Annotated in this window: 98 protein-coding genes and 1 pseudogene (2 of these 99 only partly in view); 45 read left to right on the forward strand and 54 right to left on the reverse strand. The window is 64.5% G+C overall.

Translation table 11 applies throughout. The features are described from left to right. Positions 1-625: the 5' portion of a type I methionyl aminopeptidase gene (gene map, locus ACX4ZE_RS04765; RefSeq protein WP_480272062.1), read on the reverse strand. It extends 143 nt beyond the left edge of the window; 625 of the gene's 768 nt are visible here — the first part of the coding sequence; it begins with the start codon at positions 623-625; its stop codon lies off the left edge, out of view. 103 nt (positions 626-728) lie between these two features. Between map and ACX4ZE_RS04770 the strand changes: the two genes are divergently transcribed. Both ACX4ZE_RS04770 and ACX4ZE_RS04775 read left to right on the forward strand, forming a co-directional pair. Continuing rightward, positions 729-992: a helix-turn-helix transcriptional regulator gene (locus ACX4ZE_RS04770; RefSeq protein ID WP_480272063.1), complete on the forward strand. Its 264-nt coding sequence runs from the start codon at positions 729-731 to the stop codon at positions 990-992. A gap of 66 nt (positions 993-1,058) precedes the next feature. Next, complete coding sequence (locus ACX4ZE_RS04775) at positions 1,059-1,769, forward strand: histone deacetylase (protein WP_480272064.1); 711 nt, start codon at positions 1,059-1,061, stop codon at positions 1,767-1,769. Positions 1,770-1,833: 64 nt separating this feature from the next. Here the strand turns inward: ACX4ZE_RS04775 and ACX4ZE_RS04780 are convergent, their stop codons facing one another. Further along, positions 1,834-2,265 carry a hypothetical protein gene (locus ACX4ZE_RS04780; RefSeq protein WP_480272065.1) on the reverse strand — a complete coding sequence of 144 codons (432 nt, stop codon included), beginning with the start codon at positions 2,263-2,265 and terminating at the stop codon, positions 1,834-1,836. Between the two features lie 161 nt (positions 2,266-2,426). Between ACX4ZE_RS04780 and ACX4ZE_RS04785 the strand changes: the two genes are divergently transcribed. Beyond that, entirely contained in the window at positions 2,427-3,536 is a 1,110-nt protein-coding gene (locus ACX4ZE_RS04785) for a glutamate--cysteine ligase 2 (RefSeq protein WP_480272066.1), read from the forward strand. A gap of 60 nt (positions 3,537-3,596) precedes the next feature. Here the strand turns inward: ACX4ZE_RS04785 and ACX4ZE_RS04790 are convergent, their stop codons facing one another. After that, entirely contained in the window at positions 3,597-4,304 is a 708-nt protein-coding gene (locus tag ACX4ZE_RS04790; protein WP_480272067.1) for an anti-sigma factor, read from the reverse strand. Between the two features lie 705 nt (positions 4,305-5,009). On the opposite strand from ACX4ZE_RS04790, the gene ACX4ZE_RS04795 reads away from it, so the two are divergent. Further along, positions 5,010-6,362 (forward strand): cytochrome P450, encoded by a 1,353-nt coding sequence (locus tag ACX4ZE_RS04795; protein ID WP_480272068.1) that lies wholly within the window; start codon positions 5,010-5,012, stop codon positions 6,360-6,362. 138 nt (positions 6,363-6,500) lie between these two features. Here the strand turns inward: ACX4ZE_RS04795 and ACX4ZE_RS04800 are convergent, their stop codons facing one another. Both ACX4ZE_RS04800 and cobN read right to left on the reverse strand, forming a co-directional pair. After that, positions 6,501-7,022, reverse strand: a complete 522-nt coding sequence (locus tag ACX4ZE_RS04800; protein WP_480272069.1) for a DUF8020 domain-containing protein — start codon at positions 7,020-7,022, stop codon at positions 6,501-6,503. 146 nt (positions 7,023-7,168) lie between these two features. Further along, positions 7,169-10,744 (reverse strand): cobaltochelatase subunit CobN, encoded by a 3,576-nt coding sequence (gene cobN / locus ACX4ZE_RS04805; protein ID WP_480272070.1) that lies wholly within the window; start codon positions 10,742-10,744, stop codon positions 7,169-7,171. Between the two features lie 341 nt (positions 10,745-11,085). Here cobN and ACX4ZE_RS04810 point away from each other — a divergent pair, with 341 nt between their 5' ends. After that, a complete protein-coding gene (locus ACX4ZE_RS04810; RefSeq protein WP_480272071.1) occupies positions 11,086-12,285 on the forward strand; it encodes a precorrin-3B synthase in 1,200 nt (399 codons plus the stop codon). A 56-nt stretch (positions 12,286-12,341) separates the two neighbouring features. Here ACX4ZE_RS04810 and ddaH read toward each other — a convergent pair whose 3' ends face one another. Further along, a complete protein-coding gene (ddaH, locus tag ACX4ZE_RS04815; protein ID WP_480272072.1) occupies positions 12,342-13,184 on the reverse strand; it encodes a dimethylargininase in 843 nt (280 codons plus the stop codon). A 133-nt stretch (positions 13,185-13,317) separates the two neighbouring features. On the opposite strand from ddaH, the pseudogene ACX4ZE_RS04820 reads away from it, so the two are divergent. From ACX4ZE_RS04820 to ACX4ZE_RS04835, 4 genes and pseudogenes are all read left to right on the forward strand, one after another. After that, positions 13,318-13,752: pseudogene (locus ACX4ZE_RS04820) on the forward strand (Lrp/AsnC family transcriptional regulator); the annotation flags it as partial. 97 nt (positions 13,753-13,849) lie between these two features. Then, positions 13,850-14,485: a precorrin-8X methylmutase gene (locus ACX4ZE_RS04825; protein ID WP_480272073.1), complete on the forward strand. Its 636-nt coding sequence runs from the start codon at positions 13,850-13,852 to the stop codon at positions 14,483-14,485. Next, positions 14,482-16,050: a precorrin-3B C(17)-methyltransferase gene (cobJ, locus tag ACX4ZE_RS04830; protein WP_480272074.1), complete on the forward strand. Its 1,569-nt coding sequence runs from the start codon at positions 14,482-14,484 to the stop codon at positions 16,048-16,050. Before ACX4ZE_RS04825 ends, cobJ begins: the two co-directional genes overlap by 4 nt. 107 nt (positions 16,051-16,157) lie before the next feature. After that, positions 16,158-16,712: a PadR family transcriptional regulator gene (locus ACX4ZE_RS04835; protein WP_480272075.1), complete on the forward strand. Its 555-nt coding sequence runs from the start codon at positions 16,158-16,160 to the stop codon at positions 16,710-16,712. A gap of 48 nt (positions 16,713-16,760) precedes the next feature. Here ACX4ZE_RS04835 and ACX4ZE_RS04840 read toward each other — a convergent pair whose 3' ends face one another. From ACX4ZE_RS04840 to dprE2, 4 genes are all read right to left on the reverse strand, one after another. Then, the gene (locus tag ACX4ZE_RS04840) at positions 16,761-17,504 is read right to left on the reverse strand and encodes a cobalt-precorrin-6A reductase (RefSeq protein WP_480272245.1); all 744 of its coding nucleotides are present in this window, start codon (positions 17,502-17,504) and stop codon (positions 16,761-16,763) included. Between the two features lie 2 nt (positions 17,505-17,506). After that, a complete protein-coding gene (locus ACX4ZE_RS04845; protein WP_480272076.1) occupies positions 17,507-18,124 on the reverse strand; it encodes a DUF8020 domain-containing protein in 618 nt (205 codons plus the stop codon). A gap of 123 nt (positions 18,125-18,247) precedes the next feature. Next, entirely contained in the window at positions 18,248-19,495 is a 1,248-nt protein-coding gene (gene cbiE, locus ACX4ZE_RS04850) for a precorrin-6y C5,15-methyltransferase (decarboxylating) subunit CbiE (protein ID WP_480272077.1), read from the reverse strand. Next, on the reverse strand, positions 19,492-20,247 hold the full coding sequence (gene dprE2 / locus ACX4ZE_RS04855; protein ID WP_480272078.1) for a decaprenylphospho-beta-D-erythro-pentofuranosid-2-ulose 2-reductase: 756 nt from the start codon (positions 20,245-20,247) through the stop codon (positions 19,492-19,494). The genes cbiE and dprE2 overlap by 4 nt, the downstream gene beginning before the upstream one ends. 137 nt (positions 20,248-20,384) lie before the next feature. Between dprE2 and ACX4ZE_RS04860 the strand changes: the two genes are divergently transcribed. Next, positions 20,385-20,801, forward strand: coding sequence for a TIGR03618 family F420-dependent PPOX class oxidoreductase (locus ACX4ZE_RS04860; RefSeq protein ID WP_480272079.1), 417 nt, complete (start codon positions 20,385-20,387; stop codon positions 20,799-20,801). A 16-nt stretch (positions 20,802-20,817) separates the two neighbouring features. On the opposite strand, the gene ACX4ZE_RS04865 is transcribed toward ACX4ZE_RS04860, so the two are convergent. Then, complete coding sequence (locus ACX4ZE_RS04865; protein ID WP_480272080.1) at positions 20,818-21,945, reverse strand: M24 family metallopeptidase; 1,128 nt, start codon at positions 21,943-21,945, stop codon at positions 20,818-20,820. An 80-nt stretch (positions 21,946-22,025) separates the two neighbouring features. On the opposite strand from ACX4ZE_RS04865, the gene ACX4ZE_RS04870 reads away from it, so the two are divergent. Then, a complete protein-coding gene (locus tag ACX4ZE_RS04870) occupies positions 22,026-22,991 on the forward strand; it encodes a 5'-3' exonuclease (RefSeq protein ID WP_480272081.1) in 966 nt (321 codons plus the stop codon). A 176-nt stretch (positions 22,992-23,167) separates the two neighbouring features. Here ACX4ZE_RS04870 and ACX4ZE_RS04875 read toward each other — a convergent pair whose 3' ends face one another. The 8 genes from ACX4ZE_RS04875 to ACX4ZE_RS04910 form a co-directional block, all read right to left on the reverse strand. Beyond that, positions 23,168-23,857, reverse strand: coding sequence for a DUF4333 domain-containing protein (locus ACX4ZE_RS04875; protein ID WP_480272082.1), 690 nt, complete (start codon positions 23,855-23,857; stop codon positions 23,168-23,170). A 114-nt stretch (positions 23,858-23,971) separates the two neighbouring features. Next, the gene (locus tag ACX4ZE_RS04880) at positions 23,972-26,674 is read right to left on the reverse strand and encodes a DEAD/DEAH box helicase (RefSeq protein WP_480272083.1); all 2,703 of its coding nucleotides are present in this window, start codon (positions 26,672-26,674) and stop codon (positions 23,972-23,974) included. 3 nt (positions 26,675-26,677) lie between these two features. Then, positions 26,678-27,631 (reverse strand): twin-arginine translocase subunit TatC, encoded by a 954-nt coding sequence (gene tatC / locus ACX4ZE_RS04885; RefSeq protein ID WP_480272084.1) that lies wholly within the window; start codon positions 27,629-27,631, stop codon positions 26,678-26,680. A 98-nt stretch (positions 27,632-27,729) separates the two neighbouring features. Then, positions 27,730-27,987, reverse strand: a complete 258-nt coding sequence (tatA, locus tag ACX4ZE_RS04890; RefSeq protein WP_480272085.1) for a Sec-independent protein translocase subunit TatA — start codon at positions 27,985-27,987, stop codon at positions 27,730-27,732. An 86-nt stretch (positions 27,988-28,073) separates the two neighbouring features. After that, positions 28,074-29,102, reverse strand: a complete 1,029-nt coding sequence (locus ACX4ZE_RS04895) for a 2-dehydropantoate 2-reductase (RefSeq protein WP_480272086.1) — start codon at positions 29,100-29,102, stop codon at positions 28,074-28,076. Then, positions 29,099-29,239, reverse strand: coding sequence for a hypothetical protein (locus ACX4ZE_RS04900; RefSeq protein ID WP_480272087.1), 141 nt, complete (start codon positions 29,237-29,239; stop codon positions 29,099-29,101). The genes ACX4ZE_RS04895 and ACX4ZE_RS04900 overlap by 4 nt, the downstream gene beginning before the upstream one ends. Beyond that, positions 29,236-30,213, reverse strand: a complete 978-nt coding sequence (locus tag ACX4ZE_RS04905) for a helix-turn-helix transcriptional regulator (protein ID WP_480272088.1) — start codon at positions 30,211-30,213, stop codon at positions 29,236-29,238. The genes ACX4ZE_RS04900 and ACX4ZE_RS04905 overlap by 4 nt, the downstream gene beginning before the upstream one ends. A 37-nt stretch (positions 30,214-30,250) precedes the next feature. Further along, entirely contained in the window at positions 30,251-31,246 is a 996-nt protein-coding gene (locus tag ACX4ZE_RS04910) for a helix-turn-helix transcriptional regulator (protein ID WP_480272089.1), read from the reverse strand. Between the two features lie 89 nt (positions 31,247-31,335). Here ACX4ZE_RS04910 and ACX4ZE_RS04915 point away from each other — a divergent pair, with 89 nt between their 5' ends. Beyond that, positions 31,336-31,641 carry a thiamine-binding protein gene (locus tag ACX4ZE_RS04915; protein ID WP_480272090.1) on the forward strand — a complete coding sequence of 102 codons (306 nt, stop codon included), beginning with the start codon at positions 31,336-31,338 and terminating at the stop codon, positions 31,639-31,641. Between the two features lie 41 nt (positions 31,642-31,682). Here ACX4ZE_RS04915 and pafA read toward each other — a convergent pair whose 3' ends face one another. The 6 genes from pafA to ACX4ZE_RS04945 form a co-directional block, all read right to left on the reverse strand. Then, a complete protein-coding gene (pafA, locus tag ACX4ZE_RS04920) occupies positions 31,683-33,041 on the reverse strand; it encodes a Pup--protein ligase (protein WP_480272091.1) in 1,359 nt (452 codons plus the stop codon). Positions 33,042-33,269: 228 nt separating this feature from the next. Beyond that, on the reverse strand, positions 33,270-34,025 hold the full coding sequence (prcA, locus tag ACX4ZE_RS04925) for a proteasome subunit alpha (protein ID WP_480272092.1): 756 nt from the start codon (positions 34,023-34,025) through the stop codon (positions 33,270-33,272). A 2-nt stretch (positions 34,026-34,027) separates the two neighbouring features. Next, positions 34,028-34,882: a proteasome subunit beta gene (gene prcB / locus ACX4ZE_RS04930; protein WP_480272093.1), complete on the reverse strand. Its 855-nt coding sequence runs from the start codon at positions 34,880-34,882 to the stop codon at positions 34,028-34,030. Next, positions 34,879-35,073 carry a ubiquitin-like protein Pup gene (locus ACX4ZE_RS04935; protein WP_014986166.1) on the reverse strand — a complete coding sequence of 65 codons (195 nt, stop codon included), beginning with the start codon at positions 35,071-35,073 and terminating at the stop codon, positions 34,879-34,881. Before ACX4ZE_RS04935 ends, prcB begins: the two co-directional genes overlap by 4 nt. Positions 35,074-35,273: 200 nt before the next feature. Beyond that, on the reverse strand, positions 35,274-36,773 hold the full coding sequence (gene dop, locus ACX4ZE_RS04940; RefSeq protein ID WP_480272094.1) for a depupylase/deamidase Dop: 1,500 nt from the start codon (positions 36,771-36,773) through the stop codon (positions 35,274-35,276). A gap of 284 nt (positions 36,774-37,057) precedes the next feature. After that, a complete protein-coding gene (locus ACX4ZE_RS04945; protein WP_480272095.1) occupies positions 37,058-37,438 on the reverse strand; it encodes a nitroreductase/quinone reductase family protein in 381 nt (126 codons plus the stop codon). Between the two features lie 64 nt (positions 37,439-37,502). On the opposite strand from ACX4ZE_RS04945, the gene ACX4ZE_RS04950 reads away from it, so the two are divergent. Next, entirely contained in the window at positions 37,503-38,105 is a 603-nt protein-coding gene (locus tag ACX4ZE_RS04950; protein ID WP_480272096.1) for an NUDIX hydrolase, read from the forward strand. 67 nt (positions 38,106-38,172) lie between these two features. Here the strand turns inward: ACX4ZE_RS04950 and ACX4ZE_RS04955 are convergent, their stop codons facing one another. From ACX4ZE_RS04955 to ACX4ZE_RS04965, 3 genes are all read right to left on the reverse strand, one after another. Further along, positions 38,173-38,541 carry an arsenate reductase family protein gene (locus ACX4ZE_RS04955; RefSeq protein WP_480272097.1) on the reverse strand — a complete coding sequence of 123 codons (369 nt, stop codon included), beginning with the start codon at positions 38,539-38,541 and terminating at the stop codon, positions 38,173-38,175. Between the two features lie 141 nt (positions 38,542-38,682). Further along, positions 38,683-39,864, reverse strand: a complete 1,182-nt coding sequence (locus tag ACX4ZE_RS04960; RefSeq protein ID WP_480272098.1) for a cation:proton antiporter — start codon at positions 39,862-39,864, stop codon at positions 38,683-38,685. 6 nt (positions 39,865-39,870) lie between these two features. Next, a complete protein-coding gene (locus tag ACX4ZE_RS04965) occupies positions 39,871-40,353 on the reverse strand; it encodes a cation:proton antiporter regulatory subunit (protein ID WP_480272099.1) in 483 nt (160 codons plus the stop codon). Positions 40,354-40,630: 277 nt separating this feature from the next. On the opposite strand from ACX4ZE_RS04965, the gene ACX4ZE_RS04970 reads away from it, so the two are divergent. Continuing rightward, positions 40,631-42,697 carry an acyltransferase family protein gene (locus ACX4ZE_RS04970; RefSeq protein WP_480272100.1) on the forward strand — a complete coding sequence of 689 codons (2,067 nt, stop codon included), beginning with the start codon at positions 40,631-40,633 and terminating at the stop codon, positions 42,695-42,697. A 168-nt stretch (positions 42,698-42,865) separates the two neighbouring features. On the opposite strand, the gene arc is transcribed toward ACX4ZE_RS04970, so the two are convergent. After that, positions 42,866-44,626: a proteasome ATPase gene (gene arc, locus ACX4ZE_RS04975; RefSeq protein WP_480272101.1), complete on the reverse strand. Its 1,761-nt coding sequence runs from the start codon at positions 44,624-44,626 to the stop codon at positions 42,866-42,868. A gap of 191 nt (positions 44,627-44,817) precedes the next feature. Here arc and ACX4ZE_RS04980 point away from each other — a divergent pair, with 191 nt between their 5' ends. After that, positions 44,818-45,315 carry a WKL family lipoprotein gene (locus ACX4ZE_RS04980; RefSeq protein ID WP_480272102.1) on the forward strand — a complete coding sequence of 166 codons (498 nt, stop codon included), beginning with the start codon at positions 44,818-44,820 and terminating at the stop codon, positions 45,313-45,315. A 52-nt stretch (positions 45,316-45,367) separates the two neighbouring features. On the opposite strand, the gene ACX4ZE_RS04985 is transcribed toward ACX4ZE_RS04980, so the two are convergent. Continuing rightward, the gene (locus tag ACX4ZE_RS04985; protein ID WP_480272103.1) at positions 45,368-46,201 is read right to left on the reverse strand and encodes a tRNA (adenine-N1)-methyltransferase; all 834 of its coding nucleotides are present in this window, start codon (positions 46,199-46,201) and stop codon (positions 45,368-45,370) included. 93 nt (positions 46,202-46,294) lie between these two features. Here ACX4ZE_RS04985 and ACX4ZE_RS04990 point away from each other — a divergent pair, with 93 nt between their 5' ends. After that, positions 46,295-47,182 (forward strand): RecB family exonuclease, encoded by an 888-nt coding sequence (locus tag ACX4ZE_RS04990; protein ID WP_480272246.1) that lies wholly within the window; start codon positions 46,295-46,297, stop codon positions 47,180-47,182. A 72-nt stretch (positions 47,183-47,254) separates the two neighbouring features. Here ACX4ZE_RS04990 and hisG read toward each other — a convergent pair whose 3' ends face one another. The 8 genes from hisG to metH all read right to left on the reverse strand — a co-directional run bounded on the left by hisG (position 47,255) and on the right by metH (position 58,452). Then, positions 47,255-48,106, reverse strand: a complete 852-nt coding sequence (hisG, locus tag ACX4ZE_RS04995; RefSeq protein WP_480272104.1) for an ATP phosphoribosyltransferase — start codon at positions 48,104-48,106, stop codon at positions 47,255-47,257. Positions 48,107-48,145: 39 nt separating this feature from the next. Then, on the reverse strand, positions 48,146-48,427 hold the full coding sequence (locus tag ACX4ZE_RS05000; protein ID WP_480272247.1) for a phosphoribosyl-ATP diphosphatase: 282 nt from the start codon (positions 48,425-48,427) through the stop codon (positions 48,146-48,148). Between the two features lie 98 nt (positions 48,428-48,525). Further along, positions 48,526-50,340, reverse strand: a complete 1,815-nt coding sequence (locus ACX4ZE_RS05005; RefSeq protein WP_480272105.1) for a choline/carnitine O-acyltransferase — start codon at positions 50,338-50,340, stop codon at positions 48,526-48,528. Beyond that, entirely contained in the window at positions 50,337-51,176 is an 840-nt protein-coding gene (locus ACX4ZE_RS05010) for a class I SAM-dependent methyltransferase (RefSeq protein WP_480272106.1), read from the reverse strand. The genes ACX4ZE_RS05005 and ACX4ZE_RS05010 overlap by 4 nt, the downstream gene beginning before the upstream one ends. A gap of 44 nt (positions 51,177-51,220) precedes the next feature. Continuing rightward, positions 51,221-52,084: a HalD/BesD family halogenase gene (locus ACX4ZE_RS05015; protein ID WP_480272107.1), complete on the reverse strand. Its 864-nt coding sequence runs from the start codon at positions 52,082-52,084 to the stop codon at positions 51,221-51,223. An 84-nt stretch (positions 52,085-52,168) separates the two neighbouring features. Beyond that, on the reverse strand, positions 52,169-52,924 hold the full coding sequence (locus ACX4ZE_RS05020; protein ID WP_480272108.1) for an HAD family hydrolase: 756 nt from the start codon (positions 52,922-52,924) through the stop codon (positions 52,169-52,171). A gap of 43 nt (positions 52,925-52,967) precedes the next feature. Continuing rightward, entirely contained in the window at positions 52,968-54,500 is a 1,533-nt protein-coding gene (locus ACX4ZE_RS05025; protein ID WP_480272109.1) for a serine/threonine-protein kinase, read from the reverse strand. Positions 54,501-54,855: 355 nt separating this feature from the next. After that, on the reverse strand, positions 54,856-58,452 hold the full coding sequence (gene metH / locus ACX4ZE_RS05030; protein WP_480272110.1) for a methionine synthase: 3,597 nt from the start codon (positions 58,450-58,452) through the stop codon (positions 54,856-54,858). A 159-nt stretch (positions 58,453-58,611) separates the two neighbouring features. Between metH and ACX4ZE_RS05035 the strand changes: the two genes are divergently transcribed. Beyond that, the gene (locus tag ACX4ZE_RS05035; RefSeq protein ID WP_480272111.1) at positions 58,612-59,496 is read left to right on the forward strand and encodes a PAC2 family protein; all 885 of its coding nucleotides are present in this window, start codon (positions 58,612-58,614) and stop codon (positions 59,494-59,496) included. 287 nt (positions 59,497-59,783) lie between these two features. On the opposite strand, the gene ACX4ZE_RS05040 is transcribed toward ACX4ZE_RS05035, so the two are convergent. Next, positions 59,784-60,089 (reverse strand): hypothetical protein, encoded by a 306-nt coding sequence (locus ACX4ZE_RS05040; protein WP_480272112.1) that lies wholly within the window; start codon positions 60,087-60,089, stop codon positions 59,784-59,786. Between the two features lie 240 nt (positions 60,090-60,329). Between ACX4ZE_RS05040 and ACX4ZE_RS05045 the strand changes: the two genes are divergently transcribed. From ACX4ZE_RS05045 to ACX4ZE_RS05065, 5 genes are all read left to right on the forward strand, one after another. Next, positions 60,330-61,562: an XRE family transcriptional regulator gene (locus ACX4ZE_RS05045; RefSeq protein ID WP_480272113.1), complete on the forward strand. Its 1,233-nt coding sequence runs from the start codon at positions 60,330-60,332 to the stop codon at positions 61,560-61,562. A 106-nt stretch (positions 61,563-61,668) separates the two neighbouring features. After that, positions 61,669-63,222: a TIGR02677 family protein gene (locus ACX4ZE_RS05050; protein ID WP_480272114.1), complete on the forward strand. Its 1,554-nt coding sequence runs from the start codon at positions 61,669-61,671 to the stop codon at positions 63,220-63,222. After that, a complete protein-coding gene (locus ACX4ZE_RS05055) occupies positions 63,222-64,646 on the forward strand; it encodes a TIGR02678 family protein (protein WP_480272115.1) in 1,425 nt (474 codons plus the stop codon). Before ACX4ZE_RS05050 ends, ACX4ZE_RS05055 begins: the two co-directional genes overlap by 1 nt. A gap of 3 nt (positions 64,647-64,649) precedes the next feature. Beyond that, positions 64,650-68,837, forward strand: a complete 4,188-nt coding sequence (locus tag ACX4ZE_RS05060; RefSeq protein WP_480272116.1) for a TIGR02680 family protein — start codon at positions 64,650-64,652, stop codon at positions 68,835-68,837. Between the two features lie 47 nt (positions 68,838-68,884). Then, positions 68,885-69,517 (forward strand): methyltransferase domain-containing protein, encoded by a 633-nt coding sequence (locus ACX4ZE_RS05065; RefSeq protein ID WP_480272117.1) that lies wholly within the window; start codon positions 68,885-68,887, stop codon positions 69,515-69,517. A 488-nt stretch (positions 69,518-70,005) separates the two neighbouring features. Here ACX4ZE_RS05065 and ACX4ZE_RS05070 read toward each other — a convergent pair whose 3' ends face one another. Beyond that, a complete protein-coding gene (locus ACX4ZE_RS05070) occupies positions 70,006-71,682 on the reverse strand; it encodes a fumarate hydratase (RefSeq protein WP_480272118.1) in 1,677 nt (558 codons plus the stop codon). Between the two features lie 265 nt (positions 71,683-71,947). On the opposite strand from ACX4ZE_RS05070, the gene ACX4ZE_RS05075 reads away from it, so the two are divergent. Then, entirely contained in the window at positions 71,948-72,478 is a 531-nt protein-coding gene (locus tag ACX4ZE_RS05075; protein WP_480272119.1) for a MarR family winged helix-turn-helix transcriptional regulator, read from the forward strand. Here ACX4ZE_RS05075 and mftD read toward each other — a convergent pair. Beyond that, positions 72,422-73,645 (reverse strand): pre-mycofactocin synthase MftD, encoded by a 1,224-nt coding sequence (mftD, locus tag ACX4ZE_RS05080; protein ID WP_480272120.1) that lies wholly within the window; start codon positions 73,643-73,645, stop codon positions 72,422-72,424. The genes ACX4ZE_RS05075 and mftD overlap by 57 nt on opposite strands. Continuing rightward, entirely contained in the window at positions 73,642-74,343 is a 702-nt protein-coding gene (gene mftE, locus ACX4ZE_RS05085) for a mycofactocin biosynthesis peptidyl-dipeptidase MftE (protein WP_480272121.1), read from the reverse strand. The genes mftD and mftE overlap by 4 nt, the downstream gene beginning before the upstream one ends. A gap of 43 nt (positions 74,344-74,386) precedes the next feature. On the opposite strand from mftE, the gene mftR reads away from it, so the two are divergent. From mftR to ACX4ZE_RS05115, 6 genes are all read left to right on the forward strand, one after another. Further along, a complete protein-coding gene (gene mftR, locus ACX4ZE_RS05090; RefSeq protein ID WP_480272248.1) occupies positions 74,387-75,004 on the forward strand; it encodes a mycofactocin system transcriptional regulator in 618 nt (205 codons plus the stop codon). 128 nt (positions 75,005-75,132) lie between these two features. Next, entirely contained in the window at positions 75,133-76,038 is a 906-nt protein-coding gene (locus ACX4ZE_RS05095) for an STAS domain-containing protein (RefSeq protein WP_480272122.1), read from the forward strand. Positions 76,039-76,050: 12 nt separating this feature from the next. After that, positions 76,051-76,440: an STAS domain-containing protein gene (locus ACX4ZE_RS05100; protein ID WP_480272123.1), complete on the forward strand. Its 390-nt coding sequence runs from the start codon at positions 76,051-76,053 to the stop codon at positions 76,438-76,440. Then, positions 76,418-76,843: an ATP-binding protein gene (locus tag ACX4ZE_RS05105; protein WP_480272124.1), complete on the forward strand. Its 426-nt coding sequence runs from the start codon at positions 76,418-76,420 to the stop codon at positions 76,841-76,843. Before ACX4ZE_RS05100 ends, ACX4ZE_RS05105 begins: the two co-directional genes overlap by 23 nt. Beyond that, a complete protein-coding gene (locus ACX4ZE_RS05110) occupies positions 76,833-77,468 on the forward strand; it encodes a SpoIIE family protein phosphatase (protein WP_480272125.1) in 636 nt (211 codons plus the stop codon). The genes ACX4ZE_RS05105 and ACX4ZE_RS05110 overlap by 11 nt, the downstream gene beginning before the upstream one ends. Positions 77,469-77,538: 70 nt before the next feature. Next, a complete protein-coding gene (locus ACX4ZE_RS05115; RefSeq protein ID WP_480272126.1) occupies positions 77,539-79,818 on the forward strand; it encodes a SpoIIE family protein phosphatase in 2,280 nt (759 codons plus the stop codon). 76 nt (positions 79,819-79,894) lie between these two features. On the opposite strand, the gene ACX4ZE_RS05120 is transcribed toward ACX4ZE_RS05115, so the two are convergent. Then, positions 79,895-80,854 carry an acyl-ACP desaturase gene (locus ACX4ZE_RS05120; RefSeq protein WP_480272127.1) on the reverse strand — a complete coding sequence of 320 codons (960 nt, stop codon included), beginning with the start codon at positions 80,852-80,854 and terminating at the stop codon, positions 79,895-79,897. Between the two features lie 59 nt (positions 80,855-80,913). After that, positions 80,914-81,717 carry a sigma 54 modulation/S30EA ribosomal C-terminal domain-containing protein gene (locus ACX4ZE_RS05125; RefSeq protein ID WP_480272128.1) on the reverse strand — a complete coding sequence of 268 codons (804 nt, stop codon included), beginning with the start codon at positions 81,715-81,717 and terminating at the stop codon, positions 80,914-80,916. A gap of 304 nt (positions 81,718-82,021) precedes the next feature. Here ACX4ZE_RS05125 and ACX4ZE_RS05130 point away from each other — a divergent pair, with 304 nt between their 5' ends. Continuing rightward, on the forward strand, positions 82,022-82,360 hold the full coding sequence (locus ACX4ZE_RS05130; RefSeq protein ID WP_480272129.1) for an STAS domain-containing protein: 339 nt from the start codon (positions 82,022-82,024) through the stop codon (positions 82,358-82,360). 46 nt (positions 82,361-82,406) lie between these two features. Here ACX4ZE_RS05130 and ACX4ZE_RS05135 read toward each other — a convergent pair whose 3' ends face one another. Further along, on the reverse strand, positions 82,407-83,444 hold the full coding sequence (locus ACX4ZE_RS05135) for an LLM class F420-dependent oxidoreductase (RefSeq protein ID WP_480272130.1): 1,038 nt from the start codon (positions 83,442-83,444) through the stop codon (positions 82,407-82,409). A gap of 167 nt (positions 83,445-83,611) precedes the next feature. Here ACX4ZE_RS05135 and ACX4ZE_RS05140 point away from each other — a divergent pair, with 167 nt between their 5' ends. From ACX4ZE_RS05140 to pcp, 3 genes are all read left to right on the forward strand, one after another. After that, on the forward strand, positions 83,612-84,256 hold the full coding sequence (locus ACX4ZE_RS05140) for a cyclodeaminase/cyclohydrolase family protein (protein WP_480272131.1): 645 nt from the start codon (positions 83,612-83,614) through the stop codon (positions 84,254-84,256). Positions 84,257-84,372: 116 nt separating this feature from the next. Then, entirely contained in the window at positions 84,373-85,137 is a 765-nt protein-coding gene (locus ACX4ZE_RS05145; protein WP_480272132.1) for a L,D-transpeptidase, read from the forward strand. Between the two features lie 227 nt (positions 85,138-85,364). Then, positions 85,365-86,033, forward strand: coding sequence for a pyroglutamyl-peptidase I (gene pcp / locus ACX4ZE_RS05150; protein WP_480272133.1), 669 nt, complete (start codon positions 85,365-85,367; stop codon positions 86,031-86,033). Between the two features lie 76 nt (positions 86,034-86,109). Here pcp and ACX4ZE_RS05155 read toward each other — a convergent pair whose 3' ends face one another. Then, positions 86,110-86,964 (reverse strand): bifunctional 5,10-methylenetetrahydrofolate dehydrogenase/5,10-methenyltetrahydrofolate cyclohydrolase, encoded by an 855-nt coding sequence (locus tag ACX4ZE_RS05155; protein WP_480272134.1) that lies wholly within the window; start codon positions 86,962-86,964, stop codon positions 86,110-86,112. Positions 86,965-87,172: 208 nt separating this feature from the next. On the opposite strand from ACX4ZE_RS05155, the gene ACX4ZE_RS05160 reads away from it, so the two are divergent. After that, positions 87,173-88,045 carry an ElyC/SanA/YdcF family protein gene (locus tag ACX4ZE_RS05160; protein WP_480272135.1) on the forward strand — a complete coding sequence of 291 codons (873 nt, stop codon included), beginning with the start codon at positions 87,173-87,175 and terminating at the stop codon, positions 88,043-88,045. 92 nt (positions 88,046-88,137) lie between these two features. Beyond that, positions 88,138-88,941 carry a putative protein N(5)-glutamine methyltransferase gene (locus ACX4ZE_RS05165; protein WP_480272136.1) on the forward strand — a complete coding sequence of 268 codons (804 nt, stop codon included), beginning with the start codon at positions 88,138-88,140 and terminating at the stop codon, positions 88,939-88,941. A 73-nt stretch (positions 88,942-89,014) separates the two neighbouring features. Here the strand turns inward: ACX4ZE_RS05165 and ACX4ZE_RS05170 are convergent, their stop codons facing one another. The 3 genes from ACX4ZE_RS05170 to ACX4ZE_RS05180 all read right to left on the reverse strand — a co-directional run bounded on the left by ACX4ZE_RS05170 (position 89,015) and on the right by ACX4ZE_RS05180 (position 92,306). Next, entirely contained in the window at positions 89,015-89,785 is a 771-nt protein-coding gene (locus ACX4ZE_RS05170) for an alpha/beta hydrolase (protein WP_480272137.1), read from the reverse strand. Between the two features lie 70 nt (positions 89,786-89,855). Then, positions 89,856-90,686 (reverse strand): SDR family NAD(P)-dependent oxidoreductase, encoded by an 831-nt coding sequence (locus ACX4ZE_RS05175; RefSeq protein ID WP_480272138.1) that lies wholly within the window; start codon positions 90,684-90,686, stop codon positions 89,856-89,858. A 48-nt stretch (positions 90,687-90,734) separates the two neighbouring features. Beyond that, the gene (locus ACX4ZE_RS05180) at positions 90,735-92,306 is read right to left on the reverse strand and encodes a succinic semialdehyde dehydrogenase (RefSeq protein ID WP_480272139.1); all 1,572 of its coding nucleotides are present in this window, start codon (positions 92,304-92,306) and stop codon (positions 90,735-90,737) included. Between the two features lie 176 nt (positions 92,307-92,482). Between ACX4ZE_RS05180 and ACX4ZE_RS05185 the strand changes: the two genes are divergently transcribed. After that, entirely contained in the window at positions 92,483-93,262 is a 780-nt protein-coding gene (locus tag ACX4ZE_RS05185; protein WP_480272140.1) for a TetR/AcrR family transcriptional regulator, read from the forward strand. A 112-nt stretch (positions 93,263-93,374) separates the two neighbouring features. On the opposite strand, the gene ACX4ZE_RS05190 is transcribed toward ACX4ZE_RS05185, so the two are convergent. After that, entirely contained in the window at positions 93,375-94,886 is a 1,512-nt protein-coding gene (locus tag ACX4ZE_RS05190) for a flavin-containing monooxygenase (protein ID WP_480272141.1), read from the reverse strand. Between the two features lie 587 nt (positions 94,887-95,473). On the opposite strand from ACX4ZE_RS05190, the gene ACX4ZE_RS05195 reads away from it, so the two are divergent. From ACX4ZE_RS05195 to ACX4ZE_RS05225, 7 genes are read left to right on the forward strand one after another with little or no spacing between them, the layout of a single operon-like run. Beyond that, entirely contained in the window at positions 95,474-96,523 is a 1,050-nt protein-coding gene (locus tag ACX4ZE_RS05195) for a 3-oxoacyl-ACP synthase III family protein (protein ID WP_480272142.1), read from the forward strand. An 8-nt stretch (positions 96,524-96,531) separates the two neighbouring features. Further along, positions 96,532-97,446, forward strand: a complete 915-nt coding sequence (locus ACX4ZE_RS05200) for a beta-ketoacyl-[acyl-carrier-protein] synthase family protein (protein ID WP_480272143.1) — start codon at positions 96,532-96,534, stop codon at positions 97,444-97,446. Then, positions 97,443-99,119, forward strand: a complete 1,677-nt coding sequence (locus ACX4ZE_RS05205; protein ID WP_480272144.1) for a fatty acid CoA ligase family protein — start codon at positions 97,443-97,445, stop codon at positions 99,117-99,119. Before ACX4ZE_RS05200 ends, ACX4ZE_RS05205 begins: the two co-directional genes overlap by 4 nt. Further along, positions 99,119-99,400: a hypothetical protein gene (locus tag ACX4ZE_RS05210; protein ID WP_480272145.1), complete on the forward strand. Its 282-nt coding sequence runs from the start codon at positions 99,119-99,121 to the stop codon at positions 99,398-99,400. Before ACX4ZE_RS05205 ends, ACX4ZE_RS05210 begins: the two co-directional genes overlap by 1 nt. Next, on the forward strand, positions 99,397-100,443 hold the full coding sequence (locus ACX4ZE_RS05215) for an NAD-dependent epimerase/dehydratase family protein (protein ID WP_480272146.1): 1,047 nt from the start codon (positions 99,397-99,399) through the stop codon (positions 100,441-100,443). Before ACX4ZE_RS05210 ends, ACX4ZE_RS05215 begins: the two co-directional genes overlap by 4 nt. 26 nt (positions 100,444-100,469) lie before the next feature. After that, a complete protein-coding gene (locus ACX4ZE_RS05220) occupies positions 100,470-101,666 on the forward strand; it encodes a peptide synthetase (protein WP_480272147.1) in 1,197 nt (398 codons plus the stop codon). After that, complete coding sequence (locus tag ACX4ZE_RS05225; protein ID WP_480272249.1) at positions 101,666-103,780, forward strand: MMPL family transporter; 2,115 nt, start codon at positions 101,666-101,668, stop codon at positions 103,778-103,780. The genes ACX4ZE_RS05220 and ACX4ZE_RS05225 overlap by 1 nt, the downstream gene beginning before the upstream one ends. Before the next feature lie 22 nt (positions 103,781-103,802). Here the strand turns inward: ACX4ZE_RS05225 and recD are convergent, their stop codons facing one another. From recD to recC, 3 genes are read right to left on the reverse strand one after another with little or no spacing between them, the layout of a single operon-like run. Continuing rightward, on the reverse strand, positions 103,803-105,707 hold the full coding sequence (gene recD / locus ACX4ZE_RS05230; protein ID WP_480272148.1) for an exodeoxyribonuclease V subunit alpha: 1,905 nt from the start codon (positions 105,705-105,707) through the stop codon (positions 103,803-103,805). After that, the gene (locus ACX4ZE_RS05235; protein WP_480272149.1) at positions 105,704-109,108 is read right to left on the reverse strand and encodes a UvrD-helicase domain-containing protein; all 3,405 of its coding nucleotides are present in this window, start codon (positions 109,106-109,108) and stop codon (positions 105,704-105,706) included. The genes recD and ACX4ZE_RS05235 overlap by 4 nt, the downstream gene beginning before the upstream one ends. Continuing rightward, complete coding sequence (recC, locus tag ACX4ZE_RS05240) at positions 109,105-112,476, reverse strand: exodeoxyribonuclease V subunit gamma (RefSeq protein ID WP_480272150.1); 3,372 nt, start codon at positions 112,474-112,476, stop codon at positions 109,105-109,107. The genes ACX4ZE_RS05235 and recC overlap by 4 nt, the downstream gene beginning before the upstream one ends. Positions 112,477-112,724: 248 nt before the next feature. On the opposite strand from recC, the gene ACX4ZE_RS05245 reads away from it, so the two are divergent. Next, positions 112,725-112,922 carry a hypothetical protein gene (locus tag ACX4ZE_RS05245; RefSeq protein WP_480272151.1) on the forward strand — a complete coding sequence of 66 codons (198 nt, stop codon included), beginning with the start codon at positions 112,725-112,727 and terminating at the stop codon, positions 112,920-112,922. A gap of 310 nt (positions 112,923-113,232) precedes the next feature. Continuing rightward, the gene (locus ACX4ZE_RS05250) at positions 113,233-113,949 is read left to right on the forward strand and encodes a serine hydrolase (protein ID WP_480272152.1); all 717 of its coding nucleotides are present in this window, start codon (positions 113,233-113,235) and stop codon (positions 113,947-113,949) included. Positions 113,950-113,978: 29 nt separating this feature from the next. Here ACX4ZE_RS05250 and ACX4ZE_RS05255 read toward each other — a convergent pair whose 3' ends face one another. Beyond that, positions 113,979-115,343, reverse strand: partial view of a cytochrome P450 gene (locus ACX4ZE_RS05255; RefSeq protein ID WP_480272153.1) — the 3' portion only. The gene runs 126 nt beyond the window's last position; only the last 1,365 of its 1,491 coding nucleotides appear in the window; its start codon lies beyond the right edge, outside the window; the stop codon is at positions 113,979-113,981.

Raw genomic sequence — 115,343 nt, forward strand, 5'->3', positions numbered from 1 at the left:
AGGGCTCGATGGCGATGGTGAGCCCCGGCCGCAATCGATAGCCGCGCCCAGGCCGGCCCTCATTGGGCACGTACGGCTCCTCGTGCATAGTGCGGCCGAGCCCGTGACCACCGAATTCCGCGTTCACCGGGTAGCCGTGCTCCCGTGCGACGGAGGCGATAGCGGCGGAGATATCGCCGATGCGGTTACCCGGCATCGCGACTACCACCGCAGCGGCGAGCGCCTGCTCAGTGGCCTGGACCAGCCGCACATCCTCGGCGGCGGCGACGCCGACCACGACGGTGCGGGCCGAGTCGGCGACCCAGCCGTCGATGCCGACCGCGAGGTCCATGCTCAGCACATCGCCATCCCGCAGCGAGTAGTCGAACGGAAGCCCATGCAGAACCGCGTCGTTCACCGACAGACACACGGTATTGCGGAACGGTCCGCGCCCGAACGAGGGAGTGTAATCCCAGTAGCAGGACTGCGCACCACGCTCGCGGATGCGCTCCCGGACATGAGCCTCCAGCTCGAGCAGGTTCACCCCGACCCTCGCTCGTGCACAGAGCTCGGTGAGCACCTCGGCGACGAAGCGCCCCGCCACGCGCATCCGCGCGATCTCCGCGGGGCTCTTCAACTCGACCATCAATCCTCCTACGTAACGGTATTTAAATACCAGACAAGTCACGGGTATTTTAATACCAAAAGGGTCGCTTGCCGTATCCGAATACCCTCCGTACCGTGAGCGCATGGTTCGCCTCCCCTTGACTCCGGCGCAGATCGAGGCGGGCCGCCGCCTCGGTGCCGCTCTACGCACCGCCCGCGCAGGCCGTGATCTCACCGAAGTCGCACAAGCAGCGGGAATCTCGCCAGAGACGCTGCGCAAGATCGAGACCGGCCGCCTGCCCTCCCCCGCCTTCGGCACCGTAGTGGCGCTCAGTCGGGTACTGGGGCTTCCGCTCGACGACCTCGCGGACATCTGGCACGCGGCGGGACTGGCCGAATCGGCCTGAGCCGCGGCCGCCGGTGTCGGGTCACTACCGGGCGCGAGCACGGCGAAAAACCGAGAATGGGGCGAAATGACGGTACGGCGCATCGATCCGGCCGCGGGCACGGCGCTTTCCCCAACGAACCCGGACCGGAATCGAGGCGACCCGCAGCGATGCCCGGACCTGGTCTGGTACGCCGCCTATGGCTCGAACATGAGCCTGACCAGGCTGCGCACCTATCTGCGCGGCGGCAGGCCCGAAGGCGGAGCTCTCGCCGTCCCCGGCTGTCGTGACACTACCGACCCGATCCGCTCCGCGCCCCTGTCGCTGCCCGGAGTGCTGTACTTCGCCACCGAATCACGCATTTGGTCCGGTGGCCGCGCCTTCTACGATCCAGGATGCCCCGGCGAGATCGCCGTGCACGCCCATCTGCTCACCACTGCTCAGTTCTCCGATATCGCGGCCCAGGAAATGTACCGCGCTCCCGACACCTCGCTGGACCTCACCGGAGTAACCGACAACTGTCCGATGATTCTCGGTCCCGGCCGGTACGAGACCCTGATCCGCGCGGGCACGCTCGACGGATATCCAGTGCTGACCTTCACCGCACCCTGGCGCTATCGCGATCTGCCGGGCAATCCACCTGCTGCCTCCTATCTGCGGCACCTGGCGGCGGGGCTGCGCACAGCACACAGGTGGTCCATCCCTGCTACCGCAGGCTACCTCGCTACTCGTCCCGGCGCCGATCGCCGATGGACGCCGGATGCCGTCGAGGCTTTATTGCGTATCGACGCCGAATAGGAAGAGAGCAGTCTCTCCGCGGCGCGGTCGTCAACGAGCGTGCCGCGGAGAGACCGAGAGATCATCAGTCACCGGTACCGTTGTCACCAGCGCTATTGTCACCGGCATTGTTGTCACCAGCGCTGTTGTCACCAGCGCTGTTGTCGCCGGCACCCTCGTCGCCCTCGAACTCATCGGGTGAGGTGACGCCGGTGATCGTAGTCACCATCGGCCATTGCGGCCCGGCGCACAGCGCGGAAACGGTGCTGCCCGCCGCGAATCCGCCCCGGCTTTCCCCAGTCCGCGCAAGATCCATCCGTGGACCAGCGGACTCGGCCGGGCCCAACAACGCACAGGTCCAGTTCTCCGAGTCCGGTTGGCCGCTCACCGCGATGGAACCCTCTTGCTGAGTATCCGCCGACAATATCGGTCCCGCGGCGGCGACCCCTACCCCGCCCACGGCGAGTATCGCGCTGAGGCCGACTGCCGAAGTGCAGCGTAGAGCGATCCGGAACATACAATGCCTCCTCTCAGTATGGCCCCCGCGGTCGGCAGTTTCCGCTACGCCACCGTTCAAACCCCCGGCACCTGATATGGCTGTTCGCCGACCGGCGATCACCTGGCAACCCCAGACGCATTCCGCCTACCGCCCAACAGAGGTATGGGTATCCTCACCTCATGGACGATGGCCGCGCGACCGTCGGAGTGGAAGAGGAATTTCTGCTGGCAGATCCGCGTACCGGTGCGCCTTTGGCACGTAACGTCGAAGTGGCGCGCACCGCCGAGAACATCGGCATCGATCTGCAGCTCGAGCTGACTCGCTGTCAAGTGGAGGCCAGCACGGCGATCCACACCGATATCGGCGCCCTGCACCGACAGCTACGCGAGCTACGCCGCGACATCGCCTCCTGCGCCGAACACAATGGCGGACGCCTGCTCGCGGTAGGTATCCCGCCGACGGTACCGCACGAGTTCCCGGTCACCGACACTCCTCGCTATCGACGCATCGCGGAGAATTTCGGTTTACTCGCTCACGAGCAGGGGCTTTCGGGGTGTCATGTGCATATCGGCATCCCCGATTGCGAGACCGCGATCCAGGTGAGCAACTATCTGCGGCCGTGGCTGCCGCAACTGCTCGCCATGACGGCCAACTCGGCGATCTACCAGGGCACCGAGACCGGATTCGCCAGTTGGCGCAGCATCCTGTGGCGGCGGTGGCCCAGCGCCGGACCGCCACCGTACTTCGAGTCGGCGCGCGAGTACGAAGCCATGGTCGCCATGATGCTCAACAGCGGCAGCATCCTGGACAAACAGATGGTCTACTGGGATGTCCGCCCATCACTCTCGTTCCCAACTATCGAGGTGCGGGTCAGCGACATCCCGGCAACGGTCGAAGAAACCGCACTGCTGGCGGCATTGGTGCGTGCGATCGTCGGCATGGCGCGAAAGTCTTTGGCCGACGGACGCGCCGCGCCCGCGATACCCGTCGAGGTACTCCGGGCCGCATACTGGAAAGCGGCGCGTTCGGGACTGATCGGCGACGGTGTCGACCCGCACGACGGCGAAGTGGCGCCCATCCGCACACTGCTGTACCGGCTGATCGATCATGCCGCTCCCGCCCTCGAAGCATCGGGTGATCGCCCATTCGTCGACGAGGCGTTCGCCCGCCTGCTCATCCGCGGCAACGGTGCGCGCAGACAGGTAGCAGCCCTCCGGGCGCATGGCGAGGTGGGTGATGTCGTCGCCGAGGTAGCGCGCGCGACCCTCGAAGGGTGCGACCGAGTATGACCCGTTCCTGCTCAGATCATACGAGGGGATGCTGTGCCGAATCCGAAGCTGCCGGCCAGGTCAACCGAGTGCGAGCATGGCGAGACTCGGTGACGTCGGGCGCGATGAGCCGCTCGCGGGTTCGATCGTCACGCTGAAGACATCCGCTGGATCGAACCGAGCCGATACTCCTGCCCGAGGTACCGTCGTCAACACCCCCGCCGAACGCACGCCCCCCGAGGCGGACACCATCCAGAGCTGGTAGGCCTGTCCTGATGGCGGCGCGGGCACTGCGTCGAAGGTCACCGCGACCACTCCGAGTCGCCCCGAAGTGCTGACCGTCACCGTGCCGCCGACCGGCAGTTCGAGCACCCTGGACCGCGAATCCGATTGCACGAGTATCTGTTCGGCCGTGACCGGCTCGGTGCGGTATTCGGTGATCCGTTCGGCGAACAGCACAGCGAGCACCCCGACACCGACAATGATCACAGCAGCCAGCCGGGTCGGCCACGACAGCCGAGCGAAACGACGATGTTCGCCCGAGCCGCGGGTCGCCCGGAGGATTTTCGACTCCAGCGCAGACGGCGGAGGCACCGCATCGACCTCGCTCAGCGCTGCCAGCGTCTCTCTACTCGCGCGTACCGCAGCGGCGAATTCGGTCGCAGTGGCAGAATCCGCCTTCGCCACCCGGTTTTCGATGTAACGACGCTCGATCTCGGAAACCGCGTCCATCGCATAGGGGTACGCCAGCGCGAGCAGATCCGCTCGAGACTGTTCGGGCTCGGTCATGATCAGCCACCTCCGGGCACAGTGCCCTGGCGCGGGCCGCGCGCGACAACCACCCCGGTCCGCCCACGCCCATCCATCGAAATCCACGGATGGACCGAAGACACACCGGGCTCCGGATCGCGATCACATGGACTCGCGCCATGGCGCCTACTCACCTGTTCCGCGCAAACCCGCATGCCTTGATTTCGCGGCGCACCGCCGGACGGATTGGGTTTCCCACGATATCCGATGCGATTCTCCTGGACTCCCGCACCCCGCTCGTATGTCCCCGCTGGTGGTCGGCCGGACGAGACGGACTCCCGATGGGATAGCACTGCGCCGCGATAATGCGCTCGGCGCACTGTGCCTGCCCATGGGACATGGACAGGGTGAAGCGGCCGATGAAATACTCGCTTTCCGCGGACGGCTGTCCGACCACCGTGATGAATATGTCGGAGTTCGGATTCCTCGGCTCTGTCGGTGAGTGTCCTTTCGGCAGCCACCGATGCCAGTAGCTGCGCGCGGACCGATCGAGGTGACCGCGCCGGACCGCTTGCTCATAGTATTCACCCACCGTGGCAGACACGTCGACAACCGACGAGAGGTAGTCGCCGAACCGGACCTCGACAACGCGACATGCGCCTGTTGTGGTTTCAGTCACACCTGGCCGGGTAACCGATCGCTCGGCGGCACTGTGCCGACCCGAACGCACCGGAAGGAGACCGTATGGCACACAACCGCGAACACCGGCTGGTGGGCGTGCCCGCGGTAACGGCACTGGCGGATCTCGGTTTCGCCTCGGTCGCCTCCGGAGTGATCGCCCGGCGACGACCGGTATCGGGGCTATTGGAACGCACCAGAGCCGAATCCAGAGGCATCGAGCGAGTGCGTCAGCTACGTCGCGAATTCGGCTCGGGCCCAGTAGAACTCGTGGTTCCTGGTCGCCGGATCGTAGTAATCCTCGATCCGGCCGATATCGGCAGGGTACTGAACGGCGCACCGACGCCCTTCCATCCCTCCAATCGGGAGAAGCGCGCCGCGATGCGCCGGTTCCAGCCGCATGGCGTCCTGTCGTCCGACGGGCCGATCCGGACACAGCGCCGAGCGCTGAACGAGGCCGCGCTGGATTCCGGTGAACCACTTCATCACCTCGCCGCACCGTTCGCGGCTGCCATCGCAGACGAGGCACGCGGGATGATCGACTCGGCACTGCGTCATGAGCACATGGACGCGCGACAACTCACCGCACATTGGTGGCAGCTGGTGCGTCGGATCGTGCTCGGCGAACGGGGACGCGACGATACAGTGCTCACCGGCGAACTCGCACGGCTACGCTCGGCAGGAAACTGGTCGTTTCTCGCCCCAGCCCATCGCAGACAACGGGACCAGTTCACCAATCGCCTCTATCGTCACGCGGAGTCCGCCCCAACGGACAGCCTCGCCGGGACACTGGCAGCGGTTCCCTCAGGGGGTGTCGCCGACCCGGTCGGGCAGATCCTGCACTGGCTGTTCGCCTTCGACGCCGCAGGCAGCGCGCTCAATCGTACGGTGGCGGTGCTGAGCACCCATCCACGACACCACGACCGCGCGCTCGAAGACGCCTGCGACCTTCAGCGCATCGCGCGGCGTAGCTACCTGCGCGCCTGCGTGCTCGAGTCGGTGCGGTTGTGGCCGACCACACCGATGCTGCTGCGTGACATCACTGCCGATACATCATGGCGAGACGACGAAGAACGCTTCACCATCGCGGCGGGCGCCGCGCTGATGATCCCTCTTTCGGCATTCCACCGCGATGGAGACCTGCTACCGTTTGCCGACGAGTTCACCCCGGACATCTGGCTCGACGGCCGCGCGGAACAATACCCGCAGCTCGTGCCGTTCGGTGCAGGACAGGCCGACTGCCCCGGCCGCAACTTGGTCCTCTTCGTCGTGAGCACACTACTCGCGCATCTGCTGACTTCCGCGGACTTCCGGCTGCGATCCGCACCGTCTCTCTGCCCACATGCGCCGCTGCCGATGACATTGAATGCCTCCGGCCTCGACTTCACGGTCGAGCCATGTCTGTCGCGGACGCGCTGACCACATCGCCACGGTATCCGAGCGGGTACGAACAACAGCGGCGGCAAGCATGATTCGACGCGTCATCGGTTTCGGCCGCACTATACGAGCACATCGAGCGCGGCCGATCCTCCCGCTGCGGTCTCGCGCGGTACCTGACTATCGATTCGCACCCGCGATGCCGCCGATGAGCCCGCCGATCAGGCAGCCGGATACGAACCCGATGAAGGAGAGAACGAGACCGACCAGCGCACCGATCACACAGCCGATCACCGCGCCCCCCACGATGGTGCCCGCATTTGCGATGAACTGTGGCCCACCAGGTACCGCGGCCACGACCGGTGTCAACGTCAAGGTAGTCGCGGTGGCGTCGATTTGCGGGTCCACTCGAAGCTCCTGGCCCGTCAGCGTACGCAGGGTCGTCGGCACCGTGGCGACGAGTCTGCCGTCCGGCGCTTGGACCGTCACGGCTTCCCGCGACGTCAGAACGAACACACCGGAGGCGAGTGTCACCGTCGCGCTGCTCCGGTCCTGCGCGACAGTCGCGGTGTAACCGACGCCGCGATCGGTGCCGACGATCGTCGGGCCGGATACCTCGACCCTACCGTAGGCGGTCGCCGCGGTGATGCCGATGGCGGCGATAGTCAACAACGTGGTCGCGACCAGTTTCTGAATCTTCATGAGCTTTCCCGTCCTCCAACCGATTTCGATCTGTTGTTCTCCGGATGCAGCCGTGGCAGCCTATCAGCCATGCATGATGTGCATGGCGATATCGGCGACAGTGCAAAGCTCGGGGATGCGGTCGCGGGAATGCGGTCGCGCTTCAGCTACTCCAATTCTCCTTCGGTATCGAGATATATCTGTCGCAGCTGATCGAGCACGGCCTGTTCGGGATACTCCCAGAGTTTCCTTTCCACCGCCTCCAACAGCCGCTCGGCAATGCCATGCAATGCCCAAGGATTGGACTTTTCCATGAACTTCCGGTTCATTTCATCGAAAACGTAACTCTCCGCCAGTTTTTCGTACATCCAGTCGGCCACGACATCGGTGGTGGCGTCGTAGCCGAACAGATAGTCCACAGTCGCCGCCATCTCGAACGCCCCCTTGTAGCCGTGCCTGCGCATAGCCGCGAGCCAGCGCGGGTTCACCACGCGGGCCCGGAACACCCGTGCGGTCTCCTCCGACAGGGTCCTGGTGCGCACCGCGTCGGGGCGGGTGCTGTCACCGACGTATGCCTCCGGATCTTTGCCGGTCAACGCACGCACAGTGGCGACCATGCCGCCATGAAACTGGAAATAGTCATCCGAGTCGGCGATGTCGTGCTCGCGAGTGTCGATGTTCTTGGCAGCCACCGCGATCCGGCGGTACGCGTCGCGCATATCGTCCGCAGCGGGAATCCCGTCGAGATCGCGCCCATAAGCGTAACCCCCCCAGGTGGTGTACACCTGGGCGAGATCCTCGTCGGTGCGCCAGCTCTTCGAATCGATCAGCTGCAGCAGGCCCGCACCGTAGGTTCCCGGTTTGGAGCCGAAGATACGGGTAGTGGCGCGCCGTTGGTCGCCGTGCGCTGCCAGATCGGCCTGGGCATGCGCACGCACATAGTTCGCTTCGTGCGGCTCGTCCAGATCAGCGACCAGGCAGACCGCGTCGTCCAGCAAGGCGAGCACATGCGGAAAGGCATCGCGGAAGAAACCGCTGATGCGCACAGTGACATCGATGCGGGGACGACCCAGTTCCGCGAGCGAGATGAGCTCGAGCGCGCTGACTCGTCTGCTCGCTTCGTCCCATACCGGGCGAACGCCCAACAGTGCGAGAACTTCGGCGACGTCGTCGCCTGATGTGCGCATGGCCGAGGTGCCCCAGACCGACAAGCCCACCGAGCGCGGGTATTCGCCATGGGCGGACCGGTATCTCTCCAGCAGCGATTCCGCCATGGCCTGACCGGTTTCCCAGGCCAACCGCGAGGGCACGGCTTTCGGGTCGACCGAGTAGAAGTTGCGACCGGTCGGCAACACATTGATCAGGCCACGCAACGGTGAACCGCTCGGACCCGCCGGGATGAACCCACCGTCGAGTGCGTGCAGCACCTGCCCGATCTCCCTGCCTGTCTGTCGTAAACGCGGCACTACCTCGGTCGCCGCGAATCGCAATACCCGGCGGACCTCCGGGTTGTCGGTAATGTTGTCGACCGCGTCCGGCGACCAGCGCGCCGCCTGCAATGTCGCGACGAGCGCGCGGGCGTTGTCTTCCACGGTGTCGACTCGTTCCCGCATCTGTTTGCCCGACTCGTCGAGTCCGAGCGCCTCCCGCAGACCGGGCACCGTACGCTCACCGCCCCACAGCTGGCGCGCCCGGAGCATGGCCAATACCAGGTCCAGTTCCTCCTCCCCTTCGGGCGCCCGCCCGAGCACGTGCAGGCCATCGCGGATCTGCACGTCCTTGATCTCGCACAACCAACCATCGACATGCAGCAGCATGTCATCGAAGGAGTCCTCGTCCGGGCGTTCGATGAGTCCCAGATCGTGATCCATTTCGGCGGCACGCATCAGCGTCCAGATCTGTTGGCGGATGGCGGGGAGCTTGGCAGGATCCAGCGCGGAGATATTGGCATGCTCGTCGAGTAGCTGCTCCAGCCGCGCGATGTCGCCGTAGCTCTCCGCGCGAGCCATCGGGGGGATCAGATGATCGACCAGAGTGGCGTGCGCCCGTCGCTTGGCCTGGGTACCCTCGCCCGGATCGTTGACCAAGAACGGATAGATCAGCGGCAGGTCACCCAACGCGGCATCTGCGCCGCAGGAGTCCGACATGCCCAAAGTCTTGCCTGGCAGCCATTCCAGGTTCCCGTGCTTGCCCAGATGCACTATCGCATCGGCGGCGAAGCCATCGGCAGCGCCGAGCCATCGGTAAGCGGCCAGGTAATGGTGGCTGGGTGGCAGATCCGGATCGTGGTAGATCGCGACGGGGTTCTCGCCGAAACCGCGCGGCGGCTGCACCATGAGCACGACATTGCCGAAACGCAGTGCCGCGATGACGATCTCACCGTCCGGATCGGACGAGCGGTCGACATAGAGCTCACCGGGCGGCGGGCCCCATGCCTCGACCACGGCGGTACGCAGATCCTCGGCCAGGGTCTCGAACCAAGCGGCGTAGGTGCCCGCACCGATACGGATCGGATTGCCCGCCAGCTGTTCACTGGTCAGCCAGTCCGGATCCTGCCCGCCCGCGGCGATCAAGGCATGGATCAGAATGTCACCGTCCTGATCGTCCAGGCCAGGGATCTCACCATGGGCACCGAGGTCATAGCCGGCGCAGCGCATTTCGGTGAGTAAGCGGATCGCGCTGGCCGGGGTGTCCAGGCCGACCGCGTTGCCGATGCGGGCATGCTTGGTGGGGTAGGCCGACAACATGACGACAACACGCTTACGCGCGGCGGGAATATGACGCAGCCGAGCATAACGCGTCGCGATGCCCGCCACTCTAGCCGCGCGCTCGAGGTCGGGGACGTAAGTGGACAGGCCGTCCGCGTCGAACTCCTTGAACGAGAACGGAACCGTGATGATCCGACCGTCGAACTCCGGGACCGCGACCTGAGTGGCGACATCCAGTGGCGACAGGCCGTCGTCGTTGGTCGCCCATTGGGCCCGGCCGGTGGTCAAGCATAAACCTTGAAGGATGGGCACATCCAGTTCGGCGAGCGCACCGATATCCCACGCTTCGTCCGCACCGCCCGCCGAGGCGGTGGCAGGCTTGGTTCCACCGGCGGCGAGTACCGTCACCACCAGTGCGTCGGCGCGGCGCAGCGCAGCGAGGAATTCGGGTTCGGCGGTGCGCAACGACGCACAGTACAGCGGGAGCGGGCGCGCGCCCGCCTGTTCGATCGCGGTACACAGGGCATCGATGTAGGCGGTGTTGCCTGCCAGATGCTGCGCGCGGTAGTAGATCACCGCGACCGTCGGACCATCGGCCACCGGCGCGGTGACCCGATCCAGTTCACCCCAACTGGGCAACTGTATCGGCGGCTCGAAGCCGTGCCCGGTGAGCAGTACCGTATCGGACAGGAAATTGTGCAGTTGACGCAGATTCTCCGGACCGCCTGCGGCCAGATAATTGTGCGCGGCGGTCGCGACGCCGCCAGGCACTGTCGAGCATGCCATCAACTCGGCGTCCGGAGCGTTCTCCCCACCGAGCGTGACCAGCGGAACACCACGGGCACGCAGCGCCTGCAGCCCGTCCTCCCATGCGCGTTTACCGCCGAGGAGACGTACGATCACCAGATCGGCGCCCTCCAGCAGGGCAGGTATGTCGTCGGCCTGCAGTCGAGCGGGATTTCCCCACCGATAGTCGGCGCCGCTGGCGCGGGCGCTCAGCAGGTCGGTATCGGACGTGGACAACAGCACAAACACAATGCCAGCCTTCCTCGGGTGACGCGCCCATCGGGGTTCGCTGCTCGCCGGAGAGGGTCTGGCTTTCTACAGTGGCGCGACCGCACCGGACTTCCACCGGTTTCCTCGTCACCCGTCGAGCATGCCGATGCTACCCGTCTTCTCGGCCGGGCCCGGCCCCGCGTCCGGCCCACCCGCTGGGCGTCGTCCACATTTCGGGTAACCCCGGCCGACCACTGAACCAGTTGGTTCCGCCGGGCACTGAACCAGTTGGTTCCGCCGTGCTCGACCAGCTGAGCCGGCTCGTCCGGTGACCGACCGCATACTCCGTGCCTGCTAAGGGTCCGTAAGCTGGGCTGGATATGTCACGACGCATACCTGATTCCTGCCCAGGCGTACTGCGGCTGCACGAGGCGGCCGATGGGCCGCTGGCGCGGATTCGAGTGCCGGGTGGACTGCTGGAGCCTGCGCAGTGGCAGGCGCTCGCGGAGGCCGCGCATACGGTAGCGGACGGAGACATCGAGCTCACTTCACGCGGCAACGTCCAATTGCGCCGGGTACGAGATGCGGAAGCGCTGACCGAACGGTTGACAACCGTCGGCCTGCTACCGAGCCGCACCCATGAGCGGGTGCGCAATATCATCGCTTCGCCGCTATCCGGGCGAATCGGCGGACTGACCGATATCCACCCGCTTGTCGCGGAGCTGGATGCCGGGCTGCGGGGGGCGCCGCGACTGGCCGGTCTGCCCGGCCGAGTGTTGTTCACGCTCGATGACGGGCGTGGCGACGTCAGCGGACTCGACGCCGATATCGGCGTACAAGCCCTAGGCGCGGACGAGTTCGCGATGCTCCTGGCCGGCAGGGACAGCGGAGTCCGGCTCCCGACCACCGACGCGGTCGAGGCCATGCTCGCCGCTGCCCACGGTTTCCTGAAGCTACGTGGTGACAATGCGGGCCACTGGCGGTTGCGCGACATCGAAAACGGCACCGAACGCCTGATCGATCTCCTCGGGCTGTCCCCTACCGCCGATCGACTCGAGCTCGCCACGGCGCACCCCTTGCCGATCGGATGGCTGACGCAGGACAACGGGTTGGTCGGCCTCGGGGCCGGCGTGCGCCTCGGCGCTGTGCCCGCCCGCACCGCCGAGTTCCTCGCCGCGATCGAGCGACCCATTTTCGCCACCCCTTGGCGCAGCCTGGTGGTCACCGATCTGACCGAGTGGGCCGCCGAACAGGTAGTACGAGTATTGGCCCCGATGGGGATGATCTTCGACGCCGATTCCCGCTGGCTGCTGGTCAGCACCTGCACCGGACTACCGGGGTGCGCGAAATCGCACGCCAATGTCCGGGCCGATGCGACAACAGCGGTCGGCACCGACCGAGTACTGCCCACCACCGGGACCGCTCCGGACGTCGGAGCACCAGCAGCACTACCGATGGCCGCGACGGACATCGCGGTAGCCGGTCGGCAACACTGGTCCGGCTGCGACCGTCGCTGCGGCCGTCCCCGAGGCGCGGTCACCGATATCGTGGCCACCAGCGAGGGGTATCGCATCGGATAACCCGCTCCGAGACCCGTCGTCACGCTCATCGCCTTACCTGGCGTGTGTCCGGTTTGTCACCTGTCGTGGATTTCGAGGGTGCAACATTTGACGGAACCGCCCGCCTTGAGCAGCTCGGACATCTCGATACCGACCGGGTGATAGCCGCGAGCGCGCAAAGCCTCGCGCAGATCAGTGGCGCGACTGCTGAGGAAGACGGTGTGCCCGGTACAGACACCGTTCAATCCGAGCACCACCGCATCCTCCTCGGTGGCCGTGATCGCATCCGGGTAGAGCTCAGCGAGAACCGCGCGAGACTCCGGACCGAAGGCAGGCGGATAGTAGGCGATAGTACGACCACCCAACGGAAGCAGCACCGTATCCAGGTGATAGAAGCGCGGGTCTATCAGTTCCAGAGACACCACGGGCAGGCCGAAATAGCGGGAGACTTCTTCGTGTGCGGCAGACGAACTGCGGAATCCCATGCCCGCCAAGAGCCGGTCACCGACCAGAAGAAAATCTCCCTCCCCTTCGTTCACTTCTTCAGCTGCTACCAAGGTCCGCACCCCGAGCCCGGCGAACCAACGGTGGTAGGCCGGGCCTTCGGCGGCGCGTTCCTGGTGGGTGAAGCGCGCCGAGATCGCGCGCTCCCCGATGATCAGCCCGCCGTTGGCGGCGAACACCATATCCGGCAGTCCTGGTACACCGGGTACCACCTCGACGGTGTGCCCGTATTTCATGTAGGTGGCGCGCAGCGTCTCCCACTGCTCGATCGCGAGCGAACGGTCTATCGGCTCGGCAGGATTCATCCATGGGTTGATCGAGTAGGTGACATCGAAGTAGTCGGGACGGCACATGACGAACCGGCGCGGCGACGAGCGGTGCGCAGTGAAGTCGAGGCGAGGGGCTACAGACGTCATCAGTACTCCCAAGGGTCGGATGCCTTCGGTCGTCATGACAGTAAATGGCCTACTGTTGCGCTAGAAACAACGATTCGTTGTGTATTCAGTCGGAAGAACAGCTATTCATTGCGTACCCTCCGGGAGAAGAGACATGGACGACCTCGATCGGCGAATCCTCGAGCAACTGCTCAAACGCGCGCGAGCCTCCTTTCAGGAGATCGGCGACGCGGTCGGGCTGTCCGCGCCCGCGGTGAAGCGACGGGTCGACCGCCTCGTGGCGAACAAACAGATCACCGGGTTCACGGCATTGGTCAATCCGGCGGCGCTGGGCTGGAAAACCGAGGCGTACGTCGAGGTCTACTACCGCGACAACATCTCTCCCGCCGAACTCAAACGCAGCCTGGAACCGATTCCACAGGTGGTCGGGGTGTGGACCATTGCGGGAGAGGCCGATGCGCTGGTACACGTGATAGCCGCCGATATGGCCGAGATCGAGGTGACCGTGGAGCGAATCAGGGAGAACGCGCGGGTGGGACGCACCAGGAGCTCGATTGTCATGTCCCGGCTCCTCGAGCGCCCGCGAACCCGAGCCTGCGATCTCACCATATCGGACTCGACATCACTGCCCAGCTCCCCTCGACCCGAACCGGCCCGTCCATCCCCCGGCCCATAAGGTGGACCGCATGTCCGAGGTACATGCCTGCTATCTGACCGACGGAGCCGAGATCTACCGACGCTCGTTCGCGACGATCCGCGCAGAGGCCGATCTGAGCAGGTTCCCTGCGGATGTGACGCAGGTGGTGGTACGGATGATCCACGGCTGCGGCCAAGTGGATCTCGCCGAGGACATCGCCTTCTCTCCCGGTGTCGTCACCACCGCGCGGGCGGCGCTGCGGGCGGGCGCGCCGATTCTGTGTGACGCGACCATGGTCGCCGCGGGCGTGACCAGGAAACGACTACCCGCGGACAACGAAGTGCTGTGCACACTCACCGATCCACGGGTGTCACACTTGGCCGCGACCATGGGCACCACCCGCTCCGCCGCCGCGTTGGAGCTGTGGCGAGACCAGCTCGCAGGCGCCGTCGTCGCGATCGGAAACGCCCCGACCGCGCTGTTCCATCTACTCGATCTGCTGGCGAACGGCGCACCTCGCCCCGCCGCTGTCCTCGGTATCCCGGTCGGGTTCATCGGAGCCGTCGAATCCAAGGACGCGCTGATCGACACCGACGGCATCGAATACCTCACGGTGCGCGGCAGACGTGGTGGCAGTGCCATTACCGCCTCCGCGGTGAACGCGATCGCGAGCGAGCAGCAATGAGCGTTCCGGGAAAATTATGGGGTGTCGGGCTAGGCCCAGGCGATCCCGAACTGGTCACGGTCAAAGCGGCGACGGTGATCGGGGCCGCCGATGTCATCGCGTTCCACAGTGCGCGCCACGGTCGAAGCATCTCCCGCCGCATCGCGGCGCCGTACATGCGCCCTGACCAGCTGGAGGAGCACCTCGTCTACCCGGTGACCACCGAGACCACCGAGCATCCAGGCGGCTATCGGGGCGCGATCGACGAGTTCTACCACCAGGCCGCCGAACGGCTGGCCGAGCACTTGGCCGCAGGCCGTTCGGTCGCCTTGCTCGCCGCGGGGGATCCCCTGTTCTACAGCTCGTACATGCATATGCACCGGCGCTTGGCCGACCGCTTCGAGACCGAGGTCATACCTGGCGTCACCTCGGTCAGCGCCGCAGCGGCCGCATTGGGTACGCCGCTGGTCGAGGGCGAGCAGGTGCTCACCGTCTTGCCTGGCACACTGCCGGTCGACGAACTCACCCGCCGGTTGCGCACGACCGAGGCTGCCGCGATCATGAAATTGGGTCGGACCTACCCCAGCGTCCACCGCGCTCTCTCCGATTCCGGGCGACTCGCCGACGCCTACTATGTCGAACGAGCGAGCACTACCGAGCAACGCGTCCTGCCTGCCGACGCGGTCGACGCTGCCGAAGTACCCTACTTCTCCATCACCCTCGTCCCCAGTGTCGAGACGACCGTATCGCTGCCCCGCGTCGAACCGGATTCGACGGCGGGACAGCGGGTACACGACACCCCGCCCGCCCACCGTGGTGGCGAAGTCGTGGTGGTAGGACTTGGTCCGGGAGCAGCGGAGTGGACTACCGTCGAGGTGCGCTCGGCACTCGCGGCGGCCACCGACCTGGTCGGCTACACCACCTATTTGAACCGGGTACCCCGGCATCCTGGGCAACGTCGCCACGCCAGCGACAACCGGGTGGAGTCCGAGCGCGCCGCGATGGCTCTGGACCTGGCCAAACGGGGTGCCAAGGTCGCGGTCGTCTCTTCGGGCGATCCCGGTGTCTTCGCCATGGCGGCGGCCGTGCTCGCGGAAGCCGAGAACCCACAGTGGCGCGAGGTGCCGGTGCGCGTGCTGCCAGGGATCACTGCGGCCAACGCGGTAGCCGGTCGGGTGGGCGCACCGCTCGGGCACGACTACGCGATGATCTCGCTGTCCGACCGACTCAAGCCCTGGGATGTCGTGGCACAGCGCCTTTCCGCCGTCGCGGCGGCCGATATGGCCATCGCGATATACAATCCGGCATCGTCGCAGCGCACCTGGCAAGTGGGCGCGATGCGGGACCTGCTCTTGGAGCACCGCAAGCCCGACACGCCCGTGGTGGTCGGGCGGGACGTCGGCGGGCCGACCGAGTCGGTCCGGGTGATGGCGCTCGGCGATCTCGACCCCGCCGACGTGGACATGCGCACGCTGCTGATCATCGGCGCATCCACCACAACAACGTTCGAAACAAGTCAGGGTACCCGAGTTTACACATCCCGACACTACAGTCGCCCACAGGACGCAGCGGTCGGCGACGCGTAGGATCTGCGCACGCAGCTGGAGCGGGCCATCGCATAGGATGCGTACCCACCTCGGCCGACCGGCCGGTGCGGAACGATGCGCCCGCAATGATAACATTCCACTATGGAATGTTGGAGCGAAGGGAGCAGGCGTTGACCACGACCGCGGCCACACGCAAGCCACTGAACTCGACGGCGGCGTCGCTGCTCGGATTTCTGCACGAAGGTCCCATGTCGGGCTGGGATCTGGTGACCGAAGCACAAGACCGGATCGGCAGCTTCTGGACAATCACCCAAAGCCAAGTCTATCGAGAACTCAACACGATGGACGCGGCAGGGCTGGTCGAGAAGGGGGAAGTCGGTGCCCGCGAACGGACGCCTTACCACATCACCGCCGCGGGACGAGAAGCATTCCGCGAATGGATCGCCCGTGATCTCGGTGGGGAGACCATCCGGGCGCCCCTGCTGCTCACCCTCTCGTTCGGTGAACATCTCGATCGCGAACGGCTCGACGATATCGTCGCAGCCAATCGTGAGATCCATCAGCAGCGACTCGCTCAGTATCTCGCCGAGAATCCGGTGGAAAGATCAGCCTTCGCTCGCGCCACACTCGATTTCGGGATCCGCTACGAACGAGCCGTGTTGGCGTGGTTCGACCAGCTACCCGAGCTTCTCGACAGCTGAGCCTCCAGCAGCCGGCGATATCCCGGCTCGATGGTGCCGCGACCGAGATCATTCGCCATCGGCGCGCAACACACGCAACCAATCCATTACTTGTGCGACGGTCTCCACGGTTTCCGTCCCCTCGGGCAGAGGCGGACGATCGATGACGACGACCGGGATTCCCGCCGTGCGGGCAGCCACCAGTTTGGCTTCGGTCTGGTCACCACCGCTGTCTTTGGTGACGAGCACCTCCACCCGTCGCGCGGTGATCAGTCGCAATTCGTCCTCGACAGCGAAAGGTCCGCGAGCCAAAAGCATTTCGTGCTGCGGCGGCAACGGACCTTCCGGTGGGTCGATGGCGCGGATCAGAAACCACTGCCGAACCAGCCCAGCGAACGCGTCCACACCTTGCCGGCCGATAGTCAGGAATACCCGCGCGCCGAGCGTCGCTGTCACCGTCGCGGCCGCCGCGAGATCGGGCACCCGAATCCACCGATCCCCCACCCGCTCTTGCCAGCTCGGCCGCCGCAGATGCACCAGCGGCACCCCCACAGCACGCGCCGCTACAACCGCATGGTCGGTGATGGTCGCCGCGAATGGGTGCGTGGCATCCACCACCGCGGCTACATCGTTATCCGCGATCCAGGCACGCAATCCCTCCGCTCCGCCGAAACCTCCGACCCGGATCGTCCCTTCGGGCAACAGCGGCGCTCGTACGCGACCGGCGAGCGAGGAAATGGCCTCGAACTCTCGCTCGCCGGAAGCAATGTGGGCCAGCTCCCGCGCTTCCCGAGTGCCGCCCAATAGCAGAATCCTCAGGGCTGACCGCTGAAATAGGCGATTCCCGCGTCCAGTAGCGCAGGCCCGCCCGCGACGGCGAGACCGATCAGCGCACCGAGCGCGGCACCGGGCAGAACACCGATACCGAAGAAAACGAGACCGATGGCGGCGCCGATCAAGCCACCGAACGCGGCGCCGAGCGAGGCGCGCTGCAACTCAGCTAGAAACCACTCCTGGGCGCCGATGAACTCAGCGGACACCGGCGCGTTCGCGGTCGAGGCGAGCCGCGGGGTCAACGTCAGCCTCGTGCCCTCGCCCGCGATCTCCGCGGCGACTCGGATCTGCTGTCCGCCGACTGTCATAGTGAGCGGAATCGTCGTGACGACCTCCCCCACCGAATTCGTCATAGTGACCGACCGTCGGTCGGCGTCGATTACGAACGCACCGCCGGTCACGCCTGCGATCACCGACTTACCAGCGTCGGCGAGCTCTAGTGCGTAATCGATGCCGTGTTCCGAACCCGTAACCGAGGATACGGCGGCAGTCTGCTCCTGCGCGGCAGGTGGCGCCGGCGCGGCATAGCTGGCACCGGAGGCGACTCCAGTAGCGGCAGCAGCCAGCAATGCGGTCACCACGAGCGTCTTGTATCTCAATCTATCTCCCATCGGAACCGGTTTTCCGATCGAGTCGGACTCGGCCCCGACCCTACCGCGTAGGCGGTAGCATGCTCGCCCATTAGCGGGTGATTCCGGACCGGCGATTCACCTCACCGGCAGTCACTCCTTCACCACCGACCACTGCGCCACCGGGAGCTGGGGCCGCCACGCGGTGAAAGATCCCAGCGGCTCGCCACGGTAGATCTGAAACTTCCGCAGCACACCGCCATGCGCGGCCGCCCAGCCGAGCAGCACGGATTCCGATTCGGCGGTCACCGCGTTCGCGACGAGCCTACCGCCGTGTCGTAGCCGCGCCCAGCATGTCTCCAGCACGCCATCCTGTGTCAGACCACCACCGACGAAAATCGCGTCGGGCGCGACAGCCTCGACGCCGCCGAGCTCGGCACATAACTCACCGCGAACCAGAATCTGCGGAACCCCCAGTGCGGCGGCATTGTCCACGATCTGCTGCCGTCGGCGCGCGAGCCGCTCGAAGGTGACGGCGCGGTTATCCGGATGCGCACGGCACCATTCGATCGCGATACTGCCCGATCCGCCGCCGATATCCCACAGCAATTCTCCTGGAGAAGGCGCCAGCATCGCCAACGTCAGCGCACGGATCTCCTGTTTGGTGAGCTGACCGTCACCGCAGAACAATTCGTCCGGCAGGCCGGGAAAACGGGTCGAACGCTGCCGGTCCTGGTCGGCGTCGGCTACACAGATGATCGCGACAATGTTCAGCGGATCGCCCGGCGGCCGTTCCCACCGCTTCGCGATACCCGTGCTGAGTCGTTCGGCCGGACCACCCAGTTGCTCGAGGACGATCAGCTCGGAGTCCCCGAAACCGTGGCGTCCCAGCAGCTGTGCCAGCTCCCGTGGGGTGCGCTCGTCGGCGCTGAGCACCAACAAGCGCCTGCGGTCGGCCAGCTCGGGCAGCACTGACTCCACCGGGCGCCCCACCACGCTCACCACCGGCGTCTTCGCCAGCGGCCAACCCAGCCGAGCACAGGCCAGCGAAGCAGACGATGGCTGCGGCAAAACGCGCAACGCCGGTGCGCCCAGCAGGCGGGCCAGCGTGACGCCGATACCGAAGAACATCGGATCACCACTGGCCAGAACACACAGCCGCGCGCAGGCATGCCGCTCGAAGAGCTCGGGCAAAGCGGGCAACAGCGGCGAAGGCCAACACACCCGAGTCGCCGCCACCGTATCCGGCACGAGTGCGAGCTGCCGCGCGGAACCGTACAGGATCTCTGCGGCGTGGGCGGCCTCCCTTGCGGCAGGAGCGAGGCCGTCCCAACCATCGGCACCGATCCCGACGACCGTGATCGGCGACCCAGGCCACGGCGCCGGCACAGCCGCGTTCACCGTGGCATCCGACGCCAGATGGATCGGGGCAGCAGGCGCAATGCGAAGAACACCGGTCGCAGCGCCCTAGGCACCCACACTCGGCTCGCGCGCCTGCGCAATCCTTTGACCACAGCATCGGCGACTCGGCTCGGGGTGGTGGAAAACGGGGCCGGGGACATTCCCTCGGTCATACGCCCGATGACGAACCCGGTACGGACAAGCAGCAGATGAACACCGCTGCCGTGCAACGCATCCGCCAGGCCACAGGCGAATCCGTCGAGCCCGGCTTTGGCCGACCCGTAAACATAGTTGGCTCGCCGGACCCGTACGCCTGCCACCGAACTGAACACTACGAGCTGTCCCTCCCCCTGAGCGCGCAGCAGATTCGCCAAGAGGGTGAGCATACTGACTTGGGCGACGAAGTCGGTGTGCACGATCGCCATCGCGTGAGCGGGGTCGCGCTCGGCACGACGCTGTTCCCCGAGTACACCGAACGCGAGCACTGCGATGCCGATCTGTCCGTGTTCGGCCGCAACCTTCTCCAGCAGCGCCGGATGACCGGCGACGTCGTCGGCGTCGAACTCGACCGTGTGCACAGTGCGCGCACCGGCTTGCACGATCGATGCGCTCTCGGCGTCCAGGTCATGGCTGCGACGAGCCGCGAGAATCAACTCCCGCCCCGGTGCCAGCCGCCGTGCCACCTCGAGCCCGATCTCACTACGCCCGCCCAGTAGCAGAACAGCCCCTCCGGGCAACTCACGCGTTCCCATCCGCCCAGTCTGTCATCGGCGGACCCGAGGCCCAGCGCCGAGGTGGCCGCCGTTTGCTCCGCGCCTGACACAGGCCGCGGACCGGGACGGTGGGTGGTGAGCAACAAGGGCTGAGCAACAAGGGCTACGGTCGGGGGATGCCGGCGAATATTGCTCCACTGTCACCCGTCGCCCTCGAATTCGTCACCGAGCGGCATCTCGCTACCCTGACAACGTTGCGCGCCAATGGTACCCCGCATGTGGTGGCGGTAGGGTTCACCTGGGACCAAGAGCGTGGAATCGCGCGCGTGATCACCGACGGCAGTTCGGTGAAGGTACGCAACGTACGCCGTTCGGGATACGCGGCGGTCAGCCAAGTCGACGGCATCCGGTGGATCACCCTGGAGGGACCGGCAACCGTCCTCGACGAAGCAGCCGCCGTCGCCGAGGCAGTCGAGCGGTACACGAGCCGCTACCGCACGCCGAGAGAAAATCCGACCCGAGTGGTGATCGCCATCGAAGTCCAGCGCGTCCTGTCCAGCAGAGTCCTCAGCGCATCGCAGGCGAGGACGTAGCCGAAGGGAACTCAGGTCACAGAACAGTGAGACCGCGTGGCCTGTTGTTCACCGACTCACTGCCGTCGGCCGTGACGACCACGATGTCCTCGATGCGCGCACCCCACTCGCCACGAAAATAGATGCCCGGTTCGATGCTGAACGCCATGCCCGGCTGCAGGACGAGCCCGTTGCCCGCGACGATATAGGGTTCCTCGTGCACCGAAAGACCGATACCGTGGCCGGTGCGGTGCAGAAAGGCAGGACCGAGACCCGCCTCGGTCAAAGGGCCACGCGCCGCGGCATCCACCGCGGCCGCGGTGACACCCGGGCGAACCGCCGCGACAGCCGCCGCCTGGGCACGCTCCAGTTCGGCGTATCGGGCGGCCACCTCCGAGCCGGGCTCGCCCAGTACATAGGTGCGGGTGGAGTCCGAATAGTAGCCGGGGCCGACCGGGCCGCCGATATCGACGACCACCACATCCCCTGCCTCGATACGTCGATCGGACATCTCATGATGTGGCTCGGCGCCGTGCGGGCCGCTTCCGACGATGACGAACGCCGCCTCGATATGCCCCTCCGCGACGATCGCGGCCGCGATCTCGGCGCCGACCTCGGCCTCAGTACGACCCACCCGCAAGAACTCCCCCATGCGCGCATGCACTCGATCGATCGCCGCGCCCGCCCGCCGCAGCGCATCCAGCTCGGCCTGGTCCTTGACCATACGTAGTTCGCGGAGTACCGGAGTGGCGGATACCGGAAGACCGGTGAACGATTCGGCCAGCGGCAGCAAGTGCAGCGCGGGCATGGCGTCGGCGACAGCCACCCTGGAACCGACGTGCAACGTAGACTTCACCAGGGCATACGGGTCGATCCCGTCGACCCAGTCCAACACCTTCAGACCCAATTCCTCCACCGCCGAGCCGTCCAGCGCCGCCAGCTCCAGTTTCGGGACCACCACCGAAGGTGTCGCCCCATCCGCCGGGATCACCAAACAGGTCAACCGCTCGAACGACTCGGCCGCTGATCCGATCAGATAACGCAGGTCTGCTCCTGGAGTGATCAACAAGGCGTCCAAATGGGCGACCCTTATCTGCTCCACTGCCCGCTCCAGCCGAGCACGGTAGACATGTGCTTCGAACCTGGAATCCGTATGCGCGCTCATGCGTCCGACGTTACCCGGCCGTCTCCGATGGACACCGAACCTCGCGCATACTGTCCGTGCCTACGCGTACTCTTCAGCCCGTGAACTCTGCTGCTGGTGGGCCCTTGTTGCTGATCGACGGAGCCAGTTTGTGGTTCCGCGCCTTTCACGCCATCCCCGACAAGATCACCGCGCCCGACGGCAAGCCGGTAAACGCATTGCGCGGTTTCGTCGACATGGTGGCCGCCTTGATCACCACGTACGCGCCGAGCAGACTGGTGGTCTGCCTGGACCTGGACTGGCGTCCCGCCTATCGTGTCGATTTGATCCCGTCGTACAAAGCGCACCGCCTCGATACGTCACAAGCGGCCGCACCAGGTACCGAAGCGGTACCTGCCACCCTCACACCGCAGATCGAGATGATCCTGCGGGTACTCGACGCCGCAGGCATCGCGACCGGTGGCGCGACAGGCCTGGAAGCCGACGACGTGGTGGGCACCCTGGCCACCACAGAGCGCACCGACACGGTGATCGTGGTCAGTGGTGATCGCGATCTGCTCCAGCTCGTGCGAGACGAGCCCGCACCGCAGGTGCGCGTCCTCTACGCGGGACGGGGCCTGGCCAAAGCAGAACTTTTCGGTCCGGCCGAAGTCGCGGCGAAATACGATGTCCCGCTACGGAACGCGGGGTCGGCATACGCCGATATGGCCACACTGCGCGGCGACAGCTCCGATGGCCTGCCCGGGGTCGCGGGCATCGGCGAGAAAACCGCGTCCGCGCTCATTTCCCGTTTCGGTTCGCTCAACGCGCTGCGCGCTGCCGTCGAGGATTCCGAGACCGACTTGGCACACGGAACCCGAGCCAAGCTCCGTGCCGCCGAAGACTACCTGAAGGCCGCCGCACAGGTCGTCCACGTAGTGTGCGATGCCGATGTGACGCTCTCGCGCTCCGATGTCCTTCCTATCGAACCCATCGACCCGGATGGGCTACGGGCACTCGGTGCCGCCTACAACGCCGAAAGCCCTGTCACACGGTTGATCACGGCGCTCGGTGCGCGCATTACCTGATCCGATACGCCTATGCCCTCCAGGAACCGGCAGCCCTCCGGGAACCGGCAGCAATGTTACGACGTTGCGACAGCCTCACATCCATCTGGTGGGCTCGCGCGATCCGACACCGGGAATCGTATCCGCACAACAGGCTTCCAGCCGGGATCGCTCAGCGAACGTGACCGGATCCGGGGCTAGCTCGGTCGACCGACCTCGTAGGTGCCGTCCTCCTTGGTGATCTTGATCGGCACCTTCTTGGTCTCACCACCGACCTTCACGGTGCACTCGAAGGTAGCGTCGACCGTCACCTGCTGCCCCGCCGGGCACGAAACATCACTGATGTCCTGGATGCCGTAGGAATCCGACAGCACCTTCCGCACACCGTCCTGAACCGCGACCTGGTCCAGTTCGTCCGTGGCGGTCAGCATCAGCATCAACGCGACGACCGCGCCGAGCACAGCGACACCGAGTGCGGACAAACCGATCACCATGCCCTTGCTCCTGCCGCCCTGCGGCTGGGCAGGGGCACTCCACTGCGACTGTTGGCCCCATGGCTGCGGCGACGACGGCTGCTGACCACCCCACTGCTGCGGTTGCCCCTGAGCGGGCGGTTGCCCCCACTGTTGTTGCTGCGGTTGCTGGTCCCATCCTTGTTGCGGCCGGCCCCACTGCTGTGGCTGCTGGCCCCACTGCTGAGTCGGCGGAGCCGAAGCCGGTGGCTGCGGTTGACCACCCCACTGCTGCGCGGCGCCGGGGCCGCCCTGCGGCTGCGGCGCACCCCACTGCGCGGCACCGAGCCCATCCGTCGGCTGCGGCGCGCCCCACTGCTGGGCGGGATCGTTGCGTCCCTCCCCGAAGTCTTTCGGTCCGTAAGGGCCGCTCATCTCTTTGCCTCCACTCCCATCGTTGTACACACGGTAACCCCCCGCGCGGGCCGCAACGTACGACCCCTCCGGCACTGTCGGGACGCGAAAGAAATCAAAACACAACCGAATCGACTACGCGGCATCCACTGCGACGACACCTCGCCGGATCGCCCGCACCGCTTTGGCGGCAGTGGCGGCGATCTCGGGATCATCGGCGGTGCTGTGGATCTGATCCAGCAGATCGATCACCTGCCTGCACCAACGCACAAAATCGCCCGCCGCCAGCGGCGCACCCTGGTCGCCACCGGCGAGCAACGAATCGGCCAACCCATCACCACGCGCCCAGGTGTAGACCCCGTTGACGAAGCCCAGATCCGGCTCCTTCGTCGGCGGTAGCTTATGTCGTGCCTCATCGGACCGCAATTCGGACCACACGCCAATGGTCGCGCCTACGGCTCGCCGGATCGACGCTGTCGGTCCGCCCGGACCGAGATACCCGCCTTCCTGGCGGGATTCGTATACCAGGATCGACACTACGCCGGCCAGCTCAGCGGGACCAAGGCCCCGCCACAGCCCCCTGCGTAAGCATTCGGCCGCCAAAAGGTCGCTCTCGGTGTAGATGCGAGCCAGCCTGCGCCCGTCCTCGGTCACCTCACTGTTGTGCACGAATCCTCGTTCTTCCAACAGATCGACGATTCGATCGAAGGTACGCGCCAGCGAATTAGTAGTCGCGGCGACCTTCTGACGCATCGCCTCGGTTTCGCGGAGCAACCGGTTGTACCTCTCACCGACTCTGGCCAGCTGTTCCCGATCGGGCCTGGTGTGCGCCGGATGCGCGCGCAGGCCGCGGCGTAACGTGGCCAGTTCCCGATCATCGGTCGTGGTAGCGTGCTTGCCACGCCGCTGCCTGCCCGGCACCGAGATTCCGGTACTGCGCAGCGCCGAGGCCAGATCACGGCGAGTGCGCGCGGTCCTGTGGTCCACTCGACGTGGTAGCCGCATGTGCCCGAGCGCCTCGGCGGGCACCGGGAAATCGGCTACCGAGATCCGCCCTGCCCATTTGTCCTCGGTGAGCACCAATGGTCGTGGATCTCCCGGCGTCGCGTCCGGCTCGAGGATCACCGCCAGCCCGGTGCGACGCCCGAAAGGAATAGCCACCACATCGCCGCGCCGCAAGGCCCTGAGCGCATCCATCGCCGCACCGCGTCGATCGGCGCGGTTCTGCTGGGCCAGCTGACGTTCCCGCTGCTTGATCCGTTCGCGCAAAGCGAGGTAGTCCAGGAAACCGCCTTCCGCGCCGCCGAGCTGAACGCGCAGCTTACCCAACGCACCCTCGTTGCGTTCGATACCACGTACCAGCCCGACCACCGAGCGATCAGCCTGGAACTGGGCGAACGACCGTTCCAGCAGGGCACGCGACTCGTCGGCACCCATTCGGTCGATGAGGTTGATCGACATGTTGTAGCCCGGCCGGAACGAGCTGCGCAGTGGGTAGGTGCGGGTGGAAGCCAGACCGGCGACCGCGCTGGTGTCCACCTCGGGCTGCCACAGTACTACCGCGTGCCCCTCGACATCGATACCGCGCCGTCCTGCGCGACCGGTCAGCTGGGTGTACTCCCCCGGAGTGAGCTCCGCGTGTGACTCGCCGTTGAACTTTACCAGCCGCTCCAACACGACGGTACGCGCAGGCATGTTGATGCCGAGGGCCAGGGTCTCTGTGGCAAAGACCGCGCGTACCAGCCCGCGAACGAACAATTCCTCGACAGCGTGCCGGAATGCGGGCAGCATACCGGCGTGGTGTGCGGCCAGGCCCCGGTGTAGTGCCTCACACCACTCCCAATAACCCAGCACCTCGAGATCGGGCTTCGGCAGATCACCAGTGTGCTTGTCGATAATCGCGTCGATCTCACCGTGCTCGTCTGCTCTGCTGAGGTCCAACCGCGAGCGCAAGCACTGGGCCAGGGCTGCGTCACACCCTGCTCGGCTGAAAATGAATGTGATCGCGGGTAAAAGACCCTCGCCGTCCAGCTCGGCGAGCACCTCATGTCGTGGCAGCGGCCGGAAATTACGGCGGGGGCCGCCACGGCCGTTACGCGCGGGACCCCACCCGCCCATCCGGTCGGCAGCCTCCCGGTGCCTGATGAACCGGACAAGGTCTTCGTGGACGAGCACCTTCTGCTCGGTGGACTTCGTGTCGAACAGGTCGAACATCCGCCGCCCGACCATGACGTGCTGCCACAGCGGCACCGGCCTCGTCTCGTCGACTATCACCGCAGTATCGCCACGCACGGTCGCCATCCAGGCGCCGAACTCCTCTGCGTTGCTGACGGTAGCCGACAGACTGACCAATCGCACGTCCGGCGGCAGATGCAGAATGACCTCTTCCCACACCGCGCCACGGAATCGATCGGCCAGGTAGTGCACCTCGTCCATCACGACGTACGCCAGACCCCGCAGCGCGTCCGAGGATGCGTATAACATGTTGCGCAGCACCTCGGTGGTCATCACGACTGTCTGTGCGTCCGGATTGATCGATTGGTCTCCGGTCAGTAGCCCCACGTTGTCGCGGCCATGACGCTCGGTGAGATCGGCGAATTTCTGATTCGACAGCGCCTTGATCGGTGTGGTGTAGAAGCACTTTCCACCCGTGGCCAGCGCCGAGTGGACTGCGAATTCACCGACAACGGTCTTGCCCGCACCTGTCGGAGCGCAGACCAGGACACTGTGCCCCTCCTCTAGCGCCGCACAAGCATCGCGTTGAAACGGATCCAGCTGGAACTGCAGCTCGGTGGAGAATACAGCCAACTCGTCCGGCTGCGACCGATGATCTGTCACGCGTCAGAGGGTATCGGAGTAATCCGACGCAGGTCGTGCGGATTTCTCCTTCGACTTCGTGATCGGCTCCGCGGAATCGACAGGTTCGGGCATTCTCAGTTCAGAGGCTTCCTCATCAGACAGCACACCCCAGCCTGCGCGTTCGGTACGTGCGCGACGCAGGTCATTGATCCGGGAGAATTGGACAGCGACCTCGAACAGGACAGTCAGCGCGCCTGCCAGCGCGAGCATAGAGAACGGGTCCTGCGGGGTCACGATCGCGGCGAAGACGAACAATCCGAAGATGATTCCACGCCGCCATGCCTTGAGCTTCTGATAACTCAGTACTCCCACCAGATTCAGTCCGACGATCAGGAGTGGAGTTTCGAAGCTGACGCCGAAGATGATCAACAGGTGGATGATGAAGCCGAAATACTGCGTACCGCTCAACGCCGTGATCTGCACATTGTCGCCGATGGTCAACAGGAAGCTCAGCGCGTGCGCGATAACGACGTAGGCCAACACCGCCCCGGTAACGAACAACAAGGTGCCCGAGACCACAAATCCGACTGCGTATCTACGTTCCTTGACATAAAGCCCCGGCGTGATGAATGCCCAGAGCTGATATAGCCAGACCGGTGCCGCGAGCACGATGCCCGCGGTCATACCGACTTTCAGGCGCAGCGTGAACTGCTCGAACGGGGCGGTGGCGAGCAGTCGGCACGCACCGTCCGTACTGAGTTCCGCGCGCGTCGACGAAGGAAGCGCGCAATACGGCCCCCGCAGGATCTCACCGAGGCTCTGAATGCCGAGAAACGAGTACCCATACCAGACAAACCCGAGCACAGTGGTGGCGAGCACCGCAGCGATCGAGGCCAAGAGACGATAACGCAGCTCCTGCAGATGCTCGACCAACGACATGGTGCCGTCGGGGTTGGTTCTGCGCTTGCTACGCCGCGGATCGAACGGGATTCGCATAGTTGGTGACAGCCCCTGGATTGACGTGCCTCGCTCAGCTCGGCAACAGCACTATGACCGGGGTGAGTACCTCCTCGCCCCGGTGGGAGTGGATCCGCTCAGACCGACTTCGGTTCTGTGCGCGGCTCGGTAGCCTTCGGCGCCTGCTGCGCGGCAGGCAATGGCGCAGCGGGCTGCTGAGCCGAGGCATCGGCGTTCTGCGCGTTGCTCTCATTCTGCATCTGGCTTACTTCGCTCTTGAAGATGCGTAATGATCGGCCCAGGCTACGAGCCGCATCAGGCATCCGCTTGGCCCCGAAGAACATGATGAAAACCACTGCGATGATCAGCCAGTGCCAGATACTCAGACTGCCCATGATCTACCTCCCAAGACTCTGATGGTCTGAATGCTACCGGACCATGAAGTGCGCGAATGTCGTCGTCACCACTCATTTACCCGGCGTTAGGCCGAGCCGCCGGCCGCTGCGGCCCGCAACTGGCCGAGCAGTTCGTGACCGGTCCAGGTGCGTCGGCCACCTTGTTCGGCGGCAACGATCAATTCGATCAACCGCTGATTCACCGGCGCCGGTACCCCGACCATGACGGCCAGTCTGGTAACTTCACCACACAACCAGGCGATTTCGGTCTTCCGGCCCAACGCCAGATCGTCCGCCATAGATGACCGCGCCATCGGATCGATGGCAAGCACCTGCCCGGCCAACCGCTGGAACAGCCCATCGGGGACGGTCAACAGTACAGCCATCACCCGGGGCGGTAGCGGGGTCAGCCGAGCCGGGCGAATTCGTGCTCTGTTCATTACCGCGAGCGCTTCGCGCTGGGTCAATGCCAGACATCGGCGATAGTCGCGGTTACCGAGTTCTTCGCGCAATGACCGCCCGGACAGCGCGTTGATCGGGTTGTTGAGGTTGAGCAGCAACTTCGCCCACTGCACCGGGCGCAGATCCACATACCGACGCAGCCCGAGCCCAGCGCGCTCGAACACACTCAGCAACGGGGTGAGCGCTGGATCGTCCTGCACTGCGAGCCCCCCTTCGGTGCCACGATGGAAGCGGCCACCGGGATGATGCACGACATTGAACATCACCATGCCGGCCAAGACTGCGCAGTGCGGCAGGATCTCCCGAATCACCGAGTCGTTCCCGATGCCGTTCTGCAAGCTCAGCACCACGGTGCCCGGCCGGATCACCTCAGCGAATTCACGTACCGCGTCCGCTGTGGCCGCGGATTTCACCGTGACGAGCACCATGTCGACCGGTTCGACACCACCCGGTCCGGTAACGACACGAAACCGGTCGGCGGCGAGTACGTCGGCTCCGCCGTCGAGGTCGCTGAGATGCAGGCCCGAAGCGGTGATCTCATCGAGCATCCGTCTCCGCCCGGCCAAGGTGACATCCGCACCGGCCAGCGCCAGCTTGCCGCCGACAAAATTCCCGACACTGCCCGCACCGAGCACCAGGATTCGTGCGCTCACTGTGCCTGCTCCACCGCCTGGTGGCAGAGCAGCGCTCGTGTGCGCCACCTGACACCGGTGCGTCTCCCACGCAGCTCGACTCCGGTGCGCCCGCACTGACCGGACAGCTCGGCGACGAATTGTCCGGTCGTCCTCATCGAGCCTCCAGATATCCGGCTTCCCGGTAGACGGCCAGGGCCGCATCCGACCGATCGCGCACCGCGGCGACCAGGCCCGGCGGATCGAGAACGGTGACGCCCGCACCGAAACCGAGCAGTAGGCGCGCCATCCAGTTCAGCGTGGCGAACCTCATGGTCACCTCGAGAGAACCATCGGGATACACCCCTATCCTGCGCATCGGATATTGATCGAGCACCCACGCATAGTCGGCACGAATACGCAAGCGCGCCAAGGGAACCGTCGGATCATCCTGAAACAGGTCGAGACCGGCTGCCGCCGCGGCGACGTGCACGGGTGGCCGAGCCGCCTCGGCCAGCTCGGTCGCGGCCTCGATCCGATCGAAACGAAACAGCCGCACCCCCTCAGCCTGCCTGCACCAGGCTTGCAGATAGCTGTTGTCATCCACCAGAAGGATGCGGATCGGGTCGACGATACGCTCGGACACCGCATCGCGACTGGCGGAGTAGTACACCAGGCACACCGCGCGACCAAGTGCCAGCGCCGATCGCACTGCGGTCACGGCGGGCGCCTCCTGCGGCGGTGTGCTCGTTTCGTCACTCCCGGTGGGCGCGGAACCGCCGACGATGGCTGATTCTATCTTGGCGATAGCTGCGTGCGCCGCAGTCGGGTCGACCATACCTGGTAGATCCACGAGCGAACGCAGCGCGACCAGCAGCGCAGTCGCTTCCGTCGAGGTCAACCGTAGCGGTCGGTCGATACCCGCAGAGAAGGTGACTTCGATACTCTCCTCGGAGAATGACAAGTCGATCAGGTCACCAGGGCCGTAACCGGGCAACCCGCACATCCACAGCTGATTGAGGTCGCTCATCAACTGCTTGGTGGTTACGCCGAGGTCGGCAGCTGCCTCAGCCATGCTGATGCCGGGATGAGCGATGAAATAGGGAATCATATTGAGCAGCCTGGAAAGGCGTAGCGACAGCCGGGAACTCACCGAGATACACCACCTGTCACGCCTGCTCGCTCTACCCTCATGCCCGCACCTCCGTATGGTCGAGCACTGAGCGCAGTCGCGCGATGACATCGGCCCGGAGCTCCTCGGGCGCAAGAACCACCGCGTCCGGACCGAGGCCGGTGATGAGGCGGGCCAGCCAGTCCCGGGAACGAATCGGCAGCCGCACCACAGCGCCGGCCCGACCAACGAGAATCCGCGCACCGGTCACCTGGCCGAGCCTGCGGATCTCGCGCCCACGCCCTTCCGCCACCCATACCGTGGCCACACCGCTGACAGGCGCTGTACTGGTCACTTGGTTGACAATAGCTCGCAGGTCGACTCCATCGGGCTTGCAAACGACGTTTCTCGGGCCGTAAGAGGTGACCTCGTTACCTATCCGAGACAACCGGAAGCTTCGGACCGCGTCCCGATCCCGATCGTGCCCGACCAGATACCAGCGACCACAGTGAGTGACCACGCCCCATGGCTCGACGTCGCGCATCAGATAAGGACCGTTGGTCGCGCCACGATGCTCGAATCGCACCGCCCGGCCCGTATCGATCGCAGTGAGCAGCTTGCCGAGCACAGGCTCCGACCCACGGGCACGAGCAGGAACGGCGGGCACCGAGGCCACAGCGGCGTCGGTCTCCACGTGGATGCCCGCCGCACGTAGTTTGAGCAGTGCGCCCTCCGCGGCGGCGGCCAGTTCGGGCGATTCCCACATCTGTACGGCCACCGCGACCGCCGCGGCCTCCTCGTCGGTCAAGTCGATGTCGGGTAGTTCGTAGGCATCCCGATTGATCCGGTAGCCTTCGACCGTCGAGTATCGGTTCACCGGCCCGACTTCCAACGGAATGCCCAGATCACGCAACTCACTTTTGTCCCGCTCGAACATCCGGCTGAACGCCTCGTCGCTGGCGGAGTCCGCATATCCGCCCACACTGTCCCGGATCCGCTCCGCGGTGAGGAACTGCCGGGTCGACAGCAGCGCGATGACTAGATTCATCAGCCGCTCGACCTTGGATATCGCCACCCGATAGAGAGTAACCGGCGCGATGACAGCACCACGCGGCGGCGCGCGATTCGGTTGAACACCGCTGTGCGTACGAGCATCATCGGACTATGATCATCGCCTTCTCCGTCACCCCCCTCGGCACCGATGTCGAGATCGGCCGGGCCGTCACCGAGGCGGTCCGTGTAGTCCGGGCCAGCGGGCTGCCCAATCGCACCGATGCCATGTTCACCACCATCGAGGGCGAATGGGACGAAGTAATGACCGTGGTGAAACAGGCGACCGACGCGATCCTGGCAGTCGCGCCGCGGTGCAGCCTGGTGCTCAAGGCCGATATCCGCCCTGGGGTCACCGATGCGATGACCGCCAAAGTGGAGAAGATCGAACGCTACCTGACGGAAGGTCCGGAGAGCTGACGTTAGAGAACGCTGTCCGATAAGAGCCGATCATAACAGCGTCACATCGAGGCGATCAGACGGTCCACCCGCTCGTCGACCGAGCGGAACGGGTCCTTACACAGCACGGTGCGCTGCGCCTGGTCGTTCAGCTTCAGATGTACCCAGTCGACCGTGAAGTCGCGCCCTGCCTCCTGCGCGGCGGTGATGAAATCGCCGCGCAGCTTGGCCCTGGTGGTCTGTGGTGGGGTGTCCACCGCGGCGTCCACGGCATCGTCTTCGGTGACTCGCTTGGCCAGGCCTTTCCGCTGCAACAGGTCGAATACGCCACGTCCGCGCTTGATATCGTGATAGGCCAGATCCAGCTGGGCGATCTTCGGATCGGACAGCTCCATGCCGTAACGATCCTGATAGCGCTGGAACACCTTGCGCTTGATCACCCAGTCGATCTCGGTGTCGACCTTCGCGAAGTCCTGCGCCTCGACTGCGTCCAAAGCGCGCCCCCACAAGTCGACCACCTGATCGATCTGGGGATCGCGATCACGGTTGCGCAGATGCTCCACCGCACGGGCATAGTACTCGCGCTGGATGTCCAGTGCGCTGGCCTGCCGCCCGCCCGCCAGCCGCACCGGCCGCCGCCCGGTCAGGTCGTGACTGACCTCGCGGATCGCCCGAATCGGATTGTCCAAGGCGAAATCACGGAACGAAACGCCGGCCTCGATCATCTCCAGTACCAGGGCCGCCGTGCCGACCTTGAGCATCGTGGTGGTCTCGGACATGTTCGAATCCCCGACGATCACATGCAGACGGCGGTACTTCTCGGCATCGGCATGTGGCTCGTCACGGGTATTGATGATCGGGCGCGACCTGGTCGTCGCCGAGGAGACGCCCTCCCAGATATGCTCGGCACGCTGTGACAAACAGAAGGTAGCGGCCTTCGGCGTCTGTAGCACTTTACCCGCGCCGCAGATCAGCTGGCGGGTCACCAGGAACGGCAACAGCACATCCGAGATCCGAGAGAATTCACCCGCACGGACCACGAGAAAGTTCTCGTGACATCCGTAGGAATTGCCCGCGGAGTCGGTGTTGTTCTTGAACAGGTAGATGTCGCCACCGATGCCCTCTTCGGCAAGACGCTGCTCAGCGTCGATCAGCAACTCTTCGAGGACCCGCTCACCTGCCCGGTCATGGGCCACCAATTGCGCGAGGCTATCGCACTCCGCGGTCGCGTACTCCGGATGCGATCCGACATCGAGATAGAGCCGAGCACCATTGCGGAGGAACACATTCGAACTACGGCCCCAGGACACCACCCGGCGGAATAGATACCGGGCCACCTCGTCGGGGGACAGCCGACGGTGACCGTGGAAGGTGCATGTCACACCGAACTCGGTCTCGATCCCCATGATTCGTCGCTGCACACCATCGACAGTACAGCCATGTCATGGACTTGCGTGGCGCTCCGGACAACCCCTATGCATACGTCTTCACAACGATTTGGCCCGATTCGCCGGAATTTACCCACGCCGAATCGCAGTCCGACCGGAGGATCTGCACCTCGGTAACATATCGAACGCCCGGCGGCCCGCGAACGAGAATCCATTCGCGGGCCGCCGGATATCCAGGTAGTATGGCTCACTTCGGAGAGATCACTCCACCGAAGGACCCCCGTCTCCCTTCGCCTCATCCGGCTGCGAAGAACTGAGCAAACGCTCCAACATAACGCTGGTGACCCGCCGGAACGCCCGGCGCGGGCGCGCCTGCTCCAGAGTGGCGACCTCCAGCGAGTGCACACCGAGTACCCGCTTATCCTTCTCCGTCCCCTCCGGCACACCCGCCTGGAGCGCACGTACCGCGACACCGATCGCGGCGGGCAGATCCAAGCCCGTCTGATACGAGGTTTTCAATGCGGTGACGATCGGCTCCGTGGTACCCCCCATCACTACGTACTCCCGCTCATCCACAATCGAACCGTCGAAAGTGATTCGATACAGCACCGACTGCGCGGCTTGCTCCGGATACCCGACCTCGGCCACGCATATCTCCACCTCATAGGGTTTGAGCTGGTCGGTGAAGATCGTGCCCAGAGTCTGCGCATAGGCATTGGCCAGTGCACGTCCGGTAACATCACGGCGATCGTACTGATAGCCACGGATGTCGGCCTGCAGGATACCGCCCCTGCGTAGATTCTCGAACTCGTTGTATTTGCCAACCGCGGCGAACCCGACTCGGTCGTAGAGCTCACTCACCTTGTGCAGGGTCGCGGAAGGGTTCTCGGCAACGAACAGCACACCTTTGTCGTAGACCAACACGACAACGCTGCGGCCTCGAGCGATGCCCTTGCGCGCGAGCTCGGTCTTGTCGCGCATGATCTGTTCGGCCGACGCATAGTACGGCAGTGTCATGATCAGGCGCTCCCCTCTTCGGCGGCCTCACGGTCGGCGACGATCTCGCGGGCAAGCTCCGCGAGCCGCGACTCGGCTACCTCGACCGCGCCTTCCTCGTCGACGACGATCGCCGTGGGGAAGATGCTGCGCACCAGATCCGGGCCACCCGTCGCGGTATCATCGTCGGCCGCGTCGAACAATGACTCGACCGCGATCCGCAACGCGCGATCTTGATCGATTCCCTTGGCATACAACTTCTTCAACGCGGATTTCGCGAACATCGAACCGGAACCCACTGCAGCGTATCCGAAACGTTCCTCGCTGCGGCCACCCACCACATCGAACGACACGATACGGCCTGCCCGGTCCGGATCGGTAGCGTCCGAATCGTAGCCGACCAGCATCGGCACCACTGCCAGACCTTGCAGCGCCACGGGTAGATTCTCCCGCACCATCTTCGACAGCTTGTTCGCCTTGCCGTCGAAAGTCAGCGGCACGCCCTCCAGCTTCTCGTAGTGCTCCAGCTCCACCGCGAAGATCCGCACCATCTCCACCGCCATGCCCGCGGTGCCCGCGATTCCGGCCGCGGAGTAACTGTCGGTGATATAGACCTTCTGGATGTCCCGGCTGGCCAACAGATTTCCCTGCGTGGCACGTCGGTCACCGGCAATCAGCACACCGCCCCGGTAGCTGACCGCGACAATGGTAGTGCCATGCGGCGCGATGTCCTGCGCCGGAGTGCCGCCGGGGATTCCGGCGGCACTCTGTCCGAACCTGATGGCGGGCAAGAGATCCGGAGCGTGCATGCGCAAATACTCGGAGAAGGACGATAGGGCGTACCCCAAGTGGAGCCGCGAGGGGTCACCGACTGTCACTGGCCACCTTTCTGCACGTACGCGCGGACGAAGTCTTCGGCGTTCTCCTCGAGCACGTCATCGATCTCGTCGAGCAGGTCGTCGGTTTCCTCCGCCAGCTTCTCCCGGCGCTCCTGTCCGGCGGCGTCCACACCGTCAGGCCCCTCGTCCTCGTCGCCGCCCCCTGCGCGTTTGGTCTGCTCTTGTGCCATGGCAGCCGACCTCCTCTATCTTTCATCATGATCGGAACCCAACGTGAGCACGGCCCCGATCATGAGCATTGTCCGTGCTCTTCCTTCAACACTACCCACCAGCATCGATCGTGTGCTTGTTTTGCGGCCGCGCTGTGTCCTATCCGCTACAGCCGCGCTACCCGATCCGCTGTCGCGCCGCGCTCCTACTCGGTTCTCGGTTATGTGGTGAGCTGTTCGACAAGGTCCGCAGCAGTATCCACACCGTCGAGAAGGCGGCCGACATGCGCCTTGGTACCACGGCGCGGCTCCAGGGTCGGAATGCGCACCAGAGAATCGCCGCCCAGGTCGAAGATCACCGAATCCCAGCTGGCCGCCGCGATGTCTGCGCCGAAACGGCGCAGACACTCGCCCCGGAAGTAGGCACGAGTGTCGATCGGCGGGTTGGTCATGGCATCGAGCACCTGCTGTTCTGTGATCAGCCGCTTCATCGAGCCGCGCGCGACCAGCCGGTTATAGAGTCCCTTGTCCAAGCGCACGTCCGAGTACTGCAAGTCCATCAGATGAAGTTTTGGAGCCGCCCAACCGAGCCCCTCCCGACTGCGCATCCCCTCCAGCAGACGCAGCTTGGCAGGCCAATCGAGCAAGTTCGCACACTCCATCGGGTCGCGCTCGAGCAGATCGAGAACCATGGCCCAGTTCTCGATGATGTCATGAACGCGCGCGTCGTCATTGCCGGTGCGGTCGACGAACTTGATCACCCGGTCCAGATAGACACGCTGTAGCGCGAGGCCGGTGAGCTCGCGGCCATCGGCGAGCGCGACCGTCGCCCGCAGCGTCGGGTCGTGACTGATCGCATGCACCGCGACAACCGGGCGAGCCAACTGCAGATCCGAAAGATCCTCGCCCGCCTCGATCAGATCGAGTACCAAGGCGGTGGTGCCGACCTTCAGATACGTCGACATCTCGGCCAGATTGGCATCACCGATGATAACGTGCAGCCTGCGGTATTTGTCGGCGTCGGCATGCGGTTCATCCCGGGTGTTGATGATTCCCCGCTTCAGCGTAGTCTCCAAGCCGACCTCGACCTCGATGTAGTCCGCTCGCTGGGACAACTGGAATCCGGCGTGATCACCGGCCTGGCCGATACCGACCCGCCCCGACCCGCAGACCACCTGGCGGGATACGAAGAACGGCGTGAGCCCGGCGATGATCTGGTTGAACGGCGTCTCCCGGCTCATCAGATAATTCTCGTGCGTGCCGTAGGAAGCGCCCTTGCCGTCGACATTGTTCTTGTACAGCTGCAGCCGCGGCGTGCCAGGCACGCTGGAAGCGTGCCTGGCAGCGGCCTCCATCACCCGTTCGCCCGCCTTGTCCCAGATCACCGCATCCAGCGGATCGGTGACCTCGGGTGCGGAGTATTCCGGATGAGCGTGATCGACGTAGAGTCGAGCACCATTGGTGAGGATCATGTTGGCCGCGCCGACCTCGTCGGCATCGATCACCGGAGCGGGGCCGGTCATCCGGCTCAGATCGAATCCGCGGGCGTCGCGCAACGGCGATTCCACCTCGTAATCCCAACGAGTACGCTTCGCGCGCGGCACCCCCTCGGCGGCGGCGTAGGCCAGAACCGCTTGGGTCGAGGTGAGGATCGGGTTGGCCGACGGCTCCGTTGGGGTCGAGATGCCGTATTCGACCTCGATTCCGATGATGCGCTGCATGATGTCGAGCCTAGGCGACGTACCCAGTCGATCCGGTCATGACCGGCGGAGTCGAATGTCATACCGTAGGTGGTACTTACGGAGAAGCTGTCTCGGCGCAGGTCGGCACGGTAGTCCGGATATGACCGAAACGAGCGCGGAGCGACCACACCCCCCTGCGCTATCGGTATGTACCTGCTGATGTCATCGCAGTAAGCGCACCTGCGATTGCGCCGATACTCGCGAGAACCGGTCAAGTGATCACGGCAGGCCGGCTACCGGAGAACGATGACAACACAGCCGGTTCAACCCGCGAGGCGAGACTCTACATAATATTCGGCCGAGATCGCCTTCAATACCTGTCGGACACCCCATGGCGCCCAATCCACGGCGGGATCGTGCCGCACGACCGGATCGGTCAATTCGACAGCACGACCGAGGGTCTCCAGGGTGAGGCCGCCTGCCGCACGGATGTTCTTGACCCAGTCGACGTTCTGTCCGTAGGTCAGCGCGATGCGGTAGGACTCTCCCTGTGTGAAGACCATGACCGGCGTCCGGTAGGATCTCCCCGAATTCCGGCCCTGATGCAACACAATGCCGAAGCCCGGCGCCCGGCCCGCGAACACGCCGGCGGCTGGGTTGGTGACATATCGGTTGAAATTCGCCAGTGCGCGCGGAAGTACCATGGATGGCCGATCCTCTCTGCGAGTGACAGACAATGCCCGAATCGTTCTCGGTTACTCTCGGTCGATGTCCGTTCCACCGCATCGTGACTCGCCGTACGTCGACGATCCTGGTACCGAACCGATCGCGCTGTACGACCCGGACGGGAACCAGATAGGAGTTGCCGAGCGGGCTATTGTCTATCTCGACGGATTGTGGCACGCCAGCGCCGGCGTGCTCTTGCGCTCGGGTGATGGCGAGCGGATCTACGTGCACCGCCGCACCGACACCAAGCTGGTGTTCGCAGGCATGCACGACTGCCTGGCGGGCGGTGTGGTCGCACCAGGTGAATCGCCGCTCGCTACTGCCCTGCGTGAATTAGCCGAGGAATTGAACGTCAGACCCACCCCGGCTGATTTCCCTCCGCAGCTGCTGACGACATTCTCCTGGGACGGCGAATGGGACGGCCGACCGGTTCGCTGCCACCTGTTCGCCTACGAACTGCGTTACGACGGTCCGGTCCACCACCAAACCGACGAAATCGCCGATGGCTGGTGGTGGACCGACAATGAGTTGCGCGCACACTTGGCCGACCCGAGCTGGCTATTCGTCCCGGACACCCGGCTCCTGATCCCCGATCTGCTGAAGCGAGCCGGGAATCAGGAGGACTCCGGTGCGCCACCGTCCTGATCACCTGAACGAAGGCGAGACAGCCGACCCGGCCGCTCGTCCGAGAACGGCATGTCGCTCGTGGACGTCACAACAGCGCGCGCAGGGCGGTCTCGTCACGTGCGACCACCGCACCGCCATCGGCGGTCAACACGATCGGGCGCTGGATCAACCTCGGATACTCGACCAGTGCCTCGAGCCACCGATCCCGCTCCGCGGCAGTACGCGCCCAATCCGCCATACCCAGATCCTTCGCGATCTGCTCTCCGGTCCGGGCGATGTCCCATGGTTCGGCGCCGAGCCTCCGCAACACGTCTCGAAGTTCGGCGGCGCTCGGTGACTGGTCCAGATACTTTCGCACGGTATAGCGGATACCGGCTTCGTCCAGAAATGCCGTAGCGTTGCGGCTTTTGGTGCAGCGTGGATTGTGCCATATCTCGGTCTGCCCGGATGTCATGTGCGAAGAGTACCGGTAGCTCCGAAAACCCGTACCGGAGCAGGTCCGGAGTACCTGCGCCACACCGGTGCCGCGCTCGCTTCCATAAGGCTGTGCGCGACAGAATTCACCAATACCCTGACCGGCACCGATCGACGTCGGTCAGGCCACACCGACGCGACGGCGCCGCACCAGCGTGAGGACCGGCTCGACGAAGCGGCTTGCTACTGGGCCCAGTACCGCCATCAACAGCACGTAGGTAGTGGCCAAGGCCGCGAACTCTCCGGGAACAGCGCCCGCGGACACCGCCAGACCCGCGATGACTATAGAGAACTCACCGTGCGCGACCAGGGCGGTGCCTGCACGCGCCCGGCCGTACCGGCCCGCACCGGCGCGCTTGGCCGCCCACCATCCTGTGGCCACTTTGCACACCGTCGTGACTACTGCCAGCAGGCATGCCCAGCCCAGCACCGGCGGGATGCTCGCCGGGTCGGTGCTCAGACCGAACAGCACGAAGAACAACGCGGCGAACAGGTCGCGCAACGGTTCCAGAAGCTTGGTGGCATTATGCGCAGTCGAATCCGAGATCGCGATACCGAGCAGGAACGCACCGACCGCCGCGGATACCTGGACCGCAGAGGCGATCCCTGCCACCAGCAGCGCGGAACCGAGCAGTTTCAACAGGAAGATCTCCCGGTCCGCGCTGTCGACGATCGCGGAGACATGGCGACCATAGCGCAGCGCGACGATCAACACGACCGTGACGGCGGTCAGGGCGATGCTCAACGTCTTCAACCCGGCGAGAAAGCCGACCCCGGCCAACACCGCGGTGAGCACCGGCAAGTATCCGGCCATCACCAGATCCTCGAAGACGAGGATAGACAGGATCACCGGTGTCTCGCGGTTGCCGAGCCTGCCCAAATCGTTGAGCACCTTCGCGACGATGCCCGAAGACGAGATATAGGTGACCCCGGCCATCGCGATAGCGCCGGTGAAACCCCAGCCGAGCGCGAGCGCGACCAGGACGCCCGGCGTAGCGTTGAGCACGATGTCCAGCACGCCCGCGGCCCATGATCGGCGCATGCCGGTGATCAATTCCGGTGCGCTGTATTCCAGGCCGAGCAGCAGCAACAGCAAGACAACGCCGATTTCGCTGGCCAGATGGATGAAGTCGTTGACCTGCCTCAGCTCTAGCAGGCCCCCGGTGCCGAACACCAGCCCACCGATCAGATACAGCGGGATCGGAGACATACCGATGCGCGCGGCGATCCGGCCGAGTAGACCGAGGCCGAAGAATACCGCGCCCAGCTGGATCAGCGCGAGCGCGGTCCCGTGTGCCACCATCGCCGATCAGCCATCCATCAGGATCGTGGCGGCGGCTTGCAGACTCTCGGCAGCGCCGACGACGATGAGCACATCACCGGCGGTAAAAGTGAAGTCCGGCCCCGGAGAGGGAACGGTCTGACCGCTGCGCACCACAGCGACGATGGAGGCTTTTGTTCTCGTTCGCATCCGAGTGTCACCCAGCCTACGCCCATCGTAACGAGATCGGTCCAGGATGGACATCTGACGGGTAGTCAAGCCGGTGAACTGGCGATGCTCTTCTCGCAATTGCTCGACCAGTTGTGGCGCGCCGAGCAGACCGGCCAACACGGTCGCCTCCTTCTCCGACAGCGCTACGTGGTCGGCCTCGTCCGAGTTGTCAACCCTGCTCACGATCAGGTCCATCGTGCCGTCGCGATGATCGATGACCCCGATTCGACGGCGCGTGTTGGCCGATGGAAAGTCCTTACGCACACCGATACCCGGCAGGGGTGTCACCTCAACGTTCACGACACCACCCTAGCGACCATTGGTTACCGACCGGCCGACAGCTGCCCGAATCGTCCATGCTGATCCGATCGGCGACAGTACCCATACCGCTCTGCGAGTACTCACCCTCACCTCGTCCGATGTGCGTTGGACTGCGGTTCACCTCCCGTGATAAGAGAGATGACATGTCTTGGACATCTACCTGCCCTCCAGCCGTCACCTCTGGCTGCCGATCCGGCCGCGCCGTGCGAGCGCGGTGACGGTCACCCGTGTGGTGAGCCGACTCGGACGATCGGGCGTGACAACCGTAGCAACAGCCTCGTCGAATACCGGCGCAGGTGGGTATCGATATGATCTGGACGGGCTGCGTGGAGTGGCGATCGCGCTGGTTGTAGCATTCCACATCTGGTTCGGCCGGGTCTCGGGCGGCGTGGATATCTTCTTGGTCCTGTCCGGATTCTTCTTCACCGGCTCACTGTTGCGCGGTGCGGAGTCCACCGGTGCGGTACAGGTCGGACGCACCGTGCGCCGCCTCGCCCGCCGACTGCTGCCCGCCCTGGTGACGGTGCTGGCTGCGGTGATCGCGGCGACCGTTGTCCTGCGTCCGGTCACCCAGTGGGGCGAGATCGCCGCACAGACGCTGGCTTCGCTGCTGTATTACCAGAACTGGTACCTCGCACTGTCCTGGTCGGACTATCTGGCCGCCGATCCTTCCGTGAGCCCCCTGCAGCATCTGTGGTCGATGGCGGTACAGATGCAGTTCTACCTGGTCGTGCTGCTCGCAATGGCTTTGGCGGTGCGCCTGTGCCTTCGTTTCGCCGGTCCCGCGGCGCTGCGACCCAGCCTGGCGATCGTCTTCGCGGTGGCTGCGGTGGCCTCGTTCGGCTACGCCGTGCACGGCACCATGGTGCATCAGGGCTGGAATTACTATGACAGCTTCGCCCGCGCCTGGGAGCTGCTGGCCGGGGCACTGCTGGCACTCGCAGCGCCGTGGCTGTCGCCACCACGGCTGGTGCGTGTGATCGCCGCTGCGCTCGGAACGGCCGCAGTATTGATGTGCGGTTGGCTGATCGACGGCGCCGAACGTTTTCCCGGTCCAGCGGCATTGGTTCCGGTGGGTGCCGCGCTCGCGCTGATCGTCGCGGGCAACAACCTGCCCGCCGCCGCACAGCCTCTACCCAACCAGTTACTCGGCTCGTCTGCCGCCGTGCGCCTGGGCGAGCTGGCCTACGCGTTGTACCTGTGGCACTGGCCGATCCTCATCTTCGTCCTCGCACGCACCGAGTCCCCGACTGCCGGGCTCCTCGGCGGAGTCGGTGTCATCACAGCGTCCTTGGCACTCGCTTACCTGACCAACAGGTTCATCGAGGAGCCACTGCGCATGCGAGCCGGGCGTTCGCCGGAGCAAACGCCGGTCCGCGACAACTACGCAGGCCGGCTGGTAGCGGTGCTCGGCATCACTGTCCTCACTATGTCGGTGGGCACGCAGCTCGTATATCGGGCACACTCGTCGCAAGCGGTCACCGCTCTCGACCCGATATACTATCCCGGCGCGGAAGCGCTGGTCGGCGGGGCGAGCACACCCCCGGCTCAGATGCGTCCCACCGTGTATGAAGCGCCCGCGGACAACGCTTATCCAGTCCGCGACGGGTGCATCGCGGACTGGGACACCCGCGATGTCATCACTTGTACCTACGGGGACGCGAGCGCGGAACGCACCATCGCCGTGGTGGGCAGCTCGCACGCCGAACACTGGGTGCCCGCCCTCGACGTGCTGGCCCGCAAGCACGGCTTCCGCATCGCCGTTTATCTGAAGATGGGCTGCCCGCTTACCGTGGCGGCGGAGCCGATGTACAAGGGCAAAGCCATCCCGGACTGCCGGGACTGGTCCGCTGAGGTGATCGACCGCCTGGGGGTGGATCAGCCGGATTGGGTGTTCACCACCGCGACCCGCCCCAGGAACGGCGCGGGCGACGAAACCCCGGTCGATTATCTGAACGTGTGGTCACAGCTGGCCGAGCGCGGACTCGACATCCTCGCTATTCGCGACACCCCATGGCTGCGCCGCGAGGGCGTACGCTACCGCGCGATCGATTGTCTGTCTGGTCAGGGCGATCGGATCAGCTGCGGCATGCCGCGTACGGCCGCGCTGAACGAAGTCAATCCCGCACTCGAGTTCACAGGCACCTTCCCCAACGTGTTCCCGCTGGACCTGTCCGACGCGGTATGCGAACCCGAGGTATGCCCGGTCGCCGAGGGCAACATCCTGATCTATCACGACGAACACCACCTCACCGCCAGCTACTCACGATCGCTCGCGCCGGAACTCGGCAGACAGTTGTCACCGATTCTCGGCTGGTGGTGAGGCGCAGCCGAGTCGATTCGGCCGCAGCAGATCCAGAGGCACCCCCTGATCACAGTATACGTGGTCAGGGGGTAGCGGACAGAATGCGACCTCACGCGGGTATGGTCCCCGCCTCGGCGAACGACCGCACCGCCGAAGCGGACGCGGATGTTCGCCGTCACGCACTCCTTACAGGTACTGACCAGTGTTCGACTCGGTGTCGATGGCGCGGCTGGCGCTGGCGTTCTTCCCGGTGACCAGCGTACGGATGTAGACGATCCGCTCGCCCTTCTTACCCGAAATGCGCGCCCAGTCGTCGGGGTTCGTCGTGTTGGGCAGGTCCTCGTTCTCAGAGAACTCGTCCACGATCGAATCGTAGAGATGCTGGATACGCAGGCCGGGGTTACCGGTGTCGAGTACTGCTTTGATGGCGTATTTCTTGGAGCGGTCCACGATGTTCTGGATCATGGCGCCGGAATTGAAGTCCTTGAAGTACAGGACCTCCTTGTCCCCATTGGCGTAGGTGACTTCGAGGAAGCGATTGTCCTCGCTCTCGGCGTACATCCGGTCGACAACCCGTTCGATCATCGCGCGGATGCACAGCGTCTTGTCGCCACCGAACTCGGCCAGATCGTCGTCATGCAGCGGCAGCTCCTCGATGAGGTACTTCGAGAAGATGTCCTGCGCCGACTCCGCGTCCGGCCGCTCGATCTTGATCTTCACGTCGAGCCTGCCCGGTCGCAGAATGGCCGGATCGATCATGTCCTCCCGGTTGGAAGCGCCGATCACGATCACGTTCTCCAAGCCCTCGACGCCATCGATCTCCGAGAGCAGCTGTGGCACCACCGTGGTCTCCACATCCGAGGAGACCCCCGAACCGCGGGTACGGAAGATCGAGTCCATCTCGTCGAAGAACACGATCACCGGAGTGCCCTCCGACGCCTTCTCTCGCGCACGCTGGAAGATGATCCGGATGTGCCGCTCGGTCTCGCCGACGAATTTATTCAGTAGCTCGGGGCCCTTGATGTTGAGGAAGAACGACTTGGCTTCTTTGGCGTCCTCTCCGCGCGCCTCGGCGATCTTCTTGGCCAGCGAATTGGCCACCGCCTTGGCGATGAGCGTCTTACCGCAACCAGGCGGTCCGTAAAGCAGCACGCCCTTCGGCGGGCGCAGTGCATACTCCCGGAAAAGTTCCTTGTGCAAGAACGGAAGCTCCACTGCGTCCCGGATCTGCTCGATCTGCCTACCGAGACCACCGATATCGCTGTAGCCGACATCCGGAACCTCTTCCAGCACCAGATCTTCGACTTCGGCTTTGGGAATGCGTTCGAACGCGAACCCGGCCTTCGTGTCCACCAGCAGCGAGTCTCCTGGCCGCAATTTACGAATCGGAGAATCTGGATCGTCCAGATCGTCCATTTCGGCAACCTTGACCAGTGGACCGGCCAGCCACACCACGCGCTCCTCATCGGCATGCCCGACGACGAGGGCGCGACGGCCGTCATCGAGAATTTCTCGCAGGGTACCGATCTCGCCGACCGCATCGTAATATCCGGCCTCGACGACTGTGAGCGCCTCGTTGAGACGGACGGTCTGGCCGTACTCCAGCGTCGAGGTATCGATATTCGGTGAACACGTCAACCGCATCTTGCGACCCGAAGTGAACACATCGACCGACTGGTCGTCGTACACACCGATCAGGATTCCGTATCCGCTCGGTGGCTGACCCAGCCGATCGACCTCTTCGCGCAACGCGACCAATTGCTGCCGCGCTTCTTTGAGGGTATCCATCAGCTTCGTATTGCGAATGGTCAGCGAATCGATGCGGGCCTCGAGTTCCCGTGTCCGATCCGGCGAGTCGGCAAGTTGCCTCCGGAGTGCAGCGGCCTCGGCACGTACTGCCTCGAGCTCTCTCCAGGCCGCCGAATCCGAATTCTCGATGGGGCTCATGTGCTGCTCCTCCCAGTCCCGGTCTATTAACGCTACCGGGCGCGATCCGTTCTCGCTTTCCGACATGGTTTCGTCGTGATCACATCTGCGCCGCGACCGCCGGTCAGATCACCATGTTAGCCTGCCCTAACCCGACTGTGGCGAGCTTGCTCGCCAACCGAACCGAAAGGTTGCCGCGGATGCTCCTCCCCATGAGAAGACTGCGTGTTCTTCTGGCCGCCGCCACGGCGCTGGCTATTTCCAGTGGGCTTGCGGCGTGTAGCTCCGAGGACGGGGCAAGCACCGCGACCGCCACCTCGGCAAGCTCAGCCCTCACCATCACCTCGGGCACCACCGAAAAGGCGGCGGGTGAGCCGACCGGCGAGACATTGCGCGCAGTTCTGACCGAACTCACCGACCCGGCCGTATCCACCCAGGAAAAGGCCGCCCTGATCGTCAACGGCGAGCAACGCACCGCGAACATCGACCAGATGAACGCGGGCCTACAGGGCTACTCGCTCGCCTTCACTGTCACCGATATCACCACCGAGAACCGCACCGCGAATGCGCGGGTGACCATCGAATCTCCGCACGGCCCCGCACCAGCCATACCAATGAGCTGGGAGAACATCGGCGGTACCTGGAAACTGTCCGATGCCAGCGGCTGCTTGCTGCTCGGCTTGGCAAAAGCACCCTGCGCCTCGACCTGAATCGAGCAGACTCGATCGGTGTATGACGACCACGGTCGCCCAGGCGCCCCGCTCAGCCCTTCGACGGTCTGCGCTGCGGCTTGAGGGTGACCGTACCCTCGGCAAGCTTGCGCGCGCTGACAAGAAAGGCGGTATGACCTTGTATGCGGTGTTCCGGACGCACCGCGAGCCCGACCACATGCCATGGCCGCACCAGTGATTCCCAGGAGCGGGGCTCAGTCCAGCACTCCTGTTCTCGCAGCGTCTCCACTACCTTCGACAACTGGGTGACGGTAGCCACATAAACGATCAGAACGCCACCTGGCACGAGCACCCTGGACACAGCGGACAACGCGTCCCAGGGCGCGAGCATATCCAGCACTACCCGATCGACCGGTTCGCCGGTGTGCTCTGCCACATCGCCGATAGTCAGCGACCAGTTGGCCGGCCGTTCACCGAAGAAGATCTCTACATTGCGAACCGCGTGTTCGGCGTGATCTGCACGAATTTCGTAGGACACTACCTGCCCCTGTGGTCCGACTGCACGCAGCAGCGAACAAGTGAGCGCGCCGGAGCCTGCGCCCGCCTCCAGCACCCGCGCGCCAGGGAAGATATCGCCCTCATGCACGATCTGCGCGGCATCTTTCGGATAGATCACCGCAGCGCCGCGCGGCATAGACAGCACGTAGTCGATCAGCAGTGGACGCAACGCGAGGTACGGCGTGCCGTTGGTGGAATGCACTACGCTTCCCTCGTCTGCACCGATCAGGCTGTCGTGCTTGATACCTCCGCGATGGGTGTGGAATTCCTTGCCCGGCTCGAGGACCACCGTGTACAAGCGCCCTTTGGCATCGGTCAGCTGCACTCGATCACCGATGGTGAAAGGCCCAGTCCGTCTGGCCGTCATGAATCTCCGTTCCGCTGTCCGAATCCGTGTTTGTCGCGCACCAGCGTGTCGGTGCCGCGGGATAGCCTGCCAGGTATGTGCTCGACCGCGTCCATGCCCCCTGCCGACAATCCGCGGACACCTGAGCCCACCGCGCAGGCGAGAAGCACCCGGCCCGCGCTGTCACCCTCCCGGGCAATGGATTTCAAGCAGTGCCCATTGAAGTACCGATTCCGGGCGATCGATCGGATTCCGGAGCCGCCATCCCGCCGCGCAGTGCGCGGCACGGTCGTGCACGCGGTACTGGAAGATCTCTACGGACTGCCTGCGGTCGAGCGCCAACCCGACCGTGCCGAAGCACTGGTGCCGCAGGCGTGGGCACGGGTGCGCGACGGGCAGCCGGAGATCGCTGGGCTGATCACCGACCAGCAGCTCGATCCATTTCTCGACGAGGTACGCGCGCTGATGCGGCGTTATTACCACATGGAAGATCCGACCCGGTTCGATCCGGAATCGTGCGAAGTACGCGTGGAGATCGAACTCGAAGACGGCGCGCTGTTGCGCGGATTCATCGACCGGATCGATATCGCCCAGACCGGTGCACTGCGCATCGTGGATTACAAGACCGGACGGGTGCCGGGACCTACCCAGGAGACCACAGCACTGTTCCAGCTGAAGTTCTACGCGCTGATGATGTTGCGCACCCGCGGCCTGGTGCCCGCACAACTGCGGTTGATCTACTTGGCCGACGAGCAGATCCTCACCTACACCACGGACGAGCAAGAGCTACTGCGCTTCGAGCGCACCCTGTCGGCATTGTGGACAGCCATCCTGGAAGCTGGCCGCACAGGAGTCTTCCCACCGAATACCAGCAGGCTGTGCTCCTATTGCGGTTACAAACCACTGTGTCCGGCGTTCGACGGTACACCACCGCCCTACCCTGGTTGGCCGACCGATGGCCCCGGACCGGATATGATCCCAGCCGAAGCCGCATACGAGTGAACCGCGAGTGCACTGCCTGCACCGTGTCGGTTTCCGACGCAATAATCGCGGCGCACCGGGCGAATCCGCCGATCAGAAAGCGCGGCAGGAGCGGATATCGGTGGCCAGGATGGCTTTCGCACCCAGATAGGCCAGCTTGTCCATCAGCTCGTTGCTCTGCTTGCGCGGGACAAGCGCGCGTACAGCGACCCACCCGGCATCGGCCAATGGCGCCACAGTCGGCGACTCCAACCCCGGAGTGATGGTCAACGCCTCGTCGAGCAGGTCTTTCGGGCAATCGTAGTCCAGCATCACGTACTGCTGTGCGAACACTACACCCTGGATACGGGCGACAAGCTGATTGCGGGCCTGGTCGCGCTGGTCGGCCTCCTTGCCTTCGACAAGCACTCCCTCGGAATCGCACAGTGATTCACCGAAGGCGATCAGACTGTGTTGACGCAGGGTGCGTCCGGAACCGACGACATCGGCGATGGCGTCGGCGACACCGAGTTGAATGGAGATCTCCACCGCGCCGTCCAGCCGGATCACCTCGGCCTCGATGCCACGACGCCGCAAATCGCTCAGCACAAGATTCGGGTAGGAGGTCGCGATGCGCTTGTCGTAAAGGTCTTCGATCTTCCACTCTCGCCCTGCCGGAGCCGCGTAGCGGAATGTGGAACGCCCGAAACCGAGAGCGAGCCGTTCCCGTACCGGTGCACCGGAGTCAACCGCGAGGTCGCGCCCGGTGATCCCGAGGTCGAGCTCACCGGATCCGACATAGATCGCGATATCCTTGGGTCGCAGAAAGAAGAATTCGACCTGATTAGCCGGATCGAGGACGGTCAGGTCACGCGAATCGGTGCGCGTGCGATAGCCGGCCTCTGCGAGGATCGAGACGGCGGATTCGGACAGGGCGCCTTTGTTTGGGACTGCGACGCGCAGCATGGAAGTCCTTTCGAGTGAAAAGTCGGGAACCAGCGACCGTCACAAATGTCGATACACGTCTTCGAGCTTCAGCCCCCGGCCTACCATCAGCACCTGCACCCAATACAGCAGCTGGGAGATCTCCTCGGCCAATGACTCGTCACTCTCGTGTTCGGCGGCCAGCCACACCTCGCCCGCCTCCTCGAGCACCTTCTTACCCTGGCTGTGCACGCCTGCGTCGAGCGCGGCGACAGTTCCCGACCCCTTCGGGCGATCGACCGCGCGATCCTGCAGCTCAGCGAACAAGGATTCGAAGTTCTTCACGAGGAGCCATTGTTTCAGACCGGCTATGGGCCGGTTGTCCCGACCCGCAATGGTCGCGGGCCCTGCCCGCTCGGTTCCCGCCCCGGCCCTGATGGGCGAGAACCGAGCGGATTCGGCTAGTTTCCGGCGAGTAGCGCCGCTAGATCCGCCACCGCTGTCCGCAGCTGCTCGGCAAAGGCGTGCATCTGGCCGGCCACCGCCCTCGGCGTGGCCAGATAGATATTCCAGCGGTCCGGCAGCAGGACATAGGCGACGCCGATACACCGAGAGCTGGTGGAACCGAAACCGAAGTAGCGAATATTCGCCGACGGTGCGGAGCTGGTACTCAAGTAATCGTCGCGCATTATTGTCCAGCCAGGACTGTCGTAGAGCGGGATCGGTTCGATGACGCCCAATTCCGCGCCACGGCGGCGCTGGATCCATTGCAGCTCCCATAAGTGCTGCTCGGGCGCCTCTCCTATCTGGCACTGTTTAGCCCGCTGTACATGCGTGGCCGCTGCCATCCGGGCCGCGGCGAGCTTCGCGGCAGTACCGGCATCCTGGTCCTGCATGGTATCCACGAAAGCAACCATCTCCGGGGTGACAACCCGCATGGCCTCGGTGCGTCCATTGCGGTACTGCCTGGTCGCGATGGACTCGTAGGTGGCGCCGGTGAGCCCTTTGCTGCGCCGATGGGCCAGCTGATAGCTCAGCTGCGCGAACGCGTCCGGCGAGATGCCGAGTTGCTTGGCACGGGCGGTACCGAAGTCCGGAAACGACACGGTCTGGGTGGCGTTCTGGGCCGCGTAGTGCGCGAAGGCAGCGCCTGCCGATCCGATATCGCTACGCTGCTGCGCATCGAGGACGAACTCGATCGGCTCGACCTCAGGCAGCCCTTGTGCCTGCGCATCGGAGCGCGCGGCGTGGTCGGACACCGATGTTTCCAGCAGAGTGTCCACGAACGACAGGATAGTAGTGCCGTCCAGCCCGCAGTGTTCGACGTTGATACCCGCCTGCCCGTCGGCGAAGACGATGAAAGACACCGATTTGTCGAACCACCGGTTCGCGCTGTCTCCGTGCAAGAGCTGATCACAAGCATGTAGTTCGTCGCGCGGAGCGAAGTCCTCCAGACAGAGCACGAACAGCGCGGTTTCGATGGTGTCCAGCGCTGTGGCATTCGCCGGATCGGCCAGCAGTCGTTGCCTGCTGAACGCCCACTCCGCACGGGCTTTGGTAGTGAGATGTCCCACAGTGGTGTCGGCGCGAGCCGGGCGCGCACCCGCTTTCAACACCGCACGCAACCCATCGGCGAGATCCTCCGGCGAATACGGCGCCCCACCCGGACCGATCACATCCATCCGGAACATGCCGCCGCGGAAGAACACCACAATATGCCGAGCTTCCGAATGACCCGGCCACTCGGCGCTATAGGGAACCCGTACCGTGTCCTGTTCCACGCCGGGAATCCTGGTCTCGGAGAACAGGTACTTGTTCTGCCACATCGACAGCTTCTGCCCTCGTTGGACCACCGGCGCGACAGTTTCCTGGTCGAGAGCCGATTTGTAGTCGACCGCGGCGGCGATGATGCCCGCGGCACGATCCACCTGGGTTGCGGCGGAGGATTCGGCCAGCGGGGTGTCGTCCCGGAACAGGAAGAAGAAGTTCGCGTTCAACGCGATCCGATCCCGGCGACCCAGATAACGCGAGGGCCAGAACAAATCCAGCCAGCTACCCACTCCCGGCGTCGCGTCGTACTCCGCGAGGGCCGCGTGCAGAACACGCCCCGGACCATCGGCACGCAACAGGTCACCGACCGCGTCGCGAGTGGCGACGAGCTCCTCGGCGGTCAGCAGCGGCTCGCACCACTGCAGGAATCGACTGCAACTGTCCTCCAACGTCGGCAGGGGCACCCTGGGCAGGTGGTCGTCGGCGGCGAAGGTGCGTTCGGTCAATGCGGATCCTCTGTGTCGGTGTGATGTCTCGGCAACGGCCTTGACACGTATAGGTTGGCGTACAGCCACCCCTGATCTTCCCTGTCAGTGGTGTCCACTCCATTAGCGGACAGAGTGCTGAGCACCCGCGCACGCTCGGCTTCGGAGGCGAACCTGCGCTGTGCGTACAACCCCGGAGACCGATCGGTACGGTATCCGAGTGCGGCGAGTTCCGCCTCGATCGGAGCGAAGTCGAACATACGTAACACGAAGTGTGCCATCCACGGCCGCCTGCGGGGATGCGCCGTGGCCACTCGAGTCAGAGTTTTCTCGGTGACATAGCCGATACAGCCGGTGGAGACGACCAGATCGGCGGTGGCCAGCAAGGCGCGCTGTTCGTCGGACGGCTCACTGGACTCCAGGTCGGCGTGCACCACGTCGTGCAGGAATCCGGCCTCGTGCGCGTAGTCGAGAGCGGGGCCCGCGGAATCCATCCCGAGGAAGCGGATGTGGTCGGAGACGGTGCGGTTGGCCATAAAGACTCGGTCACACCGGATCAGCTCGGCTCGATCGGCATCGTCGGCGACAGCGTAATGCTCGGCCAGTTCGCTGATCGTCGTATCGAAGCGCAGCAGCGCGGCATTCACACCGTATGAGCAGCCGATATCCAGCACAGTGAGAGTGTCGGCTCGCGCGGAGGCGCGGTATTCCCGGATCTGCTGCTGAAAGATCGGCTTCGCCAACTCCGGGATGCGATAGTCGAGGCTGGACATTCGCTCGTAATACGCGCGCGGATCGGAACGATCGTAGATGTCGTCGAAAGACGCTTTCCCGGTGGTGTCTAACGGCACTGGCACTGTCGGTCCTCTCGGGTCGAGCACGGTCAGTCGAGCCGTTCGGCTCAATCGAGTAGTCGATCGCCCCGGACGACGTCGGCCGCGGCGGCAAGATGATCGGGTAGCACGCGACCGAACAACTGCCGGGTGCGCTCCACCGTCCCGACAATTCCTGGCCGATCAGTGTAGGCGAAGATGGCCGAATGGCGTTGGCGAGCACCGCTTACCGGGGAGACGCGGTGCAACGAGAATCGGCCGCGGAACAGCTGCAGGTCTCCTGGAAGCAACTCGAGCCGCTGGACGAAACGCTCACCAGAACCGGTCAGCACCGCTCGAACATCGTCGAAGTGCTCTGCTTCTGGGGTGCGGATATTGGGGCAGTACTCGAAGACACCACCTGCCTCCGCCGGTTGGGTCAGCATCGAGACGGTGAATTCGTTGGTGTCGAAATGCCAAGGATGCGATGTTCCCGGCGCCACGACGTTGAGGCACAGCCCCGCAAGAGGATCGGCGAACTCGTGCAACTCCGGCAGCTCGAAACACCTAGCGACGAATCTCTGGAACAGTTCGTCGATGTAAAGCCGGTGGATCAGCGCATCGGCCGGGATACGGTCGCGCGGCACGAAGGCGTTGCCCCGCATGAGTACGATCCGGGCTGGATGATCCTGTGGCAGTTCGGTATCCAGCGGGATATTGTAGGCATTGACCTGCTCGACCTCGTAGTATGCATGAGGAGCCATCCGCTCCCCCTGCGCCCGCAGCGTCTCGGTCAGTTCCGGCCGGATGAAACCACGCAGTACGGTACAACCGCTATCGGCCAGTTCCGAGCGGGCGCGACGCACTGCTGCGCGCAAACCAGAGTCATCCAGGTTCGCGAGGGGATACCGTGTGGTATCTACGATCTCGTCGAGTACACCGAATGCCGCCATGGCGTCATTCTGGTGCAGCACTCGCCGACACGCCCGAGTTTCGGCGATATTGTCGATGCTCGAAATCGTATTCTCGGCATGCGATCATTCCCTTTGCGGCACAGCGACTCCAGGCGAACAAAGGCCGTTACCAGCGCTGAAGCCAGTTACTCGGACGACCCTATCGCTCCTATCGCGGCTACGAAGGATGTGCTCGAGATCACCGAGAGTCAACCCGGTCAGCGAATCCCGGAACATCCACCCTGGCGCATCCGGCACCGCGATCTCGCACGGGACCACCAGTACCGCACATCCCGCGGCCTGCGCCGCGCGCGCCCCGGCGAGTGAATCCTCCACCGCAACACAGTGTTCTGCCTTCAGCTCGAGTAGCTCGGCAGCACGTAAGTAGGGATCCGGCTCCGGCTTGCCGCGCGTTACCTCGTCGCCGCACACCGAGACGTCGAAGAAGTGTCGTCCCAAAGTATCGAGCCCGAACTCCGCCAATGATCGCTTGGTATTCGTGACCAACGCGCTGGGTAGGCCTGCCGCGCGAACCATCGCCAGTGCCTCCGCTGCGCCGGGCCGCCAGGGAATAGGGCCGATCATCAGCTCGGTCACTCGCCGCTCCAAGAACTCTCTCGCCGCCTGCAGCGACTCGGCATGCGGTTCGATACCCAAGCCGGTGAACATGATCCGCAGGGCATTCGAATCGGACGCACCGATCAGCGCGTGCCGGACCGCTTCGGTCATCTCGCGACCGTGCTCACGCGCCAGCTCACGCACCGCGATATCCCAGAGTTTCTCCGAGTCCAACAGCGTGCCGTCCATGTCCCAGAGCACACCGGCCAGTCGCGTAGCCATGTTCGGCGAATCTCCTGTCTCGTCAGCCGGAATACCCGATGCCCTAGATGCCTGATGCCGCGATGGTCAGCGTGGTGTCGCCCTCTGAGATTTCGATCCATCGGTTCTCCGAGGTCGTCTCACCGTTCTTCAGGGTATAGGTCAGCGCGACCACCACCCGGTTCGGTCCGTTCTGCGTAACCGAGTCCACGTGCACCGCACGAATCGTGCCCCAGAAACCCACGTAGGAGCCGTAGCCGGTCTGCGCCTGATATCCGGGGGACAACCGAGTCCAGGCCCCGGACGCATCACTCGGCAGCATGTCGTAGTAGCCATGGATGAAAGAGGCGATCCGGTCTGGTGTGGGCGGACCGGATGAGCTGGTTGTCGTACTGACCACCGACGGGGACCACGGAGCCTGCTCCGGTGTCGACGTGCCCGGATACGTTGCAGGAGAAGGAGCTCCGATGGGCACAATCGATGTCGTGTCCGACACTGCCGCGGCCACACTCCGATCGCGTTCTCCGGAGACTCTCGGCACGAGGATTCCGGCCAGGATCAGCACCCCGGCTGCCGCTGCGGTGACAGCGGCGAGCACGAGGCCACGCCGGGATCCTGCTGCGTCGGCTGAGGAAACCACAACCGGATCAGACGGCGGATCATGGTGAACGGGAAGCGATTGCGGCGTACGCGGCACCAGGGCCGACGCGACTTCCTCGGCGGCGTTGTCGTCGGCTGTTCCGGGCGGCTCAGTGGTGGTCTGATTCGGCGGAACCGTTGTCGCACCGCCTGCGCCCGACGTGGGCGGCGCCGAAGCCGTCCGGGGTGATAGATCCGGCTGCCCGCCCTGCGCGAGGGCTTCCAGTGCCTCCTTCGCTTCATGCATAGTCGGCCGGGCATCGACAGTCGGGGCCAGCAAGCGCATCAGTACCGGCTCCAGCCTGCCCGCGGCTGCGGGAGGCTCGATCTCGGCTTTGGCCACCGCGTGCAAGAGAGCCAGCGGATTGTCCCCCTCACCGAAAGGCGGGGCGCCCTGGACTGCCGCATACAACGTCGAACCCAAGGCGAAGACATCAGAGGCTGGTTCTGGATTCTCACCGCGCGCCACTTCCGGCGCCAGATAGGCGGGAGTTCCGGCGAGAAATCCGGTGGCAGTGACCGTCATATCTCCCACCGCCCGGGAAATCCCGAAGTCGGTGATCTTCACCGTGCCGTCGTCGGCGACCAGCAGATTAGCCGGCTTCACATCCCGGTGCACGATACCCGCGTCGTGCGCGGCGGCCAGGGCTCTCGCCGCCTGCACGCCGATCTGGGCGACCTGCACTGGTGGCAGGGTGCGGTCACCCGCCAACTTGGTCGCCAGACTCGGCGCGTCCAGGTACTCCATGACCAGCCACGGCTGACCGTCCGCTTCGGCCACATCGAAAACAGTGATGGCGTTCGGATGATGCAACCGTGCGGCGATCCGCCCCTCTCGCATGGCGCGCGACTTCGCCTCCAATGCGGCCGATATGGACAGTCCTGGACCGAGCAGCACCTGCTTGACCGCGACAGTGCGCTGCAAACGTATGTCGGTGGCCCGCCAGACCACTCCCATGGCACCGGCTCCGATCCGATCCGTGAGCCGATATCGTCCCGCAATCAATCGGTCTGCCGTCATGGTGGTGTGCCTCTCCTACGTACCCGCCCAGACGTTCACACACGGCACGCGCACACGGAAAATCCGGAAAGCGCACGCACAGTGGTGCTCCCGCTCCCGGAATCAACGATGCGAGCGCATCCGCCGACTGCCCCGGATGCAGTAACAACGCCTTCGACAATGGCATACTCACCCGATCGGCTTCCACCTTTCCACGCCGAGACAACCGATCGAGCGAGTACATGTCACTGGAATCACGTGGTCGCGCAACGCTGCCCGGAGTGACACCACCTATATGCGGTGGTCCACCGGTTCAGGCGTTGAAGTACTTCGCCTCCGGGTGCGTCAGGATGAAGGCATCGGTGGATTGTTCCGGATGCAGTTGCAGCTCTTCGGACAGCACGACGCCGATACGGTCAGCCGCGAGCAAATCCACGAGCTTGGCTCGGTCCTCCAGGTCGGGACAGGCGCCGTAACCGAAAGAGTAACGGGCGCCACGATAGCCGAGTTTGAAGTACTCCAGTACGTCGGCAGGATCCGAGTCCGCGACCGCGCGACCGTCGAGGACCAACTCCTCGCGGATCCTACGATGCCAGTACTCCGCGAGCGCCTCGGTGAGCTGGACCCCGATGCCGTGCACCTCGAGGTAATCGCGGTAGCTGTCGCCCACGAACAGCTCGTTGGCGAAATCGGCGATCGGCTGTCCCATGGTGACCAGCTGGAACGGCAGGACATCCACCTGGCCGGTTTTCCTGGCGTGCACTCGCGACCGGATGAAATCGGCGATGCACAAGAACCGGTCGCGTTGCTGACGCGGGAAAGTGAACCGATAGCGTTCGGAAGCATCGGGACCCGGTTCGGTAAGCACGATGACCTCGTCTCCCTCGGATACTGCGGGAAAGTAGCCATATACCACCGCGGCGTGCTGCAACACCCCTCCGGTGCTCAGCCGGTCCAGCCAGGCACGCAACCGTGGACGTCCCTCGGTCTCCACCAACTCCTCGTAGCTGGGCCCGCCACCACCGCGCTGCCCGCGCAGACCCCACTGACCGAGGAACAGCGCCCGCTCATCGAGCAGTCCCGAGTACTCCTGTAGTGCCAGCCCCTTCACCACACGTGTACCCCAGAACGGCGGGACCGGCACCGGCAGCTCCGCCGCGACATCGGAACGCTCGGGCACCACGACCGGCACCTCGGTCGCCCGGCGCTGCGCGGCGATCCGCTTGGACCGCTCGTGCCGGGCCTTGCGCTCCGCGGCCTTGGCTTGCTCGGCGACTGCTTCCGGACTGTCCGGGTCAGGCCTACCGCCACGCTTGCGCGTCATGATGTCGTCCATCAGCCGGAGGCCTTCGAACGCGTCCCGCGCGTAGTGCACGTCGCCTCGGTACACCTCGGTGAGATCGTTCTCCACATAAGAGCGGGTGAGCGCCGCGCCGCCCAACAGCACCGGGAACTGCTCCGCGACACCCTTGACGTTGAGCTCTTCCAGATTCTCCTTCATCACCACTGTCGACTTCACCAGCAGACCGGACATGCCGATCACGTCGGCCTTCTTGTCCACCGCCGCGTCGAGAATGGTCGAGATCGGTTGCTTGATGCCGAGGTTGACCACCTCGTAGCCATTGTTGGACAGAATGATGTCGACCAAGTTCTTACCGATATCGTGCACATCGCCTTTGACGGTGGCCAGCACGATACGGCCCTTGCCACTGTCGTCGGCAGCCTCCATATGCGGCTCGAGATAAGCGACCGCGGCCTTCATCACCTCAGCGGACTGCAGTACGAACGGCAACTGCATCTGGCCGGACCCGAACAACTCACCGACCGTCTTCATCCCCGAAAGCAGAGTCTCGTTGATGATCCGCAGCGGCGGCACCTCGGCCATCGCCGCATCCAGATCGGCTTCCATTCCCGCTCGCTCTCCGTCGACGATCCGCCGCTCCAGGCGCTCGAACAGCGGCAGCGCGGCCAGCTCCTCGGCTCGAGAAGCCTTCGACGACGCGGTGGACACCCCTTCGAACAGCGCCATCAGCTTCTGCAGCGGATCGTAGCCCGCGGCGCGGCGGTCATACACCAGATCCAACGAGGCCTCGCGCTGTTCGTCCGGGATCCGGCTCATCGGCAGGATCTTCGAGGCATGCACAATCGCGGAGTCCAGGCCGGCCTCGACACATTCGTGCATGAACACCGAGTTGAGTACCTGCCGCGCCGCGGGGTTCAAACCAAAGGAGATATTGGACAGGCCCAACGTGGTCTGCACCCGAGGATGACGGCGCTTGAGTTCGCGGATGGCCGCGACGGTCTCCAGTCCGTCGCGGCGCGACTCTTCCTGACCGGTGCCGAGAGTGAAGGTGAGCGTATCGATGATGATGTCGCTCTCCGACAGTCCCCAATTGCCGGTGATATCGGCGATCAACCGTTCGGCGATCTCCACTTTTTTGGCCGCCGTGCGGGCCTGGCCCTCCTCATCGATGGTGAGCGCGACCACCGCGGCGCCGTGTTCGGCGACCAGTCGCATGGTCTGCTGGAAGCGCGAGTCGGGACCGTCTCCGTCCTCGTAGTTCACCGAGTTCACCGCGCAGCGCCCGCCGAGGTGTTCCAAGCCGGTTCGCAGCACCTCGGTCTCGGTGGAGTCGAGCATGATCGGCAGTGTCGATGCGGTGGCCAGCCGACCGGCCAGTTCCGCCATGTCCTGGGTGCCGTCGCGGCCGACATAGTCGACGCACAGGTCGAGCACGTGCGCACCGTCCCGGGTCTGATCCTTGGCGATGCCGAGGCATTTCTGCCAATCTCCAGCCAACATGGCCTCACGGAAGGCCTTGGAGCCATTGGCATTCGTGCGCTCGCCGATCATCAGGACCGAGGCGTCCTGTTCGAATGGCACTGCCGTGTACATACTGGACACGCTCGGCTCGTGCACCGGCATGCGCCGCTCGGCGATCGGCGGCAGGGTCGGCTCGATCGCACGCACCGCGGCGGCGACCTGACGAATGTGCTCCGGGGTGGTGCCGCAGCAACCACCGACCATAGCGAGCCCGAATTCGGCGACGAATCCGCGCAGGGCGGCCGCCAGTTCCTCGGGTGTGAGCGGGTATACTGCGCCGTCGGCGCCGAGTACCGGCAACCCCGCGTTCGGCATCACCGAGACCGGTATCCGCGCGTGCCTGGACAGCTGGCGCAAATGCTCGCTCATCTCGTCCGGTCCGGTCGCGCAGTTGAGGCCGATCATGTCGATGCCGAGCGGCTCGAGCGCGGTGAGCGCCGCACCGATCTCGCTGCCCACCAGCATAGTGCCGGTGGTCTCCACAGTGACATGCGTGATAATCGGGATCCGGCGACCCAGTACCTTCATCGCGCGTTTGCTGCCCATCACCGCAGCCTTCACCTGAAGAAGATCCTGGCAGGTCTCGACGAGGATGGCATCGGCTCCACCGTCCAGCATGCCGAGTGCGGCCTCGGTATAAGCGTCTCGCAGCGCGGCGAAGGTGGCATGACCCAAAGTCGGCAGTTTGGTGCCTGGTCCCATCGAACCGAGCACATATCGTGGCGTCCCGTCCGAAGTCGGGCCCATCTCGTCGGCGACCTCGCGGGCCAACCGGGTACCACGCTCGGACAGGTCCCGAATCCGATCGGCGATATCGTAGTCGGCGAGGTTGGGCAAGTTGCAGCCGAAGGTGTTGGTCTCGACCGCGTCGGCTCCCGCTTCGAAATAGACGCGGTGGATGCCACGCAGCACATCCGGTCGAGTCTCGTTGAGGATTTCGTTACAACCCTCCAACCCGCGGAAATCATCCAGGGTCAGATCGGCGGCTTGCAGCATAGTACCCATCCCGCCATCGCCGATGACCACCCGGCGACGCAGCGTTTCGAGTAGCGTGGTGTCGAACTCGGCAGGTGTGGGCGCAGACATGCACTCCAGGGTAGTGGGCAAGGCGGACATCGCGGACCCCTCGTCACAGCCTGGCACTCACCGGCGCATCCCACGCCCGCGGCCGACCACCGAAGAACACGCCGTCAGCCGAGCCCGTCCCAGGGCACGCTGTATCGGCGCAGGCCGTAGGCTGACCGAGTGAATGCCAGTGAAACTTCCGATCCGGAACTGCCGACGTTGCGGGAACCGGTGCTGGTCGCCGCCTTCGAAGGCTGGAACGATGCCGGCGACGCCGCGAGCGGGGCTGTCGAGCATCTGGAACTGATCTGGGATGCCGAGCCGTTGGCCGAACTCGACTCCGAGGACTACTACGACTATCAGGTCAACCGGCCGATAGTGCGCCAGGTAGATGGTGTGACCAGGGAAATCCAGTGGCCTTCGACGATGTTGTCGGTCTGTTCCCCACCAGGAAGCGACCGCGATGTGGTGCTGCTACGCGGCATCGAGCCGAATATGCGCTGGCGAAGCTTCTGCGGTGATCTGCTCGAGTTCATCGAGCAACTCGGGGTACAGACCGTGGTCATCCTCGGCGCATTGCTCGCCGATACTCCGCACACCAGACCAGTACCGGTGACCGGCTCGGCCTACAGCAAGCAGGCAGCCGAGCGGTTCGGACTAGGACAGACCCGCTATGAGGGACCGACCGGGATCACCGGCGTCCTGCAGGACCAATGCGTGAAAGCGGGTGTGCCCGCGATGTCGTTCTGGGCCGCCGTGCCGCACTACATTTCCCAGCCGCCTAACCCGAAGGCGACCATCGCGCTGCTACACCGGGTCGAGGACGTACTCGATATCGAGGTTCCTCTGGGTGAGCTGCCGAAGCAGGCCGAAGACTGGGAGACCGCGGTCGACGAGATGACCGCGGGCGACGAGGAGATCAGTGAGTACGTTCGGTCGCTGGAGGAACGCGGCGACGCCGCGGTCGATGTGAACGAGACGATGGCCAAGATCGATGGCGACGCTATCGCAGCTGAATTCGAGAAGTACCTACGCAGGCGAGGGCCGGGCAGCTTCGGACTCTGAGACTCGTTCGACCGCGCGCCAACTGCCTGCGACATCATCTCGTTCGCCGACGCATCCTTTTCCGCTCGGTCTGCTCGACCATATCTATTCCGTCCGCATGCACCGCCACACCCGCGCCGTAGCATCCAGGCAGGCCGACATCCGCACCGCTGCTGGTGTACGAGCGCCCCGGGCTCGGACAACGATCCGGTCGACGACCTCCTGTGCCATCATGCCTGCCGATGGCTCGTGTTCAGCACTGCCGCACGGCAGGTGTATCCACTGATCGAGCGAGAAGGACGAGCCGGTCAGCTGTCCACAGTCCAGACTCGCGCAGCCGCCTCTCTAGCCAGTTTCGCGATCAGCATGTCACGTGGAATCGTCTGACCGGCAAAGTGATCGAGTGAGGGAACTACTACATGGTGCGCGTCGGCTCGCTTGAGTTCCGCTGTGAGCTCGACAAAAGCCGCGCCATCGCCCTCGGTCGATTCATGAAACGTCGCGGCGAAACAAAGCCCTTCTTCGCGAGCCAGACTGCTCATCGCGGCCTCGAGTTCCTTGCCATGGCCATCGACCAGATCGTCACGCAAGTATCCATAGATCAACGCTTCCACCCGAACCTCCGTTGGATTGGGATCGCCGTTCTCTTCAGTGGATCCACCCGTCTTACGGGGCTGTTGCGTTTCATACAGGAGCAGTTGTACTTGCACATATCTCTTATCGGGCTAGCTGGCAAACTTTCCGCGTCCGTGCCGATCCTGCACTACTTCGCAGCGCGAATACAGCTGTCAATCCAGTGACATCGGTCTGCCCTATCCGGACCACCACGCGTTAACTGGTGCGATACTACAGATGTGACCGCTACCGACGATCGACCCGTATGGGCTATCCGGATGCGCTCCGAACGCGACACGAGGGGGTGGTCGCAAGCCGACGCAGTTCGCGTGATGCGCGGGAAATCATCGCACAACCTGCCCACCGACAGCACCCTGCTACGCAACTGGCGCCGTTGGGAATCGGGCGAATCGCGCCCAGACGATTTCTACGCCCCGATCATCGCCGCCACCTTCGATACAATGACCTCGGCATTCTTTCCCAAGGCCCGACCGAACCGGGATGACGAATTACTCTCCGCGACGGGTATGGATACGCTCGAGTTCATCGGCAGACTGCGCATGTCCGACGTCTCCTCGGTGACACTGGACGCCATCCGGATCACCGCCGAGCGTCTGTGCTGTGAATACTCCTACGCCGATCCCTATGACCTGCATGCCGAAGGCACGGCGTGGCTACGCAGGATCACCTCATTGCTGGACGGTCGCCTGACTTTGGGACAGCACCGGGAAATTCTCGTTCTCTCCGGCTGGGTCGCCTTGTTGGTCGGATGCGTCGACTATGACCTCGGTAGACGCACTGCGGCCGAGGCCACTCGCCGTGCCGCCTATTCGCTGGGACAGGAAGCCGAGAATGTCGAGATCACCGCCTGGGCAGTGGAAATGGCGGCATGGTTCGCACTCACCCAGGGCAACTATCGCGGCGTGATCGAAACGGTACAGCCGATGCTGGAAGTAAGCCGAGATATGCGTGTCGGTGTGCAGCTCGCTGCCCAGTGTGCCAAAGCCTGGGCCAGACTCGGCAACTCGCGCGAAGTCGAAGCAGCACTGACAGACGGCCGGGCAATCCTGGAGCGACTCGAACATCCGGTGAATCTGGACAACCATTTCGTCATCGACGCACACAAGTTGGACTTCTACGCGATGGACTGTTGTCGAGTAGCCGGCGACAATCGTCTCGCCGAGTCCTATGCGCGGGAGGTTATCAAGAACGCGACCTGCCCGGACAGCACAGTCCGCAACCCCATGCGAATCTCCGAGGCGCGTCTGACACTGGCGGTGGTCGCGGTGCGCAATCGTGATCTGGAATTGGCGATCGACGAAGGTATGCGCGCATTCACCGGCAAGCGACGCTCGCTACCCTCCTTGATGTGGGTAGCGGGCGAAGCCGCCAGAGAGATCATCGAGCACTATCCGGACGATCCACGCGCACTCACCTATCTGAACCAATTGCGTTCGTTGTCCGTCGAGTGAGCCGACTCGCACCACTGTGTCGGTGAATAGCGACGAACCGGACGCAACCAGAACAGTTCCCGGATATCACGCGAGCGGCGACCGGCCCGCAACTACCCTGTTCCCGGTGACCGACTCCGACCTTGGTTGCCCCGAAGCCCACCGGGACGATCGGCTCCGGTTGTTTTCCTTCGCCACTGCCGAACGTCGAGCCGACTATCTCCGGGTGTTACGCGCATTCGACAGCGCGCGAGTGGCTTATTCGGTGTTGCTCCATGCCGATGATGTCGCCGAATGGCTCATGCGCACGGCGAGCCGAGCGGCAGCGCCATGCCTGACCGCTGCCGAGATCGGGCCGCTACTCGATCAGCTGCACCAATGGGGTGTGCTGGAACGCAGTTACGACGGAACCCGCGCCGCGACATTGATCGAGTATCGTAATCGGCACTACGTATATCAGTTCTCTCAGGCGGGATTCCAGGCCTACCACGCGGTCACCGGGGTACTCAGCGCCCGTATCCAAGAAGCCTCGCTGTCGCGCCTGGTGCTACCCGAATTACTGGCCGATCTACACACCCTGGCCGAGGCCAACCGGGCAGGCGACGCCGCACGCGTCTATCGCACGCTGCGTCGCCTCGATACTGCGCTCTCCGAGCTGGCCGCCCGCGCCGCGCATTTCTATCTCGGGCTCGGCAATCTGGTGCGCACTAACGAGATCACTCCGGAATCGTTCCTCGCGTACAAGGACGCACTCCTGGCGCATATGCGGGAGTTCAGCCTCGACCTGGCCCGGTTCACGCCACGGCTGGCGACCGCTGTCTCAGCCATCGAACAGACCGGCGTCGGAGAACTGATCACCCGAGCAGCACAGTGCGACGAACGAGTGCTGCTGAGTATGGCCGAACGCCAGTCGGATTGGCAGGCCAGGTGGGATGGGCTACGAGGCTGGTTCATCGCGTCCGGTGGTACCGATGCGACAGGGGGCACAGAGGCCGAGCGGCTACGCGAGGCCACCATGAGTGCCATCGCCGCAGTCCTGTCGCTGCTGCGGCGAGTCACCGAAGCACGCCGCGGTGGCGTGAGCCGGGAATCAGCACTGCGACATCTGGCCGGCTGGTTCATCGCGGCGCCGACCGCGGACAGCGCCCACGCACTGTTCGACGCGGTATTCGGTTTGGGCGCACCGCGGCATCTGGCACAGACACACCCGGATGCCGACGTGATCCCGGTAACCCGATCCTGGTGGAAAGCACCGCCATTGGCAATCTCACGTACGCTTGCCGAGACCGGGCGCCCGCCGTCCGCTGGTGTGCCCGCCCGCATCCAGCGCAACGACGCGAGTATCCATCGCCTGCGTGTGGCACAACTGAACGCACAGCGGGCCCGCGCCGAGGCCGCGGCGGCACTGGGGACCGGCGGCCTGTATCAGCGTGTTCTGGATGAACGAGAAACCGAGGTGCTACTACGGCTGCTGAACGTCACGTCCACCGCGTGGGTTCCGATACGCGGCCGGGCAGGTGGGGCTACCGGTTCCGACAGTGGCGTCACCCTGACAGTGTCCGAGCACTCCGGTTCGACCGTCGTGCGCACCGCGACCGGATCGCTACACGTGAACAACCGGGTACTCGAGATCGAGCCGACGAGCCGGACACGAACTCATCCGCGAGGGGAGCGCGGCTGATGCACGCCCGCACAATCGATGCACTCACACTGGACAACTATCAGCGCGCCGCTCGGATCGTCCTGGTCCATCATCTTGTAACCCGTACCTATCCGGACCGGGTCGCACTGCCACTGGTTCGCCGCTGGGCGGTCGAGTTGCGCGAGGATCTCGCCGACTTGTTCGGCTACCGGCTCGAAGTCACCGAGACCACCGCGCGGGTATTCCCGGCATTGGACCGGCTAGAGGCGAGCAGGCCCGCCCGCACTGCGGCCGAGCGTATTTTCGACCGCCGCCGCTATGCCTACCTCGCTGTGGCTCTCGCCGCGCTCGGCCGGGCCGGTGATCAGATCACCTTGTCCGAGCTGGCCGATCAGGTCGCCGCGTATGCGGGCCGGGTGGACGGACTAGCTCTGTCGATCGACCGCGGCGCCGACCGGGACGCGTTCGTCGACGTGGTCGGCTGGCTGACTATACGGGGTGCGCTCACCGTGGCCGACGGCGACGCGGGTGGCTGGGCCAGTGATCCAGAAACTGGTGAAGCACTCTACGACATCGACCGACCGGTGGTCTTAGCGCTGTTCCGCCCTCCGCGTGCACTGCAGCAGCTCCACAGCGTGCGGGGATTGCTCACCGAAGTGGCGGCGACCACGGGTACGGACGAGCCTGTCCCCGGCGCCGCCGATATCACCCGACGAATCCGTAGAGCGCTGGTCGAACAGCCAGTGGTGTATCTCGACACGGTGACACCCGAAGAGTGTCACATACTCGCGCAGGACCGGATCATCACGGATGTCGAGCTGTTCACCGGACTGCGCGCCGAGCGAAGGGCCGAAGGCATCGCGCTGATCGACACCACTGGACGGATGTCGGACATCCGTTTCCCCGGAACCGGAACACTCGCCCAAGTCGCCCTGTTGCTGGTGGGTGAGATCGCCGCCCGCGTACTGGACAGCGACAATCCGCTGCCGCGGCGCGCCGAACCTCCCAACCCAGGCGTGGCGCTGGCCGAGCGACTCGACGCGGCCATCCCCGAATCGACCTTGTTCGCCCCACTGCCCGAGCTGCGGTCGATGGACGCGCTCGACGACGAACTCACCACATCTGCCCGCGGACTCGAGCCTTCCGATGAGACAGAGGCGGCCGACTATCCGCTCCTCGACACCATCTGGCTGCGCGAAACAGTACGGGCCCTCACCGACCGCTACGGCACCACCTTCGCCGCACGGTGGCAAGTCGACGTCGCCTGCCTCACCACGGAATCGGTGGCGCTGTTGGAGCGGCTGCGGCTGGTCCGAGTCGTCGATGACGGGCTGCTCGCACTGCCCGCGTTGGCCCGCTACCGCGACGCGGTCGTGACAGTCCGCACGAAACGGGCCGCGGAACTGTTCGTTACCGCGGCCGATACCTATGAACCCGACGACAGCGGCAGGGAAGGGGATTGAGGGATGTCGCTCATTCACGGCGGAGTGCGGTTCGTCCCCACCCGGGCCGGAATCATCAACCTCTGGGATTATCGCGACCAGGAATTCTGTTTCGCGGACGGCAGACTGGTCCTGCGCGGGCCGAACGGCTCAGGCAAGACCAAGGCACTGGAAGTGCTGTTCCCCTTCGTCCTGGACGGACGGATCGAACCACGCAGACTCAACCCGTTCGCAGGCGAGGAACGCACGATGAAGTCCAACCTGCTCTACCGCAAACAGGACTCTGCCTACTCTTATATCTGGATGGAATTCGCGCGCGGCCACTGGGACGACCCCGAGGTGGTCACCGTCGGTATCGGTATGCGCGCCACCCGAACCTCGGACAAGGTGACCCGCTGGTACTTCGTCGCCGACGGCCGGGTCGGCGTGGACTTCTCGCTGATCGGTCCGGACGACCGACCGTTCACCCGCAGACAGCTCGCCGAACAGATCGGTACCGACTCCATCGTCGATCGGCCGGTGGACTACCGCAATGCCGTCGACGCGAGGATGTTCGGGCTCGGCGCGCAGCGCTACGATCAGCTGATCACCCTGATCCTCACCCTGCGCCGCCCACAGTTGGCCAAGCATCTGGACCCGCGCGGCCTGTCCCAGGCGCTCACCGACGGTCTGCGTCCGCTCGATGAGCAGCTGATCCTCGACGCCGCCCGTTCCTTCAGCGATATGGAGGAAGTCGGCCGCACTCTGGAAGGATTGGCGCACGCCGATACCGCGACCAAAGCGTTCGTCGCGATATACCGAAAATACCTTGCCGTCCAGGCGAAAACGGACGTCGAGCAGGTGCGCGGTCGGCTCGACGCAGTCACGCACGCGAGTACCGGGCTGTTCGCCGCGACGGCATTGCGCGAGCGCAGGGAGACCGAGCGTGCCGCCGCCGAAGCCCGCGCGGAAGATGCCGACCGCGCCTATGAACAGGCCCTCGCCGACCGAGAGAATCTGCGTCGTTCCAGCGCCTATGAAGATAAACAACAACTCGACGACTTGACTGATGCCGTGCGACGCCTACGACTCTCAGCGGAAGTGCACGCCGATAAGGCGACCAAGGCATTCCAGATGCTCGAACACCGTACGCGCGAAGCCGAACACGCGCGTACCGCGCTCCATACCGCCACAGCCGCACTCGCCGAAGGCGAGATCGACCTGTGTGCCGCCGCCGAGGAGGCGGGCATCGTGTGGTCACCACTGCCCGAGACCATACGGACCGAAGAACTCACCATCACCATGTACAGCCACGCCGAGGAGCGCGACGCCGACGTACGCGCCGTGCGGAATGCGTTGGCAGCGGTGGACGCCACCGCCGATAAGCGTACCGGGGCCGAGCAGCTCGCCGAGCGCGCCCGTGCCCAGCGCGACGCGACCTCCGCCGAAGTCGCACATGCCGAGACAGGAGTTGCGGTGGCTCGTGCTATCGCAACTCATGCGGTACAGGCCTGGTGGGACGAACACCACGAGGTCTACACCTCGCTCGGCGACGATCTGTTCGATGCGCTGAACGCCGCTGTGGCCGAAGCTGGTTCGGATGCGGCTACCGTCGCCGAAGTGCTGGCCGAACGAACCGAACCCTTGTTGGAGTCGCTGCGTACCCGCCGCCAAGAGGCACGCGCACGGATCGCGACAGCAGCCGCTCGCAGCGCCGAGCTGACCGCCGAACACGAGCGAATCGCCGCCGAGCACGACGACGCGCCACCAGTCGGCGCCGCTCGGTCCGGCCGGACCGGAACGCAGCCTGGCGGCGCGCTGTGGCGCCTGGTGCGCTTCGCCGACAAGGTACCGCCCGAGACTGCGGCGGATATCGAGGCGGCACTGGAAGCGGCGAATCTGCTCGACGGCTGGGTCTGTCCGGAAAGCGAGCTGCCCACAGACTACGAATCGGAGCAATTCCTGATACCGCTGCCTGCCGAGGACCGGCCGACCGGCCGTACTCTTGCCGACGTGCTCATCGTAGAGGACGATTCGGATACGCTCACCGTGCCCAGAAACACCGTGGCGGACTTGCTCGATTCCATCGCCTTGCAGGAGAACGCGGAAACACAGAGCAGCGCGGTGAGCATCGAGGCAGGCGCATTCCGCCAGGGGATCCAGCTGGGCAGACACCGGAAAGCCGCTGCGGAATTCATCGGCGCGACCGCGCGGGCCAGGCGGCGCGAGAACCGCATGACCGACCTGACCGCTGCCCTCGCGGCCGCGAACGACGATCAGCGCGCCGCCGAACAGCACGAAGCTGACTTCTCCGCCGAACTCGCGCGCATCGGCGCCGCCGCCAGAACCCTGCCGCGCTCCAGCGAAATCACCACCGCACTGCGTTCGGTAGCCGAGGCCGCGGGGATGATGCGTTCTCGTTCCGAGGCCTGCGCACATGCCGAACACGATCTGGACCGAGCTGTCGCGGAACTGTCCGCAACAGAAAAGAAACTGCGGGAGACCGCCACGGCGCACCGTACTCCTCGCACCCACCATGAACTCGATGCTCTCGCCGCTGCCATCCGGCATTTCGAGAACATCGGCGGTGTCCTGCTGCGGCTGCGCGGCGAGCACAGGTTCGAGCACGACCGCGCACGGGAGAGCGAGAACCGCCTCGCCGAAGCCGCCGACCTTGCCGAAATATTCGCCGAAGAGGCGGCGTCCGCGCAATCCAGCTATCAGGAACAGGTACGTAAGCTGGAGATTTTACAGGCGGCGATCGGCGCGAGCGCGACCGACATCGAGCGTGATTCAGCGCAGGCCGGACAGCGGATCGAGACGACAAGAGCAGAGCGAAAAACCGCGCGAAAAGCCGCCGACGCGGCCATCGAAGCAGTCGGCGACGCCGAGGCCGCCTACCGGGCCGCGTATGAATCGCTTGCCACCACGCTCGCCGAAGTGCGCACCGCGGTACAAGCCCTCGCGCCGTATGCCCAGCCGGATCTGCTCACATTGCTCGACGCGCCCACGGATCAACGCTGGCCCAGCAGCGACGCCGCATGGTCGACGCCGGAACAGCTGCTGCATCGAATCGCGACGGCCGGGCCGCATCGACAGCCGCGGGTGCTGCCCGACGAGGTCGCTGCCCTGTTCGACAGCCTCACCGCCGCGACTGCCGCGGTGCGCACGAGCGAGGCGGCTCGAAAGTCGACGCGCAGCGCCATTACCGCGGCGCTGCAGAAGTTCGACGCCGCGCTCGCCGGTTGCGGCCATGACTACCGGCTGCAGTGGGACGCGGCCGACGGACTCACCGTCGTTCGCGTACACGACGAACACGGCTTCCTGCCCCTGGCCGATTTCGCCGCCCGCGTCGACGCCGCACGCCGGGACCAGGAGTTGCTGCTCACCGATGCCGAGCGGCGCATTCTGGAGGATGCGCTGCTGACCGGCCTGGCCCAGCAGATCCACGAACGCACCAGCGATGCTCGCGAGCTCATCGCCCGGATGGGCGCGGAGATGAAGCGACGACGGATGTCCTCGGGCAATACCATCGGGGTGCACTGGGTGCTCGCCGAGAATCTGTCCGACCCGGCACGGGCGGTATGCAAACTCATCGACCGCGATATATCGACACTGACCACGGAAGATCTGGCGAAGATCCGGGCACATTTCGCCTGCGAGATCCGCACGGCCCGGGCCGCGCACCCGGAACGCTCCTACCCCGAGATCATCGCGGCCACACTCGATTATCGGTCCTGGCGAGTGTTCTCCTTCACTCTGATCACCACCGACGGCAGCGAAGACCGGCTCACCGTGGCCCGGCACAGCGCACTATCCGGCGGCGAACAATCGGTATCGCTGCACCTGCCCCTGTTCGCCGCGGCGCATGTCATGCTCGATTCGGCCGACCCGCAGGCTCCGCGCCTGCTCGCACTGGACGAGGCTTTCGCAGGCGTCGATGACAACGGCCGCAGTGAACTACTCGGGCTGAGCGTGCAATTCGATCTCGACCTGTTCATGACCGGCTACGACCTGTGGATCACCTATCCGCATGTCCCGGTCTGCGCGCACTACGATCTGGCGCACTCGGTGGCGGAGCACACCGTCAGCGCGACGCTACTGGTGTGGGATAGTGGCGACATACTCGCCGGATACGACGGCATCGCGCTGACCGCCGCACTCGGTTCGCCCGATCGCCGCCGGGTACCCGACGTGCTCGAAGACGGACTCGAACTCTTATCGGTGCCGTGAACTGGCCGCGATCCTGTGATTGACTGGGCGGCGTGCGACTTGGTGATGTGAGAACCTCCCTGATGGCCGGATTCGCCGGACAACTCGCTCTCCCGAGCGGGAAACCGGGCTTGGCTGTGATGAGGCTGCTCAATCTGGCGAATCGCAAGCTGATGGATGGTTGTGTCGAAGCGGTCGATGCCCGACCGGGCGATTCGGTAGCAGATATCGGTTTCGGTGGTGGTCATGGTCTACGAGTACTGCTCGCGCAGGTCGGATCGGCGGGGACCGTCTACGGTATAGATCCTTCCGAAGCCGCGATCAGTCAGGCGCGAAGGGTGTTTCGGAGCAAGGTCCGAGCTGGACGGCTGAAGTTGCATCGCACCTCCATGGACTCGCTGCCTATCTCGGACAAGAGCCTTGCCGGGGTCGTCACCGTGAACACGGTCTACTACATCGAAGATGAACCCCTCACCATGTCTTTGGCCGAAGTAGCCCGTGTGCTGAAGCCTGGTGGTCGGCTGGTCGTTGGGGCAGCTGATCCCGCTTACCAGGCCAGTTTGCCGTTCCGGGACGGCATGATCAGCCGTTCGCCGGAGCAGATTTGCGTATTCCTGGAATCCGCGGGTTTCTCGGTCACCGACCATCGCCGCATCGGCACCAGCGACCGTGCGTTCCACGTCTATACAGGCACCAGGTAAAGGCGGAATCAGTCTGCCGCCACCCCCATCTCCAGCGGGCTTGCAGGAGCGATGCCAGTCAGTCACCCACCCGAGCAGTATCCATCCACCGCTCATCGGTTCAGACCTCCGCTACCCCGAAGCTCCACGCGGCGACAGACAACCTCACATATCTCGGCATCCCATGACACCCTGTGGACAACAGTCAGCGAATTCCACAGAAAACAGAGATATTTCACATGTTAGCTATCGGATATATCCGATATGTACGCAATTGCCTTCACGTGGCTACCGTTTCGCTCACACGGAAGACGCGCTGTTCACAATTTCATTCCAGTGCTGTGGATCACACGATGCCACTATGACTATCACTGATGTGGATTTTCACATTTCGTTCCCCAGTATGTGCAGAGCCGCTGTGGCAGGCGCCGGCGTGACGGCGATACCCCCGGCGATCGAGGTGACACCACCATGTCCGCGGCGTGTCGCAGAACAGGCCGGTCGCCCGCTCAGACGCGTTCTTTGGAGCGGGTGCGCACACGCAACGCGATCGGCTTCTGCGTCTCGGCGAAGAAGTCGTTGCCCTTGTCGTCGACAACGATAAACGCGGGGAAATCTTCGACCTCGATCTTCCATACCGCTTCCATACCCAGTTCCTGGTACTCCAGCACCTCAACCGATTTGATGCAGTCGAGTGCCAGCCGCGCGGCGGGGCCACCGATGGAGCCGAGGTAGAAGCCACCGTGTTCTTTGCACGCCTTGGTCACCTGCACGGATCGATTTCCCTTGGCGAGCATGACGAATGAACCACCCGCGGCCTGGAACTGGTCGACGTAGGAGTCCATCCGCCCCGCGGTGGTCGGGCCGAAGGAACCCGATGCGTAGCCTTCTGGCGTCTTGGCCGGCCCGGCATAGTAGACGGCCATATCACGCAGGTAGTCCGGCATCGACTCCCCCGCGTCGAGCCGCTCCTTGATCTTGGCATGCGCGATATCGCGCGCGACCACCAGCGGTCCGGTCAGCGAAAGCCGGGTCTTCACCGGATATTTCGACAGTTCGGCGCGAATCTCGTCCATCGGCCGGTTCAAATCGATGCGCACGACGTCACCGCCGAGGATGGCGTCGGTCTGCTCGGGCAGGTACTGCGCTGGCTCCCGCTCGAGCTGTTCCAGGAATACGCCCTCAGCAGTGATCTTGGCCAGCGCCTGCCGGTCCGCAGAGCAGGATACCGCGATGGCCACCGGACAGCTGGCGCCGTGTCGCGGCAGCCGCACAACGCGCACATCATGGCAGAAGTACTTACCGCCGAATTGCGCACCGATGCCGAAGGACTGAGTCAGCTTGAAGACCTCTTCCTCCAGTTCTAGGTCGCGGAAACCGTGCGCGGACGGCGAGCCCTCGGCGGGCAGGTTGTCCAGATAATGCGCGGAAGCATATTTCGCCGTTTTCAAGGCGAATTCGGCACTGGTACCGCCGATGACCACCGCGAGGTGGTACGGCGGGCAGGCCGCAGTACCGAGTGAGCGAATCTTCTCGTCCAGGAATTCCAGCATCCGTGTGGGATTCAGGATGGCTTTCGTTTCCTGATACAGGAACGACTTGTTCGCCGAACCGCCGCCTTTGGCCATGAACAGGAACTTGTAGGTGGGGTGAGCCGAATCGCCTGCGGTGGAGTAGAGTTCGACCTGAGCGGGCAGGTTGGAACCGGTGTTCTTCTCCTCCCACATGGTGATCGGCGCCAGCTGCGAGTACCGCAGGTTCAACTTGGTATAGGCGTCGAATACACCCCTACTGATCCATTCCGCGTCATCGGCGCCAGTGAGGACCCCCTCGGACTTCTTGCCCATGACAATCGCGGTACCGGTGTCCTGACACATCGGCAGAATGCCACCCGCGGAGATATTGACGTTCTTGAGCAGATCCAGCGCGACGAAGCGGTCGTTCGCGCTGGACTCCGGGTCGTCGATGATTTTGCGCAGCTGCCGCAGATGCGCGGGACGCAGGAAGTGGCTGATGTCGTGCATCGCGGTTTCGGTGAGCAACCGGAGCGCCTCGGGCTCGACCTGCAGGAATGTACGCCCGTTGCGCTCGAAGGTACTGACGCCCTCGGTGGTGAGCAACCGATAGGGGGTGTCGTCCGCGCCGATCGGCAACAGGTCTGAATAGCGGAAGTCCGGCGCGGTCACCAGTCACACTCCTTCGGGTGGGCCCGGACACGACGAACGGTCGGGCTGGTCACGAGCACAGCGAGCCTAGCCATCGACCGACACCCCACAGCTGGTTAGGCAACCCTAATTAAAAGGATGCGATCGAAAAGATTGCAATTTCAACTGAATGATGGTACCTGTCTCTCTAAAAACAATATGTGGGTGGCCGCTCGCCCGGCCACGTGTAGCGCTCGTCGCACATCATGCGGAACGATATGCGTGCGGCAGAATGTGGAGCATCCCCGTGACCGATCCCGCTCGGCTCGACGACCTCGAGCGGCACACCTGGTTGGGTTTCGTGCGTACCCGTGACCTCATCGCCGCGGCGGTCGGGCGGGATTCCGTCAGGGACTCCAACCTCACCCATATCGAATACTCGGTCCTGGCCCATCTGGCGGAGGCTCCGGACCATCAACTCGGCTTCGCCGCATTGGCGACCGAACTCGAATGGTCCCAGAGCAGACTCTCCCACCAGGTCACTCGGATGCAACGGCGTGGGCTGGTCACGCGGGAGCCGATCCCCGGCGATGCTCGCCGCACCGCGGCACGGCTCACCCCACGCGGCGCCGAGGTACTGGCCAGCGCTGTACCCGCGTATGTGCAGAGCGTGCGCAAGCATATGATCGATATCCTCGATCGCAAGCAATTGGCCGCGCTGGCCGATATCTACGACACACTGCTCGCGCACCACCGGGATACGCGGCCGAAAATCGAGCGCTCAAGTAGGCGTGGACATCGTCCTGGCCGTGCGCTGGGCCACCGCAACCGATTCTGATACGCCGAGCGCCCGTTCGAACCCAGCCCGCATCACCACATCCGACCGGTCCACCTCGGTGATGCGCGTTCTGCGCAAACCCAGCAGAGCCGAGTCGATACCGCCGCGCAGAATGTCGAGCACATTCTCCACCCCGGCCTGCCCGTTCGCGGCCAGGCCCCACAGGTAAGCCCGTCCGATCAGCACTGCTTTCGCACCCAACGCCACTGCCTTGACCACATCACTGCCGCGCCGGATGCCACCGTCGAGCAGCACCTCGACCTGAGTGCCCACCGCATCGGCGAGCACCGGTAGCGCGCGGATCGCGGCCGGAGTGCCGTCGAGGTTGTTCCCGCCGTGGTTGGACACCGATATCGCCGTCACCCCCGCGTCGACCGCGCGCAACGCGTCGTCGACCCGGATAATCCCTTTCAGCAGCACCGGGCCGTCCCACTGCTGGCAGATCCAGTGCACATCCGCCCAGTCCGGGGCGGGCGTACCCATCCACTCACCGTAGGCGGCGAAGAAACCCGGAGCTGGACCAGCGCCGACCGCCATATTCGGCGCGGTCAGATCCGGAAAACGACCCGAGCGCACGTAAGTGGCCAGCCAGCGCGGCCGCGCCAGCGTCTGTGGTGCGAACTTCAGCATGGTCCGCAGATCGAGCTTCTCCGGGATAGCCGGGCTGCCCCAGTCCCGTCCGTGCGAGAACGACCAGTCCAGGGTCAGGATCAAACCGACCGCGCCCGCTTCCTTGGCACGCCGCATCCGCCGCAGAATCTCGTCCTTACCACCAGACCAATACAACTGGAAGAACGTAGCCGGATTAGCCGCGATCACCTCTTCGATCGGCTTGCTGGCGAACGAACTCAGGCCCATCGCGATACCACGCGCGGCCGCGGCCCTGGCAACGGCGACCTCACCGTCCGGATGCACCGCCTGCACTCCGGTCGGCGAGATCAACACCGGCATGGAAATCTTCTGCCCCAGCACAGTCGTCGATTGATCCCGCTCGCCGATCGGGCCCGCGACATGTGGTGCGAAACCCAGTTCCGTGAACGCCTGCTGATTGTCCTCGATAGTCTGACCACGCTCAGAGCCTGCGATCAACGCACCGTATACCGATCTCGGCAACCGCTTCTTCGCCCGCCGTTGCGCTTCGGCAACGGTCTCGAACCACGGATTCATGTTCCGGTCCTTTCCAGAGAACTCTCCGGCCACCAGAGCCGGGTTCGGTCGAGTAGATCAGCGCTCAGCTGATCGAGCAGGGTGGCGCCTTCTGCGGCGGTCGCGCCCGCCGGGTCGCCGAGCACTCCATTGGCGCTCACCGCGCGCACTCCCCCGGCACGCAGCCGCGGCAGCAGTTCGGCCAGCGAGCGAGTGTTCCCGGCTTCCGCCCGGTCGCCGCGCACCCGATCCGGCGCCAACGCCAGCTGTAACCCGGTCTCCGACCGCCCTGCGTGTGGGTCGCCATCGAAACGCGGTAGGTGGAGGCGCACGTCGCGGGATTCGGCACGCAGCAGATCCCGCGCCCGACGCAACGGTTCGATATTGCCGCCGTGCCAGTTCACGAGCAGAATCCGCTCGAAGGTATCGGTCGCCGACCGGCAAAGCTCGACCACCAGCAGTTCCAGCGCAGCCTGCCCGATCGACAAAGTGCCGGGAAAGCCGGCGTGCTCACCACTGGCACCGTACGAAATCGCTGGTGCGACCAACACATCGGCACGGTCGGCGGCCAGCCTGGCGCACAGCGCCGCTGCGACGTCGGTGTCGGTGGACAGCGGCAGATGCGGACCGTGCTGCTCGGTCGCCCCGATCGCGACGGCGAGGATCGCGTCCGCGGCGGCACGCTCGCCCGCTTCGGGCCAGGTGAGATCCGCCAACATGTCGCGAGATTATCGTCAGTCACTGACATAATCAAGGGTCGTGATGGCCGAGCAAAATCAGACGACGCGAAAGAGCCGGACCATGCGCGGCCGCCCGCGCGGCACCACCAAGCGCGAACTCGAACTGATCGCCATGCGGTTGTTCACTGAACAAGGTTTCGATGAGACGACCGTCGAGCAGATCGCCGCAGCCGCGGGCATCAGCGGGCGCACCTTCTTCCGCTACTTCCCCACCAAGGCGGAAGTGCTCTGGTACCAGTTCGACGACGAGATCGCAGCGCTGCGTACGTCCTTCGCTACCGTTGCCGACGATATCCCGATGATGACCGCTGTACGCCGAGTCGTGGTCAACGCCAATCGGTATCGCGCCGAGGACGTACCCGAACTGCGCACCAGGATGCACCTGGTGGCCACGGTGCCCGCGCTGGCCGCTACCGCGGGCGCGCATTACGACGCGTGGGAACGTACAGTGAGCGCGTTCGCCGCACAGCGGCTCGGCGAACCAGAGGACGGACTCCTGCCCCTCGCTGTCGGACGGACCACACTCGCGGCGGCCCGAGCCGCATTCGACGCCTGGCTGACGCGCGCCGACACAGACCTCACGGTATATCTGGACGAGGCGCTCGCCGCGCTGGCACGCGGGTTCGCCATCGTACGGTGAGGCCACGACCGGCAGCCAACCGGCAGGTTTGGTCTGCGGCTCGGATGGGGTATGACTAGGCTCGGAATCGGCGAGCCGCCGAATGCACGAAAATCCCGACTCAACAGTCGAAAGGGGCAGGAGTTTCCATGTCCGAGGTGTCCATGAGCCTTTCGGCGGATTCCCTGACCGCGGGACCGGTCGACAACCTGCTCCCGCAACTGGTCGAACACCTGCGCCAGAACCGCACCGCCCTGCGTGAGGAATGGGCCAGACGCATCACAGACGCCCGATTGCTGACCGCGATGACCCCGGAAGAGATCTTCTCCGAAGCGACCTCCGTCTACGACAATTACGTGGAGGTGCTCGAAACCGGTAGCGTCGAGGCCCTACAGGCATACGCGCGAGACCTGTCCGAACGCATTATTCCCCGCGGGGTCGAGACCGATGAAGTACTGGGGATAGTTCTGCTGTTGCGTGACGTGTTGGCCCGCTCGCTGTTCGAGAAGTATCAGGCCGACTTCGAACTGCTCAATGCCGTGCTCGACGCCTACGAACCGGCTGCCAATCGCATCGCCAATACGGTAGGCGTCTCCTTCGTCCAGGAGCGCGAGCGCGTCATCCGCCAGCAGCAGGAAGCCATACGCGAGCTGTCCACGCCGGTACTGCAAGTGCGAGAGCAGCTGTTGATCCTGCCCATCATCGGCGTGCTGGACAGCCAGCGCGCACGCCAGCTCACCGAACAGCTACTGCGGGCCATCCGAGCCAACCGCGCGAAGGTGGTCGTCATCGATATCACCGGTGTACCCGCGATCGACTCCACGGTCGCCAATCACCTGGTACAGACCGTCGACGCATCCGGTCTGATGGGCGCCAACGTGATCATCACCGGTCTGTCCTCGGAGATCGCGCTGACTCTGGTCACCATCGGTCTGGATCTGTCGAAGATGAACGCGGTGGGCGACCTGCAGGGCGGCATCGAGGAAGCCGAGCGCCTGCTGGGCTACGAGGTCTCGCGCGTCACTGAACGGGCCACCGAACGCGACGGCCGCTGATCAGGCGGGCACATGCCGGTTCCGATTCTCAAACAGGGGACGTACCTCATCGCGTCGGTGCAGTCCGCGCTGACCGACGCCGATACCGAGCGGCTACAGGAAGACCTGATGAAACAGGTCAGCAGGTATCGCGCGCACGGCATCATTGTAGATGTCACCGCGATCGATGTGATGGATTCGTTCGCCGCGAGATCCTTGCGCACCATCGCGCATATGACGCAGCTGCGCGGCGCCGAAACGGTGATCGTCGGCCTGCAACCAGAAGTCGCGTTCGCCATGGTGCAGCTCGGCCTCACTTTCGAGGACATGCATACCGCGCTCGATCTGGAAGAGGGGCTCGCCTGGTTGAACAGAAAGGCCCTAGCCCGTCATCAGCGAGATGGTCGTGACAGTGGCCGCTGAGAATGTGGTGATCGCGGTCAGAGTGTCGGGTGACATCGTGATCGCACGTCAGGCCGGACGTGAACTGGCAGCCAAGCTCGGATTCACCCTGACCGACCGAACGATGATCTCCACAGCGATCTCCGAGATAGCCCGCAACATCACCAGTTACGCGGGCAGCGGCGAAATCCGTTTGCTGGTCGCAGACCGAGAGGGGCGGCAAGCACTGATCGTACAGGCCGAGGACCAGGGGCCGGGCATCCATGACATCGCCCGCGCGCTGGAGGACGGCTACTCCACCGGACGTGGTCTCGGACTCGGCCTCCCCGGAGCCCGACGGCTGATGGACCGACTCACTATCGAATCGACGCCGGGACGCGGCACTCGGGTGGAAATGTGGAAGTGGGTGCCCGATGGTGCATGAGGACGGATTCATCGGCCGGGTCGAGTGGGCGCTGGCAGGTCGCGCCCTGCCCGGCCAACAGGTTTCGGGTGACCGTGGCGTCGTCCTCGACGCCGGAGACGGCACAGTCCTTTTCGCCGTGCTGGACGGGCTCGGACACGGTGCCGCCGCTGCCGCCGCTGCCGAACGCGCCGCTCGGGTTCTTACGGAGAACCTCGCCGAACCGCTGGACGTGCTGATGGTTCTGTGTCACAGGGCACTGTCCGACACCCGTGGAGCGGCGATCTCGCTCGCCAGGTTCGGCACGGGCGACACGGTGCGCTGGCTTGGTGTCGGCAATATCGAATCCCAGGTGGTCACTGCGGGGCCTGCCGGTCCGATCGCGCACGCTACCATGCTGCTCACCGCGGGCATCGTCGGCTATCGCTTGCCGCCGAATCTGCAATCACAATCCATTCCGGTTCGCCCTGGCGACCTGCTGCTGATGACCACCGACGGCATCGTCGCCGAATCCGCCGCCGGAATAGATCTCGCCAAATCCACTGCCGAGATCACTGCCGAGATCCTGACCCGATACGCCAAGAGCACCGATGACGCACTCGTACTGGCCGCCCGACACCGCGGCAACACAGGGGCAAGCGCATGAGTGGTCAGGCTCGGAGGCGGCAGCGCAGCGTAACCACACAGAGCCCCACTCATGCGCAAGGCCGCATAGCATGAACGCGCTGCTGGCCGATTTCCTGGCCGACTACGCGGATGCATTACGGCGGCAACTGGATTCGCCCACTCAGGTCGGCCTCGCGGAAGGCTACGAACTGGGCAGGCGCGCACTGGTGGAGGGCATCAGCCTGCTCGACCTCACCGAAAACCACTTCCAAGTGGTACAGGACGCACAACAACAGCGGCACGGCATGATCTCCGCAGCGGGCGAATCCGACAGCCGCCTGCGCGAAGCCGCGCTGGAATTCCTGTTGCAGACTCTGGTCCCGCTGGATATCGCCACCCGCGGTTACCTCGACGGCACCCGCCGCTACGAGCAACAACGTTCGCGCGCCGATGATCTCGCCGGACGGGACGCGTTTCGCACCGCCCTCGTCGAATCACTGCAGGACGGCTTCTTCGTGGCCGACGCTCAAGGCACCATCATCGAGGTCAATACTGCTTTCGGCGCACTGACCGGCTACGGTGCCGACGGCATCCCCTATCCACTTCCGCATCCGTGGTCGAGCCCGGAGGGGCCGTACTACCCTGACCTCGGTACCGAGGCACAGCGTTTCGTCATTCCGATCCGGCATCGTGATGGGCGCGACGTATGGCTCGCGGTGAGCACCAGCGCACTGATCACACCTGAGGGGAACGAACGGATCTTCGTCGGTACCGTCCGTGACATCACTGCCGAACACGATGCGCAAGCACGCGATCAGGCCGCCTCCCGGCTCGCCACCGCAGTCGCCGCGGCGACCAGTGTGGTCGAGGTCCTCGCGGTCGGTCTCGATGAGCTACGGCGTACGGTAGGCGCGGAAACCGCCGTAGTAGCGGTGTGGCCCAGCCGCAATGCCGTACCCGAGGTGCATATCTCCGGCACAGGCTGTGTCACACCAGACGACACTACCCTGGACGACTGGTCACATGCGCTGCTGGAGCGCGGCAGGCGCAGGCCGCCGCGCAGCCTGCTGGCCATCCCGGAAGGGGCAAGCAGCTCCACTGGAATCGTCGCACCCCTCGGTGAGACCGGCGACGCCGCGATGTGGTTGCACTTCGCCGCGCCCCGTGCGATCAACGCTGTGGATTGGACGTTGTTCTCTCTGCTGATCGGACATCTGAGCCTCGCGGTCCAGCGGGCACGCAACTTCGACCAAGCACGGGCCACCTCGCTGACCCTGCAGCGCGCCATGCTCGGCCCGATCGAGCTGCCGCCGCGCTTCTCCGTGCATTACGAGCCCGCACTGCCACCGCTGGAGATCGGTGGTGACTGGTACGATGTGGCGCCGCTGCGCGATGGCACTATCGGTGTGGTCGTCGGTGATTGCGTTGGTCGAGGCCTGTCCGCGGCAGTAGTGATGGGCCAATTGCGGACCGCCGCCCGCGCATTGCTGCTTCGCGGTGCCGGGCCCGCGCAGTTGCTCGCCGAACTCGACACCGTCGCCGCGCGTATCCCCGGCGCGATGTGCACCACAGTGTGCGCCGCCATCCTCGATCCGGTGCGTGGGCTGGTCCGCTACAGCAGCGCGGGGCACATGCCGCCGATTCTCGCCGATGTCGGCTCAACCGGCCGGCTGCTCGAAGGCGGCCGTTCGGTCCCGCTGGCGACCTTCGAGCAGCTGCGCCGTCCCGAAGCCACCACAGCACTGCCCCCCGGCTCGACCTTGGTGCTGTTCACCGACGGCTTGGTCGAACAACGCGGCGTCGACATCGACGAAGGGTTCACCAAGATCGCCGCGGTGCTCGCCGGCACCTCGGGACGACTACCGCGCGAAGTAGCCGACGCGGTACTCTCCCGGCTTCGGCCCGTGGCCGGATACGACGACGACATAGCCATGGTGGTCTACCGCCAGCCGCCCCCGCCGCTACACATGGACGAACCCGCGCGTGCCGACGGACTCACGCTACTGCGACGCACCTTGCGGGGATGGCTGGCCGCGGCGGCAGTCCCGCACGACTTGGCGGCCGATCTGGTCGCCGCGGCCAACGAAGCGTGCAGCAACAGCATCGAGCATGCCTACCGCGGCGGCGACGCAGGCCGGGTCCAGTTGTCGGCCTCGTGCGACGACGACACCGTAGTGATCGCGGTTACCGATACCGGTGCCTGGAAGCCGCGCCCCGCCGACCCCGGCTATCGTGGCCGCGGTATCGAAATGATGCGCGCACTGACCGAGGAGTTGGACATCGACCACTTCGGACCGGGCACTACAGTGCGGATGTCGGTAACGCTGCCCGCGATCACCTTCCCGATGGCCAACCCGTTGCGGGGCACTAACCGACAGCTCTCCGGGTGACAGTCTGATCGTCGTACGGTCGTCAGGATATCGGCAGACAACCACGCCTCCGGAGCCATTAGTGCGCACGGCTTCGTCAGGCCTCGAGCTGCTCGCGTGCCAGCGCACGGTCACGCTGCCTTTCGAATCTCGGGATCTTGACTCGCTCGAGATCTTCGAGGAAGGCGGCCAAGCGTTCCCTGACCCGTTCACCACGCGCACCGAAGTCGTTCCGGTCGAAGATGTTCCACTGCCGCAGTACCGGCAGCACTACTTCCTCCAGATGCTGGCGTAGGTCGTAGACACCGTGCTTGGCCATAAGCACACCATTGCGGCGGAACTCCGGCATACCCGCACCAGGCATTCGGAAGTTCTCCACGATCGTGTCGATGGCCTCGATGGCCTGATCCGGCGCTAGATCCAGTGCCGCGCCGCACATGGTCCGGTAGAAGATCATGTGGAGGTTCTCATCGGCGGCGATGCGTTGCAGCATCTGGTCGGCGACCGGATCGTCACACACTCTGCCGGTATTGCGATGGGTGACCCGGGTGGCCAATTCTTGGAAGCTGACGTACGCGACCGAATGCAGGAACCCCGCCCCGCTGTCCACCTCGGTCGCACCGATACCTGAAGCGAAGCCATTGGTCATATGGACCATGCGGGCTCGCTCAAGCGCGACCGGGTCGACACCGCGGCTGACGACCAGATAGTCGCGAATCACGGTACTGTGTTTCATTTCCTCTGCCGTCCAGCGACCGACCCAGGTCCCCCAGGCACCATCGCGAGAGAAATTCTCCGAGATCTCCCGGTGGTAGGAGGGAAGATTGTCTTCGGTGAGCAGATTGGTGATCATCGCTGCCTTCGCGACCTCGGACAGCTGAGATTGTTCCGGATTCCAATCGACCCCGCCGAGCATGGCGAAGTTGCGCCCGCGCTCCCATGGGATGTAGTCGTGCGGATGCCAGTCCTTGGCCAAGGCAAGATGTCGGTTCACGCTGGTCTCGGCGGCCGGCTCGAGTTCGATCAGAAGTTCACGCTGGGTCAGATCACGCGCCAACGGTGTCACCTACCTTTCATTTTCGACGAATCGGATATCAGTGACGAGGTCGGGATCGATCATGAAACCACCTGTGGATGGCCGAGAGCGCTCTCCCCGGCAGGGGCAGGAGCCACGAGAGTGAGATTCCCGTCATAGCGTCGTAGCAGCAATCGCCCACGCTTATTGCTTGGGTCGGTGAAGAACAGGAACGGCAGACCATATCGGCACAGCCGGGTCGCGGCCTCGCTTTCAGTCAGACAGTGCGTGGGATGCGGGTTCATCGCCAGCGGCACCGCAGCCGCACACCGCGGCGGCTGCTTCAGGTGCTGTCGCGTCAACCGCACCCCGAGCGGACCACCCCAGTAGACAACAGCGTCCTCGCCGGTCTCGTCGTCGGTGAACAGGTGCGCGTCGTAGTCCATCGCATCCATCACCTGTGTCGCCGCGACCGCAGTACCGGCCAGAAGCTCGCATTCCTTGCGGCGAACAATCGGTCGCGTAGCGGTAACCCAGGCCAGGGCCGGTCGTGTGGGATCGGGCCACTGCCTGGTGCCTGGTTCGGCACCGAGCCGAGTGACCATCCGGTCGAGCCGATCGGCGACGAGCGACGCGATGAATCGGTACGGACTCGCGACTTGGACTCGCATCGGCATGTCTCGGTATCCGATATTCACCTGGGCCAGCACCAGCCCTTCTACATCCGGCGAACCGGTGAGTCGGATCCGGGTCGGGTCACCGATCCGATGGCATCGCATCACCCCTTCGATCGACCTCATGGTGGCGGCGATCTCGGTCGAGCCGACCGATCCGGTAGCCCGCACAGTCACTGCTTGCCGGATCTGCGCCGACCATGATGCCGACCATGATTCGGAATACCTCACCCCGCACCGACCCGCTTTCCGCTCTGGTGATCATCAAGAGGACCCCGGCGAATATTCCCGTAGCGGCATACCGCTGAGTAGAGCCGAAAGTCCCCGCACCCGATGACCAGCGAAACGGACACGACGAGCGACGTGGTTCACCCGATCCGACGGCAGCTCTGGGAAACAGCCGCAGGGGATGTAGCTTCGCCGGCTCGACAGTGTATGCGGCTATGAACACTCTGAGGTTGCGGATTCGCTGCTATTTGTGTGTTGTGGTGAAGTGACCAACTCTTCCGGAGACGCGTACCCTCTCGCGGACACGATGACCACTACCGTCGTGACGCACGACGACACAACGGTAGTGACCGTAGCAGGCGAGATCGATCTGGCGACGGCCCCGGCGCTGGAGAATGCGATCGACACTGTTCTCAGCGGCAAACCCAAGGCCTTGATCATCGACCTCAGCGCGGTCAGCTTCCTCGCCTCAGCGGGCATGGCGGCGCTCGTCGCCGTCCATCAGCGGGCAGGCGCTACGACAGCGATCGCCATCGTCGCCGAGGGCCCGGCGACCAGCCGCCAGTTGAAGATGACCAGCCTGGATCAGGTGTTCGCGCTACATTCCACCCTGGATGCCGCGCTCGCGGCATTCCGACAGCATTGACGTGCGGGGGTGGCTGTCGCTGCCGCATGACGCGGCAGCGACAGCTTCACACCAGTGCGCGCAACTGCTCGATCAATTTGACTCGCTCAGCGGCGGTGCCCGCCATCGGAACGACATTCAAGGTTGTGGCGCCGGCTTCCTTGAAGGCCGCGACCCGCTCTTTGACATAGCTTGCCGGGCCGATCAGAGAGATGTCGCGGGCCAGCTCGTCCGGGACTGCCTTGGCCGCGGCTTCTTTCTCTCCGGCGAGGTACAGTTCCTGGATACGGTCGGCCTCGCCGCCATAGCCGTACTTGGTAGCCAAAGTGTGATAGAAGTTCTTGCCCTTGGCGCCCATACCGCCGATGTAGAGCGCCAAGTGCGGCTTCACGAACTCCAGCAGTGGCTCGACGTTCTCCCCGATAGCCAGGGCAGGTCCCGCGTACACTTCCAGCTCACCGAGAGCAGGGTCGCGCTTGGTGAAGCCCGCGGCGAGTGAGTCGCCCCAGACCTGCCGTGCCTGCTCCGGCAGGAAGAAAATCGGCTGCCACCCCTCCGCGATCTCGGCCGCCAGCTCCACGTTCTTCGGGCCGAGCGCGGCCAACAGCACTGGTACGCGTTCGCGGACCGGGTGGTTGATCAGCTTCAGTGGTTTACCCAAGCCGGTGCCCTGCCCCGCCGGCAATGGGATCTGGTAATGCTTGCCTTGGTATTCCAGGCGCTCACGGCGCCATACTTTCCGACAGATCTCCACGAGCTCTCTGGTTCGTCCGATCGGCGCGTCATAGGGCACGCCGTGGAAACCTTCGATCACCTGCGGGCCCGATGCACCGAGGCCGAGCACGTACCGACCTTCGGAAACGAAATCCAGGCCTGCCGCGGTCATCGCAGTCAGGCTGGGGGTGCGCGTGTAGATCTGCAGGATGCCGGAGGCAAGCTGCAAACGTGTGGTCTTGGCTGCCAGGTAACCGAGTGCGCTCACCGCATCGAACGAGTAGGCCTCGGGTACGAACACAATGTCCAGGCCCGCTCGTTCGAGGTCGGCGACTTCAGCCGCCGCCTCCTTGAAACCGCCCGAGTAGTTGATGCTCAATCCGATCCGCATAGCAATCAACATAACGGCGGCTATCCGGTAGTTGCGCACCGGCCACACGAGAACACCCGGCAGGTTGTGGTCGCGATCGGACCAGCTGCTACACAAGGTAGCGTTTACCCGTAAAGTCCGCACTCGCCGTAGAACCGAAAGGCAACATTCTCGTGTCGCAGTCCAGCATGTCGTCCACGGAAACTGCGCCATCCTTCGGCAGGGCACACCTCGCGCAGTACCTGAACGATCTGGCCGCCAAGATTCCCGCCCCCGGTGGCGGCGCGGTAGCTGCCCTGCACGCGGCACAGGCTGCCGCTCTGGTGGCCATGGTGGCGCGTTACACCACCCGCGCCAAGGACGCCGACAACCGCCCGGCGGTGGACCGCATCATCGCCGCCGCTGACGCCGCCCGCGCGCGCGCCTTGGCTCTCGCCGACGCCGACGCCGCCGCATTCACAGCCGTCGGCGCTGCCTACAAGATGCCCAAAGAGACCGAGGAGGAACTCGCCGCCCGCACTACAGCGATCACCACCGCATTGCTCGACGCCGCCCGCGTGCCCGCCGCGGTTGTCGACGAAGCTGACGAGGTGCTCTCGCTGGCCACCGAACTGTTCCCGATAGGGAACCCGAACGTGGTCACCGACATCGGCGCCGCCGCTGATGCCTGCCGCGCGGCCGCGGCCAGCTCACAATTGAATATCGAGATCAACGTAGCGTCGCTGCCCGCAACCGAGGGCAATGGGTTCGCCCGGGTCCTGGTGCGTATCGATGAGCTCATCGCTCATGCGGACGCCTTGCACGCCGATGTCGTGCACGCGGTACGAAAGTAGCGCTACAGCCGGGACCACGAACCTGATTCATCGGTGCCGATGATACCCGTAGTCGAGTTGCCCAGGTGAGATCAGAATTCTTCCTTGTCTACCACCATTTCGAAAGGGTGGAAGCAATGGGGAGCGCGATCCGGTATCTGTTCCGCACAACCCTGATAGCGACAACCACGATCGTCGCGCTGTCCGTTTCCGGACAGGGAGCCGCGGCAACGACGTCGCTCGCGCCACCGGCGCCTGCTGTGGCGGCCATCGAACCCTCGAACGGACAGGTTATGGGGATCGCGCATCCGATAACCATTCATTTCGCCGCACCTGTCACAGATCGCACGCACATGGCGCGATTCATCGATATCAGAACGACACAGGCGCTCGCAGGCACTCTCACATGGCGCACCGATCGCGAAGCAGTGTGGACACCGGCCGGACTCCTACCCACCAATGCCGACATAAACGTTCAGGCCGGTGCGGACCACACGAAATTTCACACCAATGCGGGTGTTTTCGGCGATGCGGACATGTCGGCGCACACATTTACCATCAGTATCGACGGCACAGTTAGTGCGCACCATGCCCGCGTCGATGGGCAAACCTGGCTGGGAAACACCAACGGGCACTGGCCTGTACTGGAGAAGTTTCGTTCGATTGTGTTCGACTCCCGCACCATCGGCATTCCCCTGGACTCTCCGGAGGGCTATCTCATCGACGGCGAGTTCGCTGAGCGCCTCACATGGGGTGGCGTCTTCATCCACTCGGCTCCATGGTCGGTAGCACAACAAGGCTCCTCGAATGTCAGCCACGGGTGCGTCAACCTCGCCCCGGAGAACGCCGAATGGGTCTACCACACGATCGGCATCGGAGACCCCATTGTCACGCACTGGTGAGCGCTGGTCCACATCCACAACAGGCCGACGGTCTTCGCTCGGGGCTATGGCCGACTGACCGCGGTCACGTAATCATCGCCGCCGCGATCAGGCTTTACGTACTTAATTCGCGCGAAGAGCTACCGTGAGAGCACCGGTCGATGCCGTGCGGACCCACCCGGACAGACGGCATGGTCGATGTGTCCGAGCTACCGCTCGGATGAGCTGAAGAAAGAGAGGCGGGACAGATGACCACAGTGCTGGTGTCCGGTTTCGAGCATTACGGCACAACGCCAGTGAATCCTGCCCGAGGAGTCGCCGAAGCGCTCGACGGTACGAAGATCGACGGTGCCGCGATCATCGGAGTCGTCGCACCGAGCAGATGGTTCGACTGCATCGATGTCGTTACCGGCACTATCGACCGGACTGCCCCTGACCTCGTCGTCATGCTGGGCGAGTACGGTGGCCGAGCGATGATCACCGTCGAGCGTATCGCCCAGAACCTCAACGACTCCGCCCGCTACCAGGTAGCAGACAACACCGGGCAGGTGCTGGAGGACGACCTCACCGATCCCCGTGGTCCCGTGGCTTACTGGTCGACCCTCCCCCTGCGTGCGATGGTCCTGGCGATGCGCGAAGCCGGCATCCCCGCCGATATCTCCGACGCGCCGGGCACGTTGATGTGCAATCACCTGATGTACGGCGTGCTGCGCTACGTCGCCACCCATGAACTCCCGATCCGCGCCGGGTGGATCCATCTGCCGCATTTGCCGGAGGTGGCCGCCCTCGAGCGTAATCTCGGAGCACCGAGCATGTCGCTGGCCACCTCGATCGCCGGGGTTCGCGTGGCCATCTCCGCAGCACTCAGGCATACCGTCGATGTCGACGCCCAAGTACGCTCGCGACTGCAGATCTGAGCGAGACCGAGGTGGCGCGTGCCGACTGCCGCATCCGTGGCAGCGATGGGTGTCACTGTCGCTCAGCGTGCTCGGCTCAACTACTCCTGGCGGTTTCGGCCGCGGTGACGACATGGCGCATCAAAAGAGCCGTCGTGACCGGGCCGATACCGCCGGGAACCGGACTGAGCTCAGCGGCTTTACCGCGTACCGAGGCCGTGTCGACGTCACCGACGATCGTGCCGTCCTCGGCCTCATTGGTACCGACGTCGATGACGACCGCACCCGCGCGGACATGTTCACCGGAGATCAAGCCGATACGGCCTGCCGCGGCGACGACGACATCGGCGGTGCTGGTGATGGCGGCCAGGTCGGCGGTGCGGGAATGACAGACCGTCACGGTGGCGTCTTTCGCCAGCAGCAGCTGGGCAAGTGGTTTCCCGACGATGTTCGACCGCCCGACGACCGCGACGTGCCTTCCGACAAGCGGGATTTTGTGATAGTCGAGCAACTCGACCACGGCTGCGGCGGTCGCAGGGACGAAACCGACCAACCCGGCGGCGAGCAAGCCGAGCGACAGTGGGCTCACGCCGTCGACGTCCTTGGTCTCGGTGATCGCGGAACTCACCTCGTCGAGGGTGACACCGGCCGGGAGGGGAGTCTGCAGCATGATCGCATCCGTGCCGGGATCCGCACCGCGCGCGGCAAGTTCGGCACGAATCGCCGCGCCGCTTGCCTCAGGACCAAGATCAACTGTGTCACAAACGATTCCTAGCCGTTCGGCCGATTTGCGCAGCGAGTTCACATACCAGGCGCTGGCCGGGTCGTCGTTCGCGACGACCAAGACGAGGCACGGCGCGGCTCCGTCCTCGGTGAGCGCGATGGCACGGGCCTTGGTATCGGCATTGATGGCCGCGGCGAGTTCTTTGCCGGACAGCAAAACGGTATCCACGTTGACACAGCCTATCCCGGCCCGCACCACCGAGCTGTGCGCACGTCCCATCGAAGGATTCCGAGGAGGAACATGACGTAAACACCACATCAGCACATAGGTAGCAAATCAAACAGGACGAGCAAAACGCACGTATTGTAATAACAACTAGCTTTCAGCTAATTATCAGCAAAATCAGCCTGTTTCTCAGTGGAAGGTGCCGACCGTAGTGAAGAACTCGAGATATGCGAAACATCTCGTCCTGACAGTACTCGCCGTATTCTCACTCACCGGCCTGGCCGGTGTGCCCGCGCACGCCGCGCCGGATACCAATGCTCTCTACAACTCCGCCCAGCACAACTTCCTCAGAGGCAACGATGCTGCGGGCCGCGCCGACTTGCGCACCCTGATCAGCGTAGACCCCCGTGATGCCGAAGCACTCGCGCTACAAGCCATCTGGTCCGACTATGCAGGTGACTTCCCCGCGTTGTTCGATGCGATGAAGCGGCTGCGCGTCGTGGATCCGGACATGGCGCGGGGCACCGACAATGCCCTCGGTGCCATCCGCGCCGGGCTCGGTACGCTACCGAATCCACTGCCTGCGCTGGCCGGGCCGCAGACCGGCATCGTCGTCCTCGGCTATGGTCTGCTCCCGGACGGATCGCTACGCCCAGAACTGAAAAACCGGCTCACCGCCGCGTGGCTACAGTCGATCGCCGCGCCGCTCTCGCCGATCGTCGTCACTGGCGGCAATCCGCGTAACGGCATCACCGAAGCCGAAGCCATGCGACGCTGGTTGATCGCCCACGGCGTGCCCACCGCGCGCATCCATGTGGAAAACCGCGCGGGTTCGACAGTGCAGAACGCCTTGTTCAGCACACGGATGCTTCGAGCAGCCGGGGCGACGAGTGCGATCGTGGTCACCTCACCCAATCACATTCGCCGGGCCGTCGCCGATTTTCTTGTCGCAGGCACCCGGGTCGTCGGCGCGACGACCTCGCTGGAGCAGCTGGCCTCGCAACTGCCGCCGCCGAGCAGATCGGCTCGACAAGGTATCTATCTCGATGTCACACGAACCTTTCAGCTGAGCACGTCGCGCTGAGCCACAACCAGGCTCACCTGGCCACAACGCGGATCGGGGGCACTGGAACAATCCGGGTCGCGCGATCTGCCCGCGCACGACAAGATGGCTCGGTGACGACAATCGGACCCACCGATGTGGTCGCCCGGCTGCGAGCGGCGGGCTGTGTGTTCGCCGAAGACGAGGCGCGGCTGCTCACGGCCGCTGCCATAGAGACCGGCGCCGACCTCGAAACGCTGGTCGCCCAGCGGATGGCCGGTACCCCACTGGAACATCTGCTCGGCTGGGCGGAGTTCCATCGATTCCGAGTCGCCGTGGCACCAGGCGTTTTCGTACCGCGCCAACGCACCACCTTCCTGGTCGACCGAGCGATCGAGCTGATCCAGGCCGGGGCCGGGCACCGGATAGTCGTCGACCTGTGTTGCGGTTCAGGTGCGGTGGGCATGGCGGTGACCGCGATCGCCACAGCCGAGGGCCGCGCGGTGACGCTGGTGGCTACCGATATCGATCCGGTGGCGGTCGAATGCGCCCGCCACAATCTCAGTCCGCTCGGCGCTCCGGTCTATACGGGCGATCTCTTCGAACCCTTGCCCGAAGAACTGTACGGCCGCATAGACATCCTGCTCTGTAACGCCCCCTATGTCCCCTCCGCAATGATCGGGCGGATGCCGCCGGAAGCACGCGACCATGAACCGCGTGCGGTGCTCGACGGCGGCCATGACGGCCTCGACATCGTTCGTCGGGTCATCGCCGCCGCTGTTTCCTGGCTCGCCCCCGGTGGCCACCTGCTCGTCGAGACCAGCAGGTGGCAGGGCCCCCTGACGCTCGCTCACATGACACACCATGGCCTCGCGAGCTGTGTCGCGGAGTCCGATGACCGCAATGCGACCGTCGTGATCGGCACTCGTCCACGCTGATCGACACGTCCGCACTGCTCGACCATGGCCCCTGTGCACCGCAAGACCTCCGGCGAACTGGTGCCGAGGACGTTCACCTGGTTGCCTCGAGCAACCAGTGAGCGCACAGGTCGGCGATCTTCCGCCAGCCCGGCTCCAGCATCAAGTAGTGCCCGAATCCCGCTACTTCCTGGAATGTCGTATGCGCGCCATGGCGATGCGCGATCAAGCGCGCGGTCGACGGCGGGACCGCCAGATCCTCGGTCCCCGACACCATCAGTACGGGGCACGTGACCTTCTGGTAATCAATTCTGGTCGTCTGGTTGACATCGAACATCCAGAAGAACAACTCGAACATGACACGGCCCGACTCCGGCCCCAGCCGGTCGAATACTCGCCGTTGCTCGGCTTGCTCCAGCTTATTGAGGCCGAACTCGGACATGGTGTCGAAGTCCGGCAGCAGTGTGCCCTCCCAGAACGGCCCGGCGGACATCAAACGCTTGGCCAATACGCGCTCACCGTCGGTGGTAGGGAGCACACCCGAATTGACACTGCCGTTGAGCAGCACGATAGCGCGGGCCAGACCGCGAGCGGCCAGAATTTGCGCAACCACGCCACCGAGTGAGTGCCCGACAATGACCGGCTCCGTGTCCAGCACCGATATCGCCGTGGCGATGTCCTCGACATAGTCGTCGATACTCGTTTCGACGAGTAACTCCGCGGTTTCCGCGGATATCGTCTCGCTGTGATGCCGGTAGGCCGGAGCAAGAGTCCGCCAGCCGTGCTCAGCAAAGTACCCGGTGAAATTGGCCATCGTCCATGGGCCTGCGTTGGTGCCGTGGACGAAGACGATCGGTGTGTCCACAGTCCAACTTTCCCACTGGGCACCTGGATAATCCAGACCCCCGGCAGATCAACGGCAGCGGCGTGCCGCGCTACCGCGTGCGACCGGTGAACTCCTCCATCGAACGGTAGACGCCGGTCGCTTCGAGGATGCGGTCGCGCAGTTTGATCGGCATCAAGCCGGCCAGCGCTCTGTTCAGCCGGGAGGACAAGGGCAACACGACCAAAGGGGTACCGTTCTTCATCGCACGCCACGCGGTGTCGACCACATCCTGTTGTTCCAGAATCGGGGTGAGCAGAAACCCCTTGGCGCCTTCGAACATTCCGGTATTGATGTAGGTCGGGCAGACAGTAGTGATCTTCACGTGGTCGTGGCCTGCCTGCAGCAATTCGATGCGCACCGAATCCGACCAGCCCAACGCAGCCCACTTGGACGCGGCGTAGACACTCATACGTGGGTTGGACACCAAAGCGGCCGAGGAGGCGATGGTGAGTACCCGCGCCTCGGTGGAGCCCGCGACCATAGCGGGCAGGAACTCGAGCGTGACGTACATCGGTGCGAGCGAGTTGATCGCTATGGTCTTGTCGATGTCGGCACGGTTCTCGGTTTCCCAAAAGTAGCTGTTACCACGCACGATGCCCGCGTTGTTGACCAAGATATCGATGCCGCCGAGCTGCTCCCGGACGATCGCCGCGGCTTCGGCGATCGCCGATGCCGCCGATACATCGACCACATGGTGATGAACAGCGCTGCCGAGCCCGGTCAATTCGGCGGCGGTATCCTTCAGCGCGGCCTCGTTGATGTCCCACAGCACCACCGCCGCGGCTCCTTCGCGCACAGCACGTCGAGCGAACGTCTTTCCCAGGCCCATAGCCGCTCCAGTGATCAGGACCCTCTTGCCCGCCACCGTGTGCAATTCCATCTGTCTTACTTCCGATCCATACATTGTGCGAGTTGACAATCGTGCGAGCTACTTCTGCCGTAGTCTGCTCATGAGTCCGAGGAAGAACGTCATGGTTTTCGCCCACGTCGCTTCGGACATGCCGGGCAGCGGCATGATCGGCCGCACCCGCTGCACCGCGATGGTCTGAGTGTCGATGTACTTCAGCAGGCCTTCGGGGCCATGCCTGCGTCCGGTGCCGGAAATGCCGAGCCCCCCGGACGGCGCATCGACGCTTCCCCACGCGGCGAGGAATCCCTCATTGACATTCACGGTGCCCGCGTTGATCCGCGCGGCAACCGCACGACCATTACGCGTGTCCTTGGTCCACACGCTGGCATTCAGACCGTACGCGGTGTCGTTGGCCTGCTCGATCGCTTCTTCGTCGCTGCGCACACGATAGATCGAGACCACGGGACCGAAAGTCTCCTCTCGATGCACCGTCATATCTGGGCGGACTCCGGTCAGCACGGTCGGCTCGTAGAAGTACGGCCCGAGGTCCGGCCGCGCGCGGCCACCCGCCAACACGGTGGCGCCTTTGGCCACCGCGTCGTCGACATGCGCGACGACCGTATCGAGCTGACGCCGAGACGTCAGCGACCCCATATCGTTGGCGAAGTCCAACCCACCACCGAGTTTTATGTTCTCGACGCGTCCGATGAATTCGGCGACGAAGCGATCGTAAACGCTGTCGTGGATGTAGATCCGTTCCATCGACTCGCACAGCTGTCCAGCCGAGGCGAAGCAGGCGCGAATGGCGATCTCGGCCGCCCGCGCGACGTCCGCATCCGCGAGCACCAGCAGTGGGTTCTTGCCACCGAGTTCGAGTGAGCATCCGATCAGCCGCTCGCCCGCCTGCTGAGCGACGATCCTTCCGGTCGCGCTGGAACCGGTGTAGTCGACATAATCAGCGCGAGCGATCACCTCGCTGCCGATCACCGAACCGCGGCCGAGTACCGCCTGCCAAAGCCCCCTCGGCAGTCCGGCGCGTACAGCGGCGTCGATAGCCCACAGCGCGGTGAACGCGGTCTGATTATCCGGGCGCGCGATCACGGCATTACCCGCGACGAGGGCGGGCAGCGCGTCCGAAATAGCCAAAGCCAACGGGTAGTTCCACGGTGAGATGATCGCGACTACCCCCTTGGGCCGATGTCGCACGTCGACCCGGGTCAACCCGGGAAGCGCGCCCCGTGGTCGGCGCGTGGTCAGCAACCGGCCGACCACCGAGGCGTAGTACCTGGCGTTGGTGGCCACATCACTGACCTCGTCGAAGGCATGCACACGAGACTTGCCGGTCTCGGTCTGCACGATGTCGAGGATGGTGTCCTGCTCTGCCAGGACGATGTCGTGGAATCGGCGCAACACCGCGATCCGCTCCCGCACCGACCGTCGCGCCCATTCGCGCTGCGCGCGCCGCGCGGTCTCGAACGCGGTCTCGATGTCATGGGTGGACGACTGCGGCAAATCGGCGATCTTCGCTCCGGTCACAGGGGCGAACACCTCGACCGAGGGAGCACCACCCGCGACTGTGTAGGCGAGCAGGGGCCGCACCAGCGACGAGAGCAACGTATCGGATGTGGCCGGTTGGGAAGCAATCGTCACGGTCTGCCCTCTCGAGAACATGGGCGCGACGCCGCAGGTGCACCCATTTAATGAACAATAATGTAAGGTTAATAGCCGTGTCCCTGGCTATGTCAAGGTGTTGTGCGTGTCAAGCTGTTCGTCATGCAGCTGTTCGTCATGCAGCTGTTCGTCATGCATACGGGTAGGCAAGACTCGTGCGGCGCGGCGACACGATGCCTGCCGAGAGCACGTCTGCCGGGAGCATGTCGGTCGAGGGCACGGTGGCTGAGCGCATGTCGGTCGAGAGCACGGTGACCGAGCGCGTGGTGACCACGCGGCGTGGACGACCTCGACAGACCCAAGAGCAGGCCGAGGAGGTCCGCGCCCACATAGTCCGGGCCACTGCGGAGGTATTCGCCCGCACCGGTTCCCGCGGCCTGAGCGTCACCCGGATCACCAAACAGGCAGGCCTGGCCCGGCCGACGTTCTATCGCTACTTCGCCAACGCGACCGAACCGCTGCATGCGGTCCTCGACAGCTCAAATAGCCAATTGGTCAGCGGCATCCGCACCGCGCTGGCGGGCACCGCCGAGCCGGTGGAGTTGGGCATCCGCTTGATCGATGCCTATCTGGACTGGGCATACGGGCACGGCCCCATGCTGCGGCCACTGTTCTCCGAGCTGCACGATCCAGGTTCGCCGGTGTCGGCATATCGGGAGCGCGCCCTCGACAATATCCGCGGCCTGGTACGCGAAGCCTTCACCGACCTGGGCCGCACGTTGCCGAGCCCAGTCGACTTGGACGCCGCCCTACACCTGTGCGAATACGTGGTCTACCGGATCTCCACCGACAATGGACCAGGCATCGAATCGGATACCGAAACAGTCGCCGCCGCCCGACTGACGATGATCCGGGTACTGATCACCATCCTCGGCACCCGAGCTGATCTGGAACACGTATTGACATTGCCTTCGATCCTGCCCGCCGAACCCTAACGCGGATCGACGTGATACCGATTCCACCGGGCGGCTGTCGCCACTCGATCACGTCGATCCGCTGGACGCTTCGCGTATGGTGATCACGATTTCGGTCATATCGGCACATGTCCTACCCCGGCATCGAGACCTGTTCTTCTGCGCCTATTTCCTCGGGCCACCGCGCCCGCTGGAAAAGCATGGGCCGGTCGGCGATCCGGCTGAATCGCAGTGTGACCAGATCGCGCAGATAATTCATGCGCAGCCGCCACGGCGCGCGATCACCCTGGGCCGGGAACAGATTCGCGGCACGCCGTACATAACCGGGAGTGAAGCCGGGGAAGAGCGATTCGGCGCCGACCGAGGGATCACGGGTGGGCATACACCGCGCGTATCCACGCCTATCCATGTATTTCAGCAGCCGGACCACGTACTGCGACACCAGGTCTGCTTTCAGCGTCCACGAAGCATTCGTGTATCCGAGAACGTAAGCGAAATTCGGCATGTCGGACAGCATCATGCCCTTGTAGGACATACTGGCCGACGGTGTCACCGGCGTACCGTCCACTACGAATTCGACGCCACCGAACGCAAGGAGATTCAAACCCGTTGCGGTGACGACGATATCGGCCTCCACGGTAGCGCCAGAGGTCAGCCGCAGGCCGGACTCGGTGAATGTCTCGATCCGGTCGGTGACCACGTCGAGGGCACCCTGCCGGATCGCTCGGAAGAATTCGCCCCCCGGCGTGACACACAATCGCTGATCCCACGGATCGTATCGGGGCGTGAAATGCGTGTCGATGTCGTACCCCTCGGGCAGCCAGCGCTGCTGCCAGCCGCGAATGCGCTTGCGCATACCCTCCGGATTACGTCTGCTGAACTGATAGAGCGCAATGGAGAACACGATGTTCTCGGCACGAGCGAACGCATGGGCGGCGCGCGCGGGCAGGATTCGGCGCGCCGTGAGCGCCAGCCGGTCGCGGGCCGACATCGAAACGATGTAGCTCGGACTGCGCTGCAGCATAGTCACGTACGCACCCTGCGCGGTGAGTGCCGGCGCAAGCGTTACCGCGGTGGCCCCGCTGCCGATGATCACCACCCGTTTGCCCGTATAGTCGAGGTCCTGCGGCCAGAACTGGGGGTGCACGATCGGCCCCGCGAAGCTCTCGGTGCCCGCGAACTCGGGGCAGTACCCCGCGTCGTAGCGGTAGTAACCGGAGCAGGAGAACAGGAATCCCGCGGTGAAAACGACAGTCTCGCCGGTATCGGTCCGCTCGGCACGCACGGTCCAGTGGTTGTCCGCACCGGACCACTCGGCGCGCACCACACGGTGCCGGAAGCGGATATGCCGGTTCACCCCGTGTTCCACGGCGGTCTCACGCAGGTATTCGAGGATGGAGCTGCCGGAGGCGATCGCATCCTCCCCCGGCCAAGGCTTGAATCGATAGCCCATGGTGTACATATCGGAGTCGGAGCGAATACCAGGGTAACGGAACAGATCCCACGTTCCGCCCAGCGCCGCTCTGCTCTCCAGGAGTAGACAGGTCCGCTGCGGGAAGGCTCGGCGCAGGTGGCAAGCCGCACCGATTCCAGAGAGCCCGGCACCGACAATGAGTACGTCGACGTGCTCGACAGCGGTTGTCATAACCTCTCCTTCGATCGTCGGCAACTTCCGGGCACACCATCGCCATGGCATGCCCGCGATACACCCAGCCTATCGGCCCCAAGGAATGTGCCGGGACGCTGAGCCGTCACCGCGGAGAAACTCCGGATCGCCGTTCACTACAGCAGAGCGCGCACAGTCCGGGTAGTCGACCCACGCGAGCTGACTCCCAGAGGCACCTGGAGCGAGACTCGCAGTGAAATCACTCACACCCGACCCGGAAGGCATCCCCGTGCCGCCATATCATCCCACCGATTCAGATATTAGCTATTAATTTGCCAATCTGAAATCGATCGATCCGCGCACACTGGCGAATTCTCGGATTTTCGAACCTCGAACGCAGCGAAAAACGGTGTACACGAACCATGTATGCCGCCAGGCATACCATAGCCAGCCGGTGACCAGTTGGTGATACCACACGAAACAGACATCTCCGCAGTGATGTCCATCTCAGGACGTCCACGCATCACACACATAGGCATTCGTAGTTACTGTCGGGTAGTGTCCGCTGCACCGTAGATCAGCGATGATCCCGGAACCGCATATCTCCACGATTCCCAGGAGCGCGCGTGTCGCATTCTCGATTCGAATCCATTGGCGCCTATATGCCTTCGAATATCGTTACCACCCAGGAGTTGCTGTCCCGGTTGAAGGAACCTCCTTCGTTCGATCTGGAGAAAATTACCGGCGTCAAGGAACGTAGGGTGCGCGACGCCAGGCCGGAAAGCTTCGAGGATTCTTTCACGCTGGCCGTCAAAGCAGCCGAGGACTGCCTGTCCAGGTCACGGTATGAACCCGCGGATCTCGACGTGATCATCTCCACCTCGATCACGCGGAGCAAAGATGCCACCCGTATGTACATGGAGCCGTCGTTCGCCAGTTCGATAAGCCGCCTTATCGGCGCGAAGAACGCCATTGCGTTCGATATTTCGAACGCCTGTGCCGGAATGCTCACCGGTACTTACATCCTGGACAGGATGATTCGCTCCGGCGCCGTCCGAAACGGGCTCGTGGTCAGCGGCGAGGCGATTACTCCGATCGCCGACACCGCTGTCAACGAGATTTCCGAGAAATACGACCCGCAGTTCGCTTCGTTGTCAGTCGGTGATTCGGCGTGCGCTGTCGTGCTGGATGAAGCCGTCGACGAAAGCGACATGATCCACTATGTGGAGCTGGTGACGGCCGCAGAGTACGCGCACTTGTGCCTGGGAATGCCGAGCGACAAGACACAGGGCATCGCGCTGTATACCGACAACCGCAAGATGCACAATGAAGACCGCTTCCTGCTCGGCACCAACAGCCAGCGCAACTTCCTCGAAGCGCAGGGCAGAACCTTCGCCGACGAAAACTTCGACTATGTGATTCACCATCAGTTCGGCGCTGCCGCTATTCCATGGATGAACGCCATCGCCGAACGTGAGTTCGGCAGCCCGATGCCACCGGATCTGCGGGTCATCGAGAAATACGGAAATACTTCCACTACTTCCCATTTCGTTGTTCTGCATGATCAGCTCAGCGAGCAGAACATCCCCTCGGGTTCGAAATTGCTCATGATCCCGGCGGCCTCCGGCATCGTCACCGGATTCTTGTCCACCACTATCTCGTCGCTGAAGGTCTGAGGTCAGTCATGAGCGTACGTATCAAGTCCACCGGTATCAGCCGCGCCGGCGATACTCACAGCATCGTGGAACACAGCGGCCGCGCGGCCAGGCAAAGCCTCGAACGCGCCGGAATCCGTGCCGATCAGGTCGGTCTGCTCATCAACGCGGGTATCTTCCGCGATTCGAACACTGTCGAACCCGCCGTATCGGCTCTGATCCAGAAGTCGGCGGGCATCGGCTTGGAATACGCCAAGGACGATCCGCGGACCTTCTCGTTCGATCTGATGAACGGCGCGGTCAGTGTGCTCAACGCAGTGCAGGTGGCTACCTCTGTTCTGGAGACCGGCAGCGCCGAGCACGTCCTGATCGTCTCTGGCGATACCCATCCCTCACTGGCCCGCTCCGCCGCAGACGATGAGTTCCCCTACGCCACCTGCGGTGCCGCACTGCTGCTGGAACGTACCGATGCGCCTGTCGGTTTCGGCCGGGTGCATACTGCTGCGGGCGAGGGCTCACCCGCGGTCGAGGCCTATGTCGACGTCTCGACAATGGGCACCGTCGGCCGCGGCCTGATGACGGTAGAGCGAGAGCCCGGCTTCGACGACCGCCTGTTGGATGTGGCGGTCGAGGCCGCGCGGCACGCGCTCGCCGAGGCCGAGGGCAGCACGCTGAGCGATATCGTGCTGATCGCGTCGACACCGAGTCCGGAGTTCCCGGCCAAGCTGGCCGCCGCCCTCGGCATCGACCAGCAGTCGGTCCGCATACCAGATCTGAGCGATGGCGATCCGCATACGGCTGCACTTACCGCAGCCTACGATTCGGCTGTTTCGGACGACACGATCGAAGGGTTCAGCCAAGTACTTTTCGTCGCTGCGGGCTCCGGGCCCTCGGCCGCCGCGGTGCTGTACCGGTTGCCTGCCATCGCTGGAGCATCTGCGTGACGGCGGGAACCTATTGGCAGGCCATCGATCGGTTTCGCGGGGTCGTCCGAACCGACCCCGACCGGGTGGCTATCCGCTATGCGGACGGGGCAGGCCCTGATGGCCTGCCCACCTACCGCCGCCTGACCTATCACGAGCTGGATTTGTGGTCGGACACGATTGCCGAGCGACTCGCCGCCTCCGGAGTCGGTACCGGAACACGCACCATCGTGCTCGTGCTGCCGAGCCCGGAGCTGTATGCGATCATGTTCGGGCTGCTCAAGATCGGAGCAGTGCCCGTAGTGATCGATCCTGGCATGGGTGTGCGGAAGATGTTGCGCTGTCTGCGTGCCGTGGATGCCGAGGCATTCATCGGCATCCCGCAGGCACACGCGCTACGCGTGCTGTTCCGCCGCAGCTTCCGCACAGTCCGCACTGCGGTCACCGTAGGCAAGCGGTGGTTCTGGCGCGGTGAATCGCTGGCGGCATGGGGTAGAACGCCCACGGGCACCGTTGCTGTCGGCCACCCGGCCACCGAGGATGATCCGCTGCTGATCGCGTTCACCACCGGGAGCACCGGGCCGGCCAAGGCTGTGCAGATGACCCATGGCAATCTGGCCGCGATGGTCGAGCAGATACACGTGGCACGGGGAGAAATCGCACCGGAGGCGTCCCTGATCACCCTTCCATTGGTCGGGGTGCTGGATCTGTTGCTCGGCGCACGATGTGTGCTACCGCCGCTGATCCCGAGCAAGGTCGGTGCGACCGATCCCGCGCATGTGGTGAGCGCGATCGAGAAGTTCGGCGTGCGGACCATGTTCGCCTCCCCGGCAGTACTGATCCCGCTGCTCGAGTACCTGCGAACTCATCCGACCGAACTGAAGTCGCTCGGCAGTATCTATTCCGGCGGCGCGCCGGTACCGGACTGGTGCATCGCCGGGCTGCGCGAGGTGCTGAACGAGGACGCGCAGGTCGTCGCGGGATACGGTTCCACAGAGGCGCTGCCGATGTCCACCATCGAATCCCGCGAACTGCTGGACGGGTTGGTCGAACGGGCACACCATGGTGCGGGGACCTGTATCGGCAGACCCTCCCATCGAGTGCAAGCACGCATTGTGGCTATCACCGATGAACCCATCCCGACCTGGGCTCGCGCCGAGGAACTCGCGGGGGAACTGGAAAGCACACACGGCATCGGTGAGCTCGTTGTCGCCGGTCCGAATGTCAGCACCAAGTACTACTGGCCGGAGCGAGCGAATGCACAGGGCAAGATCGTCGATGGCGATCGGATCTGGCATCGCACCGGCGACCTCGCGTGGATCGATGAACAGGGACGGATCTGGTTCTGCGGACGTAAGAGCCAGCGGGTGGTCACGGAGCACGGACCGATGTTCACCGTCCAAGTCGAGCAGATCTTCAATACAGTCGCGGGTGTCGCCCGCACGGCACTCGTCGGGATCGGTGGCCGAGGTGCGCAACGACCAGTACTTTGCGTCGAAATCGAACCGGATGCCGACGCGGACACTGCGGTGTCCGCACTGCAGGCGCTCGGGGCGCAATTCGACCGCACCAAGACGATCACCGATTTCCTGGTCCACCCGTCCTTCCCGGTCGATATCCGGCACAACGCCAAGATCGGCCGCGAACACCTCACGCTGTGGGCGGCAAAGCAACTCGGAGCACGAACACAGTGATGAGAACAACGGCACTGCGGGCAATTCCGGTTCTCGGATGGCTCTATCTGATCTGCGGCGCGGTCGCCGCAGCGACCGATCGCAGCCCGGACAACCGGGTTCTGCGCATGGCATGGTGGCTCGACGCTTTTCTCAGTACCTTCGTCCACGCGGCCCAGATTCCGGCTGCGCTGCGAGCCGCCGAGGGCTCGGGTCGCAGCAGGCTGCAGACGGCGGTCCTGACCCAGATCTTCGGTATGACCTGGTGGAGAACCCAACCTGGCGAGAAGGCGGGGCGATGAGTAAAGTTCTGGTGACTGGTGCGTCCGGATTTCTCGGTGGGGCGCTGACGCGCAGGCTGGTTCGCGATGGCGAGCACGACGTGTCGATTCTGGTACGACGTACCAGCACACTGACCGATCTGGGTGACGCTATGGACAAGGTGCAGCTGGTCTACGGTGACCTCACCGATCCAGCCTCGCTGGAACAGGCGACCCGTGGCGTCGACATCGTCTTCCACAGTGCGGCACGAGTCGACGAGCGCGGCACCAGACAACAGTTCTGGAACGAGAATGTCCGGGCCACCGAGCTGCTGCTCGACTCGGCCCGGCACGGTGGAGCCACCCGGTTCGTGTTCATCTCCAGCCCGAGCGCGCTGATGGACTATCACGGCGGCGACCAGCTCGATATCGATGAATCCATACCGTACCCGCGGCGCTACCTGAACTTGTACTCGGAGACCAAAGCCGCGGCCGAACGCGCGGTGCTGGCAGCCGATACTCCCGGATTTCGCACCTGTGCGCTGCGCCCGCGTGCGATCTGGGGCGCGGGTGATCGCTCCGGCCCCATCGTGCGGCTGCTCGGCCGAACCGGCGCCGGAACACTGCCGGACCTTTCCTTCGGCCGCACCGTGTACGCTTCACTCTGCCATGTCGACAATATCGTCGACGCCTGTGTGAAAGCGGCGGCCTCGGATGCGGTAGGCGGCAAAGCGTATTTCATCGCCGATGCCGAGCAGACCGATGTCTGGGGGTTTCTCGGCGAAGTGGCCACCCGGCTCGGATACCAGCCACCGACCAGGAAACCGAACCCGAAGGTCATCGCCGCGGCAGTAGGCGTTATCGAGGCGATCTGGCGTATCCAAGCCGTTTCGACCCGCTGGTCGCCTCCGCTGTCGCGGTATGCCGTAGCACTGATGACCCGCAGCGCCACCTACGACATCACAGCTGCCGCGAGAGATTTCGGCTATCAGCCGATCATGGACCGCGACCGCGGACTGTCTGCCTTCCTGGCGTGGTTGCAGGCCGAAGGCGGGGCGATCGAACTCACTCGACAGCTACGCTGAACGCCCCATCGGTATCGGAGACCAGTATGAGCGACACCACCGTCTTCCGCAGGAAGATCACCCCGACCGAACACCTGTACTTCTCGACGCGGACAGTGAGCCCGCCGTTCGTGATGCACTTGGCTGTCCACGGCGACGGCAGTCTGGACCCTGCGATGCTGCAGCGGGCCGTCGACGTGGCCGCGGTGGCCAATCCCGGCACGCGTCTGGTCCGGGACGGCGACGAGTGGGTGGATAGTGGTCTGGCCGCCACGGTGCGTGTGGTGCCGGGATGGTCGTTGAACTACGCCGCTTTGGAAGACGATGCGGTAATCAACAGCCCGATCGGTCCGACCCCCGATCGAACCACCGAGGTGCTGCTGCTCACTGGGGAGCCGACCACCGTGGTGTTCCGGGCTTTCCACGGCGCGATGGACGGCATGGGGCTGCGACTGTGGGTGGACGACGTGTTCCGCGCATTGCGTGGGTATCCGCCCGTCGGTTCGCCCGACCCGATCGCGGACGCGGAGTTGGTGGCCCGGGTCGGCGCGCCGGGCAAACCTACCTTGGTGCTGCCCACCAGCAAAGCGCCGACCGGGCGCGGAAAGCAGGATCCCACGGCCCCGCGCTGGCTCCTGCGCCATCGCACGATCAATGCGACCGGCAAGGGCGTCGTGGCACGGGTGGCGGCGGTACTTGCCGCCGAGTCCACCACGAAGTCACGCTTCATGATTCCGGTCGACCTGCGCAGGCACGACCCCGCGTTGCGTTCCACCGCCAATCTGGCACTCCCCTTGTTCATCGATGTCGCGCCCGGCGAGAATTGGGAAGTGGTCAGCAGCCGGATACGTGCCGGGTTGGCGGCGAAGCACGAGTTGAACCAGCTGGACAACGGCAAGCTGTCGAAATTTCCGGGCGGCGTGGTGCGCGGGGTACTTCGCGCGAGTAACTGGCTCGGCGCCCGGCTGAACCGAAATATGGCATCGGCCACCGTGTCCCACATGGGCAGATTCGATCTGGCGGAGCTCGCTGTGCCCGGCTGGACACCGACCACCATGCGAGTGCTGCCCCAGCACAGTGGCGCGATGCCGCTGTTGTTCACCATGCTCGAGACCCGCGGCGCACTGGAGTTGACCGTCTCCTGCCGCAATGGCGTCGGCATCGAGGCGAGGCTGGAGGCGTTGCTCGACACGATCGCCACACGGCTGGAAGCCGAACTAGCGCCGTACGACATGGCCGTGTGATGACTGTCCTGGCCCGCATAGTTCTCGCCCGGCCACGCACGGTGCTCGCGATTGTAGTCGGATTGATGCTGTTGTGTGGTGTGCTCGGCATCGGAGTCGCCGACAAGGTCAGCGCTGCCGGATTCATCGACCCTGGCAGCGAATCGGCGCGAGTGGATCAGCTCGTGCGCGATCACCTCGGGCCGCAGAACCCCGATATCGTCGTCCGATACACCGTGCCCGAGGGGCAGACACTTGACGATATCGGACCACGCGTCCAGGAGGCGCTGGCCGAGATCGACCCCGCTCTGTTGCAGCGGCCGATCGAATCCTATTGGAATGGCGGGCTCGGCAGGCAGCAGTTCCTGCGCTCGGTCGACAATCGGTACGCCCTCGCGCTCGTGTTCCTCGCTGGTGACGCCAGCAGGCGCATCAGCGTGTATCCCGAGGTCGCACCGCAGCTTCGCGTGCCGGGGGTCGAGACCGACTTGTCCGGCTACAGCGCGCTGTCCAATGAGATCAACGGGCAATCCCAACGCGATCTGATCCGGGCCGAGGCCATTTCGCTGCCATTGACACTGGCCATCCTGGTGGTGGTGTTCGGAGGGCTGATCGCCGCATCATTCCCGGTCACCATCGGGGGGCTGGCGGTGCTCGGGGCGATGGGCGCGATCCGCTTGCTCGCCGAAGTCACCGAAGTGAGTACGTTCGCGGTGAACATCGCCTCGCTGCTCGGGCTCGGCATGGCCATCGACTACGGATTGTTCCTGGTCACCCGATTCCGTGAGGAGATCGCGGACGGACACGACCCGACATCGGCGATCACACGCACCTACGCGACAGCAGGTCGCACCGTCGCGTTCTCGGCCCTGCTGCTGATCTGCGCGTTCGCGGGCACATTCGTTTTCCCACAGGCGGTGCTCCGGTCGCTGGGCTTCGGCGCGATCATCGCGGTCGCACTGGCCGCCGCGCTCTCGCTCACCGTGCTGCCCGCATTGCTGGCGCTGTTCGGCACCCGCATCGGCGCCGCGCGAACCAGTGATCGCACCGAACGGTTCTGGGGACGGGTGGTCGACTTCGTGCTGCGTCGTCCGGGCTTGGTGACCGTGGTCGTCGGCGCTGTCCTCTTGGTGTTCGCGGCACCGCTGACCGGTCTGCGGCTCGGCGACATCGATCATCGGGCGCTTCCCGCCGGCAACGAGATGCGCACTACCGTCGAGGAACTCACCACACAATTCCCTGCGGCGGGCAGTGGGGTGACGGCTGTGTTGCACGGGACGGACGGTCCACCGCAGTCGGCCGCGGTCGATGCGACCGTATCGGCTCTGCGCGCAGTCGAGGGAGTACGGCAGGTATTTCAGGTAGGTCGCGCCGAGGATTTCGTCGTATTCCACGCCTTCCTGCGCGATACCGATCGCAGTGAAGCAGCGACTGCCACAGTCCGCGATATCCGCGCCCTGACTCCCCCGGAAGGCACTGCCCTGTGGATCGGCGGCGATACAGCGGTCACGGCCGACAGTGTGCGCTCGATCATCGCCGCGATGCCGTGGATGATTCTCGTCATGGTCACCGCGACGGTGCTGCTGCTCTCGGTGGCTTTCCGCTCGATCGTATTGCCACTGAAGGCCGTTACGCTGGCCTTCCTCAGTCTCGCCGCTACCTTCGGCGTACTCACCTGGATTTTCTGTGCCGGAAACCTATCCGGGGTACTCGGCGTCAGCACCGGCCCGATCGCGGCGGGCATACTGGTACTGATCATCGCCGTAGTTTTCGGGCTGTCCACCGACTACGAAGTCTTCCTGCTCTCACGTATGGTCGAGGCGCACGACGCCGGCGCCGATACCGCGACAGCGGTACGCACGGGCACGATCAAGACCGCTCGCGTCATCACCGCGGCAGCGACCCTGCTGGTGATCGTCACCGGTGCGTTCACCCTGTCCCCGCTGACACCTATGCGTTTCCTCGGTCTCGGCATGATCATCGCTCTCATCGTGGACGCCACCCTGGTTCGCATGCTCTTGGTCCCCGCCCTGGTCCAGCTGATGGGCCCGGCCAACTGGTGGACGCCGTACCGCCGCCGGAACCGCGCGGCCACCGCCGACCGCGGCCAGGAGCGCACTCCGGCCACTGCCTGACCGACTGGGCCGCGTGATCGCGTCATCCGAGTCCGGACTCCTCTTCCTGGCGTGACAGTCCGCTGGCACGCAGCACCCGGCGCGCGATACCTGCCCGGATGGACTCTTCGGTTCCGATGATCCGTACGTGGCGACGGGCCCTTGTGATAGCGGTGTAGAGCAACTCCCTGGTCAACAGGGTCGATTCGGGCTCGGGCAACACGATCGACACGGTGTCGTACTGGCTGCCCTGGCTGCGGTGGATGGTCATGGCGAAGACCGTGACCACCGTGGGAAACTGGGTGGGATGCACGAGATAGGGTGCACTGCCGCGTTGCAGTGCCACACGTAGTGAACCGTCGGGCATGCGTACGACGACACCGGTATCGCCGTTGTAGACGCGCGCCTCGTGATCGTTCGCGGTGACCAAAAGCGGCTGGCCTGGATACCACGGCGCCTGCTGCGGGGCGGCGCTCGCGCCCTCTGTGACCGCCCACTCCGCGGCCATCCGATCCCAGCGCTCGACACCGAAAGGTCCTCTGCGGTGCGCGCACAACAGCCGATGGGATTCGAGTGCGCCGAGTGCACCCGTCGCGTCGCCCTCGAATGCCGCCGCGCTGACCGCGCGCGCGGCCCGCACGATATCGGCACGCACCGCGGTCAGATCATCAGGAATGCTCAACGACACTTCCTCACCGCCGGCGCGCAACAGCGCGAGTGCGGTATCCGCATCACCTGCTCGCACCGCGACTGCCAGGTCCGCGATCCGGCCACCGAATCTACGGCCACGGGTCAGTCGCACGATGCCACCTCGCAGCCGGTCCCGCTCCTGCGCGGTCAACCTCTCCCCCTGATGCTCTGCCACAGTGATGTCCGGACCGAGGATCTGATCCAGTACCGGATTCGGGGTGGCTGCGATGGGACCTGCGACCAGGTCGGCGAGTACAGCACCCGCGTCGACCGAGGCGAGCTGGTCGGGGTCGCCGACCAAGATGAGCCTGGTATCCGGTCGCAATGCGGCCAGCAGTCTGCTCATCAGCGTCAACGAGACCATCGAAGTCTCGTCGATGACGATCACGTCATAGGGCAGCCGGTTGTGTTCGTGATACTTGAACTGCGTACTGCGGCCACGTTGCCAGCCGAGCAGCCGATGCAGCGTAGCGGCGGTGAGCTCGGGCAATCCGAGCGAATCGGCCTGTTCTCGCACGGCTTCCTGCAGTCGCGCTGCCGCTTTGCCGGTCGGGGCGGCCAGGGCTACGCGTAGCGCGGGCAGTTTCGGCTCCGTCGTGCGGTGTGCGAGCAACAATGCGATGATCCGCGCGATGGTGTGCGTCTTACCGGTCCCTGGCCCGCCTGCGACCACGGTGATCCAGTGCGTCGCGGCGAGCGCGGCCGCCAGACGTTGCCGATCCGGCGCTACTGCGGCCTCCGTGTCGAACAATCGATCCAGTTCACGACGCACGGTCTGTGGATCGACCACGGGATGGTGCGCAGACCGCTCGGTGAGCACGCGCCGGATGGTCCGCTCCTGCCGGTAGTACCGGTCCAAGTAGAGCAACGGGCCTGCGCCGTCCCGGCTCTGAGATTCCACCAGCCGCAGCGGCCGCAGCGGTCCCATCGGTCCCCCGCGGACCAGTGGGCTGACCCGCAGCGCAGCGATCAACGCCTCCGCATCCGGCCACGGCAGCGTCGCAGGATCGATACCCGTATCCCAGGTTTCGTCAGCGTCGACTCCGATCTCCCGTATCCGAGCCAACTCCAGACACACCGATCCGGCGCGCACGGCGCGCACAGCCAGCGCCGCGGCGAACAACACTTGCTCGGACAGTTCCCGACCCAGCTTGCCCAGCCGGAGCGCGACATGCACATCAGCGGCCGACAACACTCCTGCCTCGTTGAATGTGCGCAATAGGCCAGTGCCCCGCTGCGCCACCTGAATCGACGTCACCGACCGGCCTCCCCGGCCAGGAGCGCCGAAAGCGCGACGACCAGCTCAGCTGGTGGATACCAGTCGAAAACACCGCACCCCGCCGGTGTCGCCGGTCCGATCATGCCACGCACGAACAGATACCGCGTGCCGCCGAGATGGCGCGCCGGGTCATAGCCGGGCAGTCGCCAGCGCAGGTATCGGTGCAGTGCAACGGAATACAACAATGCCTGCAGTGGGTAGTGGGAACGCACCATCTCGGCGGCCATGCGTTCACGGGTATAGTGCGCGACAGTGAGGTCGCCTGTGCCCAGCCGGTTGGTCTTGTAGTCGACGATGATATACCGCGTGGTCACGCCGTCGTCGACGCGCAGTACGGCGTCGATACTGCCGGTGAGATAGCCGCGCAGCGGGATATCCGGCAATACCGCCAGCTGGCCGGCATATCCGGACAAGTCATCGTCCGCCGGAAGGTGAACACGCAACAGATCGACGATCTGCCGCAATGTCGCCGTGGTGGCGCCGATCCGGTCGCCACCGGCCAAGGGCAATTCGAACTCGAGCTCGGTGAGTCGGTCCCGACAGGCGATATCGGCCAGGCAACCATGTCCCAGCGGTGTCCGCAGCACTGCGAGCAGAGCGGGGGCGAGCTGCTCCGGATCCACCTCGGCCATCAGCTCGGCTACTGTCGCACGGCACCGATCGCGTACCTCGGCTGCCAGATCCGCCCTGTCGGTGACGATCCGTTCCAGAACACCGTGCACGAGAGTGCCGAACTCCGCGCCATAGGGTAATGCGTTCATCAGTGATGCGGCACCCGGCTGATCCGGGTCGACCGGGCTGGACAGTGGTGCGTCCACCGGCTCGTCACCCAGCTCCCTGGTGCGCTCCGGCGCGCCGTCTGCCGCCGCTAGCCCGGCTGCTCCGTGCCCAGCCGCGGTCAGCGCCGAATACGAAGTGCGCCGCCAGTGCTGATCCAGGGCACGATCGAACCGCGCTGCGGCCAGCTCGCCGAACACAGGCTCGGCGCGTACCCGCCGGAGCGCACCGGTGTCCACCCCCGCGACCGCCGTCACCGAAATCGCCGCACCCGCGTCCGCGGCCCAGACCGACAAGTTCGATGCGGCAACCGCATCCGCGGGTACGGCAGCGCGCGCGGCGACCTCGGCGGAACGATCGGGCCGCCCGAAGATCATCCGGTGCAGCGGGGCAGCCGCGGTGGTGATCGAGGGCGCCCACCAAACGACGACCTGGCACCGTGCTCGAGTCAGCGCGACATACAAAAGACGGAGTTCCTCCCCGGCTTCCTCGGCCTCGCTACGCGCCTTGCGTTCGGCGTACCCGGAGGCGTCCGGACCACCCATATCCAGTACCCGAGCGCCGTCATCAGCATGCAACAGCAGCGTCGCCGGATACGGGTTCTTGGCGCTGTCCCATGCGAACGGCACATAGACGATCGGAAATTCCAAACCCTTGCTGGCGTGTATCGTCGCGATCTGGACAGCGGCGGCGTCCCGGTCCAGTCTTCGGCTACGGTCTGCGACAACACCGGAGGCGGGATCACGGACCCGGTCGGCCAACCACCGGGTCAATGCGGTCAGCCCGAGGCCCTCGGTGCTCGCGACCTGATCGAGCAGCTGAGCGATATGCCGCAGATCGGTGAGCCTGCGCTCCCCCTGTTCTTCGGCGAGCAGCCGCTGGGCCACCTGTGCTTCGGCGGCAATCTTCTCGAAGACAGCGGCGAAACCCGTCCGGGCGAAAAGCCTTGCGGACGCGCGCAATTGGGCGCTGATCCGTCCGACCAGGTCAACCCCGCCCCTGTCGATCTCGGCCACGGTGACACCGAATAGCGGCGTACTCGCGGCCAACCGCACTCGATCACCGCGATGTGGCTGTTCCAGCGCCCGCAGCACCCACAACCAATCGATCGCGCTCGTGGTCGCGAAGACACTGGTCCCGCCTGCGAGCACCGAGCCGATGCCAACGCGGTCCAGCGCGGCACGCACCACATCGATCTGGGAACGAGTCCGCACCAGAACCGCGATATCGCCGGGCCCGATCGGCCTGCGCACCGCATCCATGGGTGGTGCCACATCCGAGTCCTTGCCGGTGGCAACGGGTTCGGCATGCATATCGAGCAGCACACCGGACTCGAGCAGGTCGGCGATATCGGCGGCCAGGTCGTCGGCGACCTTGGCCCGCATACGGCCGACAGCCGGGAAACCCGACTTGTTCAACGGTCCGGCGCCGGTACGCGGCAGACATCTGATACGCATCGGGGTAGTCAGCTCTCTCGGTCCGGACAGCCGCGACCACGATCTGGTCGCGGCGACCGACCGCACGCGGATATCCTTGTGTCCCAATATCGCGCCGCCATGGAGATGGTCCAGCGCAGCCAGCAGTCCCGCATCGCTACGCCAGTTGGTGGTGAGCTCTTCCCGGCTGTCCGCGTGCCCGACCGCGTCCAGATAGCTGAGCACTTCGGCGCCGCGGAAGGCGTAGATCGCCTGTTTGGGATCACCCACCAAGACCAAGGTGGTGTGCCCATGGAACGATCTACGCAGGATATCCCATTGCAAGGGGTCGGTGTCCTGAAATTCGTCGACCAAGACGGCACGGTAGCGCGCGCGGACGCGACGGCATGCGCGCGGGCCGTGCACCGGGTCGGAGAGGACCTCGTGCAACAGACTCAGCAGATCGTCGAAGTCGCGCAGTCCGGCCAGCCGTTTCCGGCGTTCGGTCTCCACGCGTACCGCATGCGCGAACGACGCCCGCTCGCCTGCTCCGGATTCCTGGTCTGGCACCAGGGCCGCATGCCGGTCCCGCACGGCGGCCAGCGCCAGCGTACGAGCCTCTTTCAGCGAGAACGGAGGTTCGGCACGGGCGTAGCGGTTCAGATACAGGTCGTCGACGATGGTGCCGACAAGATCGTCGACAGCCTCTACCAGCCTGGTGCTCGGATCGTATTCACCCGCGAATCCGAGCTCATCGAGCATACGCTGACAGAAACTGTGTGTGGTGGCGATGGTGCCCGCGTCGAAATCCGACAACGCGGTCAGCAGCCGCTGCCGCCGCTGCCGTACCTCGTCGACATCGGCCTGCGCCAAGTATCGGACCAAGTCGTCGGCATGCGCGCGCGCCGCGGCTGGGTCTGCCAATCCGGCAGCGACGCAGACAAACCGAACACGGGCGCGTTCCCGCAGTTCCTGGGTAGCCGCTCGGCTGAATGTCACCAACAGCAACTGCGACACATCGATACCCGCCTCGGCGACATAACGTACGGCGAGCCCGACGATGGCATGTGTCTTGCCGGTACCCGCACTGGCCTCCAGCACCGTCGTCCCGGTCGGTAACGACCCATATGACTCGAACTCGGCGGTGGCCGGCACCGTAGTCGCGAGGGTGGTTTCGCGCACAGTCATGGCTGCCCCTGATTCTCCGCGGCGAGCAGCGGGTCCCACATGCGCCGGGCCAGTGCGCCGAAGCGGGTGGTCTCTTCCGGCTCGCCCACGGCAGCTGGTACGGACATGAGGTCGTAGAATCGCGGTGCCGGACCCCAGACATAGCGCAGATGGCGGTCGGTGTGATCACCGAAGGAACCAGGACCGTTCGGGCCGCCGTTGAACTCACGCTCCGCCGCGGCGGTCGCGTCGTCGGTGCTCGCCCCACGGAAGCGCCGTTCAGCGTATACCGCGGAGGCGGCGGGTGCGATCGGCAATGGTTCGGTCAGCCCGGCGTCCCGCACAGCGACCAGTGCGCGCAGAATCTCCCTCGCCCTCGACGCCTCGGGCGCGGTGAGCGCACAGCGCCATACCGGACGGCCGAACCGGCCGCGCCCTGTGCTCACCGCACGCCACGAACGATCCTCTGTCGCGGCGAGTGCGAGCAACGAAATCCAGTTGCTGATCCGATGTTTCGGAGCAAGTCGGGAGAAGGTAGTGCGAACAAGGGTTTCACCACGCACATCCGGCACTGTGCCGGTAAGCCTACGCCGGTCGCCCAGATCCACTGCGATGTCCACAGCGCGCGCCACGCCCGTATAGTCCGCCTGCGCGGCACGCACCAATCGGTCCACGATGTGCTCGACCTCATCGAGTACAGCAGCACCGAAACCGAAGGGCGGCAATGTACCTCGGCGCCATTCCGCCGCCCGCAACCCCGCCGGGTCCGCGCCGGTCAAGCGAGCCGCGAGGAAGCGCTCGCCCAGTTCCCACTTGGCCAGCCCATCGAGCTCGATGGGCAACCGGTCGTCGATGTCTTCCTCGTGCTCGGGAACTCGTAGGCCGAGGCGCTGCCACAGGAAACCACGTACTGGGTGCTCGGCGAACGAGATCAGTTCGGCGAGCGCCACATCCGTTGTATCCGCGGCGGGCAGCGGGGCGGACAGGAACGCTGCGGGCGGCTGTGTGGCCCTGCCGAACGCGCGGGCTCCCGCCAGGGCCACGGTGTCGAAACTGCGTGGTCGCTCGGCCTTGAAATTACGGGGATCGAAGGCCTGCAACGGATGCCGGTTGGCCACCGCGCTCATCGCCTCGGCCCCGAGGTGAGCCCGCAGCACATCCAGCAACTCGGCGATCGGAACGGCAGGCGGGCGATAAGCACCACTCACCGGATCCGCGCCGGTGTACAGCACCAACAAGGTGTCACGGGCCGCGAAAATCGCCTCCAACAACAACTGCCGGTCGATAGCGCGTGGATCCCGTTCACCCAGAAGTGGTTCCCGAGCCAGCGCGTTGTCGCCCTCCGCTACGGTGGCGCGGGGGAACACCTCGTCGTCCATGCCGAGCAGCACCACGACCCGGTGCGGCACCGACCGCATCGGCGCCATCGCACATACCGTCAGATCCCCAGTGCGGAAATTGGTCCGAACCGGCCCAGTCGCCAGGCGTGTCCGTAGCAATACCCCGATATCGCTCAGCCGCAGCAATACTTCGCCCGCGTGGTCGGTAACAGCGGCGAGCTCCTGCCTTGCCTCGATACGTAACCATGCCTGAGAATCCGGCACATCGGTCAGCAGGTCGAGTGCACGGCCGAGTATCGCCGCCCACTCGTGTGCAGGCCGGGGACCGCGCAGATCGCGCAAACACACCGCGAGCCGATCCACGAATTCGGCAAAGCGCCCGGCTAAGTCGACGTCATTGCTGTCCACATCATCCAGTGGAAGCACGAGATCCAACCAATCATCGGACGTTTCACCCGCGGTGACGCCGAGCAAGATCCGGTCCACCGCACTGTTGAGTGTGTTCTGCGCGAAGTCAGCCAGCCCGAACGCTTGCCGCTGACGCTGCCCGATTCCCCACCGCGCTCCTGATTCCGCCGCCCATTCCCGCAGCCGCTCGATGTCGTCATCATCGAATCCGCACCGTCGCCGGACAACTTCGGTGGCCGCGACGTCGAGCACCTGAGTCACACTCACCCGTCCATCGGCCAACTCCAGCAGCACCTGGATCACCATAAGCAGTGGATTGGTCACTCCACGCCCTCGGTCGGCCACCCGTACCCGCAGCCGATGCGCCGGATGCGCCGGATCTCCCTGCTCCTCTAGCACCCCTGCGGCATGCTGGTCGAACGCCGCCCGCACCAGCGGCACATACGTCTCCACCTCCGGGCACATGATCAGCACATCACGAGGCTGGAGCGTGGCATCGGCCGCGAACAGCCCGAGCAGGCATTCCCGCAACACTTCGACTTGCCGGGTGGGACCGTGACACGCATGTGCCTGCACGGTGCTGTCGATATCGGCCGCTCCGACCACCGGCGGCCACTGATCGTCTCGGATACCTGCCTGCAATGCCTGCAACAAGGTCGGAGTCGAATCCGCTTCCGCGGCGACGGCCCCAGGCGGTGCCGCGGGGGTGGAATAGTGGATGTCGGAACCGGCTGCGAGCTCGGACAGCTGTTGCTGGAGTTCCCTGACCTCACGAGACAGCCCGGTCAAGAGTGGATGCGACACCAGCGTGGCACTGCGATCCACGGCGCGGGAGCGCGCTCTCGGTGCATCGGCCAGACGCGACCACAGCACTGGGCTCGGATGTGGAAGCCACAGATGGATTTCTCGGGCAGCGGCCAATGCGGACAGGATGGCAAACTGATCGCCGGACAGCCGGGTTACGCCGAACAGTGACAACCGCTCCGGCAACGCCACCAGATCCGGTTGTGCGCGCAACCGCGCGCAGGCCGCGTCCAATCGTTCGGCCGGGCTCGGCACTCCGATCTCGGCACGTAACCTGCGCCACAGCGCCGGCTGCCAAAGCAGGTCATCGGGCATCGCCTTGCCTGTGCCATCGGTATCCAGGCCCGCCGCCCACTCTGTGATCAGCGCCGGGCGCTGGACGCTATAGCTGTCGAACAACGCGGTCACCTTGGCCGCAGTCGCGTAACGCCTACCTGCGCGGTCCGCGTGAACATCTCGGTGCCGCGCGTCGAGATGTCTGGCCAGCACCGCACACCACGGCTCGGACACTGTCGCGTCGATGACCCGCAGTAACGTCCACACCACACGCTGCTCGGACCACGGATCGTCATCGGGAGCCACAGCGCTCGCCACGGCGAGCACCTCGGCGACCAGTGCGGCAGGCGAAGGGAACGCGATATTCGCGCAGACGCCGTCCGCCGAGCGATCCGCACCGAGCACCATCGAGAGTGTCTGCGCCAGCCAACGCTCAACACCTTTCGCGGGCACTGCGACTACCTCGGTCGCGAACGGGTCCTCCTGCGGTGCCGCCAACGTCCCGGCGAGGGCCTGGGCAAGGACGCCGGCATGCTCGGCCCGGTGGATGTGCAGCGGCATCTACGCCCTCTCGGTCGATGGTGTCGGGCTGCGCCGACCTCGGACTTCGTGCACGTTTATACGCTCGGCGCCGAAGCGCTACTGCACCGCCCCATTCGACCGCCTCATTCGCAGAAGAGTGAAATAGAGCACACAAGAACGGATTACTCCCGTGTCACGCGAGCTGCGCTCGCACGATGTGCAACAGTGCAACACCGGGGAGGAACGAAAGAGCTGTACCGAAAGGCTGGTTCGCGTTCATGAATGCGATGGTGATTCCCCTGATTCCGAGAGGCGGATTCACAGTCCGCCGGGTCGGCGAGCGCTGGGATCTCGTCAACTCGCGCCACTACGGGCACACCGTCGTCCTGCAATCCTGGCCTCAGGACCGGCGGGGTGAGGCGTTCGAGCACTGTTACCGACTCAACGGACGCACCGTCGAAGAACTTCGCGCAGCATTCCGCTGACCGACAAGACCACCGCGGAGTACAGGGCCGCCACAGGGCATCCGAAACCGCTGCGGCGCAGACGCACACGATTTCCCTAACACAATACTGAACTGAGCTCAAGACGTGCATCCGAATCCGTGATGTGCGATCGTAATTCCTCGTGCGTTACCCGTCCCCGGCTACCCGAGCCGTTGCTCGCTTAGCCGCCTCTGTCTGTGTTCTCGCCACTGCGGCAATCCTTGCTCCGAATTCCCCAACTACGCTCCCGATCGCGAACGCCACTCCGTTCGTGCACACCCAAGGGTGCCTTCCCGGTTTCGACTGCGATATGAGCAGACGCATCGCCGCGGTCGATGCCTACCTCGAAACCCGCCCCGGCATGACCGGCTATGTCGTACGCGACCGCGTGTCCGGTGGGGTCTATGCCAACGCCAACGCAGAGAACTTGATCTGGACCGCGTCGACGATCAAGCTGGCTATCGCCTCGGATCTGCTGAACCGGGCCAGGGTCGGCGCGATCACGCTGTCCGCCAATGACCGTGGCCTGATGGAAGCGATGCTGGCCACCTCGAACGACGCTGCCGCGGATATACTCTGGACGAAGTACGCTGGTATCGACCGGATGGCGTTCAACAACGCTTTTCGCGCCAATGGGATGACCTCTCTGGTGCCGCAGCCGACCAATACCGCCCTGTACCCGGACTGGTCGTTCCAGAAGTCCACCGCCGCCGACCTCGACAGGCTGATGGACCATATCCTCAACCGGATGCACCCTGACGATCGTGAGTATCTGCTGGGTCGGATGCGCGCAGTGGACTCCAACCAGCATTGGGGCGTGTGGGGCGCGGGTCCGCGGATGCGCCCAGGCCTGAAGAACGGTTGGTCCGCGGAACAGGACGGCTGGGTGGTCAATTCGGTCGGCTTCGCCGGCCCGGGTGAGCGTTACACCCTGGCCATCATGAGCGCATTGGGAAATGAAGGCGGCTATCCCGACGGCGCCGAGACCGATACCAAGGTCGCGGAGTTGCTTTTCGCCGACCGCTGACGCCCCCAGTCTGGGCGGTTACGTTCCCGTCAGCCTGCCGAACGTCTGAGCAGCCGGATGGGCGCACCGTCTCTGGGGTAGGGAATCGTGTTGAATCCCCATGGCATTCGATATGACTCCGGAATTCGCCACTCGTACTCCCGTACCAGCGCGGCAAGCACTGTCTTCACCTCGAACGTACCGAAGTGCATTCCGATGCACTTGTGCGCGCCCGCGCCGAATGGCATCCACGCCAGGCGGTGTGACTTGTCCTCGCGCCGCTGCTCACTGAACCGCTCGGGGTCGAATCGTTCAGGATGGGTCCATAGCTTTGGAAGCAGATGGTTGATCTGATAAGAGATATCGACATAGGTACCGGCCGGAATATAGTGACCTGCGATCTCGGTATCCCGTACGGCGCGGCGCGGCAGCCCTGGCACCGGGGGCATCAACCGTAAGCTCTCCTTGACCACGAGCCCCAGATCACGCAGACCGTCCAGGTCCGCAATGGTCGGCGGGGCATCGCCGAGTCGATCGTCCATGGCCGCCACCTCGGCACGCACCCGCTGTTGCCATTCCGGATGTTTACCCAGGTAATAGGCGGCCGCGGTGGCTGTCGTCGTAGTAGTGTCATGCGCGGCCAGGATCAGGAAGATCATGTGGTTCACCACGTCCGCGTCACCGAAGATGCCGCCTTCTTCACTGCGCGCGTGACACAGCCCGGAGAAGAAGTCCGGCGAGTCGCCACGACGTTTGTCCGGCAGCATCATGGTGAAGTACTCCTCGAGTACCCTCCTTCCCCGTAGCCCGGCCCGCCACTTGCCGCCCGGCACCGGATGCCGGACGATCGCCAACCCAGCGTGAGTGCAGTCGACAAACGCGTCGATGAGTCTGCTGCGCTGTGGGCCGACGTCGATACCCATGAAACTCTCACCTGCGATGTCGAGAGTCAGCTCTTTGATCGTCGGGAACAGCGGCACGGTACAGCCGACGCTACCTGGTGGCACCCAGCGCGCGATACCCGCGCGCACCACCGGAGCCAGCGCCGCCAAGTGCGCCTCCAGCCGCTCTCTGGTGAACGCCTGCTGCATGATCTTGCGGTGGAATCTGTGCTCCTCGAACTCCAGTAGCATCAACCCACGCCGGAAGAACGGGCCGATAAAGTAGTCCCAGCCCTGACCGAAGTCTCGGCGCCTGCGACCGAGCACCTCGTCGATCGCGTCCGGACCGGCGACCAACACCCGGTCGAGGCCGAAGGTAACGTTCAGCGAGACGGGCCCGTACCTGCGATAGCGCTCCATCAAATCGGCCGGACCCCAACGTATATACTGCAAGGTCCTGCCGAGATAGGGCAATCCGGCGTCGCCGCGCACCGGGACGGTCTCACTGCCCCGTGGCGGGGTGGCCAGTACCCG

The sequence above is a fragment of the Nocardia sp. TBRC8007 genome, from assembly GCF_056629435.1.

What these genes read in the sequence shown, in the direction of transcription:
- ACX4ZE_RS04770 (WP_480272063.1), top strand. Translation starts at nt 729, where the DNA reads ATGGTTCGCCTCCCCTTGACTCCGGCGCAGATCGAGGCGGGCCGCCGC.
- ACX4ZE_RS04775 (WP_480272064.1), top strand. Translation starts at nt 1,059, where the DNA reads ATGACGGTACGGCGCATCGATCCGGCCGCGGGCACGGCGCTTTCCCCA.
- ACX4ZE_RS04780 (WP_480272065.1), bottom strand. Translation starts at nt 2,265, where the DNA reads ATGTTCCGGATCGCTCTACGCTGCACTTCGGCAGTCGGCCTCAGCGCG.
- ACX4ZE_RS04785 (WP_480272066.1), top strand. Translation starts at nt 2,427, where the DNA reads ATGGACGATGGCCGCGCGACCGTCGGAGTGGAAGAGGAATTTCTGCTG.
- ACX4ZE_RS04790 (WP_480272067.1), bottom strand. Translation starts at nt 4,304, where the DNA reads ATGACCGAGCCCGAACAGTCTCGAGCGGATCTGCTCGCGCTGGCGTAC.
- ACX4ZE_RS04795 (WP_480272068.1), top strand. Translation starts at nt 5,010, where the DNA reads ATGGCACACAACCGCGAACACCGGCTGGTGGGCGTGCCCGCGGTAACG.
- ACX4ZE_RS04800 (WP_480272069.1), bottom strand. Translation starts at nt 7,022, where the DNA reads ATGAAGATTCAGAAACTGGTCGCGACCACGTTGTTGACTATCGCCGCC.
- ACX4ZE_RS04810 (WP_480272071.1), top strand. Translation starts at nt 11,086, where the DNA reads ATGTCACGACGCATACCTGATTCCTGCCCAGGCGTACTGCGGCTGCAC.
- ddaH (WP_480272072.1), bottom strand. Translation starts at nt 13,184, where the DNA reads ATGACGTCTGTAGCCCCTCGCCTCGACTTCACTGCGCACCGCTCGTCG.
- ACX4ZE_RS04825 (WP_480272073.1), top strand. Translation starts at nt 13,850, where the DNA reads ATGTCCGAGGTACATGCCTGCTATCTGACCGACGGAGCCGAGATCTAC.
- cobJ (WP_480272074.1), top strand. Translation starts at nt 14,482, where the DNA reads ATGAGCGTTCCGGGAAAATTATGGGGTGTCGGGCTAGGCCCAGGCGAT.
- ACX4ZE_RS04835 (WP_480272075.1), top strand. Translation starts at nt 16,158, where the DNA reads ATGTTGGAGCGAAGGGAGCAGGCGTTGACCACGACCGCGGCCACACGC.
- dprE2 (WP_480272078.1), bottom strand. Translation starts at nt 20,247, where the DNA reads ATGGGAACGCGTGAGTTGCCCGGAGGGGCTGTTCTGCTACTGGGCGGG.
- ACX4ZE_RS04860 (WP_480272079.1), top strand. Translation starts at nt 20,385, where the DNA reads ATGCCGGCGAATATTGCTCCACTGTCACCCGTCGCCCTCGAATTCGTC.
- ACX4ZE_RS04865 (WP_480272080.1), bottom strand. Translation starts at nt 21,945, where the DNA reads ATGAGCGCGCATACGGATTCCAGGTTCGAAGCACATGTCTACCGTGCT.
- ACX4ZE_RS04875 (WP_480272082.1), bottom strand. Translation starts at nt 23,857, where the DNA reads ATGAGCGGCCCTTACGGACCGAAAGACTTCGGGGAGGGACGCAACGAT.
- tatC (WP_480272084.1), bottom strand. Translation starts at nt 27,631, where the DNA reads ATGCGAATCCCGTTCGATCCGCGGCGTAGCAAGCGCAGAACCAACCCC.
- tatA (WP_480272085.1), bottom strand. Translation starts at nt 27,987, where the DNA reads ATGGGCAGTCTGAGTATCTGGCACTGGCTGATCATCGCAGTGGTTTTC.
- ACX4ZE_RS04900 (WP_480272087.1), bottom strand. Translation starts at nt 29,239, where the DNA reads ATGAGGACGACCGGACAATTCGTCGCCGAGCTGTCCGGTCAGTGCGGG.
- ACX4ZE_RS04915 (WP_480272090.1), top strand. Translation starts at nt 31,336, where the DNA reads ATGATCATCGCCTTCTCCGTCACCCCCCTCGGCACCGATGTCGAGATC.
- prcA (WP_480272092.1), bottom strand. Translation starts at nt 34,025, where the DNA reads ATGACACTGCCGTACTATGCGTCGGCCGAACAGATCATGCGCGACAAG.
- ACX4ZE_RS04935 (WP_014986166.1), bottom strand. Translation starts at nt 35,073, where the DNA reads ATGGCACAAGAGCAGACCAAACGCGCAGGGGGCGGCGACGAGGACGAG.
- dop (WP_480272094.1), bottom strand. Translation starts at nt 36,773, where the DNA reads ATGCAGCGCATCATCGGAATCGAGGTCGAATACGGCATCTCGACCCCA.
- ACX4ZE_RS04945 (WP_480272095.1), bottom strand. Translation starts at nt 37,438, where the DNA reads ATGGTACTTCCGCGCGCACTGGCGAATTTCAACCGATATGTCACCAAC.
- ACX4ZE_RS04950 (WP_480272096.1), top strand. Translation starts at nt 37,503, where the DNA reads ATGTCCGTTCCACCGCATCGTGACTCGCCGTACGTCGACGATCCTGGT.
- ACX4ZE_RS04955 (WP_480272097.1), bottom strand. Translation starts at nt 38,541, where the DNA reads ATGACATCCGGGCAGACCGAGATATGGCACAATCCACGCTGCACCAAA.
- ACX4ZE_RS04960 (WP_480272098.1), bottom strand. Translation starts at nt 39,864, where the DNA reads ATGGTGGCACACGGGACCGCGCTCGCGCTGATCCAGCTGGGCGCGGTA.
- arc (WP_480272101.1), bottom strand. Translation starts at nt 44,626, where the DNA reads ATGAGCCCCATCGAGAATTCGGATTCGGCGGCCTGGAGAGAGCTCGAG.
- ACX4ZE_RS04980 (WP_480272102.1), top strand. Translation starts at nt 44,818, where the DNA reads ATGAGAAGACTGCGTGTTCTTCTGGCCGCCGCCACGGCGCTGGCTATT.
- ACX4ZE_RS04985 (WP_480272103.1), bottom strand. Translation starts at nt 46,201, where the DNA reads ATGACGGCCAGACGGACTGGGCCTTTCACCATCGGTGATCGAGTGCAG.
- ACX4ZE_RS04990 (WP_480272246.1), top strand. Translation starts at nt 46,295, where the DNA reads ATGCCCCCTGCCGACAATCCGCGGACACCTGAGCCCACCGCGCAGGCG.
- hisG (WP_480272104.1), bottom strand. Translation starts at nt 48,106, where the DNA reads ATGCTGCGCGTCGCAGTCCCAAACAAAGGCGCCCTGTCCGAATCCGCC.
- ACX4ZE_RS05015 (WP_480272107.1), bottom strand. Translation starts at nt 52,084, where the DNA reads ATGGCGGCATTCGGTGTACTCGACGAGATCGTAGATACCACACGGTAT.
- ACX4ZE_RS05020 (WP_480272108.1), bottom strand. Translation starts at nt 52,924, where the DNA reads ATGGCTACGCGACTGGCCGGTGTGCTCTGGGACATGGACGGCACGCTG.
- ACX4ZE_RS05025 (WP_480272109.1), bottom strand. Translation starts at nt 54,500, where the DNA reads ATGGGAGTGGTCTGGCGGGCCACCGACATACGTTTGCAGCGCACTGTC.
- metH (WP_480272110.1), bottom strand. Translation starts at nt 58,452, where the DNA reads ATGTCTGCGCCCACACCTGCCGAGTTCGACACCACGCTACTCGAAACG.
- ACX4ZE_RS05055 (WP_480272115.1), top strand. Translation starts at nt 63,222, where the DNA reads ATGCACGCCCGCACAATCGATGCACTCACACTGGACAACTATCAGCGC.
- ACX4ZE_RS05060 (WP_480272116.1), top strand. Translation starts at nt 64,650, where the DNA reads ATGTCGCTCATTCACGGCGGAGTGCGGTTCGTCCCCACCCGGGCCGGA.
- mftD (WP_480272120.1), bottom strand. Translation starts at nt 73,645, where the DNA reads ATGAATCCGTGGTTCGAGACCGTTGCCGAAGCGCAACGGCGGGCGAAG.
- mftE (WP_480272121.1), bottom strand. Translation starts at nt 74,343, where the DNA reads ATGTTGGCGGATCTCACCTGGCCCGAAGCGGGCGAGCGTGCCGCCGCG.
- mftR (WP_480272248.1), top strand. Translation starts at nt 74,387, where the DNA reads ATGGCCGAGCAAAATCAGACGACGCGAAAGAGCCGGACCATGCGCGGC.
- ACX4ZE_RS05095 (WP_480272122.1), top strand. Translation starts at nt 75,133, where the DNA reads ATGTCCGAGGTGTCCATGAGCCTTTCGGCGGATTCCCTGACCGCGGGA.
- ACX4ZE_RS05100 (WP_480272123.1), top strand. Translation starts at nt 76,051, where the DNA reads ATGCCGGTTCCGATTCTCAAACAGGGGACGTACCTCATCGCGTCGGTG.
- ACX4ZE_RS05105 (WP_480272124.1), top strand. Translation starts at nt 76,418, where the DNA reads ATGGTCGTGACAGTGGCCGCTGAGAATGTGGTGATCGCGGTCAGAGTG.
- ACX4ZE_RS05110 (WP_480272125.1), top strand. Translation starts at nt 76,833, where the DNA reads ATGGTGCATGAGGACGGATTCATCGGCCGGGTCGAGTGGGCGCTGGCA.
- ACX4ZE_RS05115 (WP_480272126.1), top strand. Translation starts at nt 77,539, where the DNA reads ATGAACGCGCTGCTGGCCGATTTCCTGGCCGACTACGCGGATGCATTA.
- ACX4ZE_RS05130 (WP_480272129.1), top strand. Translation starts at nt 82,022, where the DNA reads ATGACCACTACCGTCGTGACGCACGACGACACAACGGTAGTGACCGTA.
- ACX4ZE_RS05135 (WP_480272130.1), bottom strand. Translation starts at nt 83,444, where the DNA reads ATGCGGATCGGATTGAGCATCAACTACTCGGGCGGTTTCAAGGAGGCG.
- ACX4ZE_RS05140 (WP_480272131.1), top strand. Translation starts at nt 83,612, where the DNA reads ATGTCGTCCACGGAAACTGCGCCATCCTTCGGCAGGGCACACCTCGCG.
- ACX4ZE_RS05145 (WP_480272132.1), top strand. Translation starts at nt 84,373, where the DNA reads ATGGGGAGCGCGATCCGGTATCTGTTCCGCACAACCCTGATAGCGACA.
- pcp (WP_480272133.1), top strand. Translation starts at nt 85,365, where the DNA reads ATGACCACAGTGCTGGTGTCCGGTTTCGAGCATTACGGCACAACGCCA.
- ACX4ZE_RS05175 (WP_480272138.1), bottom strand. Translation starts at nt 90,686, where the DNA reads ATGGAATTGCACACGGTGGCGGGCAAGAGGGTCCTGATCACTGGAGCG.
- ACX4ZE_RS05190 (WP_480272141.1), bottom strand. Translation starts at nt 94,886, where the DNA reads ATGACAACCGCTGTCGAGCACGTCGACGTACTCATTGTCGGTGCCGGG.
- ACX4ZE_RS05200 (WP_480272143.1), top strand. Translation starts at nt 96,532, where the DNA reads ATGAGCGTACGTATCAAGTCCACCGGTATCAGCCGCGCCGGCGATACT.
- ACX4ZE_RS05210 (WP_480272145.1), top strand. Translation starts at nt 99,119, where the DNA reads ATGAGAACAACGGCACTGCGGGCAATTCCGGTTCTCGGATGGCTCTAT.
- ACX4ZE_RS05215 (WP_480272146.1), top strand. Translation starts at nt 99,397, where the DNA reads ATGAGTAAAGTTCTGGTGACTGGTGCGTCCGGATTTCTCGGTGGGGCG.
- ACX4ZE_RS05220 (WP_480272147.1), top strand. Translation starts at nt 100,470, where the DNA reads ATGAGCGACACCACCGTCTTCCGCAGGAAGATCACCCCGACCGAACAC.
- ACX4ZE_RS05225 (WP_480272249.1), top strand. Translation starts at nt 101,666, where the DNA reads ATGACTGTCCTGGCCCGCATAGTTCTCGCCCGGCCACGCACGGTGCTC.
- ACX4ZE_RS05235 (WP_480272149.1), bottom strand. Translation starts at nt 109,108, where the DNA reads ATGACTGTGCGCGAAACCACCCTCGCGACTACGGTGCCGGCCACCGCC.
- recC (WP_480272150.1), bottom strand. Translation starts at nt 112,476, where the DNA reads ATGCCGCTGCACATCCACCGGGCCGAGCATGCCGGCGTCCTTGCCCAG.
- ACX4ZE_RS05245 (WP_480272151.1), top strand. Translation starts at nt 112,725, where the DNA reads ATGGTGATTCCCCTGATTCCGAGAGGCGGATTCACAGTCCGCCGGGTC.
- ACX4ZE_RS05250 (WP_480272152.1), top strand. Translation starts at nt 113,233, where the DNA reads ATGAGCAGACGCATCGCCGCGGTCGATGCCTACCTCGAAACCCGCCCC.